This is a genomic window from Roseateles microcysteis (genome assembly GCF_036880965.1).
GTDB lineage: Bacteria > Pseudomonadota > Gammaproteobacteria > Burkholderiales > Burkholderiaceae_C > JAUASW01.
In genome coordinates this window covers 167634-282976 of record NZ_JBAJMV010000006.1, presented here as the reverse complement: position 1 = coordinate 282976, position 115343 = coordinate 167634, and the positions used below count along the sequence as shown (strand labels likewise).

The 115343-nt window shown below is 66.3% G+C and carries 97 protein-coding genes (2 of these 97 cut by a window edge); 50 read left to right on the top strand and 47 right to left on the bottom strand.

Annotated elements, in window-relative coordinates:
- A protein-coding gene (locus tag V3596_RS17990) for an MATE family efflux transporter (RefSeq protein ID WP_334279184.1) crosses the window boundary here: on the bottom strand, positions 1-30 show its 5' end (the start). The gene continues 1299 nt to the left of window position 1, outside the view; the window shows 30 of its 1329 coding nt (coding positions 1-30); it begins with the start codon at positions 28-30; its stop codon lies off the left edge, out of view.
- 66 nt (positions 31-96) lie between these two features.
- On the opposite strand from V3596_RS17990, the gene V3596_RS17985 reads away from it, so the two are divergent.
- The gene (locus tag V3596_RS17985; RefSeq protein WP_334279183.1) at positions 97-834 is read left to right on the top strand and encodes a substrate-binding periplasmic protein; all 738 of its coding nucleotides are present in this window, start codon (positions 97-99) and stop codon (positions 832-834) included.
- On the opposite strand, the gene cphA is transcribed toward V3596_RS17985, so the two are convergent.
- Entirely contained in the window at positions 831-3395 is a 2565-nt protein-coding gene (gene cphA, locus V3596_RS17980; RefSeq protein ID WP_334279182.1) for a cyanophycin synthetase, read from the bottom strand. The two genes, V3596_RS17985 and cphA, sit on opposite strands and share 4 nt — an antisense overlap.
- Positions 3396-3418: 23 nt before the next feature.
- A complete protein-coding gene (locus tag V3596_RS17975) occupies positions 3419-5596 on the bottom strand; it encodes a cyanophycin synthetase (RefSeq protein ID WP_334279181.1) in 2178 nt (725 codons plus the stop codon).
- A 183-nt stretch (positions 5597-5779) separates the two neighbouring features.
- Between V3596_RS17975 and V3596_RS17970 the strand changes: the two genes are divergently transcribed.
- Together V3596_RS17970 and V3596_RS17965 are read left to right on the top strand one after the other, a co-directional pair.
- Entirely contained in the window at positions 5780-8065 is a 2286-nt protein-coding gene (locus tag V3596_RS17970; RefSeq protein WP_334279180.1) for a cyanophycin metabolism-associated ABC transporter, read from the top strand.
- Positions 8062-8538, top strand: coding sequence for a cyanophycin metabolism-associated DUF1854 family protein (locus V3596_RS17965; protein WP_334279179.1), 477 nt, complete (start codon positions 8062-8064; stop codon positions 8536-8538). Before V3596_RS17970 ends, V3596_RS17965 begins: the two co-directional genes overlap by 4 nt.
- Positions 8539-8625: 87 nt before the next feature.
- Here V3596_RS17965 and V3596_RS17960 read toward each other — a convergent pair whose 3' ends face one another.
- The gene (locus V3596_RS17960) at positions 8626-9615 is read right to left on the bottom strand and encodes a TerC family protein (RefSeq protein ID WP_334279178.1); all 990 of its coding nucleotides are present in this window, start codon (positions 9613-9615) and stop codon (positions 8626-8628) included.
- Between the two features lie 50 nt (positions 9616-9665).
- A complete protein-coding gene (locus V3596_RS17955; protein WP_334279177.1) occupies positions 9666-10079 on the bottom strand; it encodes a TerB family tellurite resistance protein in 414 nt (137 codons plus the stop codon).
- A gap of 101 nt (positions 10080-10180) precedes the next feature.
- Here V3596_RS17955 and V3596_RS17950 point away from each other — a divergent pair, with 101 nt between their 5' ends.
- From V3596_RS17950 to menC, 11 genes are all read left to right on the top strand, one after another.
- Positions 10181-11071 carry a LysR family transcriptional regulator gene (locus V3596_RS17950; protein WP_334279176.1) on the top strand — a complete coding sequence of 297 codons (891 nt, stop codon included), beginning with the start codon at positions 10181-10183 and terminating at the stop codon, positions 11069-11071.
- 73 nt (positions 11072-11144) lie between these two features.
- Complete coding sequence (locus V3596_RS17945) at positions 11145-12326, top strand: isovaleryl-CoA dehydrogenase (RefSeq protein ID WP_334279175.1); 1182 nt, start codon at positions 11145-11147, stop codon at positions 12324-12326.
- A 108-nt stretch (positions 12327-12434) separates the two neighbouring features.
- Positions 12435-13355, top strand: a complete 921-nt coding sequence (locus V3596_RS17940; RefSeq protein ID WP_334279174.1) for a pyridoxal-phosphate dependent enzyme — start codon at positions 12435-12437, stop codon at positions 13353-13355.
- Positions 13352-14032 carry a carbonate dehydratase gene (can, locus tag V3596_RS17935; RefSeq protein WP_334279173.1) on the top strand — a complete coding sequence of 227 codons (681 nt, stop codon included), beginning with the start codon at positions 13352-13354 and terminating at the stop codon, positions 14030-14032. Before V3596_RS17940 ends, can begins: the two co-directional genes overlap by 4 nt.
- 32 nt (positions 14033-14064) lie before the next feature.
- Positions 14065-15876, top strand: a complete 1812-nt coding sequence (gene aceK / locus V3596_RS17930) for a bifunctional isocitrate dehydrogenase kinase/phosphatase (protein ID WP_334279172.1) — start codon at positions 14065-14067, stop codon at positions 15874-15876.
- A gap of 26 nt (positions 15877-15902) precedes the next feature.
- Positions 15903-17081: an acetyl-CoA C-acyltransferase gene (locus V3596_RS17925; RefSeq protein ID WP_334279171.1), complete on the top strand. Its 1179-nt coding sequence runs from the start codon at positions 15903-15905 to the stop codon at positions 17079-17081.
- A 3-nt stretch (positions 17082-17084) separates the two neighbouring features.
- Positions 17085-17750, top strand: a complete 666-nt coding sequence (locus tag V3596_RS17920) for an SDR family oxidoreductase (protein WP_334279170.1) — start codon at positions 17085-17087, stop codon at positions 17748-17750.
- Between the two features lie 9 nt (positions 17751-17759).
- A complete protein-coding gene (locus tag V3596_RS17915) occupies positions 17760-18890 on the top strand; it encodes an acyl-CoA dehydrogenase family protein (RefSeq protein WP_334279169.1) in 1131 nt (376 codons plus the stop codon).
- A 14-nt stretch (positions 18891-18904) separates the two neighbouring features.
- Complete coding sequence (locus V3596_RS17910) at positions 18905-19267, top strand: GFA family protein (protein WP_334279168.1); 363 nt, start codon at positions 18905-18907, stop codon at positions 19265-19267.
- 6 nt (positions 19268-19273) lie between these two features.
- The gene (locus tag V3596_RS17905; protein WP_334279167.1) at positions 19274-19546 is read left to right on the top strand and encodes a DUF2277 domain-containing protein; all 273 of its coding nucleotides are present in this window, start codon (positions 19274-19276) and stop codon (positions 19544-19546) included.
- On the top strand, positions 19547-20683 hold the full coding sequence (gene menC, locus V3596_RS17900; RefSeq protein WP_334279166.1) for an o-succinylbenzoate synthase: 1137 nt from the start codon (positions 19547-19549) through the stop codon (positions 20681-20683).
- Positions 20684-21159: 476 nt separating this feature from the next.
- Here the strand turns inward: menC and V3596_RS17895 are convergent, their stop codons facing one another.
- On the bottom strand, positions 21160-22104 hold the full coding sequence (locus V3596_RS17895; protein WP_334279165.1) for a LysR family transcriptional regulator: 945 nt from the start codon (positions 22102-22104) through the stop codon (positions 21160-21162).
- A 67-nt stretch (positions 22105-22171) separates the two neighbouring features.
- Between V3596_RS17895 and V3596_RS17890 the strand changes: the two genes are divergently transcribed.
- A complete protein-coding gene (locus V3596_RS17890; RefSeq protein ID WP_334279164.1) occupies positions 22172-23101 on the top strand; it encodes an alpha/beta hydrolase family protein in 930 nt (309 codons plus the stop codon).
- Between the two features lie 13 nt (positions 23102-23114).
- Here V3596_RS17890 and V3596_RS17885 read toward each other — a convergent pair whose 3' ends face one another.
- From V3596_RS17885 to V3596_RS17805, 17 genes are all read right to left on the bottom strand, one after another.
- A complete protein-coding gene (locus tag V3596_RS17885) occupies positions 23115-23576 on the bottom strand; it encodes an MSHA biogenesis protein MshP (RefSeq protein ID WP_334279163.1) in 462 nt (153 codons plus the stop codon).
- The gene (locus tag V3596_RS17880; protein ID WP_334279162.1) at positions 23573-24433 is read right to left on the bottom strand and encodes a prepilin-type N-terminal cleavage/methylation domain-containing protein; all 861 of its coding nucleotides are present in this window, start codon (positions 24431-24433) and stop codon (positions 23573-23575) included. The genes V3596_RS17885 and V3596_RS17880 overlap by 4 nt, the downstream gene beginning before the upstream one ends.
- 14 nt (positions 24434-24447) lie before the next feature.
- Positions 24448-24933 (bottom strand): prepilin-type N-terminal cleavage/methylation domain-containing protein, encoded by a 486-nt coding sequence (locus V3596_RS17875; RefSeq protein WP_334279161.1) that lies wholly within the window; start codon positions 24931-24933, stop codon positions 24448-24450.
- Positions 24923-25399, bottom strand: coding sequence for a pilus assembly FimT family protein (locus V3596_RS17870; protein WP_334279160.1), 477 nt, complete (start codon positions 25397-25399; stop codon positions 24923-24925). The genes V3596_RS17875 and V3596_RS17870 overlap by 11 nt, the downstream gene beginning before the upstream one ends.
- Positions 25380-28955, bottom strand: coding sequence for a right-handed parallel beta-helix repeat-containing protein (locus tag V3596_RS17865; protein ID WP_334279159.1), 3576 nt, complete (start codon positions 28953-28955; stop codon positions 25380-25382). The genes V3596_RS17870 and V3596_RS17865 overlap by 20 nt, the downstream gene beginning before the upstream one ends.
- A gap of 93 nt (positions 28956-29048) precedes the next feature.
- On the bottom strand, positions 29049-32621 hold the full coding sequence (locus V3596_RS17860; protein ID WP_334279158.1) for a LamG domain-containing protein: 3573 nt from the start codon (positions 32619-32621) through the stop codon (positions 29049-29051).
- Entirely contained in the window at positions 32555-32959 is a 405-nt protein-coding gene (locus tag V3596_RS17855) for a type II secretion system protein (RefSeq protein ID WP_334279157.1), read from the bottom strand. The genes V3596_RS17860 and V3596_RS17855 overlap by 67 nt, the downstream gene beginning before the upstream one ends.
- Positions 32960-33337: 378 nt before the next feature.
- Positions 33338-34573 (bottom strand): type II secretion system F family protein, encoded by a 1236-nt coding sequence (locus V3596_RS17850; RefSeq protein ID WP_334279156.1) that lies wholly within the window; start codon positions 34571-34573, stop codon positions 33338-33340.
- A gap of 22 nt (positions 34574-34595) precedes the next feature.
- On the bottom strand, positions 34596-36305 hold the full coding sequence (locus V3596_RS17845) for a GspE/PulE family protein (protein WP_334279155.1): 1710 nt from the start codon (positions 36303-36305) through the stop codon (positions 34596-34598).
- Positions 36306-36307: 2 nt separating this feature from the next.
- Positions 36308-37888 carry a pilus (MSHA type) biogenesis protein MshL gene (gene mshL, locus V3596_RS17840; protein ID WP_334279154.1) on the bottom strand — a complete coding sequence of 527 codons (1581 nt, stop codon included), beginning with the start codon at positions 37886-37888 and terminating at the stop codon, positions 36308-36310.
- A complete protein-coding gene (locus V3596_RS17835; RefSeq protein WP_334279153.1) occupies positions 37885-38271 on the bottom strand; it encodes an MSHA biogenesis protein MshK in 387 nt (128 codons plus the stop codon). The genes mshL and V3596_RS17835 overlap by 4 nt, the downstream gene beginning before the upstream one ends.
- Positions 38256-38894: a hypothetical protein gene (locus V3596_RS17830; RefSeq protein ID WP_334279152.1), complete on the bottom strand. Its 639-nt coding sequence runs from the start codon at positions 38892-38894 to the stop codon at positions 38256-38258. The genes V3596_RS17835 and V3596_RS17830 overlap by 16 nt, the downstream gene beginning before the upstream one ends.
- On the bottom strand, positions 38891-39502 hold the full coding sequence (locus tag V3596_RS17825) for a hypothetical protein (protein WP_334279151.1): 612 nt from the start codon (positions 39500-39502) through the stop codon (positions 38891-38893). Before V3596_RS17825 ends, V3596_RS17830 begins: the two co-directional genes overlap by 4 nt.
- The gene (locus tag V3596_RS17820) at positions 39499-40344 is read right to left on the bottom strand and encodes an agglutinin biogenesis protein MshI (RefSeq protein ID WP_334279149.1); all 846 of its coding nucleotides are present in this window, start codon (positions 40342-40344) and stop codon (positions 39499-39501) included. The genes V3596_RS17825 and V3596_RS17820 overlap by 4 nt, the downstream gene beginning before the upstream one ends.
- A gap of 230 nt (positions 40345-40574) precedes the next feature.
- Positions 40575-42812, bottom strand: a complete 2238-nt coding sequence (locus V3596_RS17815) for a GGDEF/EAL domain-containing response regulator (RefSeq protein ID WP_334279148.1) — start codon at positions 42810-42812, stop codon at positions 40575-40577.
- Positions 42813-43038: 226 nt separating this feature from the next.
- Positions 43039-45381 (bottom strand): YgiQ family radical SAM protein, encoded by a 2343-nt coding sequence (locus V3596_RS17810; RefSeq protein WP_334279147.1) that lies wholly within the window; start codon positions 45379-45381, stop codon positions 43039-43041.
- 89 nt (positions 45382-45470) lie between these two features.
- Positions 45471-46181 carry a TetR family transcriptional regulator gene (locus V3596_RS17805; protein WP_334279146.1) on the bottom strand — a complete coding sequence of 237 codons (711 nt, stop codon included), beginning with the start codon at positions 46179-46181 and terminating at the stop codon, positions 45471-45473.
- Positions 46182-46342: 161 nt separating this feature from the next.
- On the opposite strand from V3596_RS17805, the gene V3596_RS17800 reads away from it, so the two are divergent.
- The 3 genes from V3596_RS17800 to V3596_RS17790 are packed head-to-tail and all read left to right on the top strand — an operon-like array spanning position 46343 to position 52133.
- Positions 46343-47593 (top strand): efflux RND transporter periplasmic adaptor subunit, encoded by a 1251-nt coding sequence (locus V3596_RS17800; RefSeq protein WP_334279145.1) that lies wholly within the window; start codon positions 46343-46345, stop codon positions 47591-47593.
- A gap of 21 nt (positions 47594-47614) precedes the next feature.
- Entirely contained in the window at positions 47615-50764 is a 3150-nt protein-coding gene (locus V3596_RS17795; protein ID WP_334279144.1) for an efflux RND transporter permease subunit, read from the top strand.
- Position 50765: 1 nt separating this feature from the next.
- The gene (locus V3596_RS17790; protein ID WP_334279143.1) at positions 50766-52133 is read left to right on the top strand and encodes an efflux transporter outer membrane subunit; all 1368 of its coding nucleotides are present in this window, start codon (positions 50766-50768) and stop codon (positions 52131-52133) included.
- Between the two features lie 79 nt (positions 52134-52212).
- Here the strand turns inward: V3596_RS17790 and V3596_RS17785 are convergent, their stop codons facing one another.
- The 9 genes from V3596_RS17785 to V3596_RS17745 all read right to left on the bottom strand — a co-directional run bounded on the left by V3596_RS17785 (position 52213) and on the right by V3596_RS17745 (position 60703).
- Positions 52213-52383, bottom strand: coding sequence for a hypothetical protein (locus V3596_RS17785; protein ID WP_334279142.1), 171 nt, complete (start codon positions 52381-52383; stop codon positions 52213-52215).
- A gap of 242 nt (positions 52384-52625) precedes the next feature.
- Positions 52626-52832 carry a cold-shock protein gene (locus V3596_RS17780; RefSeq protein ID WP_334279340.1) on the bottom strand — a complete coding sequence of 69 codons (207 nt, stop codon included), beginning with the start codon at positions 52830-52832 and terminating at the stop codon, positions 52626-52628.
- Between the two features lie 209 nt (positions 52833-53041).
- Positions 53042-55246, bottom strand: coding sequence for a molybdopterin-dependent oxidoreductase (locus tag V3596_RS17775; RefSeq protein WP_334279141.1), 2205 nt, complete (start codon positions 55244-55246; stop codon positions 53042-53044).
- A 94-nt stretch (positions 55247-55340) separates the two neighbouring features.
- Complete coding sequence (locus V3596_RS17770; RefSeq protein ID WP_334279140.1) at positions 55341-55796, bottom strand: hypothetical protein; 456 nt, start codon at positions 55794-55796, stop codon at positions 55341-55343.
- Positions 55797-56000: 204 nt separating this feature from the next.
- Entirely contained in the window at positions 56001-56525 is a 525-nt protein-coding gene (locus V3596_RS17765; protein ID WP_334279139.1) for a protein tyrosine phosphatase family protein, read from the bottom strand.
- 13 nt (positions 56526-56538) lie between these two features.
- Positions 56539-57309 (bottom strand): LytR/AlgR family response regulator transcription factor, encoded by a 771-nt coding sequence (locus V3596_RS17760; protein ID WP_334279138.1) that lies wholly within the window; start codon positions 57307-57309, stop codon positions 56539-56541.
- A 14-nt stretch (positions 57310-57323) separates the two neighbouring features.
- Positions 57324-58400, bottom strand: a complete 1077-nt coding sequence (locus V3596_RS17755; RefSeq protein WP_334279137.1) for a histidine kinase — start codon at positions 58398-58400, stop codon at positions 57324-57326.
- Positions 58397-59530 (bottom strand): sensor histidine kinase, encoded by a 1134-nt coding sequence (locus V3596_RS17750; RefSeq protein ID WP_334279136.1) that lies wholly within the window; start codon positions 59528-59530, stop codon positions 58397-58399. Before V3596_RS17750 ends, V3596_RS17755 begins: the two co-directional genes overlap by 4 nt.
- Positions 59531-59662: 132 nt before the next feature.
- Positions 59663-60703 carry an MBL fold metallo-hydrolase gene (locus V3596_RS17745; protein ID WP_395386792.1) on the bottom strand — a complete coding sequence of 347 codons (1041 nt, stop codon included), beginning with the start codon at positions 60701-60703 and terminating at the stop codon, positions 59663-59665.
- 141 nt (positions 60704-60844) lie between these two features.
- Here V3596_RS17745 and V3596_RS17740 point away from each other — a divergent pair, with 141 nt between their 5' ends.
- Together V3596_RS17740 and V3596_RS17735 are read left to right on the top strand one after the other, a co-directional pair.
- Positions 60845-61483, top strand: coding sequence for a TetR/AcrR family transcriptional regulator (locus tag V3596_RS17740; protein ID WP_334279134.1), 639 nt, complete (start codon positions 60845-60847; stop codon positions 61481-61483).
- The gene (locus V3596_RS17735; protein WP_334279133.1) at positions 61480-62079 is read left to right on the top strand and encodes a DUF1134 domain-containing protein; all 600 of its coding nucleotides are present in this window, start codon (positions 61480-61482) and stop codon (positions 62077-62079) included. The genes V3596_RS17740 and V3596_RS17735 overlap by 4 nt, the downstream gene beginning before the upstream one ends.
- On the opposite strand, the gene V3596_RS17730 is transcribed toward V3596_RS17735, so the two are convergent.
- Entirely contained in the window at positions 62076-63632 is a 1557-nt protein-coding gene (locus V3596_RS17730; protein WP_334279132.1) for a sensor domain-containing diguanylate cyclase, read from the bottom strand. The two genes, V3596_RS17735 and V3596_RS17730, sit on opposite strands and share 4 nt — an antisense overlap.
- 140 nt (positions 63633-63772) lie before the next feature.
- Positions 63773-64465 (bottom strand): GGDEF domain-containing protein, encoded by a 693-nt coding sequence (locus V3596_RS17725; RefSeq protein WP_334279131.1) that lies wholly within the window; start codon positions 64463-64465, stop codon positions 63773-63775.
- A 95-nt stretch (positions 64466-64560) separates the two neighbouring features.
- Here V3596_RS17725 and V3596_RS17720 point away from each other — a divergent pair, with 95 nt between their 5' ends.
- The 7 genes from V3596_RS17720 to V3596_RS17690 all read left to right on the top strand — a co-directional run bounded on the left by V3596_RS17720 (position 64561) and on the right by V3596_RS17690 (position 81717).
- Complete coding sequence (locus tag V3596_RS17720) at positions 64561-67143, top strand: sensor domain-containing diguanylate cyclase (protein ID WP_334279130.1); 2583 nt, start codon at positions 64561-64563, stop codon at positions 67141-67143.
- Positions 67144-67334: 191 nt separating this feature from the next.
- On the top strand, positions 67335-71087 hold the full coding sequence (locus V3596_RS17715; protein ID WP_334279129.1) for a GAF domain-containing protein: 3753 nt from the start codon (positions 67335-67337) through the stop codon (positions 71085-71087).
- Complete coding sequence (locus V3596_RS17710; RefSeq protein ID WP_334279128.1) at positions 71077-78354, top strand: GAF domain-containing protein; 7278 nt, start codon at positions 71077-71079, stop codon at positions 78352-78354. The genes V3596_RS17715 and V3596_RS17710 overlap by 11 nt, the downstream gene beginning before the upstream one ends.
- Positions 78355-78537: 183 nt before the next feature.
- Positions 78538-78879, top strand: coding sequence for an Hpt domain-containing protein (locus V3596_RS17705; protein ID WP_334279127.1), 342 nt, complete (start codon positions 78538-78540; stop codon positions 78877-78879).
- The gene (locus V3596_RS17700) at positions 78872-79909 is read left to right on the top strand and encodes an adenylate/guanylate cyclase domain-containing protein (protein ID WP_334279126.1); all 1038 of its coding nucleotides are present in this window, start codon (positions 78872-78874) and stop codon (positions 79907-79909) included. The genes V3596_RS17705 and V3596_RS17700 overlap by 8 nt, the downstream gene beginning before the upstream one ends.
- A gap of 81 nt (positions 79910-79990) precedes the next feature.
- Positions 79991-80653: a Crp/Fnr family transcriptional regulator gene (locus tag V3596_RS17695; RefSeq protein WP_334279125.1), complete on the top strand. Its 663-nt coding sequence runs from the start codon at positions 79991-79993 to the stop codon at positions 80651-80653.
- The gene (locus tag V3596_RS17690; protein ID WP_334279124.1) at positions 80650-81717 is read left to right on the top strand and encodes a WD40/YVTN/BNR-like repeat-containing protein; all 1068 of its coding nucleotides are present in this window, start codon (positions 80650-80652) and stop codon (positions 81715-81717) included. Before V3596_RS17695 ends, V3596_RS17690 begins: the two co-directional genes overlap by 4 nt.
- Positions 81718-81729: 12 nt before the next feature.
- Here V3596_RS17690 and V3596_RS17685 read toward each other — a convergent pair whose 3' ends face one another.
- Entirely contained in the window at positions 81730-83460 is a 1731-nt protein-coding gene (locus tag V3596_RS17685) for a hypothetical protein (protein WP_334279123.1), read from the bottom strand.
- Positions 83461-83484: 24 nt separating this feature from the next.
- Positions 83485-85206, bottom strand: a complete 1722-nt coding sequence (locus V3596_RS17680; RefSeq protein ID WP_334279122.1) for a tetratricopeptide repeat protein — start codon at positions 85204-85206, stop codon at positions 83485-83487.
- Positions 85207-85357: 151 nt separating this feature from the next.
- On the opposite strand from V3596_RS17680, the gene V3596_RS17675 reads away from it, so the two are divergent.
- From V3596_RS17675 to V3596_RS17660, 4 genes are all read left to right on the top strand, one after another.
- Positions 85358-86629, top strand: coding sequence for an MFS transporter (locus V3596_RS17675; RefSeq protein ID WP_334279121.1), 1272 nt, complete (start codon positions 85358-85360; stop codon positions 86627-86629).
- Positions 86630-86708: 79 nt separating this feature from the next.
- On the top strand, positions 86709-87467 hold the full coding sequence (locus tag V3596_RS17670) for an ABC transporter ATP-binding protein (RefSeq protein WP_334279120.1): 759 nt from the start codon (positions 86709-86711) through the stop codon (positions 87465-87467).
- Positions 87464-89008, top strand: coding sequence for a hypothetical protein (locus tag V3596_RS17665; RefSeq protein ID WP_334279119.1), 1545 nt, complete (start codon positions 87464-87466; stop codon positions 89006-89008). The genes V3596_RS17670 and V3596_RS17665 overlap by 4 nt, the downstream gene beginning before the upstream one ends.
- A 10-nt stretch (positions 89009-89018) precedes the next feature.
- Positions 89019-89318 carry a hypothetical protein gene (locus tag V3596_RS17660; RefSeq protein WP_334279118.1) on the top strand — a complete coding sequence of 100 codons (300 nt, stop codon included), beginning with the start codon at positions 89019-89021 and terminating at the stop codon, positions 89316-89318.
- Positions 89319-89854: 536 nt separating this feature from the next.
- Here V3596_RS17660 and V3596_RS17655 read toward each other — a convergent pair.
- Entirely contained in the window at positions 89855-90409 is a 555-nt protein-coding gene (locus V3596_RS17655; RefSeq protein WP_395384326.1) for a DUF1415 domain-containing protein, read from the bottom strand.
- Positions 90410-90549: 140 nt separating this feature from the next.
- A complete protein-coding gene (locus tag V3596_RS17650) occupies positions 90550-91734 on the bottom strand; it encodes a M20 aminoacylase family protein (RefSeq protein WP_334279116.1) in 1185 nt (394 codons plus the stop codon).
- 195 nt (positions 91735-91929) lie between these two features.
- On the opposite strand from V3596_RS17650, the gene V3596_RS17645 reads away from it, so the two are divergent.
- From V3596_RS17645 to V3596_RS17635, 3 genes are read left to right on the top strand one after another with little or no spacing between them, the layout of a single operon-like run.
- Positions 91930-93966 carry a molybdopterin-containing oxidoreductase family protein gene (locus V3596_RS17645; RefSeq protein WP_334279115.1) on the top strand — a complete coding sequence of 679 codons (2037 nt, stop codon included), beginning with the start codon at positions 91930-91932 and terminating at the stop codon, positions 93964-93966.
- The gene (locus tag V3596_RS17640) at positions 93963-95003 is read left to right on the top strand and encodes an aminopeptidase (protein WP_334279114.1); all 1041 of its coding nucleotides are present in this window, start codon (positions 93963-93965) and stop codon (positions 95001-95003) included. The genes V3596_RS17645 and V3596_RS17640 overlap by 4 nt, the downstream gene beginning before the upstream one ends.
- A 21-nt stretch (positions 95004-95024) precedes the next feature.
- Entirely contained in the window at positions 95025-95348 is a 324-nt protein-coding gene (locus V3596_RS17635; RefSeq protein WP_334279113.1) for a polyhydroxyalkanoic acid system family protein, read from the top strand.
- Between the two features lie 30 nt (positions 95349-95378).
- On the opposite strand, the gene V3596_RS17630 is transcribed toward V3596_RS17635, so the two are convergent.
- Entirely contained in the window at positions 95379-95630 is a 252-nt protein-coding gene (locus V3596_RS17630; RefSeq protein ID WP_334279112.1) for an acyl-CoA-binding protein, read from the bottom strand.
- Between the two features lie 142 nt (positions 95631-95772).
- On the opposite strand from V3596_RS17630, the gene V3596_RS17625 reads away from it, so the two are divergent.
- Positions 95773-97179, top strand: coding sequence for a wax ester/triacylglycerol synthase family O-acyltransferase (locus tag V3596_RS17625; protein ID WP_334279111.1), 1407 nt, complete (start codon positions 95773-95775; stop codon positions 97177-97179).
- A 93-nt stretch (positions 97180-97272) separates the two neighbouring features.
- Here V3596_RS17625 and V3596_RS17620 read toward each other — a convergent pair whose 3' ends face one another.
- From V3596_RS17620 to V3596_RS17610, 3 genes are all read right to left on the bottom strand, one after another.
- Positions 97273-97617, bottom strand: a complete 345-nt coding sequence (locus V3596_RS17620; protein WP_334279110.1) for a hypothetical protein — start codon at positions 97615-97617, stop codon at positions 97273-97275.
- A 173-nt stretch (positions 97618-97790) separates the two neighbouring features.
- A complete protein-coding gene (locus V3596_RS17615; protein ID WP_334279109.1) occupies positions 97791-98564 on the bottom strand; it encodes a tetratricopeptide repeat protein in 774 nt (257 codons plus the stop codon).
- Between the two features lie 19 nt (positions 98565-98583).
- Positions 98584-99240 (bottom strand): TetR/AcrR family transcriptional regulator, encoded by a 657-nt coding sequence (locus tag V3596_RS17610; RefSeq protein WP_334279108.1) that lies wholly within the window; start codon positions 99238-99240, stop codon positions 98584-98586.
- Positions 99241-99343: 103 nt separating this feature from the next.
- Between V3596_RS17610 and V3596_RS17605 the strand changes: the two genes are divergently transcribed.
- The 5 genes from V3596_RS17605 to hisD are packed head-to-tail and all read left to right on the top strand — an operon-like array spanning position 99344 to position 103264.
- Entirely contained in the window at positions 99344-100249 is a 906-nt protein-coding gene (locus V3596_RS17605; RefSeq protein WP_334279107.1) for an ABC transporter ATP-binding protein, read from the top strand.
- Complete coding sequence (locus tag V3596_RS17600) at positions 100246-101016, top strand: ABC transporter permease (protein WP_334279106.1); 771 nt, start codon at positions 100246-100248, stop codon at positions 101014-101016. The genes V3596_RS17605 and V3596_RS17600 overlap by 4 nt, the downstream gene beginning before the upstream one ends.
- Before the next feature lie 39 nt (positions 101017-101055).
- Positions 101056-101313, top strand: coding sequence for a BolA family protein (locus tag V3596_RS17595; RefSeq protein ID WP_334279105.1), 258 nt, complete (start codon positions 101056-101058; stop codon positions 101311-101313).
- Positions 101310-101951: an ATP phosphoribosyltransferase gene (gene hisG, locus V3596_RS17590; protein ID WP_334279104.1), complete on the top strand. Its 642-nt coding sequence runs from the start codon at positions 101310-101312 to the stop codon at positions 101949-101951. Before V3596_RS17595 ends, hisG begins: the two co-directional genes overlap by 4 nt.
- Complete coding sequence (gene hisD, locus V3596_RS17585) at positions 101948-103264, top strand: histidinol dehydrogenase (protein WP_334279103.1); 1317 nt, start codon at positions 101948-101950, stop codon at positions 103262-103264. The genes hisG and hisD overlap by 4 nt, the downstream gene beginning before the upstream one ends.
- A 58-nt stretch (positions 103265-103322) precedes the next feature.
- Here the strand turns inward: hisD and V3596_RS17580 are convergent, their stop codons facing one another.
- Positions 103323-104879 carry a methyl-accepting chemotaxis protein gene (locus V3596_RS17580; RefSeq protein WP_334279102.1) on the bottom strand — a complete coding sequence of 519 codons (1557 nt, stop codon included), beginning with the start codon at positions 104877-104879 and terminating at the stop codon, positions 103323-103325.
- Positions 104880-105050: 171 nt separating this feature from the next.
- Here V3596_RS17580 and V3596_RS17575 point away from each other — a divergent pair, with 171 nt between their 5' ends.
- From V3596_RS17575 to V3596_RS17530, 10 genes are all read left to right on the top strand, one after another.
- Positions 105051-105272 (top strand): CopG family transcriptional regulator, encoded by a 222-nt coding sequence (locus V3596_RS17575; protein ID WP_334279101.1) that lies wholly within the window; start codon positions 105051-105053, stop codon positions 105270-105272.
- Positions 105269-105715: a PIN domain-containing protein gene (locus V3596_RS17570; protein WP_334279100.1), complete on the top strand. Its 447-nt coding sequence runs from the start codon at positions 105269-105271 to the stop codon at positions 105713-105715. Before V3596_RS17575 ends, V3596_RS17570 begins: the two co-directional genes overlap by 4 nt.
- A gap of 1 nt (position 105716) precedes the next feature.
- Positions 105717-106796: a histidinol-phosphate transaminase gene (gene hisC, locus V3596_RS17565; protein WP_334279099.1), complete on the top strand. Its 1080-nt coding sequence runs from the start codon at positions 105717-105719 to the stop codon at positions 106794-106796.
- The gene (hisB, locus tag V3596_RS17560; protein ID WP_334279098.1) at positions 106793-107389 is read left to right on the top strand and encodes an imidazoleglycerol-phosphate dehydratase HisB; all 597 of its coding nucleotides are present in this window, start codon (positions 106793-106795) and stop codon (positions 107387-107389) included. The genes hisC and hisB overlap by 4 nt, the downstream gene beginning before the upstream one ends.
- A gap of 110 nt (positions 107390-107499) precedes the next feature.
- Positions 107500-108129 (top strand): imidazole glycerol phosphate synthase subunit HisH, encoded by a 630-nt coding sequence (gene hisH / locus V3596_RS17555; protein WP_334279097.1) that lies wholly within the window; start codon positions 107500-107502, stop codon positions 108127-108129.
- An 83-nt stretch (positions 108130-108212) separates the two neighbouring features.
- The gene (hisA, locus tag V3596_RS17550) at positions 108213-108959 is read left to right on the top strand and encodes a 1-(5-phosphoribosyl)-5-[(5-phosphoribosylamino)methylideneamino]imidazole-4-carboxamide isomerase (RefSeq protein ID WP_334279096.1); all 747 of its coding nucleotides are present in this window, start codon (positions 108213-108215) and stop codon (positions 108957-108959) included.
- On the top strand, positions 108959-109732 hold the full coding sequence (gene hisF, locus V3596_RS17545; protein ID WP_334279095.1) for an imidazole glycerol phosphate synthase subunit HisF: 774 nt from the start codon (positions 108959-108961) through the stop codon (positions 109730-109732). Before hisA ends, hisF begins: the two co-directional genes overlap by 1 nt.
- The gene (rsmD, locus tag V3596_RS17540; RefSeq protein WP_334279094.1) at positions 109729-110334 is read left to right on the top strand and encodes a 16S rRNA (guanine(966)-N(2))-methyltransferase RsmD; all 606 of its coding nucleotides are present in this window, start codon (positions 109729-109731) and stop codon (positions 110332-110334) included. Before hisF ends, rsmD begins: the two co-directional genes overlap by 4 nt.
- 8 nt (positions 110335-110342) lie before the next feature.
- Positions 110343-110849 (top strand): pantetheine-phosphate adenylyltransferase, encoded by a 507-nt coding sequence (coaD, locus tag V3596_RS17535; protein WP_334279093.1) that lies wholly within the window; start codon positions 110343-110345, stop codon positions 110847-110849.
- A gap of 3 nt (positions 110850-110852) precedes the next feature.
- Positions 110853-111104 carry a YfhL family 4Fe-4S dicluster ferredoxin gene (locus V3596_RS17530; protein ID WP_334279092.1) on the top strand — a complete coding sequence of 84 codons (252 nt, stop codon included), beginning with the start codon at positions 110853-110855 and terminating at the stop codon, positions 111102-111104.
- On the opposite strand, the gene V3596_RS17525 is transcribed toward V3596_RS17530, so the two are convergent.
- The 4 genes from V3596_RS17525 to V3596_RS17510 all read right to left on the bottom strand — a co-directional run.
- Complete coding sequence (locus tag V3596_RS17525; RefSeq protein ID WP_334279091.1) at positions 111105-112664, bottom strand: DUF3369 domain-containing protein; 1560 nt, start codon at positions 112662-112664, stop codon at positions 111105-111107.
- Between the two features lie 66 nt (positions 112665-112730).
- Positions 112731-114188, bottom strand: a complete 1458-nt coding sequence (locus V3596_RS17520) for a cobyric acid synthase (protein WP_334279090.1) — start codon at positions 114186-114188, stop codon at positions 112731-112733.
- A gap of 114 nt (positions 114189-114302) precedes the next feature.
- On the bottom strand, positions 114303-115106 hold the full coding sequence (locus V3596_RS17515; protein ID WP_334279089.1) for an ABC transporter ATP-binding protein: 804 nt from the start codon (positions 115104-115106) through the stop codon (positions 114303-114305).
- Positions 115103-115343 carry the 3' end of a FecCD family ABC transporter permease gene (locus tag V3596_RS17510; protein ID WP_334279088.1) on the bottom strand. It continues 752 nt past the right edge of the window, so the window shows 241 of its 993 coding nt (coding positions 753-993); its start codon lies off the right edge, out of view; it ends in the stop codon at positions 115103-115105. The genes V3596_RS17515 and V3596_RS17510 overlap by 4 nt, the downstream gene beginning before the upstream one ends.

The window sequence follows — 115343 nt, the reverse complement described above, 5'->3', positions numbered from 1 at the left end:
CGATACAAGGCGTGGTTGGATTTGAGACATGTCAGTCTGCGGTGGAGGCGCTACCTTAGGATGCGCACATGAGGCCGATTGTGCGGATGTAATTCAATGAAACTGGCCCGATGTCGTTGGCTTGTCGTGCAGGCGGTGGCGCTGCTGTGCGCTGCGCTGGCGCATGCGCGGGCGCCGCTGCATGTGCTGGTCGACAACAGCACCGAGATGCCACAGGGGCGCTTCGAACGGGGCTACCTGGTGGGCGGCATTCACTTCGATGTCGGGCAGGCCTTGGCTGGGAAGCTCGGCCGTGAGGCGAACTTTCGAGTGCTCCCGCGCAAGCGCGTCATCGATGAGCTGCTGCATGGTCAGCAGGCCGATCTGATCTGCGGCTATCTGCCCCAATGGTTGCCGGGCGTGACCGCCTGGAGTCGCCCCTTCCTGCCCGATGAGCAGTGGCTGCTGAGTGATCGCACGGTGCCGGCTCCGCGCAAGCTGGCCGAACTTGCGGGTCAGCGCATCGGCACCGTGCTTGGTTTCGTCTATCCCGAGATGCAGCAGCAGTTGGGCACCGGCTTCGTACGCGAGGAGGCGCCGGATGCCGGTGCCAATTTGCGCAAGCTCAGCCTGGGGCGCATGCAGCATGCCATCGTCGGCCGATTGCAGTTCGAATACCAGATGCGCCTGGGGGGCTACAAGCTGGACCTGCATGCGCCCCTGGTGATCTCCAGCTACCAGAGCCAGTGCGCGCTGTCGCGCCACAGCACGGTCAGCCTCGCCGAACTGGACAAGGCCATTGCCGAGCTGCAGGCCGAGGGTGGCATACAGCGCATCCTGGCCAAGTACCGCTAGCCGTTCTTGACCCGCTCGGCCAGGTGCGCCAGTGCTTCCTCGACCTGGTCGACCAGCACCAGGCACAGCTCGCCGGGCTGGAGTTTGTCGAGCGCGCGGTCGATGGCAACGAACTCGCCCTGGATCTCCTCGATCTCGCGCGTGCGCGTGGCGCCTTCCAGGCCGCGGCGCAGCAGGGCCAGCACCTCGCCGTCCTCGCGGCCGCGCTGGCAGGCGTCCTGGTACAGGATCACTTCGTCGAAGGCCTTGCCGAGGATCTGCGTCTGGATCGTGATGTCCTCGTCGCGGCGGTCGCCGGCACCCGAGATCACGACCGAGCGGCGCGTGGCCGGCAAGGCTTCGACGGCTGCCACCAGTGCAGTCATCGCATCGCCGTTGTGGCCGTAGTCGGCAATCACGGTGGCGCCACGGAAGTCCATGACATTGAAGCGGCCGGGCGCGTTGTCGGCGTCATTCGCGAAGCTGGCGACACCGCGGCGGATGGTGTCCCAATCGATGCCCACGCCCCAGGCGGCAGCCACCGAGGCCATCGCGTTCTCGACCTGGAAGCCGATGGCGCCGTTGCGGGTGATCGGAATCTCGCGCAGCGGAATCGTCTCCCGCCAGGCGCCTTGAGCAGCCACGAGCTGGTCGCCGTCGATGTAGACGCAGCGCTTGCCCTGCGACCGGTGCTGAGCCATCAGCGGATGGTGGCGATCAGCGGCGAAGAAGATGATCTGGCCCGGGCAGACGCCGGCCATATTGGCCACCACCGGATCGGCCGCGTTCAAGACGGCATAGCCATTCGGCGCCACGTTCTGCACGATCACGCGCTTGACCAGGGCCAACTCCTCGACGGTGTTGAGGAAGTTCATGCCCAGGTGATCACCGGCACCGAGGTTGGTGACGACGGCGACCTGGCAGCGGTCGAACCCCAGGCCCTCGCGCAGCACGCCGCCGCGGGCGGTTTCGAACACCGCGGCTTCCACGTCCGGATGCATCAGCACATTGCGGGCGCTCTTCGGGCCGGAGCAGTCGCCGCTGTCGATCTGGCGGCCGTCGACGTAGACGCCATCGGTGTTGGTCATGCCCACGCGCAGGCCCAGCGTGCTGAACAGGTGAGCGATCAGGCGGCTGGTGGTGGTCTTGCCATTCGTACCGGTGACGGCGACGACCGGAATGCGGCCGTCTTCACCCTTGGCCGTGGCGTGGCCGTAGAGGTGCGAAATGATGGCCTCGCCGACATTGCGGCCCTTGCCATAGCTGGGGCTCAGGTGCATGCGCAGGCCGGGTGCGGCATTGACCTCGACGATGCCGCCGTTCACTTCTTCCAGCGGCTGGTGAACGCTCTCGGCCACCACGTCGACGCCGCAGACATGCAGGCCCACCACTTGTGCGGCAGCGACTGCGCGCGCCGCCACGTCGGGATGCACGTCGTCGGTCACGTCGGTGGCGGTGCCGCCGGTGGACAGATTGGCGTTGTTGCGCAGGATGACGCGGCGGCCCTTCTCGGGCACCGATTCCGGCGTCAGGCCCTGCAGCTCGAGGCGGGCCACGGCGATGTCGTCGAACCGGATCTTGGTGAGGGAGGTGGCGTGGCCGTCACCCCGCTTGGGGTCGGCGTTGACCTTGTCGACCAGCTGCTTGACCGTCAGGCTGCCGTCGCCGATCACGTGCGGCGGGTCGCGGCGGGCCGCAGCCACCAGCTTGTCACCCACCACCAGCAGGCGGTAGTCGGAACCGGGCAGGAACTTCTCGACCATCACATGGCCGATTTCGTCTGCGGCCTTGTAGGCGACTTCCATGTGCTCGCGGGTCACGACGTTCACCGTCACGCCCTTGCCCTGGTTGCCGTCCTGCGGCTTGACCACGACCGGCAGGCCGATGTCCAGCGCCACTTGCCAGGCTTCGTCCACCGAGTCGACCGGGCTGCCGATGGGCACGGGCACGCCGGCCGATTGCAGAAGGCGCTTGCAGAGGTCCTTGTCTTGCGCGATGGATTCGGACACTGCCGAGGTCGCATCGACTTCGGCCGCCCAGATGCGCCGCTGCTTGGCGCCCCAGCCGAACTGCACCAGACTGCCTTGCGTCAGGCGGCGGAAGGGCACGCCACGAGCGACGGCCGCGTCGACGATGGACCCGGTCGAGGGACCCAGGCGCACGTCTTCGTCCAGCTCGCGCAGCTGGGCCAGCGTGGCGTCAGCATCGAAGCTGCCGCCGTTGCGCGCCGCTTCCATCAACTCGCAAGCGGCCTTGAATGCCATGCGGCCGACGTCTTCCTCGCTGTACTCGACAACGACCTGGAAAGTGCCGGGCTCGGACGTGGCGTGTGTGTGGCTGAACGTGACCGGGCAGCCGGCTTGCGCCTGCAGCGCCAGCGTGGCCTGCTCCAGCACATGGGCCAGCGACTGCTTGGGCCGCAAAGGGCCGATGCCTGGGAACAGCGCGCGCAGCCTGGCTTCGAAGCCGGGCTGGTCGGCGATGGCGAGATCGGGGCCGGAGCAACTGACCACCGCTTCAATGGCGGTGTGACGGCTCCACATATTGGGGCCACGCAGGGCGCGGGTGCGGGAGACTTCCATGCTGTCGGTACTCGGCTTAGCAATCAGTGGGTCAGCGCGGGCACGAAGGTGTCGGCCCCGGCGGAGATCAGTTCGGGCGAGATATGCAGCGCCCAGGCGGCGGCAACGGCTGCCAGCAGCGTCTGCGCATCGGTGGCGATGCCTGCGGCAGCAAATCGCTGGAGCAAGGCGTCGATATTGGCGCCCGCTGTCTCGCCCTGGCCCTGGGCCAGCACGGCGGCGCCGCTTCGCAGGAACACGGCACGGCCACCCTTGGCGCGGTGCGCGGTGATGGCGGCATTGCTGCCGTCCAGCGCATAGAACAGCACTTCGCCATCGCTCAGCTCGGCCATTTCAACCAGGCGGGGCTCGGCGGCGTTCAGCACGGCAACGCCGTCGGACAGCACCACGTCCACCTGCGTGCGCAGGACCTTGAAGAGCTGGTCTTCCGTGCGGATGTCGTGATCGTCCAGCGTGCCCAGGCCGCCCATGTCGCAGACCACACCGACGGCGCAGCGGTCGTACGCCAGGCCGTCCTGCAGGATCACGCCGGCATTGCTCTCGGCCACGACGGCATCGACGCCACGGTTCATCAAGAGGCGGTGCGCCGCCTCCCAGCGCGCACCGCGCCTGTGCTCGACACGACGGTTGCCGAGGAAGAGGCCGTCACTGCAGGACAGGCCCACGTGGCGGCCGTTCAGATGCAGCAGCCAGGCGACCAGGCGGGCGATGTTGTTGCCGCCTGTCGATGCGGTGATGCCGACGATGGGGATGCGGCCGGTTTCGTCGGACGAGAACAGGTGGTCGATGATGGCCTGACCCACGGGCTGTGGGTTGCCTGCAGCCGGCTTCAGGTGCATCAGCAGGCCAGGGCCTGCGTTGACCTCGACGATGGCGCCGCCCGTCTCGTGCAGCGGCTTGGAAATATCGCTGGTGACCAGGTCGACGCCGGCGATGTCGAGGCCGATGGTGCGGGCCGCCAGCGAGACCTGGAAGGCCACGTCAGGGTGCATCTCGTCGGTGCAGTCGATGGCTACATTGCCGTTGCGCTGGATCAGCACGCGCTGGCCGGCGGCTGGCACGGCGGTGGCGGACAGGCCCTGGCGCTGCAGGTCCAGCTGGATGACGGCGTCTTCGGCGATGTCGAGTCGGTTGAGTGGAAACTCTTCGGTCGTGCCACGGCGCGGGTCGCTGTTGATTTGCAGCTCCACGAGTTCTTCGACCGTGTGCTTGCCGTCGCCGGTGACCCAGGCCTCGTCGCCGCGGGCGGCTGCCACCACCTGGCCGCCGACCACCAGCAGGCGGTGCTCGTTGCCGGGGATGTAGCGCTCGACGAGCACCTCGGAGCCATGCCGTTCGGCCACTTCGAAGGCGGCTGCAATGTCCTCGCGCTTCTTCAGGTCGAGCGTGACGCCGCGGCCGTGATTGCCATCCGACGGCTTGACCACCACGGGCAGGCCCAGGTCGTCGGCGGCTTCCCAGGCCTCGTCCGCGTTCTTGACCACGCTGCCGGCCGGTACCGGCACACCAACGGCCTTGAGCAGGTCTTTTGTGAGGTCCTTGTCGCGCGCAATGCCTTCGGCGATGGCGCTGGTCATGTCGGTCTCGGCGGTCCAGATGCGGCGCTGGCGGGCGCCATGGCCCAGTTGCACCAGATTGCCGTCGTTCAGGCGGATGTGCGGAATGCGGCGATCGGTCGCTGCCGCGACGATCGCAGCAGTGGAGGGGCCGAGGTAGCAGTCGTCGACCTTGTCGCGCACCCGCTCGACCGCGGCGGCCACGTCGGTCGGCTCATCATTGATCACCGCCATCAAGAGGGCGTGGCCCTCGGCCAGGGCCTGGCGGGCGACCTGCTCGTCGCGGGCCCGGAACACCATGCGGTAGACGCCGTGCTGCGAGGTGGAGCGGGTCTGACCAAAGCCGGTAGGCATGCTGGCCAGATTCAGCAGCTCGATCACCACATGTTCCAGGACATGGCCCATCCAGGTGCCTTCGACCAGGCGCTGCAGGAAGCCGCCGCGCTCGCCGACGCCGCAATGGTGCTCGGCCAGGGCCGGCAGCGCGGCGGTCAGCCGGTCTGTGAAGCCGGGAACCTTGTTGCTTGGGTAGTCCTCGAGGGCCCCCAGGTCCAGCCAGGTTTCAAGCACCGGGCGGTAGGTCCACATGTTCGGGCCGCGCAAATAGTTGACGCGCAAAAGCTTGATGTCGTCGTGTCTGCTCATGGAGGGCGAGGGCTGGTTCGGGGGCTTTCGGGAGCTCAGGGCACCATTGTGCGCGCTTCTTTGCGGACTGCCGCTGCCGGAACTTTTGTGGCAGGCAGCCGGCATCGGTCAAAATCCGCTTAATTACAACAAGCGCCGAACTGGCGAATAGGGCCTGAAAAGGCCCAGTTGGCAGAACAAACAATGCAGCATCAACATCCCGAAGTCGCGCCGGACCCAGTACATCCGGAGTGGTCTGCCCTGAAGGCGCGGCTCATGTCGGACGAAAACGTCGTCGGCGAGCTGGAGGTTGACCTTGACTCCAGGCTGCACTTCGCCCGTGGCCTGTTGGTGCTGACCAGCCATCGTCTGCTGGCCTGGGACCCGGCCGGCAAGGCATGGAGCGAATGGACGCTGAGCCCGCAGCTCTCGATGCGGATATCCGACCACGCCGGCGTCGGCAGCCTGGAGCTGGTGGATGGCCGGCAGCGCCTGGCCGTCTGGCGCTTCACCCTGCAAATGAACCTGCAGGCGCAGCGCTGGCAGGAACAGTTCGAGCGCCGCGATGAGGGCGCGCGCGACGCCGCCGAGGACGTGGAGTTCTGTCCCAGCTGCAAGGCGCCCCTGCCGCCCGAGAGCGAAGAGTGCCCCACCTGCGCCCGCGAGCTGCACACGCCGCCGTCCACCTGGGTGCTCTTGCGCCTCTGGCGCTTTGCCAGGCCCTATCAAGGGCAGCTGGCGCTCGGTTTCGCCCTGATGCTGGGCTCGACGGGTGCGACTCTGGTGGCACCCTACCTGAGCATGCCCTTGATGGACAAGGTGCTGATCCCGTTCCAGAACGGCCAGCAGATTGACCCCTGGCTGGTCGGCATGTACCTGGGCGGGCTGTTCGGTGCCGGCCTGGTGTCCTGGCTGCTCGGCTGGGCCAAGACCTACATCCTGGCCCTGGTGTCGGAGCGCATTGCGGCCGACCTGCGCACGGCCACCTTCGAGCATCTGCTGTCGCTGTCGCTGGAGTATTTCGGCAGCAAGCGCACCGGGGACCTGATGAGCCGCATCGGCTCGGAAACCGACCGCATCAGCGTGTTCCTGTCCCTGCATGCGCTGGACTTCATCACCGACGTGCTGATGCTGGGCATGACGGCGCTGATCCTGTTCTCGATCAACCCCTGGCTGGCCCTGGCCACCTTGCTGCCCCTGCCTTTCATTGCCTGGATGATCCACCTGGTGCGCGACCGACTGCGCACCGGCTTCGAGAAGATCGACCGGGTCTGGGGCGAAGTCACCAGCGTGCTGGCCGACACCATTCCCGGCGTGCGCGTGGTCAAGGCCTTTGCACAGGAGAAGCGCGAGGCCCAGCGCTTTCGTGCCGCCAATGCCCACAACCTGGCGGTGAACGACAAGCTGAACAAGACCTGGAGCCTGTTCTCGCCGACCGTCTCGCTGCTGACAGAAATCGGCCTGCTGGTCGTCTGGGCCTTCGGCATTTCGCTGGTGGCCAAGGGCGACATCACGGTCGGCGTGCTGACCGCCTTCATCGCCTACATCGGCCGCTTCTATGGCCGCATGGATTCGATGAGCCGCATCGTCTCGGTCACGCAGAAGGCTGCGGCCGGCGCCAAGCGCATCTTCGACATCCTCGACCACCAATCGAACGTGCCCGAGCCGGCCAATCCGGTGAAGCTGCCGAAGATCGAAGGCGGCATCCAGATCGACGACATCGGTTTCCGCTACGGCAACCGCGCCGTGATCCGCGGCCTGTCGCTCGAGATCAAGCCGGGCGAGATGATCGGCCTCGTGGGCCACAGCGGCTCGGGCAAGAGCACGCTCGTCAACCTGATCTGCCGCTTCTACGACGTGACCGAAGGCGGCATCCGGGTAGACGGCGTGGACCTGCGCCGCATCGGCGTGGCCGATTTCCGCCGCCACATCGGCCTGGTGCTGCAGGAGCCGTTCCTGTTCTTCGGCACGATTGCCGAGAACATCGCCTACGGCAAACCCGAGGCCACGCGCGAGGAGATCGTTGCCGCGGCCCGTGCGGCGCATGCCCATGAGTTCATCCTGCGCCTGCCGCAGGGCTACGACTCGCTGGTGGGCGAGCGCGGCCAGGGCCTCTCTGGCGGTGAACGCCAGCGCATCTCGATTGCCCGCGCCTTGCTGATCAATCCGCGCATCCTGATTCTCGACGAGGCCACCTCCTCGGTCGACACCGAGACCGAGAAGGAAATCCAGAGGGCACTGGACAACCTGGTGAAGGGCCGCACGACGATTGCCATCGCCCACCGGCTTTCCACCTTGCGCAAGGCAGATCGCCTCGTGGTGATGGACCGCGGCCAGGTGGTCGAGGTCGGCCCGCACGACGAGCTGATGGATAAGAAGGGCGCCTACTGGCGGCTGTACGAGGCGCAGGCTCGTCGTGTGGACGCCGAGGATGCCGAGGCCGTCGCCATTCCCAACCCGAACGCCCACACGACGACGGAGGCCCTATGAGCACGCCGGGCAAGTACCAATCGCTGAACCGCAATGCCTTCGGCCGCCTGGTGCTGGTGGACGAGCAGGGAGTCGAGCACCAGGGCGTGGTGCCGGTGCGGGCGCATCCGATTTCGGCGCCGGATGAAGGCCTGTCCATCATCGGCACCGATGGCCATGAGCTGGCCTGGATCGACCGCCTCTCGAACCTGCCCGAGCAGGAACGCGAGCTCCTGCAGGCCGAATTCGCCAGCCGCGACTTCATGCCCACGGTGCTGCGCATTGTCGGCGTCTCGACCTTCTCGACACCCAGCCAATGGACGATTGAGACCGACCGTGGCGAGACCCAGTTCATCCTGAAGACCGAGGAAGACATCCGCCGCCTGGGCGAAGGCCGGCTGCTGATCACCAGCAGCCACGGCCTGCAGTTCATCCTGCCGGACCGATTCGCGCTGGACCGCGCGTCAAAGAAAGTCCTGGAACGCTTTCTCTGAGCCGCGGCACTTGCCGCAGCCGCTGTGCTTGTCAAGGGTCGGCGCTGCGGCGGACACGAGCGGCACAGCGAGCGTGCGGGTGCCTCCTCATGAACCGGCTGCGACGCCCGGCCGCGTTTTCCAGAGCGAAAACAACACGCCGCCCGCAATCAGTGCTGCGGTGACCGAGAGGCTGATCGAGGGCGGAATCTTGCCCACGATGCCCACCAGGAAGATCTTGGAGCCAATGAATACCAGCACCAGCGCCAGCGCGTACTTGAGGTAGCGGAAGCGATGAATCAGGGCCGAGAGCGCGAAGTACAGCGCCCGCAGGCCGAGGATGGCGAAGATATTGCTCGTGTAGACGATGAAAGGGTCGGTGGTGATGGCGAAGATGGCCGGCACCGAGTCCACGGCAAACACCAGGTCGGCGAACTCGACCATGCACAGGGCCAGGAACAAGGGTGTGGCCCACAGCACCCTGGGGCCACCTGGCACGGCGGCCTGGCGCACGAAGAAGGCGTTGCCGTGCAATTGGGGCGTGACGCGCATCAGGCGGCGCAACAAGCGCAAAGCGGGGTTGTTTGCCAGATCGCTGGTGGGCTCGCTGCTCATCCAGAGCATCTTCAGGCCGGTGACGACCAGGAAGGCGCCGAACAGGTAGAGCACCCAGCTGAACTCGGACACCAGGGCGGCGCCCATACCGATCATCAGGGCGCGCAGGACGATCACGCCGAGGATGCCCCAGAACAGCACCCGGTGCTGGTACTGCCGTGGCACGGCGAAGAAGCCGAAGATCAATGCGATCACGAAGACGTTGTCCATCGACAGCGACTTCTCGATCACGAAGCCGGTGAGGTACTCCATGCCGCTTTGCGGCCCGAGCTGCCACCACAGCCAGGCGCCGAAGGCCAGGCCCACGCTGATGTACCCGGCCGACAGCCAGAGGCTTTCGCGGATGCCGATTTCCCGGTCGGTACGGTGCAGCACGCCCAGGTCCAGGGCCAGCAGGGTGGTGACCGTGGCGGCGAAGACCAGCCACAGCCACAGGGCTTGGCCCAGCACAGGGAGCTGAAGGAGTTCGGGCAAGTGGGTCATGGAGCAGCTCTTGCAGCGATGAAGGGGGTAGGGCGTGTGCGGGACGGCGCTCAGGCCGGGTGGGCCTTCAGGCTCGGCAGCGTGCCGACGCGCCACTGCTGAATCGCCTGCATCAGCACCACGCATTCGCCGTCGGCCAGCTCCTCGTCGGCCTCGGCCACGGCAACGCAGGCGCGCAGGACCGTGGCACGCAGGCCCGGGTCGGTGACTTCAGCGAGCAATCCGTTGATCAGCGCGGCGTCGACCACCGGTCGGCACCAGTCGCCCTGACTGCTGCACAGCAGGTCTTCGCAGAGCCCCTGCAGTACCGCGCTGAGGTCCTCGACGCTCAGGCCGAAGGCCTTTGGCAGTCCCAGGCGTTCCAGTGTCTGGGCCTCGATCCGGCTGACATGGCCGTCCGCAAGCATGGTCAGGGCCACCAGTCGTGCGGCGGCCTTCGGGCTGTTGGGAGGGTAGCTGCGCATGGCCTGCTCCATTCAAAGGTTGCGTAACGGTCAGCACTCTATGTGGCTGGTTTCGCGATAAAAAGCAGAGAATCAATGAACAAAACTTCGTAAAAAACGAAATGAGTCTGAGCTTCAGCTACCGGCATCTCTACTATTTCTGGGTGGTGGCCAAGGAGGGCGGCGTATCTAAGGCCGCCGAACGTCTGGGCATGGCCGTGCAGACCATCAGTGCCCAGGTGCGCGAACTGGAACGCGCCCTTGGGGCCAGCCTGCTCAGGCCCGCCGGCCGCGGCCTCACGCTCACCGACGCCGGGCAGGCGGCGCTGAAGCAGGCTGAACTCATCTTCCAACTGGGCGAGCAGCTGCCCATGGCTGTACGGGATGCGGCCAGCGCACCACGGCTGCGCCTGGCGGTCGGCATTTCGAATGGATTGCCGAAGCTGGCGGTCCGCCGGCTGCTGCTGCCGGTGACCCATGAGCCGCACCTGCGGCTGCTGTGCCACGAAGATCGCTTCGAGAGCCTGCTCGGGGACCTGGCCCTGCACCGGCTGGACGTGGTGTTGGCGGACCGGCCGGCCCCGGCCAATCGGAACCTGAAGGTCTACAGCCACGCGATGGGCAATTCAGCGGTGGCTTGGTACGCATCGCAGGAACTTGCAAGCCTCGCGAGCCTGGACTTTCCGGCCTCGCTCGCTCGCGTACCGGTGCTGTTGCCGACTCAGCACGCGGCGCTGCGTGGCCGGCTTGACGCCTGGTTTGACCGCCATGGCATCAAGCCGCATGTGGCGGGCGAGTTCGAGGACAGTGCCCTGCTTGCAACCTTTGGCGCCGGTGGACTGGGTGTATTCCCGGCCGCCGAACTGGTTCATGACAAGCTGACGGCGCGGTACGCCTTGCAGCGGGTGGGGCCCTGCGATGGTGTCGAAGAGCAGTTCTTCGCCATTGCCACCGAGAAGAAGGTGGCCCATCCACTGGTGAAACGGCTGTTGCCGGCAGGGCCGGCGTCGTGATTACAATTTACGTTTACGTAAACGTAAGTCAACGAAGCGTCTTACGATGGACGCCGCTATCAGGAGACAAACCATGAGCAACTTGCCCGGCCTGAATTTCCAACTTGGCGAGGACATCGACGCGCTGCGCGATGCGGTGCGCGCCTTTGCCGATGCCGAGATCGCACCGCGCGCGGCCGAGATCGACCATTCGGACCAGTTCCCCATGGACCTGTGGCGCAAGATGGGTGACTTGGGCGTGCTGGGCATCACCGTCGGTGAGGAATACGGCGGCGCGAACATGGGCTATCTGGCCCATATGGTGGCGATGGAAGAGATCAGCCGCGCCTCGGCCTCGGTGGGCCTGTCCTACGGCGCGCACAGCAATCTCTGCGTCAACCAGATCAAGCGCAACGGCACCGACGCCCAGCGCAGGAAATACCTGCCCAAGCTGATCAGCGGCGAGCATGTCGGTGCGCTGGCAATGAGCGAGCCCGGTGCCGGCTCCGACGTCCTGAGCATGAAGCTCAAGGCCGAAGACAAGGGCGGCTACTACCTGCTCAACGGCAGCAAGATGTGGATCACCAACGGCCCGGATGCCGACACCCTGGTGGTCTATGCCAAGAGCGAGCCCGAGCTGGGTGCTCGCGGCGTCACGGCCTTCCTGATCGAAAAGGGCATGAAGGGTTTCAGCATCGCGCAAAAGCTCGACAAGCTGGGCATGCGCGGCAGCCACACCGGCGAGCTGGTGTTCCAGGACGTGGAAGTGCCAGCCGAGAACGTGCTGGGCGCAGTGAACGGCGGCGCCAAGGTGCTGATGTCGGGCCTGGACTATGAGCGCGCCGTGCTGACCGGCGGGCCGCTCGGGATCATGCAAAGCGTGATGGACAACGTGATTCCCTACATCCACGATCGCAAGCAGTTCGGCCAGAGCATCGGCGAATTCCAGCTGATCCAGGGCAAGGTCGCGGACATGTACACGGTGCTGCAGGCCGGTCGCTCGTTCGCGTACACCGTGGCCAAGAACCTCGACCTGTTGGGCGCCGAGCATGTGCGCCAGGTCCGCAAGGACTGCGCATCGGTGATCCTGTGGACGGCCGAGAAGGCCACCTGGATGGCGGGCGAAGGCGTGCAGATCTTCGGCGGCAATGGCTATATCAACGAGTACCCGCTGGGCCGCCTGTGGCGCGATGCCAAGCTGTATGAGATTGGTGCCGGCACGTCGGAGATTCGCCGCATGCTGATCGGGCGTGAGCTGTTCGCCGAGACCATGTAATGGGCTCGGGTACAGACAACAAGCCGCTTGGCGGCGCCGTTGCGGCAGGCACTCATATCCGCTAGTCGGATGTGAGTGAATGCCAGACCATGTGATCCGCCTTTGGCCATGAAGCCCTTGCACCTCGACACCCCTTTGCTGCGCGCCGCGCCCGGTCTGTTCCCGCAGGCCGAGGTGTGGCTGAAGATGGACGCGCTGCAGCCCAGCGGCAGCTTCAAGCTGCGCGGCGTGGGGCGTCTGGTGCAGGAGGCGGCCGCTGAGGGCGTGCGTGAGATCGTCTGTGCCTCGGGTGGCAATGCCGGCTTTGCGGCTGCCTACGCAGCACGTGCCCTGGGCATGGCCGTCACCATCGTGCTGCCCGAAACCAGCAGCCCGGCCGTGGCCGAGAAGATCGCCGCGCGCGGCGCCTCCGTCTTGCGTCACGGTGCGGCCTTCGACGAGGCGAACGCCTTTGCAATCGCCCTGGCGGCCGAGCGCGGCGCGCGTCATGTCCATCCCTTTGACCATCCGCTGCTCTGGAAGGGCCATTCGACGCTGATCGACGAAGTGCTTGCCGAGGGCGTGGAGTTCGATGCCGTGATCACTGCGGTGGGCGGCGGCGGTCTCTATTGCGGCATCGTGCAGGGCCTGCAACGGCACGGCCTGAACGAAGTGCCGGTGATTGCGCTCGAAACCCTGGGCGCCGACAGCCTCAGCCGGAGCCTGCAAGCCGGCGAGGCCGTCACGCTGCCGGCGATCACTTCCATCGCGACCTCGTTGGGGGCCCGCCGTGTGGCGGCCGAGGCGCTGCGCCTGGCGCAGTCCCACCCGACCCTCAGCCTGACCGTCAGCGACCGAGACGCGACCCAGGCCTGCGTCCGTTTCGCCGACGCGATGCGCGTGATGGTGGAGCCGGCCTGCGGCGCGGCCCTGGCTGCCTTGAGCGTTCACGAAGCAACGCTCGCCAGATTCAAAAGACCCTTGATCGAAGTCTGCGGTGGCATCGCTGTCAGCACCGCGATGCTTGCCACATGGACAATGAGCGCATGAGCACGAACCTTCAAGAACTCCTCGAGAGCAACCGGCAGTGGGCCGCCGATACCGAGTCGCGCGAACCGGGCTTCTTCTCACGCCTGCTCAAGCAGCAGACGCCGCAGTATTTGTGGATCGGTTGCGCTGACAGCCGCGTGCCGGCCAATGAGCTGGTGAACCTCCTGCCGGGCGAGCTTTTCGTCCATCGCAATGTGGCCAACGTCGTGGTTCATTCGGACCTCAACTGCCTGTCGGTCATGCAGTTCGCGGTCGATGCCTTGAAAGTCAAGCACATCATCGTGGTCGGTCATTCCAATTGCGGTGGCGTGCGCGCGGCCCTGCTGGACCTGCGCACCGGCCTCGTGGACAACTGGCTGCGCCATGTGCAAGACGTGCGCAACGATCACGCCGATTGGCTCGAAACGCTGCAGCCCGAGCAGCGCGTCAATGCGCTGTGCGAGCTGAATGTGCTGGCGCAGGCCCGCAACGCCTGCCAGACCACGGTGGTCCAGGACGCCTGGGCGCGCGGCCAGGAGGTGGTGGTGCATGGCTGGGTCTATGGCCTGCACAACGGCCTGCTGGAAGACCTGTCCTTGACCGTCTCGGCGGCCGAGCAGGTGGGCGAGGCGTATCGCCAGGCGCTGGCCAACGTCAAGAAGCGCTACGAGGCTGCGCGCGTGAACAGCGCCGCCTGAAGAGCTGCCTGAGCCTGCAGTCGGAGCCAGCCATGTTCCCGCAGAAGCTGACCGATGCCCGTGCGTTCGAGATTGCGAACGCCTTGCTCGGCGGCTTCAACAAGCATTACCGCCTGTTTCGCGCCACCACGGCCGAGGCCAAGCAGCGCTTCGAGCGGGCCGACTGGCATGGGCAGCAACGCGCTCAGGCCTTGCGCATCGAGTTCTACGACAAGCGGGTGGACGAAGGCATTGCGATGCTGGAAGAACAGTTCCAGATCGGCAGCCTGCCCATGGACGTGTGGCAGCAGGTCAAGCTGCACTACATCGGCCTCCTGACCAACCACCACCAGCCCGAGCTGGCCGAGACCTTCTTCAACTCGGTCTGCACGCGGGTGCTCCACCACAGCTACTTCCGCAACGATTTCATCTTTGTGCGGCCGGCCATTTCGACCGAGTACATCGAGAACGACGAGCCCGCCGCCAAGCCGACCTACCGCTGCTACTACCCCACGAAGGAGACGCTGCGCGAGACGATGACGCGAATCGTCACCAACTTCCAGCTCGATGTCGAATTCGAGGACCTGGGCCGCGACGTGGACTGTGTCCTGAACGCGGTGCAGCAGGAGCTGGGACTGTTCCGCTGGCGCACTAACTTCCAGATCCAGGTCTTGAGCTCGCTGTTCTATCGGAACAAGGGCGCCTATGTGGTTGGCAAGATCGTCAACGGCTTCACCGAGACGCCGTTTGCGCTGCCCATCCTGCACAACGAGCGCGGCTTGCTGGAGATCGACGCCGCGCTGTTCGGCGAAGACGAACTGCTGATGCTGTTCAGCTTTGCCCGCGCGTACTTCATGGTCGACATGGAGGTGCCGAGCGCCTACGTCCAATTCCTGCGCTCGATGATGCCGCGAAAGCCTCGCGCCGAGCTCTACAGCTCCATTGGCCTGCAAAAGCACGGCAAGAACCTGTTCTACCGCGACTTCCTCTATCACCTGCGCCACTCGTCCGACAAGTTCCGCATCGCGCCAGGCATCCGGGGCATGGTGATGCTGGTGTTCGACCTGCCGAGCTACCCCTTTGTCTTCAAGCTGATCAAGGACTACTTCCCGCCGCAGAAGGACAACACCACGCGTGAGCTGATCCAGGGCAAGTACCTGCTGGTGAAGCAGCACGACCGCGTCGGGCGCATGGCCGACACGCTGGAGTTCAGCAATGTCGCCTTCCCGCGCTGGCGCTTCGAGGAAGAGCTGATCAAGGACCTGAAGCTCTTCTGCCCGAGCCTCGTTGAGGAGCAGGGCGACGACCTGATCCTCAAGCACGTCTACATTGAGCGCCGCATGGTGCCGCTCAACATCTATCTGCAGGATGCCACGCCGGCGCAGATGGAGCATGCGGTGGTCGAGTACGGCAATGCGATCAAGGACCTGGTGGCCGCCAATGTCTTCCCAGGCGACATGCTGTGGAAGAACTTCGGCGTGACCCGCCACGGCAAGGTCGTGTTCTACGACTACGACGAGATCGAGTACCTGACCGATTGCAACTTCCGCAAGGTGCCCGCGCCGCGCAATGAAGAGGAAGAGATGAGCGGCGAGGTCTGGTACCGCGTCGGCCCGCGCGATGTGTTCCCCGAGACCTTCGGCCCCTTCCTCCTGGGTCATCCGGGCGTGCGCGAGATCTTCATGAAGCACCACGCCGACTTGCTCGATGCCGCTTACTGGCAAGGCCACAAGGAGCGCATCGAGGCCGGCTATGTGCACGACGTCTTTCCCTACGAGGCGCACAAGCGCTTCCATGTCCAGCACGGCAGCAAGCTCCGCCCGGAGGTGGCGGAACCCGAGCACCGTGAACTTCCGATTCAGTAGTCATCAACGCTTTCAAGGAGAGCCTCATGTCTGATTCCATCGTTATCGTTTCCGCCGCACGGACGCCCATCGGCGGCCTGCTCGGCGACTTCGCCGGCCTGCAAGCCTGGGAGCTGGCCGCTGTGGCCATCAAGGCCGCGGTCGAGCGGGCCGGCGTGCCCGGCGACGCCATCCAGGAGGCCTTCATCGGCAACTGCCTGATGGCCGGCCAGGGCCAGGCGCCCGCGCGGCAAGCCGTCTTGAAGGCCGGCCTGCCGCAGTCGGTGGGCGCGGTGACGCTCTCGAAGATGTGCGGCGCCGGCATGCGCGCCACCATGTTTGCCCACGACACCCTGAAGGCCGAAAGCGCTGACATCCTCATCGCTGGCGGCATGGAGTCGATGACCAATGCGCCGCACCTGATGTTCGCGCGCAAGGGCGTGAAGTACGGCGCCACGCAGATGTACGACCACATGGCCCTGGACGGTCTGGAAGACGCCTACGAGCGCGGCAAGGCCATGGGCGTTTTCGCCGAGCAATGCGTCGCCAAGTACGCCTTCACGCGTGAAGCGCAAGACGCCTTCGCCATCGCTTCGACCGAGCGCGCCAAGCGTGCCAACACCGATGGCAGCTTCGAATGGGAAATCGCGCCGGTGACCGTGTCGGGCCGCGGCGGCGACACCGTGTTCGACAAGGACGAGCAGCCGTTCAAGGCCAAGCTCGACAAGATCGCCGGCCTGAAGCCTGCGTTCAAGAAGGACGGCACGATCACCGCCGCCACCTCCTCGTCGATCTCCGACGGCGCCGCTGCGCTGGTACTGATGCGTGAATCCACCGCCGCCAAGCTGGGCCTCCAACCCGTCGCTCGCATTGTCGGCACCGCAGTCCACGCCAATGCGCCCGAGTGGTTCACCACCGCCCCGGTTGGCGCGATCAACAAGCTGCTGACGAAGAATGGCTGGGATGCCAAGAGCGTCGATCTGTGGGAAGTGAACGAAGCCTTTGCCGCCGTGACCATGGCGGCGATGGCCGAGTTCAAGCTGCCGCACGAGATCGTCAATGTGAACGGCGGCGCCTGTGCGCTGGGCCATCCGATCGGCGCTTCCGGCGCCCGCATCCTGGTCACGCTGATCGGCGCCCTGCGTCACCGCGGCCTGAAGCGTGGCGTGGCGGCCTTGTGCATCGGCGGTGGTGAAGCTACGGCCGTTGGCGTCGAGTTGATCTAAGAGATGCAGGTCCTCGTCATCGGGGCTTCGCGTGGCATCGGCCTGGAGTTCGTCCGCCAGTACCGGCAGTCGGGCGCCCAGGTTGTGGCCACGGCGCGCAGCGAGGAGGCACTCGCCACGCTGCGCGGCCTCGGTGCCACGGCGCTGAAGCTGGACGTTGCCGACACGGCCAGCGCCTCGGGCCTGGCCTGGCAGATCGATGGCCACGTCTTCGACCGCGTGATCATCAACGCCGGCATCCACGGCACGCGTACCAAGGGCCTGCAGACGCCGCCGCAAGACGAGTTCGACGCGGTGATGCGCACCAATGTGCTGGGCCCGATGCGCATCCTGCCGCAGCTCTCGGACTACATGGCGCCGGGCGCGCGGCTGGCGATCCTGTCTTCGCGCATGGGCTCGATGGCCTTGCGCGATTCCACGGCCAGCTGGCTTTACCGCGCCTCCAAGGCGGGGGTGAATTCGGTGCTGCGCGACGCATCGCTGGCGCTCCAGGGCCGCGTCATCTGTGTGGCCTTTCATCCAGGCTGGGTGAAGACGGACATGGGCGGCAGCGGCGCCGACCTGACTGTCGACGAGAGTGTGGCCGGCATGCGCGGGCAGCTCTCGCAACTCACCGCCGCAGACAACGGCGCCTTCCTCAACTACGACGGCCAACCGCTGGCCTGGTGAGACAACAAGATGATCCTCAGTGAAGACCACCGCGCCGTACAAGATGCCGTGCGCGCATTCGTGCAAGACCAGATCGCGCCCAAGGCGGCCGAGTGGGACAAGAACCACCACTTCCCAGCCGCCGAGCTGAAAGGCCTGGCCGAGCTCGGTTGCTACGGCGTGGCCGTGCCGAGCGAGTACGACGGCGCGGGCCTGGACTATCTGGCACTCAGCATCATCCTGGAAGAGATCGGCGCCGGTGACGGCGCCACGTCCACGGTCGTCAGCGTCAACAACTGCCCTTGCTGCTCGATCATGATGGCCTTCGGCAACGAGCAGCAAAAGCAGCAGTTCCTGAAGCCGCTGGCGCGGGGTGACATGCTGGGCGCCTTCTGCCTGACCGAGCCGCATGTCGGCTCGGAAGCGGGCGGGCTCAAGACCACCGCCGTCCGCGATGGCGACGACTACGTGATCAACGGCGTCAAGCAATTCATCACCAGCGGCAAGAACGGCGACCTGGCCATCGTGATGGCCGTGACCGACAAGGCCGCGGGCAAGAAGGGCATCTCCGCCTTCCTGGTGCCCACCAAGACGCCGGGCTACACGGTCGCGCGCATCGAAGACAAGATGGGCCAGCATGCCAGCGACACGGCGCAGATCCTGTTCGAGAACTGCCGCATTCCGGCGAGCTATCGGCTCGGCGAAGAGGGGCAGGGGCTGAAGATCGCGCTGTCGGGCCTGGAAGGCGGCCGCATCGGCATCGCCTCGCAATCGGTGGGCATGGCGCGTGCGGCTTTCGAGGCGGCGCTGAAGTACAGCAAGGAGCGCGTGGCCTTTGGCGTGCCGATCTTCGAACATCAGGCGATGAGCCACAAGCTGGCCGACATGGCCACGCAGATCGAGGCCGCGCGCCAGCTGATCTGGCATGCCGCCAGCCTGAAGGACGCCGGCCTGCCCTGCCTGAAAGAGGCAGCCATGGCCAAACTCTTCGCGTCAGAGATGGCCGAGAAGGTCTGCTCGGCGGCGATCCAGATCCATGGCGGCTACGGCTATGTCAGCGACTTCCCCGTCGAGCGCATCTACCGCGATGTGCGCGTGACGCAGATCTACGAGGGCACCTCCGAAGTTCAGAAGATACTCATCGGGCGCGCCTTGATCTGAAGAGGAGTTGAGTGATGCTGAAAGCGACCTGCCATTGCGGATCCGTTCACCTGAGCATCCCGCGCAAGCCGCGCAGCCTCACCAACTGCAATTGCTCGATCTGCCGGCGCTACGGCACGCTGTGGGCCTACTTCCAATTGAGCGAAGTGAAGGTCGAGGCGGAACCCGGCGTCTTGCAGAGCTACCAATGGGGCGACCGCATGCTTGACTTCATGCGCTGCGGCCGCTGCGGTTGCATCGTGCAGTGGCGGCCGGTCGCGCCGACAGACAAGAGCCGCACCGGCATCAATGCGCGCATGTTCGAGCCCGAAGTTCTGGGCGATGTGAAGATCCGCCGGCTCGATGGCGCGAAGAGCTGGAAAGTCCTGAAGGATTGATCGAGCATGTGCCGCAATATCAAGACCCTTTTCAACTTCCAGCCGCCGGCCACCGAGCTTGAGATACGCGATGCCTCCTTGCAGTTCGTACGCAAGCTGAGCGGCTTCAATGTGCCTTCCAAGGCCAATGAAGAAGCCTTCAATCGCGCGGTGGAAGAGGTGGCCCGCTCGGCACGCGCCTTGATCGGCGGACTGGTCACGACGGCCGAGCCCAAGGATCGCGAGATCGAAGCGGCGAAGGCCCGTCAACGCAACCTCGAACGTTTTGGCAGCCGCTGAATGAACAAACTCACCCCTGCTGAATTGGCGCTGCTGCCCAAGCTCGATCGCATCGAGCTGATCACGGTCCGCCTGCCTTTCGTCCAGCCCTTCGCCACCAGCGTGCACAGCTGGGCGGTCAAGGAGGCCTTGCTCTTGCGGATTGAATCCGGTGGCGTCGTGGGCTGGGGCGAATGCGTGGCCGACCCGGACCCGTATTACTCGTACGAGACGACGCAGACGGCCCGCCACATCTTCAAGGACTTCCTCCTGCCGCAGGTCGAAGCGGGCATCAGCTTTGCCGAACTTGGCGAGCGGCTGCGCCCCGTGCGCGGCCATGGCATGGCCAAGGCGATGCTGGAGAACGCGCTCCTGGACCTGGTGGCACGCCAGCGCGGTGTGCCTCTGCATGAGCTGCTGGGCTGGCCGGGCCGGCGCATCCAGTCGGGCATCAGCATCGGCATCAAGGACTCGATTCCAGAGTTGCTGAGTGCAGTGGAGGAGGCCTTGCGTCGGCCCTACCACCGAATCAAGGTCAAGATCATGCGCGGCAAGGACGTGGCGTGGCTGCGTGCCTTGCGCGCCGAGTTCCCGCAGATCGCCTTGATGGCCGATGCCAACGGTGACTACCGCATCGAAGACGCGCCGCTTCTGCGCGAGCTCGATGCGTTCAATCTCACGATGATCGAGCAGCCACTGTCCTACAGCGACATCGTTCAGCACGCCGCGTTGCAGCGGGAGCTGGCCACGCCGCTGTGCCTGGACGAATCGATCCACGATCTCGACGATGCCCGCGCGGCGCTGTCGCTCGATGCCTGCCGCATCATCAACATCAAGCAGGGTCGCGTCGGTGGATTGCTTGAGTCGCTGCGCATCGCGGCCTTCTGCCATGAGCGGGGCGTGGGCGTCTGGTCGGGCGGCATGGATGAAACAGGCATAGGCCGCGCCTTCAACCTGCACCTGCAGGCCGCTGCCGGCTTCACGCTTCCGGGTGACACCTCTGAAACCTCGCGCTACTTTGCCGAAGACATCGTCGCGCCCGGCGTGGTGCTGGCAGACGACGGATTCATCGAGATGCCCACGGGCCCCGGCATCGGCGTGCAGGTGCTGGAGGATCGCGTCAAACGCTACGAGTTGGAGCGCGAGCGGCTTTCTTGAGGTTCATCGGCGATTTCCGGGGGCGTCTCTTGACGGCACGTAGCAGCCGTTCGCTTCGCGTTTGCAGAGGTCGGGCGGTAGGCACAGGCTGGCCCCGCCACCGGGCTCATGGTGCGCGGGTTGGCCTCGCGGCCAACTCCCCTCGGTGCTCGCATCACGGGCCGGCGGCGCGCAACTCGCTCCACTCACTTCGTTCGTGCCGCTCAGACAGGGCGCGCCAAGTCAGTTGTTGAAGCGTGCTGCGCACGCCCGGCCCGCGCTGCTGCGCTCTCGGCCGCGCACAAATCGCCCGGCAGCGGGGCCAGCCTGTGCCCGTGCAGCGTTCGTGGCCTGCGAGCAAACACCCCCACGCGGCGCTGCGTTGCACGGTGAGCCGTGCGGCTGCCCGGGTTGCCGTGCAACGCTCTCCCGAAGTGGCTTCGCGAACGACTGCTACGTGCCGGCTGGAGTCGTCACCGCAGGTCGATGAAGAACCTCTATTCGGCCCTGGCCTGAGGCTGGCCCAGCTCGGCGCGCACAAAGGCGACGAAGGCCCGCGCTGTCTCCGAGCCGGCGGGTACGGGCAAGGTCAGCGCCTGCACCCATTCACCCTCGGCGACCACCATGCGCCAGCCCGGCAGCAGGTCGGCAAGCACATCGCCAGGCGGCACACAGAAGTCCGGTGCCATCACCACGCCGCCGCCGGCACGTGCCATCGCCAGCATCGATTCCATGTCGCCACCCCAGGCGCTGGCTTGCAACATCAGTGATTCGCGCCTTGCCGGCGGCCCGTCGCTGAGCCAGTGGCTGGTCAGCGGCTCCTCATGCTGGCCCAGCAGCAGCAGGCGCTGGTCGGCGAGGGCTTGAAGATCGGCTAGCGGCGGGCCCAGGCCATAGGCCCGCACCGCGAATGGCCGGACCGGCTGTGCTACGCAATCCTCCGGTGGCCGGGCGGTGATGCGGAAGGCCAGGTCCAGGCCTTCACGCAACAGGTCGACGCGCCGGTCGGTGAAGAAAAGTTCATAGCGCAGCGCGGGATGCAGAGCCTGGAAGCGCGCCAGCAAGGGCGCCAGCACATGGCGGCCGAAGCTCGGCGTGGCGCTGATGCGCAAGGTGCCGCCGAGCTGGTCGCGCTGGCTGCGCAAGGCCAGGCGGGCGCCTTCGGCCGCCTCGCGCACCAGCTTGGCGCGGGCATGCAGGCGCCGGCCGGCCTCGGTCAGGCCGAGGCTGCGGGTGCTGCGGGCAAACAGCGCCAGGCCGACCGCCTCTTCGATGGCAGCGATGCGCCGGCTCACCGCGGCGCGGGTCAAGCCGAGCTCGCGAGCCGCCGCGGCAAAGCTGCCGGCCGCGGCGATCCGGGCAAAAAGCTCTAGCGCATTGGCGTCCAACGCAGCCTCGGCCACGGTGCGGCGGTAGCGGGAGGGTGCGGTCTTTGTCGCCATTTTGGAACCAATGTGTCGATGAATTGCAGTCTAGTGCCTTCCCGGTTGCCAATCTAGACTTTGCTCCATGAACAAGAGCACCTGCTTCACGACCCGAGACACCCGGCTGCGCTGCAGCGACGGCCGCCTGCTTGCCGCCACCTGGCACGAGCCCGCCGGCCCGGCCCGGGCGGTGGCGGTGGTCAGCCCGGCCACGGCCGTGGCGCGCGGCTTCTATCGCGGCTTTGCAGAATGGCTGGCGGGGCGCGGCTATGCCGTCCTGAGCTACGACTACCGCGGCATTGGCGACTCACGGGCGCAGGCGCTTCAGCAGGAGGAGGCGAGGCTGCGCGACTGGGCGCAGCTGGACATGGGGGCGGCGCTGCATGCTGCGCAGCGCCGCCGCCTGTTCGAACAGCAGAACCAGGGCGAGGCGCTGGGCCTCTTGTGGATAGGTCACAGCTTCGGCGGCAATGCGGTCGGCATGACGCCGGGCTATGAACGAGCCGACGCCTTGCTGGGCGTGGCAGCGCAGGCGGCGGACTGGCGTTTCTGGTCGGGCCTGGACAAGTTCAAGGCCTGGCTGTTCTTCCATACGATGCTGCCCATTGCCAGCCATGTCTTCGGCCATGCGCCGGGCTGGCTGCTCGGTTCGCGGGCCCAGGGCCTGCCCAAGGGCGCGGCGCTGGAGTGGGCGGCCTGGGGGCGCCGGCGTGGCTTCATGTTCACCGACCCGAGCCTGCAGGGCCACCTGGCCTATGACCGCTTCGAGGGGCCGGTGCATCTCTGGAATATCACGGACGACCATGTGTTCGGCCCGGCACCGGCTGTCGATGAACTGGCCCGCCAGTTCAGCGCCGCGCAAGTGCAGCGCCACACGCTGGACCCGCAGGCTGTGGGCCTGCATCAGATCGGCCATTTCGCGATGTTCCGCCGCGAGCTGGGCGCGCGCTTGTGGCCGCTGTTGCTGGCGCCAGTGGAGGCATCAACGCCCTTGTTGCGGGCCCGGCTCTCGTGATGGGTCGGGCCGCTCAGGAACTGCTGGCCTGCACGACCTTGCGCCGCTCCACATAGCCGGGAGAAAGCGCGCGCGTGTTGTCTGGGCAGGCCGTGGAGTTGCAGGCCACGGCATCGATGGTGTAGATACGCACCGTATTGCTGGTGCCCGGGCTGGCCGGGTTCTCGCCCTCGTTGTAGAGCGTGGAGTTGCAGGTGACGGTGACTCGCGTACCGAGCGTGCTGCTGAGGTCCAGGGTCTGGCTGGCGCCGGCGCAGGTGGTCCAGGAGCCGGTGGCGTTGAGCGCTTGAGCGAGGCCCCACTGGGTGCCGGCCTGCGCTGCCTGCAGCGCGCGTGCTGCCATCACGTCCATGGCGCTGGCCTGAGCCGCGCTGCTGCCCAGCCGGACGATGGCGGCCGCCAGGCCGGCCAGCACGACGAGGATGATCAGCACGGCCACGGCGCCCAGGCCCTGTTGCGATTGCTTGTTGCTCATGGTGCGTTCACCACATGGGCACCGCCGGTGACGGTGGCGCTTTCGCCGTTGCGGGTGAGCTGGAACTGCGCCCACACATAGCCGAACTGGGCCGAAGCGCCGGGGTTGGGGTCATACACGAAGCTGCAGCTGCTCAGGCCGCTGGCCACCTTGCTGGCGGTGGCGACGCTCGGGCAGGACGAGGGATACGCGGCGTTGAAGCCGTAATTCGATAGCCGCCACAGCGAACCGCCATTGCAGACATAGAACACCGCCTTCTCGGAGGCCGAGACGATGCTGAAGCGGCCGCTCGCAAAGCCGGGTGGGAACTGCGTTGCCGGGATTGTCAGTCGGTGCTTGCCCTGCGTGGCCGCCGGCGTGCTGAGGGCTGTGATGGCAGCGCGGTTGACGCCGCTGTACACATCATTGCCATTCTGGTTGCCGACCACCAGGTAGTCGCCCACGGCCGGCAGGCTGGTGAACGGCGTCAGCACGTCCAGCGTCGTGCTGGGTTGGCTGGGGTCCAGTGGCGCGGCGCAAGTGGCCCCGGGGGTGCAGCCCACGCCGCTGTCGTTGACCAGGTCGGGCCCCATGCGCAGGCGGCCACCGCCGGTGCTGGGCACCAGCTCCAGGCATTGGTCGTTGGGAATGCGGACCGAGTTCGGCACCGCCGAGCGCACATCACGCAAGAGGCGGCGCAGGGCGGTATCGGCGTCGTCGGACAGTGCCGCGCGCGTGCTGCTGCTCAGGTAGATGTCAAGTGCCGGGCGCAGGAAGAGGGCGAGGCTCACCGCCAGCACGCCGGTGATCACGATGACGATCACCATTTCCACCAGCGTGAAGCCGGCGCTGCCATTCACTGAGCCTGCTTGGCGCATCACATGCTTGCTCATCAGGTGTAGAAGGTCCGGTAGCCCTGCAGCACAAAGCTCTGCCCGCTCTGGCTGACGGTGATGGTGATCTGCAAGGTATTGGCCAGGCCCTGCCAGGTGACGGACTGCACCGAGATGCTGACCGAGTAGCCGTTCAGCGAGTCGATCGTCGAGCCGTCGATGGCGCAAATCTTGTTGCTCGTGGCGTAGCCGTTGTAGTCGCGCACGTCATTGAAGGTGTTGCGCGCGCAGGCCGCGGGCGCCGCATTGGCGGTGACCGCATAGGGCCGCAACTGGATCTCCTCCATCAGCTCCTCGGCCACCGACAGCATCTGCTTTTGCAGCACCGGGTCGGCGGAGCCGCGGCCCACCGTGGAGAAGGCGACCAGCACGCCGGCCAGGCCAACGCCCACCACCACGATCACCAGCAGCATCTCCGGCAGCGTGAAGCCGCTGCTGCGCCCTGGTGAACCGGGTGAACCGCACGCGCGCCTGCTATTCCACATGGCCGGTCTCTCCCACGACGTTGACACTGGCCTGGCCTGTGATGGCGATGGTGAAGTTGCTGGCGGTGCTGCCGGCGCCGTCGCTCGTGACCCGGCCGGAAGGCTGGAAATAGAGGATGGCGCTGGAGGTGCCGGGCGCGTTGCTGCTGCGGGCGAAGGCGGTGTCGCCGTCGTAGCCGCGCAGCGTGCTGCTGCAGGCGCTGGCCGGATTGCTGCCGGCAATCGTCAGGGTGACCGTGCCGGTGCTGACGCTCGCGCAGACCAGGCGCCGCGCGGCCACTGCCGTGTGGTGCGCATGGCGCAGCGAGCTGGCCACGTCCTGATGCCAGGCTTCGCCCGCCACGTCCATGGTGCTCAGGCGCGGCATGGCCACCACGGCCATCACGCCGACGATGATCAGCACCAGCACCAGCTCGCCAATCGTGAAGCCGCGGGCGCGCGCTCTGCTAGAAGATTTCGCGCACATGGAGGTTCTTGCGTATCTCGGGCGAGAAGATGCCGAAGCTGGCGCGGGCACTCGGGTCGCGGTCCCAGGCGCTGCCGCAGCCGCCGGCACTGCCGTATTGCGAGCGCAGCCAGGGCAGGTTGGCGCCGGTGCTGGCGGGGCGTGCCACGCTGGAGCACGCCGAGTCGGCGGTGCTGCTGCCGAGGTTGATGGCCAGGTCCAGGCTGCCGGCTGCGGCCGGGCTGGCTGCAGACAGGGTCAAGCTGCCGCCGCCCGAGGCGATGGCGATTGCCGATGCGCTGTTGTTCATCGCGCCGCTCGTGGCACCGCTGGGCGTCAGCGGATTGAAGCGCGCGATGGCTGCAGCGGGAATGCTGGTGCAGCTGTCCTGCGCATTCTTGATCCAGCTCTTGCCGCTCCAGTACTGGGCCTCCACGGCAAGGGCCAGCGCCGTGGCGTGCGGGCCGAAGGCATTGGAGATGCGCAGGCGGCCGCTGCGCAGCGGCATGCTGCCTTCGGTGAAGCCCAGCGAGCTGACGCCATCGCTGTCGGTCGTGCGCACGACCAGGCTTGCCGGCGCGCCCAGCTTGCTGGTGTAGGTGTAGGCGGGCGTGTTGACCGTGGCCAGGCCCAGCACGAAGTTGCCCAAGGGGACGATGGCCGTGCTGCCGAAGCTGCCCAGGCCCAGCGCCGTGCCATCGCTGAGCGTGTGCACCTTGGCATAGGCAGGGCTCAGCCGGCTGCCGCCGTCGTAGTTGACGGTCGTCATGTTGATCGCATTGCGCGCCGCCAGGGCCACGGTGAAAGGCTGGCCTGCGTAGCTGAAGGACGGGCCGCAGGCCGGCGTCACCGTGACGTCGAAATGGTCAGGCGTGAATGGCCCCACGGCGCCGGCGCTGCCGGTGCTGCCCGTGGCTGAGAAGCCGCTGCCCAGGTAGTTGTTCAGCGTGGCCGTCAGGTCGATCTTGCCGACCTCGGTCCAGGCGAGATTGCTGGCGGTGGCACTGCCGGCGCTGAAGCTGCCCAGGCTGCCGGCGAAGATGCCGTCGCTGACGCCACTGCCGGTCGGCAGGACGCGTGAATGCGTCAAGCTGGGCGCGGCCGGGCTGCTTTCCCTGCCGAAGTTGGCCATGGCTGTGCCGGCGTTATTGCGCGCCGTCAGCGTGGCCGAGAAGTTGCGGCCGGCCTTGATCGGTGCGGCGGTGATGGCGCTGAAAGCGAAGTCCTTGGGCGCGGCGATGAAGCTGTCGCTGCCGCTCATCGCCAGGCCCGCATCGCTGCCGCTGCCGGTGTAGCTGGCCGTCAGTGTCATCTGGCCTGCATCGGCATACAGGAGGCTGAAGCTGGCGACGCCGCTGGCATTGAAGCTGAGGCTCGTGGTCTGGCCCGTCGCGTCGCAGGCTGCAGCCATGCTGTTGCTGCTGTTCAAAGCCTTGCCGGCAACGCGAGCGGGCACGAAGCCACTGCCGGGATTGCCGTAGCCGCAAGTGAACTTGATGTTCTTGCTGACGCTGGCAAAGGCCGGCGTGCATGCCAGGCTGGAGTCGGATTTGCGCACGGCGCTGATGCTAACCGTCTGCGAGTTCTCTGCGACATGGTTTGGCACATCGAAGATGAAGCCGGAATCGACGGCACTGAAGGTGCAGGAGGGGCTGCCGAAGTTGCAGCTGGTGGCCGCGGCGGCTGTTGGCGTGCTGGTGCTGGCACCGAGCAGGGCAGATCCGACCGTGGTCATCTGCATGGCCACGGTGGTCGAGCTGGCGCCGGAACCGATCGTGAAGCCGCTGCCCGAAGGCCAGGTCACGGTCGCGCCGCTGCCCGCGCTCAAGGATCCGCTGACACCGCCGGTATAGAGCGTGCTGCAGCTCGCGTCCTGGCAAGCCAGCACGGTGATCGAGGTCGGCGAGCAGGTGATGCCGCTGCCGCTTGCATGTTGAAGCTCCAGGTGATGCAGGCTGGTCGGCGTGGAGCCGCCGCAACTGGATGGGGCTGTCTTCAGCGGCGCTGTGTCGCTGCGCGTCGGATTGCCAGGCACGGTGTAGGCCACGTCGCAGATGCCATTGGCATTCGCGTCCACGCAGGTTTCGGAGTAGCCGGTGCTGCCACTGGTGCTGCCCCAGAAGTTACCGACGCCGCTCACCGTGTAGCTCGAATTCTGGTCACGGTTGTACGCGTCGTCGCTGCCGGTGCTGGCGTAGAAGCAGTTGCCCGAGATCAGGGTGCCGGTCCATTCCTGAGCGTCGAGCAGGCGCAGCGCATTGTTGCCATTGCTGCGCGAATGGTTGTTGCTGACAACGCCGCTGCCGCCGCCGGCTTCGATATAGATGCCGTGGCCGCCGGCACTGAGGACCTTGTTGTTCGTGACCTGCCAGGCGCCCCAGGTCTTGCTGGCGCGGATGCCATGGTGGCTGGAGCCCGAACCGGCCGTGATCTCGGTCTTGTCGACCGTGAAGGTGCCGGCATTGCCGGTCAGGAAGATGCCGGTAGCGCCGGCCTGGATCTTGTTCTTGCTGAGCGTGCCGACCTTGATCCTGGCGTTCTGCGAGCCGTTGAGATAGATGCCTTCCTTTTCGGAGGTGATGTCCAGGTCTTCCAGCGTGGGAGCGTCGCCACCATTCACCCGGATCGCGCCGCCATGCGAGGCGCTGATGGAGACCCGCTTGATTTCCCAGGCTCCCCAGACATTGCTCTGCACCTGGATTGCGTTGTCATTGGCACTGTCGGTGCCGCCGGAGAGCGTGGTGTCGTGGACCTTGAAGGTGCCGGTGTCGCCGATGTAGTGCAGGCCATCGTTGCCGGCGCTGATCGTGTTGCGCGCCAGCGTCTGCACCTGCAGCGTGGAGTTCTGCGAGTCTTCCAGGTAGATGCCGTGCGAACCCGCATTGATCACGATGTCGGTGAATACCGGGCTGGACCAGCGCGCCTTCACATGGATGCCATGGGTCTTGGCGCTGGTGACGGTGATGCGGCTGAAGGTAACGGTGTCGCCACTGCCGCTGGCATCAATGCCCATGCCCTTGGCCGAGGTGATGGTGACCTGGCTCAGCATCAGGGCGGGCGAGTAACCGCTGAATTTGATGCCGTCCCCCTGCGCATCGATCTTCAAGTTCTGGCCAGTGAAGTTGCCAGCATCGGTGCCCGATATCGCGACGCAGTTGCCGTTGGGGCCCAGCAGGTCCAGGCCCTTGAGCGTCACATTGTTCTTGCTGACCGTGATCAGCTTGTTGCCGGTGCAGTTGCCCGGCCAGATCTTGACGTCGAGTGCGCCGCTGGCCGACTGCATCGTCAGGCCTGCGTGGCCGGTGCCAGTGATGTCGAGATTGTTCTCGGCATAGGTGCCGGCGCAGATATTGATCGTGTGATTGCTTCCCGAGCCGCCTGCCGCCGCCAGTGCTGCGGAGATGCTGCTGTGCGTAGGGCTTGTGCACGATGCGCTGGCGGTGCCCACCTTGTACGTCGTTGCCCAGGCGGGCATCGCCAATGTCAGCAGCGCCAGCGCCAGCATGCCGATGCGGGCGCGCTGGCGAGGAGGGCGGGCGGCGGAGCTTGCGCTTGCTGCAACCTGTCGGGCTTGCATGGTGCCGATCATGTCAAATCGGCGGCGTTTTGTGCGAGTTGCGAGCATGCCTGGCGCAACTCGCCGGCATTTGTTCTCGCCGCCACGGTGGCTTCAGAACAGTTCGCGCGTGTGCAGGTTCTTGCGGGTTTCGGGCGAGAAGATGCCGAAGCTGGCGCGGGCGCTCGGGTCGCGGTCCCAGGCGCTGCCGCAGCCGCCGGCGCTGCCGTATTGCGAGCGCAGCCAGGGACGGGCGGCGGCAGTACTGGGATTGCGTGAAATGCTGGAGCATGCCTGGTCAGCTGCGGCATTGCCCAAGTTGATGGCCACGTCCAGGCTGCCTGCAGCGGCGGGGCTGGCCGCTGACAGCGTGAGCGTGCCGGCGCCCGCGGCAATCGTGACAGCAGAGGCCGTATTGTTCATCGCGGTACTGACGGTGCCGGTCGGCGTCAGCGGATTGAAGCGCGCGATGGCGGATGCCGGGATGACGGTGCAACTGTCCTGCGCGTTCTTGATCCAGCTCTTGCCGGTCCAGTACTGCGCCTCGACGGCGAGACCCAGGGGGCTGCTCTTAGAACCAAAGCCGTTGGACAAGCGCAGGCGGCCGCTGCGCAGCAGCGTCGTGCCTTCGGTCCCGGCACCGGCCGAACTGACGCCGTCGGTGTCGGTGGCGCGAACCTTCAATGTGTTGGCGCCGGTCTGCTTGACCGAGTAGCTGTAGGTCGGCGCCGTGGTCGTGGCCACGCCCAGCGAGAAACTTCCCTGGGCTATCAGGTTGCCGCTGAAGGTGCCCAGGCCCAGGCTGGGGCTGCCGCCATCACTGAGCGTCACATTGCGCGCGAAAAAGGGCGCCAGCGATACGCCGTCGTAGTTGCTCGTCTGCGCGCCGGCCTTGTTCCGGGCCACCACCTTCACCGTGAAGGGCTGGCCTGCATAGCTGAAGCTGCCGCTGCAGCCTTGCGTCACCGTCACATCGAAATGATCGGGAATGAAACGCAAGGCCCCGGTGCTGCCGTTGATCGACAGCGCGCTGCCAAGATAGTTGGGATGGCTGATGGTCCAGCGGCCTTCACCGACCTCGGTCCAGCTCAGGCTGGTCGTGCTGGCACTGCCGTTGCTGAAACTGCCCAGCGTGCCTGTGGCGGTGCCGACGACGGCGCCGGGCCCTGTGGGTGCGGTGTGGGTCCAGCCAAAAGTCGGCAGCGCCGCAGGCGCCTCGGCGCCAAAGCCAGGCGTGGTCATGTTGATGCTGTTGATCGCGGTGATCGTGGCTGGATAGGACTCACCCGCCTTCAACAGGCTGCTGGCCGGCAGCCCGCTGAACACGAAGCTCGCCGGCGCGGCGACGAAATCGTCGGTGCCGTTCAGCACCAGGCCTGCGTCGCCGGTGGCGGCTGAGCCTGTGTAGCTGGCCGAGAGGCTGAGCTTGCCGGCATCGGCGTATTGCACGATGACCGAAGCCGCGCCGGAGCCATCGAAATCGAGATTGACCGTCTGGCCTGTGCCATCGCAGGCAGCGCTCGCGCTGTTCGATGCATTGAGTGCTTTGCCGCCTACGCGAACCGGCATCGTGCCCGTGCCCGGATTGGCATGCGCACAGGCAAAGCGCACGGCCTTGGTCTTGCTGGCGAGGGCCGTGACGCAGCTGCCGCCGGCGCTGGTCAGCGCAGAGACGCTGACCGTCTGCGGCGTTTCGGACACATGGTCGGGCACATCGAACACGAAGCCCGCATTGGCCACCGTGAAGCGGCAGCTCGGCGATCCGAAATTGCAAGTGGGCGTGCTGGTGGTCGGGCTGGGCGACAGGCCGCCGACGCCGATGTCGACGAAACCGGCGGTGCCGATGCTGAAGCTCTTGCTGACCGAGCTGCTGCCGCTGGGAATTGCAAAACTGGCGCCGCTGCCATTGCCGGTGCTGCCGTCCCAGCTCACTGCGGGCGTGCCGGTAGCGGTCAGCGTGCCGGCAAAGCCGCCGGTGAACAGGCTGGAGCAGCTGGCATTGGCGCAGGCGCGCAGGGTCAGGGTGGAGGGCGCGCAGGTCAGGCCGTTGGCGCCGGCGTACTGGATCTCCAGATGGTCCACCACATAGCTGGGGCAGCTGTGCGTGCTGGCCATGGCGACGCTGACCTGGGTGCTGGTCAGCACATAGTTGTAGACCTGCAGCTCGTCGATCAGGCCGTTGGCCGAGTTCACGCTGCCGTTGCTTTCTGCCACGCCCAGCGGGTTGTCGCCGACATGCAGCTGGCCCACGCCGGTGCTGACGGTGCCCGAGGAAGTGAAGGCGCTGGCCGTCGGCGTGGCGCCATTGACGAACACCTGCAGCTTGTCCTGGTTGCTGCCGGCAGCGCCGTTGAAGTCCCAGCTGACCGCGACATGCACCCAGGTTCCGGCCGCAAAGGCGTTGGCCCCGGTGGTGACCGAACGGCTGGCGCCGGTGCTGTCCTTGACCGTGAAGACCAGGGCGCCGGAGGCCTTCCTGGTCAGGTAGAACCATTCGCCACCCACACCCGAGGCATCGAGCAGTTGCGCGTCGACGACGCCGCTGCCGCTCCAGGCGGTGCTGGACTTGTACCAGAAGGCAATCGTGCCGGTGCCCTGCAGATTGAGCCCGCCGGTGGAGATGTTGACGCCGGTGCGCACGGCATCCACTTGGCCGGCACTGGTGTTGAGTGGAATGCTGGCGGCGCGGCAGACCTTGCCGCTGGCCGCGGTCTGCGCCAGGCCCAGTGCGGTCCCGGGGTGGCCGCCGGGCGTGCTGGAGTCGGCCACCTGGTTGCTGACTCCTGGCGCCCAGGCCGCCTCGTCGAAGTAGTAGGCGGCGCTCGGCCTGGGCAGGAAGAACTTGATCGCCGTGTTGGGCGCCGGCTCGGTCGCGGCGCCGAAGGCCAGCACCTGGTAATCGGTGGTGCTCAGCTGCCAGCCGATCTGGGCTGTGCCGGTACCGCCGTGGCTGATTGCGCCGTACTGGTAGACGAAGCTGCCGTCCTCATTGAGGATGACTTGCAGGTCGAAGCTGCCGCTGGTGTTGCCGGCGTTGACCCATTCGGGCACGTTCTTCCAGGTCACCACGAACTGGCGCGAGGGCGCCGTCCCGAGCGTGGCCACCGAGACATAGCAGGTCGCGCTGCTGGTGCAGGGCGTCTTGTTGGCCGCCGACGGGTAGTTGGGCTTGTCGACCAGGTTGGTGTGGTCGAGGTCGACGCCGAACACCTTCATGGTGTTGTTGACCGTCGAGCTGGGATAGACGTTGGTGTAGGTCTGAGGCGGGCCGATGCTCTGCGTGCCCGCGCCGCAGGTGGTGTTCCCGAACTGCAGCCGGCCATTGCTGTTGATGTACAGCGAGGTGTAGTCGGTTGCGCCGAAACGGAAAGTGAAGCCTATCGGTATCAGCGTGCTCAGCGTGTCGTCCAGCACCGGCGGCGTCGAAGTGCAGCCGGTGGTGAACTTGTGAGGCGTGGTGGCGTAGCCGACCTTGCTGTGGCTGCTGGAGTCGATCCAGTTGAAGGTCGCCGAAGCGCTGAAATAGGTCTGCGCGGCGGCGGGCCCCAGGGCTGCGACGCCCAGGAGCAAGGCTGCTGCGACGCGTCGCAGCAGCCCGTGTCGACGCAGGTCCGTCAGGATCAGGTGCCGGCGCCGATGGCGGTGAAGTTGGCGGTGGCCGTGGTGCTGGTCTGCGTCACGGTGCATACCAGGTTGTCGCCGATATTGGTGATGGGGCCGGCGGCCACGGTGTAGCCGGTCGGCAGGCCGCCTTGCAGCACGGTGCCCACTTCATTGCAGTTGCGGATCTTCACGCACTTGTTGGCAGTGACCACATTGCCCACGACAGCGCAGGATCCGTAGTTCAAGGACATGGCGCTGTTGGCGGCGCCGGCAACGCCTGCGAGGGCGGCGCTCTTGGCTTCGCTGCCCAGGTCAAAGAACTTGGGCAGGGCGGTGGCCGCCAGCACGCCAAGAATGACGATGACAACGATCAGTTCGATCATCGTGAAACCCTGCTGGGCGGAACGCTTCCGAGTCTTCATGGCTCAACTCCTTGTCTTTTCAACGCGCCGCATGCCGGCGCCTGCTTGGATGCCGACGCCGTGGCGCAGGCTGCTTGCTCAAGCGCCGATGCGGCGCGTTCTTGCGATTGCTTGAACTCCTGACTGGCTTGCCTGCCCTGCGTGCTCAAGTCCCCGAGTCTTGTCAGGGCCACGCTGATCAGTACCGCAGTCACGATGGTGATGATGGCAAATTCCAGCTTCGCTGTGCCAAGCTGGCTTGCAAATGCTGGCGCTGCGGCACTTGTTCTCACTCGGCAGGGCAGCAGGCATGGCGCTCGCACAACGCACAGGTCAGTTGTCGGCCGCCCAGGGCTGAGCTTGAACCGCGGGGCGGGAATGTTCAACATCCCCGATGCCTCATCGCTTCATGGCCACACGGCCCAGGTCCCAGATCGGCAGGAACACGCCCAGCGCCAGGATCAGCACCAGCACGCCGAGGAAGACGATGAGGATGGGCTCGATCTGCTGGCCCAGGGTCTTGAGCTCGTACTGCACCTCGTTGCTGTAGAGCGAGCCGACTTCGTCGAGCAGCTCGTCCAGCGCGCCGGTCTCCTCGCCGACCGCAATCATCTGCAGCACCACGGGCGTGAACACGCCGCTGGCCGCCGCCGCGCGCAGGATGGAGTCGCCGCGCTCGACGCTCTCGCGCATCTTCTCGACCTTGCCCTGCATGAACTTGTTGTCCACCGTCTGGGCCACCACGGTCAAGGCCTGCTCCACCGGCACCCCCGCCTTGAGCGACAGGCTCAGGGAGCGCGTCATGCGCGCCAGCATGCCCTTCTTGACGATCTTGCCGGCCAGCGGGAGCTTCAATTTCTTCTCGTCCCACCAGACTTGACCGACCTCGGTCGCGGTCCAGCGCTTCCACAGGAAGAACGCGACCACGGCCGCGATGCCGATCAGCCAGCCGTACTTGATCGTGAACTCGGACGTGCCCAGCAGCAGGCGAGTGGCCAGCGGCAGCTCGGCATTGAAGCTCTTGAACACGCCGGCAAAGGCCGGGATCACCATGGTGTTGATCACGCCGATGGCGATGGCCATGGCAATGCCGACGAACATCGGATAGCGCAGCGCGGCCTTGACCTGCTGGCTCATGAAGAGCTCGAATTCCAGATGGCTGTACAGGCGCAGCAGCACCTCGTCGAGCTTGCCGGTCATCTCTCCCACACGCACCAGCGCGACATAGAAGCCGCTGAACACGCCGGGATGCTGGGCCAGCGAGGTGGAGAAATCGATGCCGGATTCCAGGCTCTGGCGCAGCGCCAGCAGCGTGGCCTTGAGGCGCAGGTGCGTGGCCGATTCCTGCAGCCCGGCCAACGCGCGCAGTATGGGCACGCCCGAGCGCAGCAAGGTGTGCAGCTGCCGGCTCATCAGCATCAGGTCGACGGTGCCGACCGGCGGAATGGTCCAGCGCTCGAACAGCTTGGCCAGGCTCAGGTCTTCGCTGCTGCTGGGCCTGCCGGTCGGCTTGATGCTGACCGGCATGTGGCCGCGGCCGCGCAGGAGTTCGGCGACCTCGCCCGGATTGGCAGCCTCCAGCACGCCGCTGATCGCGTCAGCGCCGCTGCGTGCGGTGTAGGCGAAGTGCGGCATGGCGACTGCTGTTCCCGTTCAATCAGTCCATCTGGCTGGAGACGCTCATCGCGTCGGCCACCGAGGCGCGGCCGGCCAGCGCCAGGGCCAGCGCTTCCTTCGCGAGCGTGCGGCCCTGCATCTGCGCGCGGGCCACGTCGGCCACCAGGTTCGGGTCTTCCTGATTGATGGCCTGGATCATGTCGCGGTCCATCTCCAGGAACTCATAGACGCCCATGCGGCCGGTGTGGCCGGTGTGGTTGCACTTGGCGCAGCCGGGGCTGTGTCGCAGGCCCGAGATGTCGGGCTCGGCCTCGCCGGAGAGCGCGCGCAGCCAGGCCATCTCGTGCGCGTCGGGCCGGTAGGGCGTGGCGCAATGCGGGCACAGCACGCGCACCAGGCGCTGCGCCAGCACCAGTTGCAAGGAGGTGGCCACCATGAAGTGCGGCACGCCCATGTCGATCAGGCGCACCGGCGTCGAAGCCGCATCGTTCGTGTGCAAGGTGGACAGCACCATGTGGCCGGTCATGGCGGCGCGCAGGCCGATCTCGGCGGTCTCGAGGTCGCGCATTTCGCCGACCAGGATGATGTCCGGATCCTGGCGAAGCGCAGCGCGCAAGACGCGACCAAAGCTCAGGTCGATCTTCTCCATCACCTGCACCTGGTTGATGCCGGGCAGGCGGTATTCCACCGGGTCTTCCACGGTGATGATCTTGCGGCCGGTGCTGTTGAGCTCGTTCAGCGCCGCATACAGCGTGGTGGTCTTGCCGCTGCCGGTGGGGCCGGTGACCAGCACCATGCCGCTGGGCTTGTGGATGGCCCGATGGATGGCCTGCGCCACATGCGGCGGCAGGTTCAGGGCCGGCAGGCTCAAGAGGCCGCCGCTCTGGCTGAGCAGACGCATGACCACCGACTCGCCGTACTGCGTGGGCATGGTCGAAAGGCGCACGTCCACCGCGCCGCTCTTGAGCTTGACGGCGAAGCGGCCGTCCTGCGGCAGGCGGCGCTCGGAGATGTCGAGGCCCGACATCAGCTTGAGCCGCAAGGCCACGGCGCCGGCAATCTTGGGGTCAGACTCGGTCTGCACATGCAGCACGCCGTCGATGCGGTAGCGGATGCGCAGGCTTTTTTCCTGCGGCTCGATGTGGATGTCGGAGGCGCGCACGCGCAGCGCTTCCTCGAACATCGACAGCAGCAGCCGCACAACCGGTGCGTCTTCAGCGCCCGTCGCGTTCAAGCCGAGCAGGTCGCCGAGGTCCACCTCGACGCTGGCCAGCTCGCTGCCGAGCTGCTTGGCCAGGCCGGCAATTTCGCCCGCGCCCTGGTAGGCCGCATCCATGGCGGCAAGCAAGGGCGTTTCGGCCACCACAACGAGGTCGAATTCGCGCTTGATCAGGCGCGTCAGCTCGTCATAGGCATTGATGTCGCTGGGGTCGGCCATGCCGACCATCACCACGCCACCGCTTTCCTGCAGTGGCAGGGCGCGCAGGCGGCGGGCCTGCACCTCGGGCAGCAGGCGCGCGATCTCGGGCCGCACCGTGCGACGGGCCAGGTCGACGAAGGGGATGCGCAACTGCTTGCCCAGCGCCTGCGCGATCTGCTCTTCGGTGACCCAGCCGTTGTCAATGATGACGCGGCCCAGCTTGCGGCCGCTGCTGCGCTGGTCGGACAGCGCTTCGTTCAGTTGCTCGGCCGTGACCAGGGCCTGCTGGACCAGCAGGTCGCCGAGGCGGACGCGTTCTGGTCTTGCCATCTTCAGTTGCTCTTCGGGGCTTCGGGCGCGGTCAGGGTGGATTCAGGCCAGCCTTGGCCATCGGCCGAGATGATGGTCGGCTTCATCAGGATCACCAACTCGCGCTTCTTGTTGACATCGGCACTCTGGCGGAAGAGGCCGCCAAGCAGTGGGATCTTGGAGACGAGCGGCAGGCCGGCGCGGTCGGTCGTGGTGACCTGCTGCATCAGGCCGCCGATGGCCACGATCTGGCCATCGCGCACGCGCACGATGGAATCGGTTTCGTTCACCGAGGACGAAGCCAGCGGCAGGCGGAAGGAGCCCAGCGTGCCCAGGTCCAGGTTCTTGGTGCGCTCGGTCACGGTGCTGATGGCCGGATGCACATGCAGCATCACATTGCCGTCTTCATCGATCTGCGGTGTCACGTCCAGTGCGATGCCGCTGAAGAAGGGCGTCAGCGTGAGCGACGGCGAGGGCACGCTGTTGCTGTTGGTGCCGGTCTGTGTCGTCGTCGTGGTCAGGCCGGTGACGAAGAGCTCGTCGGTACCGACCTTGAGCACGGCTTTCTGGTTGTTCAGCGTGGCGATGCGCGGGCTGGACAGCACATGGGCCTTGCCCTGTGATTCGAGGAAGTTCAGCAGCGAGGAGAAGTTCCTGGTCTGCAAGGCCAGGCCATAGAAGCCCTTGCCGATGGCGCTGGTCTGGACCGTGCCGCCGGCCGTCACCTGGTTGCCCGCACCGTCGCTGAAGGCGCCGCTGCTGTTGAGCGTGACGCCCGGCGCGCCAACGCCGATGGTGGCGCGCAGCCGACCGTCGAGCAGGCTGCTGGCGAATGCGTTCCAGTTGACGCCGGCCTGCGCGTCTTCGTTGAGCTCGACCTCGATGATCTTGGCTTCCAGCATCACCTGGCGTTCGATGCTCAGCTGGATCGCCTTCAGGTACTGCTCGACCTGGCGCAGCTCCATCGGCGTGGCGCGCACGACGATCACGCCGGCAGACGGATTCAGGACCACGCTGCGCTTGTCAGCGGTACCGACCAGCGCGTTCAAGGAGTTCTGCACCTCGCGCCAGAAGTCGGCGTCCGACGTCGTCCGCACATGGGCGCTGTCGTCCTGGCGCTGGCCTTGCTGGCCGTTGTTGCCGCCATTGCCGTTCGACTGGTTGTTGCCCTGCTGGCCGTTCTGGCCGTTCTGCCCGGTCTGCGCCACGGTGATGGCGCTGGAGGTCACGCGCAGATCGCTGGCGCCCTGGCGGCGGCCGGGCAGGTAGTTGATCTTGAACAGCCGCGTCTGCACGGTGTTGGGCTGCACGAAGATGCGCCTGCCGGCCACACGGAAGTCGTAGCCATAGAGCTCGCGCAGGCTTTCCAGCGCCTCCAGCACCGTGGTGTCGCGCAGCGTGATCGAGACCTGGCCGCTCAGCTCGGGCGAGATCAGGATGTTGTAGCCGGTGCCGGCGCCCAGTTGCGAGAACACCTGCGCGGCCGGCGCGTTGCTGATGGAGAGGTCGAAGCGGGGCTCCTGGTCTGCCGCGAGCACCTGCGGGCTCGTGACCAGCAGGCTCAGGGCCAGAGCAGCGCTCAGCAGGCTTGTCTTCTTTTTCATTTGTTCTCCTTGGTGGCGCTTGACTTGCGCACACCGGGATTCAGGCGGAGCCATTGATCGGAGCCTCGGCCGACGCGCATCAGCACGCCTTCCTCGCTGATGGCCAGCACGCTGGCTTCGCCGACGCGGTCACCGATGCGGACCAGCTTGTCGTCGATCAGCGCCAGCGGCGGCAGGTCCTTGCCCAGGCGCAGCGCCTGCAGTTCGGGCGCCTTTGGCGCGACAGGCGCCGAAGCCGGCTTGGCATTGGCGGCTGGTGCGCTTGCAGCCAGGGCGGCGGGCGGGCGTGTGGGGTCGGCCAGCAACCCTTGGGCCTGGGCTTGCCCAAGTGCGCAGAGCAGGATCAGCAGGAGGCTGGCCTTGTTCATCAGAGTTCCAGCCATTGCTTGTCCTGGCTCAGGGTGTAGACGCGCAGTGTCAGCGCCAGGCGCGGATGCTGTTCGGCGTTGAGGCTCATGCCGCCCCACAGCAGGCGTTGCGGCAGGGCCTGCAAGGCTTGCATATAGGCGAGCAGTTCGGCATAGCTGCCTTCGACCACCAGCTCGACGCCGTGGCGATAGAGGGGTGTGGCGCCACTGCCGGTGTTGAGCTCGGTACGCGCCAGGTTCTGCATGCTGCGCAGCTTGAGCCCGGCGTTCTGGCGTATCACCGCGTCAAGCACGCCGACCATCTCGTTGGCATGGACCAATTGGCCACCGCGCTCGGCCAGCTTGGCTTCAGCCGTGCGCAGGCGCTGCTGCCAGTCCTGCAGCTCGCGCCGCTGGCCTTGCACCAGCTCTTCAAGCTGGCGCTGGCGCTGGCTCGAGGCCTCGCGCAGCTGGGCCACCGCCGCGGCCGCCAGGCGGTGTTGCTCGGCCTGGGCTTTCCATTCGCGGTAGGCCGGCGTCAGCCAGATCGAGTCGGCCGCCAGCACCAGCACGGCCAGGGCCGCACCCAGCATCAGGAGGCGCTCGCGCTGCGGCCGCGCATCGAAGCGCTCGCGCCAGGCCTTGATCTTCGCGATCATTGTTTCGCTCCCTCGGTGCCGGCGCTGGCCAGCAGGAGGAACTCGCTGAAGGACTCACCGGCCTTGACGCTCAACTGCGCAAAGCTGCGGCCCCGGAACAACGACTCTTCATTCAGGCGGCGCAGGTAGTCGGGCAGGGCGCGGGCGTCGCTCATGCGGCCCTGCAACTCCAGCTGACCATCGGGCAGCACCTTGAAGCCGGTGATCCACAAGGCGTTGCCGCCCTTCGCACCCTGGCGCGACAGGGCCAGCAGATAGTCGGCATAGCCTTCGGTGCGGCCGGCACCGCCGTTGCTCAGCACCTGCTGCAATTGATGCAGCGCGGCCTCTTCCTGGCGCAAGGCATTCAACTGCAGGCCTTGTGCATCGGCCGTGGCTTGCAAGGGCAGCGGTCGTGTCACGTGCGCCTGCATGTCCGGCAGGCTCTGCTGCAAGGCTGCGGCCTCGCGGGCCTGTTCTGCGGCAGCCCAGCGCAGGGCGAAGCCGGCCGCCAGCAGGCCCAGTGAAATCACGGCGATGCCAATCAGTCCCTGGGTGGCCGTGTAGCGCGCCTTGGGCGGCAGCAGGCTCGCATCGAGCAGATTGATGTGCTGAACACTCATGCTCATGCCGGCTCACCCCGCAAGGTGGCGCCGATGGCGACCAGGTACGCAGCCTGGATCAGCGGGTCGGCGGCCAGCTCCGGCGCGGCCGAGAGGTCGAGTGCCTGGTTCAGCTCCAGTGTCTGCACCGGCACATAGAGCAGCTCGCGCACATAGGCCATGAAGTCTTCCAGCGCCTGACCCGGTGCCACCAGCACGCGCGCCAGGCTGACCTGGGTGAAGCTGCGCTCGAAGCCGTCCAGCGTGCGCTGCAGTTCGAGGCTGGTGCGCTCGAAGGCTTGCTGGCGCAGGTCGGCATCGGCATGCGTGAGGCCGGCGAGGTTGGCATCCATCTGGCGCGACAGCAGCAGCTCGCCGCCGGCCGTGACGACCAGGCTGCTGTGGCTTTCGCCGACATGGAGCAAGGCCTGACCCCGGCCCGGCTCCTCCAGCAGGCCGCTGATATTGCGCAGGGCGGTTTCGGCCACGTCGATGGCTGTCAGTGGTGTGCCGGCCTGCTGGGCTTGCGTGACCATGGGCTGCAGGTGCGCACGCGGAGCCGCCACGGCAATCAGCCCCGGCTTGCGGCGCTGGGCGGCGTCGGCAGGAATCTCGAGCACATCGAGCGCCGCCGTATCGACCGGGAAATCCACGCGCTCCTGCAGCAGCCAGCGGGTGGCGTCTTTCCAGTCGGGCCGTGGCACATCGGGCGCATCCATGGTCACGACCTGGTACTGGTTGCGTTCCAGCACGGCGACCACGCGGCGCTGATGCAGCTCGCGCACCGACTTGAGCGCGCGCAGGCCGGCTGCCGGGTCGGCCCAGTCCTGCTCGGCCACCCAGCTCAGTCGAGGCTTCTGGCCAGCCACGGCTTCAACACAAGCCAGGCGGGCCAGGCCTCGCCCGGGCGCTAGGGCGACCCAGCCGGGGAGTTGTCGTTGACGGCTGAATAGAGGCAAGGCAGGCGTCCGCTCAAATTGAAGAAGAGATTGTCAAAGCCCGAAGTTCGTTGCTCGTCCAAGAAACAGGTGGCACGGCATGTCCATTTCGGCCTCGGACAGCACGGCGGCCCCAGTTCCGTGAACTCCGCACGTCGCGTTCAGAGCGGCTCTTTGCGCAGCCAGCGCTCCAGCTGGTCGGCCGGTACTGGGCGGGCAAACAGATAGCCCTGACCTTCCAGGCAGCCCAGGGCCAGCAACTGCTGGCGTTGTTCTTCGGTTTCGATGCCTTCGGCGATCACGCGCAGGCCCAGGCTGCGGCCCAGGTTGATGACCATCTGCGCAATCGTCGAGCCGGCGCTGGAGACCTGGGCCTCGCGCACGAAGGCCCGGTCGATCTTGAGCCGGTCGACCTCGAGCTGGCGCAGCTGGCTCAGCGAGGAGAAACCGGTACCGAAATCGTCGATGGCCACCGTTGCGCCGGTGCGCTTGATCGAGGCGAGCAGGCCCATCACCAGGTCGGCGTCTTCCATTGCCATGGACTCGGTGATCTCGAGCTCGAGATTGTTCGGATTGACCTCGGTATCGCGCAGCGCCGCGTTCAGCGTCTCGATGAAGCCGGCATGGCGGAACTGCGCCAGCGAGATGTTCACGCACATGCGGAAGTCGGTCCAGCCTTGTTCTTCCAGGCGCTTCAACTGATGGCAGGCGGTGCGCAGCACGAATTCACCGATGCTGACGATCAAGCCGCTCTGTTCAGCCAGCGGAATGAACTGGTCGGGCGGCACAAACTTGCCTTCTTCGGTGCGCCAGCGCAGCAAGGCCTCGGCACCGAGGGCTCGGCCGCTTTCCATGTCGACCTGCGGCTGGTAGACGACGAAAAGCCGGTTGTCTTCGAAGCCGGCGCGCAGGCCCTTGAGCAGCTTGAAGCGCTCGCGCGCGTCCGTGCCCATGGCCGGCGAGAAATACTGCGAGCTGCCGCGGTGCTGCTGCTTCGCCCGCTTCAGCGCAATCTGGGCGTCGAGCAGCAACTCGGAGCCGACCGACGAGGACTCGGACAGCCGCACGAGGCCCGTGGTGGCCGAGAGCTGCAGCCTTTCGCCATCGACCTCGAAGGGTTCGAAGAACACGCCGGTGATCGCATCGCCATTGACGATTTCTTCCGGGCCCATCAGGCCGAAGGCATCGGCGGCCACGCGGGCCATCGAGGTGTTCAGGCCCAGCGACTCCGACAGGCGTGCCACCACGGCCTGCAGCACCTGGTCACCGAAGTGGTGGCCGAAGGCGTCGTTGATGTCGGAGAAGTCGTCGATGTCGATCAGAGCCAGGCAGATGCCCACCGGGTCCTTGAGGTTGCGCTCCATCAGTTCGATGAAGCGGGTGCGGTTGGGCAGGCGCAGCAGCTGGTCGTTGTAGGCCTGGTCCATCAGCTGGCTGTAGAGCAGCACGTTTTCCAGGCCTGTGATGATGTTGGCCGAGAACGCGCGCAAGAGCTGGCGTTCGACCTGGTCGAGCTGGCGGGGCAGTTCGATCAGCGCCACCATGCCGCGGCCGCTGGCGCCGCCGAAGTAGAGGCACAGGCTGTCGCCTTCCAGGGTTTCGCGCTGCTTGACGCACAGCTGCACGCGCTCGCGCACCTCGACGACGGGCACCTCTTTCAAGGCCATGTCGATCATGCTGGCGTACTGGCCGGCCGAGGCCACCACACGCCAGGGCCCGCCAGCGTCTTCATTCATCTGCGCGCAGACCAGGCCGGCCGGCAGCACGCCCAGGACCTGGCAGATCTGGCTCAGCACGCCATCGGCGAAGTGAGACAGCCCGCGCAGGCGGCTCAGCTCGGTGCTGGCCTGCACGATCATCTCCAGGCCGTGGCGCGCCGACTCCAGCGCCTGGATCTGGCGGTACGAGCGGATGGCCGCGGTCAGCACCGTGTAGAGCCGGGTGCGGGTCAGCTCCGACTTGGTCTTGTAGTCATTGATGTCAAAGGCCCGTACCGTCTCGATCTCGGGCGCATAGCCGGGCTGGCCGGTGCGCAGGACGATTCGCACCGCGTGCTGGTCCAGGTCATGGCGAATGCAGCGCACCAGCTGCAGGCCGGCGTCCTCGCTCTCCATCACCACGTCGAGCAGGACGACCGCCAGGTCGCGCTCGCGCGACATCAGGTCGCGCGCCTGGGCGGCCGAGCTGGCATGGAGAAATTGCAGCGGGCGGCCTTCGATCTGCAGGCCTTGCATGGCCAGCTCGGTGGCCTTGTGCACGTCGCTGTCGTCATCAACGATCAGTACCCGCCAGGGGTGGGCCGATGCTTCTGCCGCCGCCGCGTCGTCCCCTTCCAGGAACTCGAGCACATCGTCATCGCCAGGACTCTCAGTGATCTCGCTGCTTTGTTGATCGGACATGAGGCTTACCGTTGTCGACCCTGCTCGAGTCGAGACTGCTGTCTGTTCCCGGCCCTGAGGTTTCAGGCCAGGCTATTGGCGATTTCGTGGTTATAGACGATATGCGGGAAGCTGGGCTTGCGGGTTGAGGGCTTGCCCGCATGAAAGTGCAAATCATGCGGCGAAGCCCCGGCTTTGATGGGACAGGTGTAGGCAGGCCGCGACGCTTGGCGCGCGGCGGTCGGAGTCAACGAGACTTTTTGCCGCGTACGGCTGCGGGGCGGCTGGCGCTGCCCGTCTCCCGTGGAGGCAGGCCCGTGTGCGAGGTCAGCATGCGGCCGCGCGGTGGGCGCGAGGGCTGCATGGAGGCTTTGCCCGGAACCTTCGCGACCGTGGGCTTGGCCGATGAGCCAGCCACGGTCGAGTTCTTGCGGCGCGCGCTCTCGTACGCGCCGTCGGTCGTCGGTTGATAGGTCGGAATCAGGTGGTGCTTGCCGTTGCCGATCAGGTCTGACCGGCCCATGGCCTTCAAGGCCTCGCGCAGCAGCGGCCAGTTGTTGGCATCGTGATAGCGCAGGAAGGCCTTGTGCAGACGGCGGCGGCGGTCGCCGCGGACGATGTCCACGGTCTCGCTGTCGCGTGTGACTTTCCTCAAGGGGTTCTTGTTCGAGTGGTACATGGCCGTGGCCGTGGCCATGGGGCTCGGGTAGAAGGTCTGCACCTGGTCGGCGCGGAAGCCGTTGCGCTTGAGCCAGATCGCCAGGTTCATCATGTCCTCGTCCGAGGTGCCTGGGTGTGCGGCGATGAAGTAGGGAATCAGGTACTGCTTCTTGCCCGCGGCCTCGCTGGCCTGCTCGAACAACTGCTTGAACTTGTCGTAGGTGCCGATGCCCGGCTTCATCATCTTCGAGAGTGGGCCGCCCTCGGTGTGCTCGGGCGCAATCTTCAGGTAGCCGCCCACGTGGTGGGTGACCAGCTCCTTGATGTACTCGGGGCTCTTGATCGCCAGGTCGTAGCGCAGGCCCGAGCCGATCAGGATCTTCTTGACGCCCTTCAAGGCCCGCGCGCGGCGGTACATCTTGATCAGCGGATCGTGGTTGGTGTTGAGATTGGGGCAGATGCCCGGATAGACACAGCTCGGCTTGCGGCAGGCGGCCTCGATCTCCGGGCTCTTGCAGCCGATGCGGTACATGTTGGCCGTCGGGCCGCCGAGGTCGGAGACCACGCCGGTGAAGCCCTTGACCTTGTCGCGCATCTCCTCGATCTCGCGGATCACGGAGTCTTCGCTGCGGCTCTGGATGATGCGGCCTTCATGCTCGGTGATCGAGCAGAAGGTGCAGCCGCCAAAGCAGCCGCGCATGATGTTCACGCTGAAGCGGATCATTTCCCAGGCCGGGATCTTGGTCGCGCCTTCATGGCTGCCGGCTTCGTCCGCATAGCTCGGGTGTGGCGAGCGGGCGTAGGGCAGGTCGAAGACGTGGTCCATCTCGTCGGTCGAGAGCGGGATCGGCGGCGGGTTGATCCAGAGGTCGCGGTCGCCATGCTTCTGTACCAGCGCGCGGGCGTTGCCGGGGTTGGTCTCGAGATGCAGCACGCGGTTGGCGTGGGCGTAGAGCACCGGGTCGCTCTTGACCTGCTCGTACGCGGGCAGGCGGATCACGGTCTTTTCGCGCGGCGGCAGGGCGATCTTGCCGGTGCGGTGGATGGTGATCGGCTTGGAGCCGTCAGGCAGGGTGCCGGTGTTGTCGCCAGCCTCGTTCTTCGAGCAGGAAGCGCCCTGGTCGGCTGCCGTCTCTTCGATGGTCTGGTAGGGGCTGATCAGGTCGTCGATGCGGCCCGGGGTGTCCACCGTCGTCGAGTCGAGCTGGAACCATTCATGCGAGGTCGCGTCGTCGGTGCGGCGCATGAAGGCGGTGCCGCGAACATCGGTGATGCTCTCGATGGGCTTGCGGGCAGCCAGGCGGTGCGCGATCTCGATGATGGCGCGCTCGGCATTGCCGTAGACCAGCAGGTCGGCCTTGGCGTCCACGAGGATGGAGCGGCGGACCTTGTCTTGCCAGTAGTCGTAATGCGCGATGCGGCGCAGTGAGGCTTCGATGCCGCCGATGACGATGGGCACGGAAGCGTAAGCTTCCTTGCAGCGCTGCGTGTAGACCAGCGTCGCCCGATCCGGCCGCTTGCCGCCTTCGCCGCCGGGCGTGTAGGCGTCGTCGCTGCGGATCTTGCGGTCCGCCGTGTAGCGGTTGATCATCGAATCCATATTGCCGGCGGCGACACCGAAGAACAGATTCGGCTTGCCCAGCGCCTTGAAGGGCTCGGCGCTCTGCCAGTCGGGCTGGGCAATGATGCCGACGCGGAAACCCTGGGCCTCCAGCGTGCGGCCGATCACGGCCATGCCGAAGCTCGGATGGTCCACATAGGCATCGCCGGTGACGATGATGATGTCGCAGCTGTCCCAGCCGAGTTGCTCCATTTCTGCCCGGCTCATGGGCAGGAACGGCGCCGGCCCGAAGCGCTTGGCCCAGAAGGGGCGGTAGGCGGTCAGGGCTTTCGAGGGCTTGGGCGGTTGGATGGCGGGATGTGCGGACACGGCGTGCTTCTTTCGCGTAACCCGCTATTGTCCTTGACCTCGGGCAAACCCGGGCAAGGATCTGTCAATGCCGTCCGGACAGCCAGTGATTAATTCGACGCGACGCTGCGCCGGCACAGGCCCTGCTGGCCCAGGCGGGCGGTCTCTTCCGCTGTCAAGGGAGGCAGCAACGGGCCGCTTCGCTTGGCCAGGCTGGTCAGGAAACCCTCGACCGACGCCTGGCCCACGGCCACCAGGTCGAAGGCGCCGGGCTCCAGAATCCATTGATGCAGCAGGCCGTCGACCAGGGCAACCAGGGCAATGGCCGCGACATCGCTGTTGGTGCCCGCTGGCAATTGCCCCGCCGCGATGGCCTGCTCGAAGGCGCTGCGATTCTGGGCGCGCCAGTCGCGGTGGGCGCTGAGCTTGCGTTCCTGCAAGGCCTGCATCTCGCCGCTGTACTCGACCTTGGTCATGGCGATCTCGAACACCCGGCGCGTGCGCTCGTTGTGCATCGCCGAGAAGAACACATTGACCAGGCCCCAGCGCAGCTCGGCGAGGCTCAACACGGCTTCTCCCGGAAAGGCGAGCGAGGGCTGCATGCCTTCTTCCAGCGGCATGGTGGCGCGGTCCATCATGGCTTCGAAGAGCTCGGCCTTGTCCTTGAAGTGCCAGTAGATGGCGCCACGGGTGACCTGGGCCTCTTCGGCAATGTGCTGCAAGGAGGTGCTGGCCACGCCGCGGGCATGGAACAAGCGCTCCGCCGCATCGAGGATGCTGGCGCGCGTTTCCTGCGCTTCCTGTTTGGTCTTCCGTGCCATGGGCCTGCATTCTAAAGGGGTTTACATACATACGCGAATGTATGTATATACTCCGGGCCAACCCTAGACCCGAATCAAGACCTTGTCGAAACTGGCGAGGCCTGCCCGTCGTCATCGTGACCGTCATCAAGAAGCCCCTAGCTCAGGACAGCAAGAACATCATGCAAGCCAGAAGCGTTCCCCAACAAGCCCTCAGCCTGCGCGCGCAGGCCCTCTATCTCCTGCCCCTGGTCGTCGCGGTTGCCGCGGCCCTGACCGGCTGCGGTGGCGGCAATGCCCAGGCGCAGGGTGGTCCGGGCGGCATGCCGCCGCCGGCGGTTGGTGTTGTCACCACCGCCCTGCAGCCCGTGGCGCTGCAGACCGAGCTTCCCGGCCGGGTCGAGGCGATCCGTACCGCCCAGGTCCGTGCCCGCGTCAATGGCGTGGTCCTGAAGCGCCTGTTCACCGAAGGTGCCGAGGTCAAGGCCGGCCAGGCCCTGTTCCAGATTGATGCCGCTCCCTATCAGGCCGCGCTTGAGAGCGCTCAAGCCAATCTGGCCAAGGCGCAAGCCAATCTGAACCAGGCAGCGGCGCAAGCGGATCGCAACAAGCCCCTGGTCGAGGCGCGTGCCATCAGCCAGCAGGAATATGTGGTGAGCGTGGCCGCTGCCAAGGCTGCCGAAGCTGACGTCGCGGCCGCCAAGGCCGCCGTGACCAACGCCCGGCTGAACGTGGACTACGCCCACGTCACCGCACCGATCTCCGGCCGCATCGGCCGCGCGCTGGTGAGCGAAGGCCAGTTGGTCAGCGCTGCCGAAGCCACGCAGCTGGCCCTGATCCAGCAGACCTCGGCCGTCTATGTGAACTTCACCCAGTCCGCGAATGAAGTGCAGCAACTGCGCCGCGCCATGGCCAAGGGCTCGGTGCGCGGTGCCGGCGCCACCGCGACGCAAGTGCGCGTGGTGCTGGACGACGGCACCGAGATGGCCAAGCCCGGCAAGCTCCTGTTCACCGACCTGAGCGTCGATGCCAGCTCCGGCCAGGTGCAACTGCGCGCCGAAGTGCCGAACGCCGACGGCAGCCTCCTGCCCGGCCAGTATGTGCGCGTGCGCCTCTCACAAGCCGAAGTGCCGGCCGGCATCCTCTTGCCACAGCAGGCCGTGACCCGCGCCGCCAGCGGCGACACCGTGCTGGTGGTGGGTGCCGACAGCAAGCCCACGCCGCGCCAGGTCAAGATCAGCGCCGCCCAGGGCAACCAATGGCTGGTGGTCGATGGCCTGAAGCCGGGCGAGCAAGTGATTGCCGACGGCTTCCAGAAGATGTTCGTGCCCGGCGCACCGGTCAAGCCGGTGCCTTGGTCGCCTGCCGGCTCCGCGCCTGCTGCACCCGCCGCACCTGCTGCACCCGCCGCACCTACTGCTGCCAGCCGCTAAGCCGCGAAGGATCGAATCGTCATGGCACGTTTCTTCATCGACCGCCCAGTCTTTGCCTGGGTGCTGGCCCTGTTCATCCTGGTGTTCGGCGCCGTCGCCATCACCAAGTTGCCGGTGGCCCAATATCCGACAGTGGCGCCGCCTTCGCTGGTGATCTCCACCGTCTATCCCGGCGCCTCGGCCAAGACCCTGGACGAAAGCGTCATCTCCGTCATCGAGCAGGAGCTCAATGGCGCGCCCGGCCTGGCCTATCTCGAGGCGGTCAGCCAGGCCAACGGTACCGGTGCGATCACCGTGACCTTCGAGCCGGGCACCAACATCGATCTGGCCCAGGTCGAGATCCAGAACCGCCTCGGCCGCGCCACGCCGCGCCTGCCGGCAGCGGTGACACAGCAGGGTGTCCGCGTCGACAAGGCGCGCAACAACTTCCTGCTGTTCGTGACGCTCTCCAGCGCCGACGGCAAGCTCGACCCGGTGGCACTGGGCGACTACGCCTCGCGCAACATCATTCCCGAAATCCAGCGCCTGCCCGGTATCGGCCAGGCCCAGCTTTTCGGTACCGAGCGCGCCATGCGCATCTGGCTGGATCCGGCCAAGATGCTCAGCTTCAACATGAGCCCGGCCGAGGTCAATGCCGCGATCCGCGCGCAGAACGCGCTGGTGCCGGCGGGTGCCATCGGCGACCTGCCCAATATCAGCAGCCAGACGATGTCGGCCACCGTCGTCATCAAGGGCCAGCTCGAGAACGCCGACCAGTTCGCCAACATCGTGGTGCGTGCCAACACGGATGGCTCGACCGTCCGCCTGAAGGACGTCGCCCGCATCGAGCTGGGCGGCCAGGGCTATGGCAGCTACTCGCGCCTGAACGGCAAGCCGGCCACCGGCATCGGTATCCAATTGGCGCCCACGGGCAACGCGCTGGCAGCGGCCACGGCCGTGAAGGAGCGCATGGCCGAGCTCAAGCGCTACTTCCCGGAAGGCGTGGTCTATGCCGTGCCCTACGACTCGTCCAAGTTCGTCAATGTCTCGATCGCGCAAGTGGTCGAGACCCTGATCGAGGCCATCATCCTGGTGTTCCTGGTGATGTTCCTGTTCCTGCAGAACTGGCGCTACACCCTGATTCCGACCCTGGTCGTGCCGATCGCCTTGCTGGGCACCTTTGCCCTGATGCTGGCTGCCGGCTTCTCGATCAACGTGCTGACCTTGTTTGGCATGGTGCTGGTGATCGGTATCGTGGTGGACGATGCCATCGTGGTGGTGGAGAACGTCGAGCGCATCATGAGCGAGGAGGGACTCTCCCCCCGCGACGCCACGGTCAAGGCCATGGGCCAGATCTCGGGCGCCATCATCGGCATCACCGTGGTGCTGGTCTCGGTGTTCGTGCCGATGGCCTTCTTCGCCGGCTCGGTGGGCAATATCTACCGCCAGTTCTCGATGGCAATGGTCTCGGCCATCCTCTTGTCCGCGCTGATGGCGCTGACGCTGACGCCGGCGCTGTGCGCCACGCTCCTGAAGCAAGTCGAGGCCGGCCACGCGCATGCCAAGACCGGTTTCTTCGGCTGGTTCAACCGGGGCTTCTCGCGCACGGCCAAGAGCTACGAAGGCTGGGTCGCCAAGCTGCTGAAGAAGAGCGGCCGCATGATGATCATCTACGCTGCCATCTGCGCTGGCGTGGGCTTCCTCTACATGCGCATGCCCACGTCCTTCCTGCCGAATGAAGACCAGGGCTACCTGATCGTCAACGTGCAACTGCCGCCGGGTGCGACGACCAACCGCACCGAGGCCGCCGTCAAGGCCGTCGAAGACTTCATGCTCAAGCAGCCTGAAGTGGAGAACGTCATCGGCGTGATCGGCTTCTCGTTCTCGGGCCAGGGCCAGAACGCCGCCCTGGTGTTCGTGCCCCTGAAGCCCTGGGAGGAGCGCCATGGCCCCGAGCACAGCGCCAGCGCGCTGGCCGGCCGCGCCTTCGGTGCCTTCATGCAGGTGCGCGATGCCTTCATCTATCCGCTGTCGCCCCCGCCGATTCCTGAACTGGGCACGGCCACCGGCTTTGCGCTTCGCCTGCAGGACCGTGCCGGCCTCGGCCACGAAGCCTTGCTGAACGCACGCAACCAGCTGATGGGCATGGCTTCGCAGAGCAAGCTGATTACCGGCATGCGCCCCGACGGCCTGGAGGACGCGCCGCAACTGCAGATCGACATCGACCGCGAAAAGGCCTTCGCCCTGGGCGTGAGCTACGACAACATCGGCGCGGTCATCTCGACGCAGCTCGGTTCGTCGTACGTGAACGACTTTCCGAATGCCGGCCGTCTGCAGCGCGTGGTGGTTCAGGCCGATGCGGCCGCCCGCATGCAGCCGCAGGACCTCTTGAAGCTCAACGTGACCAACAACCAGGGCAAGAGCGTGCCGCTCTCAAGCTTCGCCAGCACGCGCTGGATCAGCGGTCAGATGCAGGCCGTGCGCTACAACGGCTACCCGGCGATGCGCCTGGCCGGCGATGCGGCCCACGGTGCCTCGACCGGCGCGGCCATGGCCGAAATTGAAGCCATGGTGGCCAAGCTGCCGGCGGGCATCGGTTTCGAATGGACCGGCCTGTCGCGTGAAGAAAAGCTGTCGGGTTCGCAGGCCATGGTGCTGCTCCTGTTCTCGCTGCTGGCCGTGTTCCTGTGCCTGGCCGCGCTCTACGAGAGCTGGGCGATCCCGCTGTCGGTGATGCTGGTGGTGCCGCTGGGCCTGCTCGGCGCGCTGGCTGGCGTGACGCTGCGCGACATGCCCAACGACGTCTACCTGAAGGTCGGCCTGATCACCATCATCGGCTTGTCGTCCAAGAACGCGATCCTGATCATCGAGTTCGCCAAGGACCTGCAGGCCCAGGGCAAGAGCCTGATCGAAGCAACGCTGGAGGCTTGCCACCTGCGCTTCCGCCCGATCGTGATGACCTCGGTCGCCTTCATCCTTGGCGTGACGCCGCTGTTCTTCGCCACAGGCGCCGGCTCGGCGAGCCAGCGTGCGATCGGCACCGGCGTACTGTCCGGCATGATCGCCGCGACGGTGCTGGCCGTGATCTTCGTGCCGGTCTTCTTCCTGGTGGTGCGCCGCATCTTCAAGGGCAGTGAACGCCAACGCCATCTGTATGCGCATGACCTCGACGCCAAGCCGGGAGAGCACTGAAATGACAACAAGAAAGATCCTGACCCTGGTCGCGGCCCTGGCCCTGGCCGGCTGCGTGAACCTGGCGCCTGATCACCAGCGCCCGGCTGCTCCGGTGGGCGAGAGCTGGCCGCTGCCTGCCGCCAGCAGCGGCACCGCCGCGCAAGCGCTGGCCTGGCAGACCTACTACTCGGCCGACGCTCGCATGGCCGCGCTGATCGAGCTGGCACTGAAGAACAACCGCGACTTGCGCGTGGCGCTGCTCAATGTCGAGCAGGCGCGCGCGCTGGCCCGGGTGTCGGATGCCAACCGCTGGCCGACGATCTCGGCCGGCTTCGTCAACAGCCGCACGCCGGGCAAGGACGACACGATCACTGGCGCCTACCAGGCCGGCCTGCAGATCAATGCCTATGAGCTCGATCTGTTCGGCAAGGTGAAGAACCAAAGCGATGCCGCCTCGGCGCGCTACCTGGCTTCAGCTGAAGGTGCTCGCGCTGCGCAGATCGCGCTGATTGCCGCTGTGGCGTCGACGCACCTGGCCCTGCAGGCCGACGATGAGCAACTGATGCTGGCCCGCAGCACGGCGGCCACGCGCGCCGACAGCCTGCGCCTGATGCGCCAGAAGTACGACGCGGGTGCCGCTTCGGCTCTTGAGTTGGCGGGGTCCGAGTCGGCCTTGGCCGCAGCCCAGGTGGCTCTGGCGGCTGCCGAGCGTCAGCGCCTGCAGGACGAGAATGCGCTGGTGCTGCTGGTCGGTCAGCCTTTGCCGGCTGCGCTGCCGGCGATGGGCGAGCTCAAGGGCCTGTCTCCGCTGCCAGCTGGCGTGCCTTCCGAGGTGCTGGCCTTGCGTCCGGATGTCTTACAGGCTGAAGCACAACTGCGCGCGGCCGAAGCCAATATCGGTGCGGCTCGCGCTGCCTTCTTCCCGAGCATCGCGTTGACCACCAGCCTCGGCACGGCCAGCAGCCAGCTGTCTGACTTGTTCAGCAACACCGCCTGGAGCTTTGTCGGCCAGGTGCTGATGCCGATCTTCGATGCCGGCCGGAACCAGGCCAATCTGGCATCGGCCCGGGCGGCGCAAGGCATTGCCGTGGCCCAGTACGAGAAGGCCGTGCAGGTCGCCTTCCGCGAGGTGGCCGATGCCCTGGCGGGCAGCATGACCCTGGACGCCCAGCTGCAAGCGCAAACCCAGCAGACCGAAGCTGAGCAGCAGCGCCTGAAGCTGGTGGAGCTGCGCTTTGCCAATGGCGCGTCGAGCAGCTTCGAGTTGCTCGATGCCCAGCGCGCCAGCTTCGCGGCTCGCCAGGCGCTGGTGCAGGTGCGACTGGCACGAGCGCTCAACAGCGTGCAGCTATACAAGGCGCTGGGTGGCGGGGCGGGCAAGCCCTGACCTCGCAAACACACGCCCAAAAGCAAAAAGCGCCTCTTAGCAGGCGCTTTATTTTTATGGAGAGAAAGATCCGTCGTGATCAGTGGGCCAGGGCCCAGGCCTGGCCTTCGCGCACTGCGTATCGCAGGGCGGCGCGAGGGCTTTCGAAGCGCGGCACGAAACGCATGACGCGGTCGTGGCTGGCTTGGCCGTTGCCGGATCGGATCGACACCGCGGCGGTGAAACCACCATCGGTGAGAGGCTTGGTCATCGGTGAGACAAGGTAACGCCCCACCTCAATGCTCTTGTTGTGCATTGTTTTTCCTTGAGGTGTGCGCCTTGAGAAGGAACTGGATATCCGTCTTGGCGCGGTATTGCTTTTTGTAGATCTGCGCTTTCAGATTCGCAGCAAGCCCGGCAAAAGAGGAGAGCCGGGTGGGGCAGCGTCACCAGGACGCTGCCGATTTTTTCGCCCGTGAAGGCAGGTGGCGCTCCCGCGCCACCCAGGCCTATTTACAGGCCCTTGATGTTCGCAGCTTGCAGACCCTTGGGGCCTTGCTTGACTTCGAACTCGACTTGCTGGTTTTCAGCCAGGGTGCGGAAGCCGCCACCGTTCTTGATTTCGCTGTGGTGAGCGAACAAGTCCTTGCCGCCATCAGCGGGGGTGATGAAGCCGAAGCCCTTGCCGTCGTCAAACCATTTCACGGTGCCAGTTTGGATCGTCATGATGTGTTCCTTGAAACAAATGTAGATAAACACTCCGCGGCCACAACGGCGTACGGAGACAGAAACACTCAAGAGCAGTCAAACGGGGAGTTGAAACTGAAGCGAGCCGCTCGCGTAAAACATGCGGGGCTGCAGTGTGAAGACCTTGAAGAAACGGTCTCGTGTGGTTCTATGGACGCGAATGTACCACAGCCGCAATGCCCCTAGATGGCACAGACCTCCACCGGCACGCCAGAAAGTACCGCATTGCCCGACAGCGGGTCGCGCAGGCCTTCGGCCAGCAGCTCGTTCATGTTGGCGCCGGGGCGCTGTGCGGCCAGTTGCAGGCGGGCGCCGGGCAGGTCATGGCCCCAGCCGTGCGGCAGGCTGACCACGCCCGGCCCCATGTCGGTGCAGAGGCTCACCGGCACGACGATGCTGCCGGTGGCGGTCGTGAGCCTGGCCATCGTGCCGTCAGTGAGATGCCGCTTGGCGGCTTCGTCCGGATGAATCAGCAAGGTGCAGCGCTGCGGCCCTTTGGCAAGCACCGGCAGGTTGTGCATCCAGCTGTTGCCCGAGCGCATGTCGCGCCGGCCTATCAAGAGCAGGCCATCGCTGGCTTCAGGCATGGTGAGCTGTGCCAGCTCGTCGAGCAGCAATGGCGGCGCGAGCTCGATCCGGCCTGATGGCGTGCGCAAAAGTTCGGGGATGCGCGGCTGCAAGGCACCGAGATCGATGCCACCTGGCGCTGCCTTGATCTTGGCGAGGCTGATGCCTTCCGGCTTGAGACCGAAGCGGTCGCCGTAGGGGCCACTGCGCAGCGCGAGGTCGATCAGCCGTTCCGGACCGCGTTGCTCGCCGAGCGCGCGCATCACGCCATCTGCCTGATCGCCAGCGAAGCGTTTGACGTCAGCAGCGATGGCTGCGTCGTCCAGCGCCTTCACATCGACATTCACGCCGCGGCCCTCGACCAAGGCAGCCAGGCGCAGCAGCGTTTCCCATTCCTCGGGCTGGCCTTCAGGGCGTTCGAACACGGGCTCCGAGAAGCGCGCATGGTTGCGGAAGGACAGCTGCGGGAAGGCCATGTCGTAGTGCATGTCCTCCAGCGGTGACAGGCCCGGCAGTATCACGTCGGCATGCCGGCTGGTCTCGTTCAGGTAGATGTCCAGGCTCAGCATGAAGTCGAGCTGGTCGAGCGCCCTCGAGAGCCGCGCGCCGTTCGGCGCCGACAGCACAGGGTTGGCGGCGAGGCTGATCAAGGCCCGCACCTGGCCTTCTCCGGCGCTTTCGATTTCTTCGGCCAGCAAGGTGATCGGAAACTCGCCAAACACCTCGGGCGCACCCGAGACACGGCTGTGGCGCCGGCCCGTGCTCACGCCCTTGCCGCTGCCGGGCTTGCCGGCGGTGTTGGCCGCAAAGGCCGCGGCCTTCGGAAACATCATGCCGCCAGGCGCATCGAGGTGGCCACTCAGGACATTGAGCACGTCGACCAGCCAGCTGTTGAGCGTGCCATGGCGCTGTGTGCAGGTGCCGATGCGGCCATAGACAGCGCCGGCCTTGGCCGCCGCCAGTTCGCGGGCAAGGCGTCGCTGAATGTCCGCGGCGATGCCGCAGCCAGATGCCATCTTCTCGGGCGTGAAGCCCTGAACTGCGGCGCGCAGTGCTTCCAGCCCGTTCAGATGCTCGGCCAGGCGGCCCGGCCTGACAAGGCCTTCGGAGAAAAGCGTGTTCACCATGCCCAGCAGCAGGAACACATCGCCACCCGGCTTGATGAACACATGCTCGTCGGCCGCGGCTGCCGTTTCATTGCGACGCGGGTCGATCACCGTGATGCGCCCGCCCCGCGCGCGCATGGCCTTGGCCTTGCCGCGGTAGTCGGGCACGGTCCAGAGGCTGCCGTTGGACACCATGGGATTGGCACCGAGTATCAGGAGCCAGTCGCAGCGCTCGATGTCGGGCACCGGGATGGAGAGCCAATGGCCGAACATCAGGCCCGAGCTCAGCTGCTTGGGCATCTGGTCCAGCGTCGAGGCGCTGAAGATATTGCGCGTGCCCAGCGCCTTCACCAGCCTGGGGAAATAGGCGAGCAGGCTGATCTTGTGGGCACTCGGGTTGCCGGCAACGGCGGCGACCGAGTCGGGCCCATGCTCGCGCAAGACAGGCAGCAGGCGGCGTTCGATCTCGGCAAAAGCCTCATCCCAGGTCGCCTCGACGAACTGCCCGTCGCGCTTGATCAGCGGCGTGCGCAGCCGGTCGGGGTCTTCGTGCAGGTCTTTCAGCGAAGCGCCCTTGGGGCAGATGAAGCCGCGGCTGAAGACGTCGTGCTCGGCGCCGCGGATGCTCACGACCTGCGGCCCTTCGGTGCGGATCTCGAGCCCGCAACAGGCTTCACACAGGGGGCAGATACGGTAGTGGGTGCGGCTGGACATCGGCGGGCTCCTCGCTGGCTTCTCGCCGGCTCGGGCCCATTGTGAGCCGCAAGCTGTCGCGCCGCTGGTCACCGGTGCGACAGCTGCCGGCGCCTCATTGGATCTGCAGCAGGGCCACCGTCTGGCGGCCGGATGAGCGCTGGTCGGCAGGCTCATCGCGGAACACGATCTGGAACGCAAAGCGCTGCGGCTCGGCCGCTGCCGTGGCGCAATTGAGGCCGCGCACCGCGCGGCGCACCGAGGGGTGATAGTCGCGCGGACCACCCCGCGTGCTGAGCACCTGCACCTCGTCGCCGCGCAGCTCGAACTGCACGTCGACCACGCCGGTGGCCGGGCCGTATTTCCAGACATTGGCGAGCGCCAGCGGCAAGGCGACGTCGATGCCGGGGCAATTGGCGCGTACATCCAGGCGTGGCGCCGCCGCAGCCTTTTGCGCATTGATCTCGACCCGTTGCAGGTCGGCCGCGCCTTGTGCGAGAGCGCCGGTGGCCAGGCCTGCGAGGGCGACGGCGATTGCAAGCCGGGCGCGCCGGCTGATGTCCAAAGTCATGGTGAGCTCCTGTTCTTCGCCCTGAGTGCTTGTCGATGAATAACAGCAGTAGTGGCCGGCCATGCACGGCGCTCTGCCACACGCCGGCAGGACAAATCTAGGAGCCTGCCCTGCGCAAGAACAGCGCAGGCCGATGAAGCGCCGGCTTTGTGGCTTGAACTGCGGCGCTCCCGCGCCGACCGGCGTTCGTCGCCGTGTGAAGCATCAGAAAGGATCGAAGCTGACGCCGCTCTTGCGCAGCCGCTCGAGCATCAAGGCCTTCCAGGGACCTTGCGGCGTCCATACTTTCGACACGGCATCCCAGGCCAATTGAGGATCGGCCTTCTCGGCCAGCACGCGGTAGATGAAGGTGAGCGTCGAGGCACGCATATTGACCTGGCAATGCACCAGCACCTTCTTGTTCCGCAGGCCCTTGAGCAAGGCGGCGAAGGCTTCGTAGTCGGCGTCGGCGGGGCGGTCGAAGCGGATCGGTAGATTGGCCCAGATCAGTCCTTGCTTGCCGACGATCAGCGGCTCCTCGCGCACCGCATCGCCGACCGTGGGCGGCGCCAGATAGATCACGGCCTCGAAGCCTTGCTGCGCGAGCGTGGCCAGCCAGGCGGCCGAAGGCTGGCCGGAGGTGACCAGCTTGGTGTCGATGGCAATCAGATTGGGCGGCGGCTCGGGTTCGGCGGCGGCCAGTCCGCTGACCAAGGTCAGCGTCAGCAAGGCCCTGCTGGCATGCTTCATCGCGCGTGCTCCCTCACATCTGCTTGAACAAGTGCACGTAGCTCTCGGCCACCAGCAGCGCTTCGTCGCGGTGCTTGAGCTTGACCTGCATGCGGCCGCGGAAATCGCGCGTCACCGCCGCCACGGCCATGGCGTTGACCAGGGTCGAGCGGTGGATCTGCCAGAACTGTTGCGCGTCCAGCTCGTCCACCAGCTCCTTCAAGGGCTTGCGGATCAGTGCCTCGCCTTCGCGGGTGACGACGCGGGTGTACTTGTTGTCCGACTGGAAGTAGAGCACCTCGTCCACGGTGATCAGCTTCAGTGCCTGGCCGACTGTGGCATTGATCCAGCGCAGCGGCGCGCGCAGGCTGCCGCCGGGCCGGCTGCCCAGCTGCTCGAGCACGCCGCCCAGCTCGGCCGGTGCCTGGCCCTGCTGCAGTCGCTGCTTGAGCCGGCTGATGGCGGTGAACAGGCGCGCCGGCACCAGAGGCTTGAGCAGGTAGTCGACGGCGCCTTGATCGAAAGCGGCCACGGCGTACTGGTCGTAGGCGGTCACGAAGACCACATGGCTGCGGCCCGCGACCTGGCGGGCCACGTCGAGGCCGGTGGCACCGGGCATCTCGATGTCGAGGAAGAGCAGGTCGGGCTGGTACTCGTCCAGCATGCGCAAGGCCTGCACGCCGTCGGCCGCTTCGGCGACGATGGTCAGCTCGGGCCAGAGCTTGCCGAGCTGTTCGATCAGCTCATGGCGCAGCGTTTCTTCGTCTTCGGCGACGACGGCGGTGGGGTGGCTCAGGCTTCGCATGGTGCTTGTTCCGGTCAGGGCAGTACCAGCGTGAACAGCGTGCTGGCAGTGTCGCTGCGGCAAAGCATGCGAGCCTGCGTGCCCGCCAGCAGCGTCAGACGCTGGTTCAGTTCGGCCAGCTCGTTCACGTCGCCGCACAGGCCTGGGCCATCCAGCTCCAGTGTGATGACCAGACCTGTGTCGCGGCGCTGTGCGCTGATCTTGCAAGTGCTGGGTGCATGCTTGCCTGCGCGCAGCAATGCCCGCTGCAGGAGCGGCAGGAGCAGCATCGGCGGCAGCGCGTGCAGGCCCAGGCCATCAGGCCACAGGCGCACGAGCTGCGGCGCACGGGGCTGCAGGTCGCGCATCACGTCCAGATAGCTGTCCAGCAGATCAGCCTCGGCTTCGAGCGTGGTGCCGGTCTCGCGCAGGCGCGGCAGTGCCACGCGCAGGTAGCGGATCAGCCGTTCCATGCGCAGTGCGGCATCGGCTTGTTGCCGGTCATAGGCCTGTTCGATGTCGACCAGCGCGTCGAACAGCAGCTGAGGCTCGACCTGGGCCTGCAACGCGGCCAGGCGGGAGGCCATGGCACGGCGGCGCAATTGCACCTGCTCGGCCAGCACCTGCTGCAGGTCATCTGTGGCGCGGCGCTGGCGGCGCAACATCTCGCTTGCGGCCACCACCAGCGACGCGGGCAGGAACACCTGCAGAGTGAACGAGATCAGCAGCATCGCGTCCATTGTGGGCATGGGCTTCTTCCCCTTGGCGACGACCAGATGGGTGAGCGAGGGCCAGGGCAGATGCAAGGTCAGCTCCCAGATCGTCAGCGCTGCCATTACCGACCCCAGGAGGGTGGCCAAGGCCAAGCGCCAGGGGCGTTGCGGCGAGTGCTGGCTGGAGCGGTCGGCCGGCAGCCAGCACAGCATGATCACGGCGGCGGCCGCCAGCGAGGTGACCAGGTGGTGCGTGACCACGTCCCAGAAATGATGGCCGGCGTCGTAGCGAAGCAGGTCGCTGAGGTCGATGGCGCTGAACATCAGACTCAGACCCAGGATCAGCAGCGCTTCGGTACTGCTCAGCGAGCGCCAGGCATTGAGCAGCTGCCGCATCATGCCGCGCCCCCCTGCATCGGCATGCGCAGCCGGGCGACGACGCCACGCGGCTCGGCGGCCTCGAGCTCCAGTACTGCTTCATCGCCGAACAGCGCGGCCAGTCGGGCCCGCGTGTTGGCCAGGCCGACGCCGCTGCCGCCGGTGCCACTGAAGCCCTGGCCGTTGTCGCGCACTTCGACGATCAGGCGGTCTTCGCCTTCGTGCCGGGCCTGGATCTCGATCCGGCCGCCCTCGGGCAGCGGCGCCAGGCCATGCTTGATCGCGTTTTCCACCAACGTGGGCAGCACCATGGGCGGCAGCCTTGCGTCGCTCAGGTCGGCATCGCTGGCGATGCCGAAGGACAGGCGTTCGCCCATGCGCATCTGCAGGATGGTCAGGTAGTTGCCCACCAGGTCGAGCTCCTGGCCCAGCGTCGAATCGGGCCGGCGCATATTGGGCAGGGCTGCGCGCAGGTAGGCGATCAGGCTGCGCAGCATGTCGCGGCCGCGCTCAGGGCTGGTCTCGAACAGGCGCTTCACATTGGCCAGGGTGTTGAAGAGAAAGTGCGGCTCGATCTGGGCATTCAGCGCCGAGACCTGGGCCTCGAGCTGCTGGGCCTGCAATTGCTCGTGGTCGCGCTGCACGCGTTGCAGCTCGGCCCGGGTGTCTCGCTCGCGCTGCTGAAGCAGCAGCAAGGCATAGCCGATGCAGCCCAGCACAAACCACAGACCCGAGGCCGAGACGAACCAGCTGAACACCAGCTCCTGCATCGGCTCGCCCTTGCCCCAGGTATACACAAGCATGCGAACCCAGGTGCCGCCCAGAGCGCCCGCAGCGACCGCCACGCCTTGCAGCAGGAGCCGGGCCACTCCGCGCAGGCGCCATTTCGCCAGCAGCGCCTCGGCAACGGCAATCAGCAGCAGCACCGTGAAGCCCGCCAGCAGGGACTGGCGTGTCAGCACGGTCAGGCTGGCCAGCCAACTCCACAGGGCGCTGTACTCGTTGATGCTCATCGAGAACATCCGGGACAGCGCATGCACGAAGCAGATCGCCAGCACGGTCAGGCTGCTGCGCAGGTTCACCACGTCCCGGAACGCTGCGGCCGGGCTGGGCGGCGCGCTCAAGCGGAGCGAGGCGGTGGAAGCAGTCATGGGCGCATTGTGTCGTGCCCCAAGAGGGGGCAGTCTGTCATGCGACGAAGCCGGCTGCAGGGCGACGAAGCCGGTCTGGCCCTGGGGCTCGCTGCGGGAAAGCCCGCATGAAGCGCCGTTTCAATACCGATTTCAGCCCCGGTTTGAGCGCCACCACGCCGGGCCGGCCGCCGGTGCCTGGATGTCGATGCGCTGGCCGATCTGCGGCGTGCTCAAGGCCACGCCGCGGTCCGCAGCCAACTTGGAGATCCGCTCGAAGGGCTCGGTCCAGCCGTGCAGCGACAGGTCGAAAGTGCCGTTGTGGATGGGAAGCATGTGCCGGCCGCGCAGGTCGATATGTGCCTGCAGGCTCTGCTCCGGCATCATGTGGATGTCGGCCCAGTCCTCGTTGTAGGCGCCGGTTTCCACCAGGGTCAGGTCAAACGGCCCGAAGCGCTCGCCGATGGCCTTGAAGCCGCTGAAGTAGCCGGTGTCGCCGGTGAAGAAAACGCGGCTCTCGCGGCCCAGCATCACCCAGGACGCCCACAGCGTGCGGTTGCCGTCGTTCAAGCCTCGGCCCGAGAAATGCTGGGCCGGCGCGGCGATGAAGCGGGTCTGGCCAACCCTGATTTCCTGCCACCAGTCCAGCTGGCGCACCTGGGCCTTGTCCACGCCCCAATGGATCAGCCGGTCGCCCACACCCAGGGGCGCGAGGAACAGCCCGGTCTTGCCGGCCAGGGCCAGCACGGCGGCCTTGTCCAGATGGTCGTAGTGGTCGTGCGAGAGGATCACGGCCTTGATCGGGGGCAGTTCCTCGATGCTGATCGGCGGCGCATGAAAGCGCTTGGGACCCATGAACTGAACTGGCGAGGCGCGTTCGGCAAACACCGGGTCGGTCAGCCAGAACTCGCCGTCCAGCTTCAAGAGCAGGGTCGAGTGGCCCAGGCGCCAGAGGCTGCTGTCCGGCGCGGCGAGCAGGTCGGCGCGGGTCAGCGCCTGCACCGGCACCGGCGTATCGGGGCGGGTGCCGGCGGGCTTGTTGACCATGAATTTCCAGAACACCGAGAGCGTCTTGCGCCAGCCCATGGCCTGGCGCGGCGCGGCGTTGCGAAAGCGCCCTTCGACCTGCTGCGGCGAGCCGCTGTGGTCGGCGAACGAGGGAGCGGTGGCTTGGCAGACGGTCAGCAAGGTCATGGCGATCACCAGGAGGGTCAGGAGGGCGACGAGAAGGCGGCGCTTCATGGGTACATCTAAAAAGTACACTGCACAGTGTAGTGTTAAATCCAAAAAAGTAAACCCCGCGGTGTAGTATTGGACGAATTCCGAGGATTCCCCATGAACGCAGCGAACGAGGACGAACCCCAGCGCCTGACCGACCGCAAACGCGAAGCCATCGTGACCGCGGCCGTGGCCCAGTTCCGCCAGCACGGCTTCCAGCGCGCCAGCATGGACGCCATTGCCGCAGCGGCCGAGGTCTCCAAGCGCACCGTCTACAACCATTTCCCCAGCAAGGACGAGCTGTTCGCCGAGATCCTGCTCCTGCTGTTCCAGCGCAGCACCGCCCTGGCAGAGCGCGCCTATTCGTCCGAACGGCCCTTGAGGGAGCAATTGCGCGAGCTGCTGGCCGCCAAGCTGCATTTACTGAGCGATACAAGCTTCCTGGACCTGGTGCGGGTCGCGGTGGCCGAGATGATGCACAGTCCGGAGAGGGCGCGGCACATGGTCGAGCGCCTGGGCGAGAAGGAGCGGGGCCTGGCCGATTGGCTGAGCGCCGCGCAGGCAGATGGACGTTTGCTGCCGGTCGATCCGCAATACGGCTCGGCCTTGCTGCAGGGGCTGCTCAAGTCGCTGGCCTTCTGGCCGCAGCTGACCATGGGCCAGCCACCGCTGGCCGGCCCCGATGGCGAGCGCCTGCTGGACGACTGCGTTGACATGTTTTTGAGCCGCTATGCGGCAGGGGACGACAAACCATGATTGCTGACACCCGAAGTTCAAACACCCACCCGACCCGGCGCGAAGCCCTGCAATTGCTGGCCGCCGTGCCCGCGCTCGCAGTGACACCGGCCTGGTCCGCGGACGACGAATCTTCGACCTATGACCAGGACTCGGTGCTCGCCGCCGCGCTGGAGTTCTTTGGCACCGGTGCCGCCGGCATCGCCAAGGTGATCGAGAAGGCTTTCAAGGAGCAGGGCCGTCCGAATGGCTACATCAAGGGCGAGGAAGCCAGCGCCGCGCTGACCATCGGCCTGCGCTATGGCGACGGCACGCTGCAGATGAAGAATGGCGCCACCGCCAAGGTCTTCTGGGCCGGGCCCTCCATCGGCCTGGACGCTGGCGTCAATGCGGCCAAGGTCTTCACGCTGGTCTACAAGCTGCCGAACGTGGCGGCGATCTATCGCCGCTATCCGGGCGTTGAAGGCAGCCTCTATTACGTGGGTGGCGCCGGCATCAACTACCAGCGGTCCAAGGGCGTGACTCTGGCGCCCATCCGCCTTGGCGTTGGCCTGCGCACTGGCGCCAGCGTCGGCTACCTGCACTACCGGCGCGAGAAGTCGATCAATCCGCTTTAAAAACTCCAGCGGTTCTTGCCGGCCTTCTTGGCCTTGAACATCGCGCCGTCTGCGTCTGCCAGCAAGGCCTCGATCTCGAAGGGCGGATGCTCGGCCACCGCGATGCCGATGCTGCAGCCCAGGCCGTCCGGCAACTGGCCGACGCGGCTGACCAGCCGTGAGCTCACCGCCATCGCTATATGGCGCAAGGCCGAGGCCGGCGCACTCAGGAAGACGCCGAATTCGTCCCCGCCCAGGCGGCCGGCGCAGTCATCGCCGCGGATGCAGTCCTTGATCAGGGCAGCCACCCGCACCAGGGCCGCATCGCCTGCCGCGTGGCCGCGGCTGTCGTTCAGGGCCTTGAAGCCGTCCAGGTCGATATATAGCGCTGCCATGCAATGGCGGCGGCGCAGCGCTTCGGCGGCAATGCGCTGGCCGCTGCTGATGAAGAGCGGCCGCCGCGCCAGGCCGGTCAGGCCGTCAAGCTGGGCGCGGGCGGCCTGGTCGCTGGCGGCGCGTTCGTTCTCGGCGGCATTGACCAGCGCATGCGCCACCACATGCAGCTCGCGCACATTGAAGTTTGCCGATTCACTGGCCAGATCGGCCGGGCTGGTGCTGTGAAAGGCAGCCACCTTGCGCATCTGCCGGCCGAGGTACAGCCCCAGCGCCAGCGAGAAGGCGATGCTCAGGGCAATGCAGACGGCGCCCAGCAGTGCCAGCTGCAGCAGGGTGTGGCGCTCGGCCTCCTGCAGTTGCGAGCGGGGCACGCCGGACACCACATGCCACGGCGCGCCCGCCACGGCCACATGGGACATGCGCATCTCGCGGCCCTGCATGTCCAAGGTATCCGCCACGCTGCCGTTGGGGCGCTTGAGCAGGGCCTGCACACTCTCGGATGCCTGCCGGCCGACCAGGCGCTGCGCGTCGCTGCTGCGTGCCAGCAGCAGGCCATTGCCATCCATCAAGGCCGTGCCCAGTTCGCCGCTGAGGGCGGTGTGCGCCAGGTGTGCCGACAGTGTCTGGCTGCGTATCGCCAGCCTGAGTTCGTGCATGCCCAAGGTACCCAACTGCACCGGCACCGAGAGCGCAACCTCATGCTGCTTGTGCCTCTCATTGAGATAGAGCGACGAGACCACCATCTCGCCTTTTTGCAGCCGCTCGAGGGCATCCGCGGATTGCGGGTGCAGGGGCAGCTCGCCGCCCAGGGCCTGCTCGGTGCTGAACAAGACCTGGCCCTGGGTGTTGATCAGGCAGATGTCGGCCGCGTCAGGATGCAGTGGCCGGGCGGCGACAGCCAGCTCATGCAGGCCGGCGACATCGCCTTGCTGGGCCGGCTTGGAGACGGTCAGCACGCGCAGCATGGCCTGTGCCTTCTGCAGCACCATCTGGGTTTCGGCAGCCCGGTCTTGCGCGACCGAGAGCAGATAGCGGTCGCGCTCGGCGCTGCGCTCGCCGATCATGCGCTGGCCGGCATAGATCGCAAAGCCGAGGAAGGGCAGCAGCGTGAGCAGCGAGATCACGAGCATCCACTGGCTCAGGCTCAGCCGGAAGCCTCTTGTTCTGAGCGACAGCATGGCCATCTCGCGCGGAGCGACCTCCCGTTGGAATCTTCACGCCATGGTAGGCAGGGCGCGACAGCGCGACCATGGCGGCAACCCTTGCTTCGCCACCGCCCTGCCTGGACGGGTTCATCCATCGAGGGGGAGGGTGGACCCTAGTCGGCGAGCAGGCCAGCACGCACGCAGTTGCGGCCCTCGCGGCGCGCCGCCTGCAGGCCCGCTTCGGCACGGGCGAGCAGCTTGTCCAGGGCTTCGCCACCACGCAAGGCGGTCAGGCCGATGCTGACGCTCAGGCCGCCCGCCGTGGCGCTCAAGCCTGACCAGTCATGCGCCTTGACGGCCCGGCGCACGCGTTCACAGGCGTTGCGGGCGGCGGCCAGCTCGATGTCCAGCAGCACCAGCAGCAGCCTGTCCGGTCCGTGCCTGAGCGTCAGATCGTGAGCGCGGCACTGGGCACGCTGCAATTGCACCATCTGCATCAGCGCCGGCTCCAGCGTCTCGCTATTCAGGGCCTGGTCGGCCTCCAGCAGTGCGACGCAGAGCGGCTTGCCAGCGCTCGCCAGTGCGGGCCAGCGGGCCTCGAGAGCTGCGCGATCACTGAGACCGCCGACGCCGGCCTCGTCGCGCCCGAGGCGATGGAAGGCCTGGTAGAAGCGCAGGGCCAGCTCGAAGTCGCCACAGCGTTCCGCCAGGGCGCTGAGCCGTTCGGCCAGCGGCGCGGCGCCGGCTCCAGACAACTGCGGCAGCAGCGCCCGGGCCTGGGCGAGCGACCCGGCCCGGTCCCCCTGCGAGGCCAGTGCCTCGGCTGTCATTGCCACCTGCAGCAGGGGCTTGTTGCGATCGTCCATCGCGCAAGAATAGCCCGGTGTCCAGCCGCCAACCAGCGGCGAGGCGCCCGTACACTCAGCGACCCCCAGCCCCGCCCCTCGGACCTACCGCCCTCATGCCCTTCCACGTCGACCTTGCTTCCTGGCGCAAGCGGCTCAATTCGTCACTGGGTCGCATCACCATCGCAGTGGGCCTGCTGCTGGTGCTGGTCGCGCTGAACGTGCAATTGCTGCTGCGACTGGAATACCAGGCCGACGTCGAGCAGATCCACACCGATGCCGAGCGCAGCGCGCAGAAGCTGGCTGCCCATACCAGCGCGGTGCTGGACCGCGCTTCGCAGAGCCTGGCTCTCCTGACCCGGCTGCACGAAGCGACTGGCACGGGCCGCCCGCTGCCGCAGGCCGCTGAACTCTTGGGCACCGAGGGACTGGAAGCCTGGCTGGTGGCCGACGCCAATGGCCTGGTGATCGAGTCGGGCGGCAAGGTCCCGGCTTCGGTCAAGTCCACCGCGTTTTTCCGGCGTGCCGGCAAGCTGGAGCCGGGCGCTGTCGACCTGGGCGAAACCGAAGTGCTCAGCGGCGCGGGCAAGCAGCCCCTGCTGCCACTGACCCGCCGGTTGAACGGGCCCAGCGGTGAGTTCCTGGGCTGCGTCACGGCCCTGATCGCCCTGCCGCAACTGATCTCGCCCGAAGTCCGCCATGAAGCCAGCGGCACGGCGCTGAGCCTCCTGGGCCGGGATGGACGGATCCGGGCGCGCTTTCTTGAAGACAAGTTCAGCCACGGCGAACTGGTCGATCTGGTCAAGATGCGCGAGCGACTGGCCACTTCTCGCGAGCAACTGGAGCCGCTGGCAAGCCGGCTGGACGGCCAGCGCCGATTCATTGCCACTGCCGACTTGCCGCGCTATCCGGCGGTGGCCCTGGTTGGCCTGCGCGCCGAATCCGTACTGGCCAACTACCAGCGACATCGCCAGCGCGTGCTGCTGACCGCGCTGGTCGTGACCGCCCTGCTGCTGGGCGCGGCGGTGCTGCTGTTCATGCAGTCGCGCCGGCTCGAGGCCAGCCGCCACCGCCTGCGCGCCGCCGAAGCACGCTTGCGGGCGACGCTGGACGGCAGCCTCGATGCCGTGCTGGTGATGCGCGCGCAGCACGATGCGCGCGGCCAGCTCACTGACCTGCTGGTGATCGATGCCAATGCCCGTGCCACGGCGTTGCTGAACGTGCGCGAACCCATCGGCCAGCAGTTCAGCGCGCTGCTGCCGGCGGCGCGCGAGAGCGGCATCCTGCAGGAGTTCGAGCTGGCCATGGCCAGCGGCCAGACCATGGTCAGCGAGCGGCTGGGCCATTCGCCTCATCTGGTCGACCGCTGGCTGCAGCACCAGATCGTGCCGCTGGACGATGGCGTGGCCCTGTTCAGCCGCGACATCAGCGAGCGCTACCACACGGAGCGTGCCCAGGCCGAGCAGCGGCGCTTCCTGCAGAACCTGCTGGACGTGTTGCCGCTGGCCGTCTACGCCAAGAGCACAAGGCCGGCCACGATGGGCCGCTACATGTTCTGGAACCGAGCGGCCGAGCGCTGCTTCGGCATGACCGCCGAGCAGGTGGTGGGCCACACGGGGCAAGAGCTCTTCGACCCGGCCGACGCAGCTCGCTTTGACGCCCAAGTCGCGTTGGTGCTGGCCGAGCGCCGGCCGCGTCGCTTCTCGGACCAATTGGCCGTGAGTTCGGGTGGCCGACAGTACCTGGACATCCTCAAGGTGCCGGTGATGGGCGACGACGGCCAGGTCGACCACCTCCTGGTCGTGGCTGAAGACGTGACCGAGAAGCGGGGCAGCGCCGAGCGGCTGCGCCTGGGCTCGCGCGTGCTCGCCGAGACGGCAGACGCGGTACTGATTTGCGACGCGCAAGACCAGATCATCGATTGCAACCCGGCATTCGGGCATCTGACCGGCCATCACATTGGCGCCTTGGTGGGCCGCCCGGTCAGTGCTGCGGGCCTGCCGCTGTTTGACGGCGGGCCGGACGGCGATGCGGTGCGCTGGGTCGGCGAATCGCGCCTGGTCTGCTCGGACGGCCGCGTGCTGGACATCTGGCTCAGCGTCAACCGCATCCACGACGGCGAGGGTCAGCTCACCCACCATGCCCGCGTGTTCAGCGACATCTCGGCGCTCAAGCGCCACCAGGCCGAGCTCGATGAAATGGCGCGCCTGGACAGCCTGACCGGCCTGCCCAACCGCCGCAGTTTCGATGAGCGGCTGCCCGAAGCCCTGGCCCGGGCGGGCCGCAGCAAGCATCTGCTGGCCTTGCTGTTCATCGACCTGGACGGCTTCAAGAAGGTCAACGACACGATGGGGCACGCCGCCGGCGACCAGCTGCTGTGCGCCGTGGCCGAGCGGCTGAAGGCCTGCGTGCGCACCGTCGATGCGGTCTTCCGCCTGGGTGGCGACGAGTTCACCGTCATCGTCGAAGACGCGGGCAGCCAGGCCGACGTGGGCCGGCTGTGCGAGCGCATCCTCGAATTCCTGAGCCAGCCGCATCTGCTGGCAGCCGGCCGGCCTGTGGTGACGCCCAGCGTCGGCGTGGCGCTGGCCACGCCGGGCGAGGCGCCGGACAGCCTGCTGCGCCGGGCCGACGATGCCATGTACGCTGCCAAGCGGGCCGGCAAGGCACGCTATTGCGTGGCACGCCCCCTCGACTGAAGGCCGAGCACCCTTGGGGAGGCGGGGCCCCGGTGCGCCACGGCCACTGACGCCTCGCCGCCATCCCCAGAAGTGCTAGGGGTCTACGCCAAGTGGGCAAGCGCCGGAGCGAGGCATAGACTCGCTCGGTTCCTGTGCAGCCAAACGCTGGACAGGCCCGTTGGCTGCGACCGAACCCAGTTGTCTAGTCCATGCCGGGATCGAACACGAACGCCGTTTCCGACGATCCAGCCTCGACCACGCAGGTGGCCGGGCTTGAGGCACAGCTGCAGGCTGTGCAGGCACGGTCGGCGCGCATGGCCGCCGAACTGGCGGTGATCAACAGCATCCAGCAGGGCATCGCCGAGCAACTGAGCTTTCTCGCCATCGTCGACCAGGTCGGCGACAAGCTGCGCGAGCTCCTGCAGACCGGCGAGATCGGCATCCGCTGGTACGACCCGCGCCAGAACCTTACCCACTACCTCTACGAGTACGAACACGGCAGGCGCCTGCATGTACCGCCGGAGCCGCCGCACCCGGGCGGCAGCTTCGAGACGATGAAGCGCACGCGCCAGCCCCTGGTCTGCAACAGCCTGGCCGAGATCGTGGCCGCCGGCCTGCAGGCAATACCTGGCACCGACCAGAGCCTGTCCTTTGTCTGCGTGCCCATCATCGGCCGCAACGGCGTGCTCGGTTCCATCCTGATGGACAACTACGAGCGTGAGAATGCCTTCGGCGAAACCGAGGTGCGCCTGCTCTCCAACGTGGCGGCCACCATGGGCCTGGCGCTGGAGAACGCGCAGCTGTTCGATGAATCCCAGCGCCTCCTGCGCGAGACCGAGCAGCGCAATGCCGAGCTCGCCATCATCAACAGCGTGCAGGCCGGTCTCGTGGCCAAGATGGACATGCAGGCCATCTACGATCTGGTGGGCGACAGGATCCGCGACATCTTCGATGCCCAGGTGGTCGACATCGGCCTGCTCAATGCGGCCGACGGCCTGCTGCACTTCCGCTACATCATCGAACGCGGCCAGCGCTTCCCGGACGAGCCCATGGTGGTCAGCGGCTTCCGTCGGCATGTGATGCAGACGCGCGAGCCGCTGCTGATCAACGAGAACATGATCGAGGTCGCCACCCGCTATGGCAACGCCTTGGCGATCCAGGGCGAGGCTCCCAAGGCCAGCCTGTTCGTGCCCATGGTTGTGGGCAACGAGGCCAAGGGCGTGATCTCGCTGCAGAACCTGGACCGCGAGCATGCCTTCAGCGAGGCCGATGTGCGGCTCCTGCAGACCCTGGCCAACAGCATGAGTGTGGCGCTGGAGAACGCGCGCCTGTTCGACGAAACCCAGCGCCTGCTGAAGGAGACCGAGCAACGGGCCGCCGAGCTGGCCGTCATCGCCGACGTGCAGCAGGGCCTGGGCGACAAGCTCGATGCGCGCGCCATCTTCGAGCTGGTGGGCGAGAAGCTGCGTCAGCTCTTCGACAGCCAGGCCATCAGCATCGCCGTGGTCGATGCCGAGGCCGGTACTCGGCACTTCGCCTACATGCAGGAGCGCGGCCAGCGCCTCGAGGTGCCTGACGACGAGATCTCGCCCCTGCTCTGGCATGTGCTGCGCAACCCGCAGCCTCTGCTGATCAACGAGAAGCTGAGTGAAACGCTGGCGGCGCTGGGTATAGAGCGCACCATCATCCCCGGTACCGAGGTCAGCCTGAGCCTCTTGCGCATGCCGGTGCTGCAGGGCGGGCGCGTGGTCGCCATCATCGGCCTGGACAATGTGGACCGCGAGAACGCCTTCAGCAACAGCGACCTGCGCCTGCTTTCCACGTTGGCCGGCAGCTTGAGCGTGGCGCTGGAAGGCGCGCGCCTGTTCCAGCAGACCCGGCAGCGTGCCAACGAGCTGGCCACGGTCAACGCGCTGGGCAAGGCGCTGTCGAGCAAGATCGACCTGGGCGAGTTGATCCAGACCGTGGGTGAGCAGATGCGCGCGACTTTTGGCGCCGACATCGTCTACGTGGCCCTGATGGACGAGGCGGCCGGCCTGATCCGCTTCCCGTATGCGTATGGCGACGAGCTCTCGCCGCTGCGGCCCGGCGAGGGCCTGACCGGCAAGATCATCGAGACCGGCCAGGCGCTCCTGCTCAACGAAGACGTGGACGAGGCGGTCGACGCCATAGGCGCCACGCAGGTGGGCGCGCAGACGGCCTCATACCTTGGCGTGCCGGTCTTCGTCGACGGCCGCGCCATCGGCGTGATCAGCGTGCAGAGCACCACGCAGAAGGGCCGCTTCACCGCCGCCGACCAGAGCCTGCTGGCCACGCTGGCGGCCGGTGTCAGCGTGGCCATACGCAACGCCCAGCTGTTCGCCGAGGCGCGCGAGGCGCGGGCCGCGGCTGAGGGCGCGAACGAGGCCAAGAGTGCCTTCCTCGCGACCATGAGCCACGAGATCCGCACGCCGATGAATGCGGTCATCGGCATGAGCGGCCTGCTGCTGGACACGGCCTTGAGCGAGGAGCAGCGCGACTACGCCGCCACCATCCGGGACAGCGGCGACTCGCTGCTCACCATCATCAATGACATCCTGGACTTCTCGAAGATCGAAGCCGGCCGCATGGACATCGAGGCCCAGCCCTTCGACCTGCGCGACTGCGTGGAGTCGGCGCTGGACCTGGTCAGCAGCCGCGCGGCCGAGAAACAGCTGGACCTGGCCTATGTGTTCGAAGGTGAGCTGCCGGCGACGCTCAGCGGCGATGTGACACGGCTTCGCCAGATCCTCCTGAACCTGCTGTCCAACGCAGTCAAGTTCACCGAGGCCGGCGAGGTGGTGCTGGGCATCAGCGCCACGTTGGAGCGCAGGGCGGCCACGCTCTCCTTTGCCGTGCGCGACACGGGTATCGGGCTGAGCCCAGAGGCGATGGGCCGCTTGTTCCAGAAGTTCAGCCAGGCCGACACCTCCACCACGCGCAAGTACGGCGGCACCGGCCTCGGCCTGGCGATCAGCAAGCGGCTGGCCGAATTGATGGGCGGCACCATGTGGGTGGAAAGCGCGGGGGCAGGCCGGGGCTCGGTGTTCCGCTTCACCATCACGGCGCCGGTGGCCGAGCGGCCGGCCGAGGCGCGGCGCGAGTTCCTGGGCCAGCAGCCGGGGCTGATGGACCACCGGCTTCTGATCGTCGACGACAACGGCACCAACCGCCGCATCCTCAGCCTGCAGACCGAACGCTGGGGCATGCAGCCGCGCGCCACGGCCCTGCCCGAGGAGGCGCTGGCGTGGGTGGCTGGGGGCGAGAACTTCGACCTCGCCATCGTCGACATGCACATGCCCGGCATGGACGGCCTCATGCTGGCGCGGCGCCTGCGCCAGCACTCACCCAAGCTGCCCCTGGTGCTGTTCAGCTCGCTCGGGCGGCGCGAGGCGGGCGATACCGAGGGCCTGTTCATCGCCTACCTGGCCAAGCCCTTGCGCCAGAGCCAGCTGCACGACACCTTGGTCAACCTGCTGACGCTGGACCGCCTGCCGGCGCGCACCGACAAGCCGCGGCCCGCGGCCGTTGATGCGCAGCTGGCCACGCGCCATCCGCTGCGCATCCTGCTGGCCGAGGACAACGCCGTGAACCAGAAGCTGGCACTGCGCCTGCTCTCGCAGATGGGCTACCGGGCCGACGTGGCCGGCAATGGCCTGGAGGCGGTGGAGAGCGTCGAGCGCCAGGCCTACGACCTGATCCTGATGGACGTGCAGATGCCCGAAATGGACGGCCTGGAAGCCAGTCGGCGCATCACCACGCGCTGGCACAACGGCGAGCGGCCGCGCATCGTGGCCATGACGGCCAATGCGATGCAGGGCGACCGCGAGGAATGCCTGGCCGCCGGCATGGACGACTACATCACCAAGCCGATCCGGGTCGAGGCCCTGGTGCAGGCGCTGGAGCAGACCCGCTGGCGGGGGGAGATGCGCGATGGCAACTGAACAGGAATTGCTGCAGGCCCTTTTGAACCTGTACCGGGCTGGCTCGCCAGCAGAACTGCCGGGCCTGATCGACGAGGCCATGCAGGGCCTGCTGGCGCCGCGCCGCAGCCTGGTGCTGTTGATGGGCGACGACGGCCTGCAGCTGGCGGCCGGTCGCGCGCCGCGCGGCGAGCGCACGACGGCGCTGCAGCAGGCCATCAGCGCCTGGATCGACGAGGGGCTGCGCACCAAGAAGCCCCGGCTGCGCCACGGGCCCGAGGGCGTCTCGCCGCGCGAGCAGCGCAGCTGTCTGCTGGTACCCATGCAGCAGGGCAGTGAACTGATCGGCCTGCTGTATGCCGACCTCGAGGGCCGCATCGGCCGCTATGAGAAGGACGACCTGGCCTTGCTGACGCGTTTTGCCGAAGGCGCCAGCGAGGCCTTGCTGCGGGCCCGAGTCACCGAGCAGGCGCAGACCGAGTCCGGCCAGCGAGCGGCCGAGCTGGCGGTGATCGGCAGCGTGCAACAGGCGCTGGCGGCCGAACTGAGCATCGATCAGATTTACGAGCTGGTCGGCGACACGGTGCACAAGATCTTCGACGCCCAGGTGGTCAGCTTCGCCTTGATCGAGCCGACCACCGGCCTGCTGGCCAGCAAATACCTGCGCGAGCGCGGCCGGCGGCTGACGCCATCGGCGCCGCGTCCACCCTACGGCTTTCGCAAGCATGTGCTGGAAACGGGCCAGCCCTTGCTGATAAACCGGGACGCGCTGGCGGCTGCCAAACGCTTCGGCAATCCGGTCCTGGTCGGCGAGATGCCGCGCTCGGTGCTGTTCGTGCCGATGACCGTGGGCAACCAGCGCATCGGCGTGCTCTCGCTGCAGAACCTGGATCGCGAGGACGCATTCAGCGAGGCCGACCTGCACGTGCTGCAGACCCTGGCCAACAGCATGGGCGCGGCCCTTCACAACGCCGGCCTGATGGCCGAGACCCAGCGCCTCTACCACGAGAGCGAGCAGCGTGCGGCCGAGCTGGCCGTGGTCAACAGCGTGCAGCAGGCGCTGGCCGCCGAGCTGAGCATGCAGGGCATCTACGATGCGGTGGGCGACAAGGTGCGCGAGATCTTCTCGGGCCGCGACGTCAACATCCGCATCATCAACCCGGCCACCGGCAAGGTCGAGTTCCCCTACCTGGTCGAGAAGGGCGAGCGCGTGCGCATCGAGCCGCAGCCGCTGCATGGCATCACGGCCCATGTGGTCAACACCGGCCAGCCGCTCCTGATCAACGAGAACTTCGACGAGGCCTGCCGCCGGCTCGGCGCGCCGGCGCTGCCCGGCACCAGCTCGGATGAGAAGTCGGCCGTCTGGGTGCCCTTGCAATGGGGCGGCCAGGCACGTGGTCTCCTGAGCCTGTTCGACTGCGAACGCGAGCATGCCTTTTCGCAGGCCGATGTGCGCCTCTTGCAGACCATGGCCGGTGCCATGGGTGCGGCGCTGCAGAACGCGCGGCTGTTCGACGAAACCCAGCGCCTGTTTCGCGAAAGCGAGCAGCGCGCCGCCGAGCTGGCCGTGGTCAACAGCGTGCAGCAGGCCCTGGCCGCCAAGCTGGACATGCAGGGCATCTACGACGCTGTTGGCGACAAGCTGCGCGAGATTTTCCAGCATGCCGACGTGGCGATCCGCATCGTCGACCGCCAGGCCGGGCTGATGCACTACCCCTTTCTCTACGAGCATGGCCAGCGCATTCCGATGGCGGCGCGGCCGCTGCGCGACAGCGGCATCAATGCCCATGTGATTCGCACCCGTCAGGCCGTGGTGATCAACAGGGATTCGGCCGCCGCGATCCGGGCCTATGGCAGCGCCCTGCTGCCGGGCACGCAGATGGAGAAGTCGGGCGTCTACATGCCCTTGCAGTCCGGCAGCGAGGTACTGGGCCTGATCGTGCTGGTCGACATGCAGCGCGAGAACGCCTTCAGCGATTCCGATGTGCGGCTCCTGCAGACCGTGGCCGGCGCGATGAGCGCGGCGCTGCAGAGCGCCCGATTGTTCGACCAGACCCAGCACCTGCTGGCCGAGACCGAGCAGCGCAATTCCGAGCTGGCCATCATCAACAGCGTGCAGGCTGGCCTCGCGGCCAAGCTGGACATCGAGGGCATCTACGAGCTGATCGGCGAAAAGATCCGCGACATCTTCGATGCCCAGATCGTCAGCATTGCCACGGTGGACACGATAGAGCGCCAGGTCCAGCACCGCTACCTGATCGAACGTGGCGAACGCCAGCACCTTCCGCCCACGCCGCTGGTCGGCTTTCGCAAGCATGTGGTGGAGTCCGGCCGAAGCCTGGTGATCCTGGAGAACTCGCTGGAGGCGGCACGTCGCTTCGGCAACCCGGTGCGGCTGGCCGGCGAGATGCCCAAGTCCGCCGTGTTCGTTCCCATGTCAGCCGGCGCCCGCGTGATCGGCGTGATCTCGCTGCAGAACGTGGACCGCGAGCATGCTTTCGGCGATGCCGACGTGCGCCTGCTGGAAACGCTGTCCAACAGCATGGGCGTGGCGCTCGAGAACGCGCGGCTGTTCGACCAGAGCCAGCGCCTGCTGGCCGAGACCGAGCAGCGCAACTCGGAGCTCGCCATCATCAACAGCGTGCAGGCCGGCCTCGTGGCCAAGCTGGACATGCAGGGCATCTACGAACTGGTGGGCGACAAGATCCGCGACATCTTCGATGCCCAAGCGGTCAACATCACCTTGCTGGACCCGAGCGGCGAGTCGCTGCACATCGTCTATTCCATCGAGCGGGGTGAGCGCCAGGTGGTCGCTGACATCCCCGTGATCGGCTTCCGCCGCCACGTGCTGGCCACAGGCCGCAGCCTGCTCCTCAAGGAGGACATGGCCTCGGCCTTCGAGAAATACGACGCCCCGAAGGCCATCATCGGCGACGTGCCCAAGTCCACGCTGTGGGTGCCCATGATGCAGGGCGGCCGCGCGGTCGGCGTGATCTCACTGCAGAACATGGACCGCGAGCATGCCTTCACGGAGTCGGACCAGCGACTGCTGGAGACCTTCTCCAACAGCATGAGCGTGGCGCTGGAGAACGCACGCCTGTTCGACCAGAGCCAGCGCCTGCTGGCCGAGACCGAGCAGCGCAACTCCGAGCTGGCCATCATCAACAGCGTGCAGTCGGGCCTGGTGGCCAAGATGGACATGCAGGGCATCCACGATCTGGTGGGCGACAAGATTCGCGAGATCTTTGACGCCAAGGTGGTGGTGATCTCGCTGCTGGACCCGCAGACGGGTGGCCTGCACCACCCCTATGCGATCGAGCGTGGCAAGCGGCTCAAGCTGGCGCCATTCCCCGAGATCGTGGGCTTCCGCCGCCACGTGATGGAGACCTGCGAATGCCTGCTGGTCAACGAGGACATGGTGGGCGCCTGCGAGCGCTACGGCAACCCGATGGTGCTGGCCGGCGAAAGCCCGAAGTCGGCCGTCTATGCGCCGATGATCCAGTCGGGCAAGGCCCTCGGCGTGATCTCGCTGCAGAACCTGGACCGCGAGCATGCCTTCAGCGAGGCCGATGTGCGGCTCCTGCAGACGCTGTCCAACAGCATGAGCGTGGCGCTGGAGAACGCCCGCCTGTTCGACCAGACTCAGCGGCTGTTGGCCGAGACCGAGCAGCGCAACTCCGAGCTGGCCATCCTCAACAGCGTGCAGTCGGGCCTGGTGGCCAAACTGGACATGCAGGGCATCTATGACCTGATCGGCGACAAGATCCGCGAGATCTTCGATGCGCAGGTCGTGGACATCGCGCTGTACGAGGAGCAGGAGCAGTTGCTGCACCACGCCTACGTGATCGAGCGCGGCCAGCGCTTCGAGGTCGATCCGACGCCGCTGATCGGGTTCCGGCGCTACGTGATCGCGGCGGGCGAGCCGCTCCTGATTCCGGCCCATGCCGACGCCATCGACCTGCAGTACGGCAACCCCAAGGCGATTGCGGGCGAAGAGCCGCGCTCGTCGCTGTGGGTGCCCATGCTCAAAGCCGGCCAGGCGATCGGCGTGATCTCCTTGCAGAACCTGGACCGTGAGAATGCCTTCGGCGATGGCGACCTGCGCCTCTTGCAGACCCTGGCCAACAGCATGAGCCTGGCGCTGGAGAGCGCGCGACTGTTCGCCGAGACCCAGCGCCTCCTGAGCGAGACAGAACAGCGCAACAGTGAGCTGGCCATCATCAACAGCGTGCAGGCCGGCCTCGTGGCCAAGATGGACGTGCAGGGCATCCACGACCTGATAGGGGACAAGATCCGCGAGATCTTCGATGCCCAGGTGGTGGTGATCTCGCTGATGGATTCGCAGACCGGCGAGTTGCACCATCCCTACATGATCGAGCGCGGCCAGCGCATGGTGGTGCCCGCTTCGCTGGGCGTCGTCGGCTTCCGCAAGCATGTGCTGGACACGGGCCAGACGCTGGTGATCAACACCGGAATGACCAAGGCCCTGAAGGCCTACGGCCAGCCGGCTTCCATCGTCGGCGAGGCGCCGAAGTCCTCGCTGTGGGTGCCGATGATCCAGGGCGGCCGCGTGATCGGCGTGATCTCGCTGCAGAACCTGGACCGAGAGAACGCATTCTCGGAAGCCGAGGTTCGGCTGCTGCAGACGCTGTCGACCAGCATGAGCCTGGCCCTGGAGACGGCGCGGCTGTTCGCCGACAACCAGCGCCGCACGCGCGAGAGCGCCGCCCTGGCCGAGGTGGGGCGCGACATTTCTTCGACACTGGACCTGGCCGTGCTGATGGACCGCATCTCGCGCCACGCAAGAGAGCTTCTGGGTGGCGACTACAGCGCTGTCTTCCTGCCAGAGGACGACGGCGAAACCGCCCGCTACCGTGCCATTGCCGCCCAGGGCGAGGTGGCGGAACAGATCCTGGAGATGCGGGTCGAGCCGGGCGTGGGCATCATCGGCAGCGTGATCGAGCGCGGCCAGGCCGAGTTCGTCAACGATGCCAATGCCGATGCACGCGCGGTGCAGATCGCCGGCACCGACAGGGAAGAGAACGAGCGGCTGATGGTCGCGCCGCTGCTGGCCGGCGAGGCGGTGCGCGGCGCGATGGTGGTCTGGCGCAATGGCGGCCAGCCCTTCCGCGCCCATGAGCTGGAGTTCCTGGCCGGGCTGTCGATGGCAGCCTCGGTGGCCATGAAAAACGCCCAGCTGTTCGCCGAGAGCCAGCAACGGGCGGCCGAGCTGGACACGGTCAATGCCGTCTCGCAGCAGCTTGCCGGCAAGCTGGACCTCGCGGCCCTGATCGAGCTGGTGGGCGAGCAGAGCCGCCAGCTCTTCAAGGCCGACCTGGCCTATGTGGCCCTGCTGGACCGCAACACCGGCATGATCAACTTCCCCTACCAGTACGGCGACGTGATCCAGTCGCGGCCGCTGGGCGAGGGACTGACCAGCCGCATCATCGAAAACGGCGAGGCGCTGATCATCAACTCCGACATCGACCGCCAGACCGAAGCGCTGGGCACCGTGCGCATGGGCCGGCAGACGCGCAGCTACCTCGGTGTGCCGGTGATGGTGGAAGGCCATGCCGAGGGCGTGATCAGCGTGCAAAACACCGAGCGCGAGGGTGTGTTCGACCAGGCCGATCAGCGCCTGCTCTCGACCATCGCTGCCAACGTGGGCGTGGCCCTGCGCAATGCCCGGCTTTTTGCCGATGCGCAGGAGGCACGCGCCGCTGCCGAAGGTGCGAACGAGGCCAAGAGTGCTTTCCTGGCCACGATGAGCCACGAGATCCGCACGCCGATGAATGCTGTCATCGGCATGAGCGGCCTCTTGCTCGACACGCCGCTGAACGAAGAGCAGCGCGACTTTGCCGCCACCATCCGCGATTCGGGCGATGCGCTCCTGAGCATCATCAACGACATCCTCGACTTCTCGAAGATCGAGGCCGGCCGCATGGACATCGAGGCCCAGGCCTTCGACCTGCGCGACTGTGTGGAGTCGGCGCTGGATCTCGTCAGCAGCCGTGTGGCCGAGAAGCACATCGACCTGGCCTATCAGTTCGAGGGCGAGGTGCCGCCGGCCGTCTCGGGCGACGTGACGCGCCTGCGCCAGATCCTGCTGAACCTGCTGTCCAACGCGGTCAAGTTCACCGAGGCGGGCGAGGTGGTGCTGACGCTGTCGGCCGAGCTGCAAGGCGCTGGCGTGCAGCTGACCTTCAGCGTGCGCGACACCGGCATCGGCCTGAGCAAGGAGGCCATGGGCCGCCTGTTCCAGAAGTTCAGTCAGGCGGATGCCTCCACCACGCGCAAGTACGGTGGCACGGGCCTGGGCCTGGCGATCAGCAAGCGACTCGCCGAGCTGATGGGCGGCACGATGTGGGTGGAAAGCGCAGGCGCCGGCCAGGGCTCGACCTTCTGCTTCACGATCCAGGCGCCGCTGGCCGAGCTGCCGCGTGAAGGCCGGCGCGACTTCATCGGCGCCCAGCCCGACCTGCTGGGCCATCGCATGCTGGTGGTCGACGACAACGCCACCAACCGCCGCATCCTCAGTTTGCAGGCGCAGCGCTGGGGCATGGTGGTGCGCGACACCGAGTTGCCCGAGACCGCGCTCGACTGGGTGCGCGGTGGCGAGCAGTTCGAGCTCGCCGTGCTCGACATGCACATGCCGCAGATGGATGGGCTGGAGCTGGCGCGGCGCCTGCGCGCGCTCGCGCCGCATCTGCCACTGGTGCTGTTCAGCTCACTGGGCCGGCGCGAGGCCGGAGACACCGAAGGCCTGTTCGGTGCCTACCTGGCCAAGCCCTTGCGCCAGAGCCAGCTGCACGACACCTTGGTGACGATGCTGGCCCTGGACCGGGCCACGCCCAAGCCGTCGGCCAACGTTGCCAAGTCGCAGATCGATTCGCAGCTGGGTGAGCGCCACCCGCTGCGCATCCTGCTGGCCGAGGACAACGCGGTGAACCAGAAGCTCGCCTTGCGACTGCTCTCGCAGATGGGCTATCGCGCCGACGTGGCGAGCAATGGCCTGGAAGCCATCGAATGCGTGGCGCGCCAGCCCTACGACCTGGTGCTGATGGACGTGCAGATGCCCGAGATGGACGGCCTGGAAGCCAGCCGGCGCATCAACGACCGCTGGCGCAACGGCGAGCGGCCGCGCATCGTGGCGATGACGGCCAATGCGATGCAGGGCGACCGCGAGATGTGCCTGGCCGCCGGCATGGACGACTATGTGACCAAGCCGATCCGCGTCGAGGCCCTGGTTTCTGCCTTGATGCGCACCGAGATGCGCGGGGAGTCCTGAAATGAATTGTGAGCCCCTCGCCCAAGCACGCCACGCTGAACGCGGTCGCGCCTGGTCGCCCCCCCGAGGGGGCGCCGGTACCGTCGGCATCGAGCCGCCGGCACCGCATGTGGGCCGGCTCGGGGGCGGCCCGGCGCTCGGCCCGGAATACCTGGTTTCATGTGGCGCGGTGGAGCAACTGAAATGACGAACAGCAAGATCATCGACACCGAGGTGTTCACTGAGTTGCAGGGCAACACGGGCGCCGACTTCGTCATCGAACTGGTCGATACCTTTCTGGACGAGGCGCCGCAGTTGCTGGCCCAGATGCGCAGTGCGCGCGCGGCGGGTGAGGCAGACAACTTTCGCCGCGCCGCGCATTCCCTGAAGTCCAACGGCAGCACCTTCGGCGCGCTGGCTTTTGCGGCGCAGGCGCGCAGTCTTGAGCTGTCCCAGCTGGCGCAGGTGGAGGAGGGCGCGTTGGCGGCGCTGGAACAGCAGTTCCAGCAGGCGGCTGCGCGCCTGCGGGAGCTCTGCCATGGCTGATACCGGCGCCCACCCGGCGCAGATCCTGCTGGTCGAGGACAACCGGGTCAACCGCCTGCTGCTGGCCCGCCTGGTGGAGCAGCTGGGCCACAGCGTGAACACGGCCGAAGATGGCCTGCAGGCACTTGCTGCGCTGCGCGGCAAGCGCTTCGATCTCCTGCTGCTGGACATCGAGATGCCGGGCATGAACGGCTTTCAGGTGCTGGAGCAACTCACGGCCGACCCCGATCTGCGCGAGCTGCCGGTGATCGTCACCTCCGGGCTCGACGGCCTGGCCAATGTGGTGCGCTGCATCGAGCTCGGTGCCGAGGACTATCTGCACAAGCCGGTCAACCCGGTGCTCTTGCGCGCCCGGATTGCTGCCAGCTTCGAGAAGAAGCGGCTGCGCGACCAGCAACGCGAGCTGATGCGCCGCTTCGCCACCAGTGCCGTGGCCCAGGACGTGCAGCGCTCGGGCTTTGCGCTGGGCGGTCATCTGGTCTCGGCCTCGGTGCTGTTCTGCGACATCCGCGGCTTCACCACGCTGAGCGAATCGCTGCCGCCGCAGGAGGTGATCGAGCTGCTGAACACCTATTACACGCTGATGTTCGACGCCATCGGCGCGCAGGGTGGCGTGGTCAACCAGATCATCGGCGATGGGCTGATGGCCATCTTCGGCGCACCGCAGCCACTGGAGGGCCATGCCAAATGCGCGGTGCGGGCGGCGCTCGAGATGGTGGAGATGGCCGTGCAGTTCAGCGCCGACCAATGCGCGGCCGGCGGGCCCGAGATACGCATCGGCGTGGGCGTTTCCAGCGGCGAGGTGGTCGCCGGCTATACCGGCACGCTGGACCGCGCCACCTACACCTGCGTCGGCGACACGGTGAACCGGGCCGCGCGGCTGGAGGCCTGCACCAAGGAGGCACAGCGCTCGGTGCTCATCGATGGTGCAACGCGCGAACAGCTTGGCGCGGGATTCGAGATCGAGTCGCTCGGACCCGTGCATCTGAAGGGCAAGACGCAGGCGGTCGAGGTGTTCGCCGTCGCCTGAACAGGTGGTCTTCAGGGTTCGCACGCTGGCTTTGTCACGCGGCTTCTCTACAGTCGGCGCAGGATTTGCTTGACGGAAACCATGAGCACAACCCTGCAGATCGCCTATGTCTTCGGCTTCATCGGCGCGGCGCTGATGGTGACCAGCTACCTGATGAAGAGCATGCTGCCGCTGCGTGTCGTCGCGCTGGTGGCCTGCCTCTGCCTGGTGTTCTACGGCTTCCTGAGCGCTGCGATACCGACGCTGATCCTGTACGCGGCGTTGATACCGATCAACATCAGGAAGACGCTGCAGATCCAGCGCCTGGTGCGTTCGATCAAGAACGCCAGGGAGGACACGCCGGTCTCCGAATGGCTGCTGCCGCACATGAGCCGGCGCACCGCCAAGGCCGGCGAGCAGCTGTGGAGCCAGGGCGACCATGCCGAGGAGATGCTGTACCTGGAGAGCGGCCGCCTGCGGCTCCTCGAGATCGACGAGCCGCTGGAGCCCGGCGCGCTGGTCGGTGAGATCGGCCTGTTCACGGTGGACCACAAGCGCACCCTGAGTCTGCGCTGTGAAACCGACTGCGTGCTCTACAGCCTCTCCAGCGAAGGCATGGCCAAGCTTTACTACCAGAACCCCAAGCTCGGCTTCCATGTGATGCGACTGGTGGTGGCCCGGTTGATGCGCGATGTGGAGCGCAGCAAGGCCAGGGCAGCGGCTGCACCCACAATGGCGCCATCCACCGCCGACGCCAATCAATGAAACGCCAGCTCCTGTTCCCAACCCTCCTGTTCACTTTTGCGGCACTCGCCGGCACCGCGACCACCACAGTCGAATGGACCCGCCAGACGAGCGGCGTCGGCGCGCGGCTGCGCGGCATCAGCGCCGTGAACGAGAGCGTGGCCTGGGCCAGCGGTGCCGAGAACACGATCCTGCGAACCTCGGACGGCGGCGCGAGCTGGCAGAAGCTCAAGGCGCCGGGCGATGCCGCGAGCGACAAGCTGGACTTCCGCGACATCGATGCCATCGATGCCCGCACCGCCTACGCCTTGAGCATCGGCCCCGGCGCAGCCTCGCGGATCTACAAGACCCTCGATGCCGGCGCCACCTGGACGCTGCAGCACACGAACCAGGATCCCAAGGGCTTCCTGGACGCGATGAGCTTCTGGGACGCCGAGCATGGCCTGGTGATCGGAGACTCCGTCGACGGCAAGTTCCAGATCCTAAAGACCGAGAACGGCGGCAAGACCTGGCAGTCGGTGCCGGACTCGGCCTTGCCGCCGGCGCTGCCGGGCGAGGGCGCCTTCTCGGCGAGCGGTTCCAATATTGCTGTAACCGGCAAGAGCGAAGCCTGGATCGTGACCAACTCAGCGACCCGAAGCCGCGTGCTGCACACGGCCGACGGCGGCAAGAGCTGGGCGGTGGTTGACACGCCGCTGGCGGCTGGCCCGTCAGCCGGCATCTTCTCGGTTGCCTTCCGCGACCCACTGCATGGCGTGATCGTCGGTGGCGACTACAAGCTGGAGCGGGCGGCGGTAGACAACGTGGCCATCACCAGCGACGGCGGCAATAGCTGGACTCTGGTCAATCGCCAAGGCCTCTCGGGGTTCCGCTCAGCGGTGAAGTACCTGCCCGGCACTGAGCATTCGCTGATCGCCGTGGGTCCGCAGGGCGCGGACCGCTCGGACGACGATGGCAAGACCTGGCACCCGCTGCCGCTGCCGGCCGGCATGCCAGGCTTTGATGCCCTGAGCTTCGCGCCGGGCCAGCAGAAGGCCTGGGCCAGCGGCGCTGCCGGCGCGCTGGGGCGCCTGCAGTTCAGGTGAGCTGAAAGCCGCTCAATACCGCCAGCTCTTCAAATCCGCACCGGCCGGTGCCGTCATCAGCATGCGCTCCACCGTCCAGGGCAGGACCATCTGCGCATAGCGCAGCCGCGAATAGGCGTTGGGCCGCATGTGGTCGCCGTTCCAGCAATGCTCGGCGCGGTCGCCGTAGTCCACGACCGCGTCAGAGGGCGGATTGGCCTGGCGCAGGAACTTCTCGACGCCGTAGACCGCGTTGTTCAGGTAGTAGTTGTCCATGTCGCCGACATAGATGCGCAGCTTGCCGCGCAGCTTCGGGCCGAGCTTTGCCCAGTCGCGCTTGAGGATGTGGGCGAGGTCGTAGTTCTCTTTCCAGTACGCCACCGTCACCGGGTCGATCTCGCCGGTCAGTCGGTCCCAGACGCGGCGCGGATAGCCGTCCGGACCGACGGGTGAATACACGCTTTCCCACACGTCGAGCTGGTCGCCCGAGCGGCCCTTGGTGCCCAGCGTCAGCTCCCACAGTCCGGTGTCCTCCATCGTGGTGTCCACATGGCCCAGCCAGTTGCGGTGCGCCGGGCGCGGCGTGCGCTTGAACCGGTTGGGCTGGAAGTAGGCGTTCCTGTCCTTGTAGAGGTCCACCGTCATGTAGTGGCTGAAATCGATCGGGTCGGGGCAGGCCGCCCAGGCGCCGTTGTACTCGTCCGGATAGAACATCTGCACCGCCATGGCCTCCCAGCCGCCGGTGCTGCCGCCGAACATGAAGCGCGCCCAGCCCTGGCCGAGGCCGCGGAAGCGTTTCTCGATCTCGGGCAGCAGCTCGTACTGGATGGCGTCGCCATAGGGGCCGTTGTTGGCCGAGTTCACCGCATAGGAGTCGTCGTAGAACGGCGTCGGATGCTGGATCTCGACCATCAGCACGCGCGGGAAGCCCGGGCTTGTCCAGGCCTGGAAGTTCTCCCAGGCGAGCTGCTGCTCGACGCGGTTGTAGCCCTCCAGATTGAAACGCTTGCTGTGGACCGGCAACAAGCCCGGGTCCGGCGGCGTTTCACGCCAGGCGCTTGGGGCGCTGGGAAAGTGACCATGGTTGATGACCAGCGGATAGCGGGCATCTGGATGCTCGTTGAAGCCCCAGGGCAGCGTGACGAAGGCGCCAAGGAAGACGTCGCGGCCCCAGAACTTCGAGAGCCGTTCGCTGCGGATGCTGATGCGCTTGACGTAGGGCGTGTCGACAAAGGGCGCGATCTCGGGGATCTGCTCGGTCAAGGCGATCTGCACCGTGCCGCCGGGCGCGGCGCTGATGTCCAGCAGCTGCGGCTTGGAATACAGGTTGCCAGGCTTGGACTGCCAATGCTGGCCTTCGCCACGGTCGGGCGCGAGCTTGAGCACGCGGCCGTCGCCCATCCGATAGGTCTCGTAGCGGTTCAGGAGCGCCTGCACCCGGTACTTGCCGGCTGGCAGCGTTGCCAGCGAGCGCACCGGGAAGCCCAAGGCCCTGGCATCGAACTTCTGCACCTGGCCGGGCTTCCAGCCGTTCACGTCGATGCCGAAGAAGGGAATGGCATCGCCATCCCAGTTCACCATGTCGCGTGGCTCCCGACCGGGTGCCTGCTCGGCCGGCGCGAGTATCAGCAGCAGGCGGCCATCCTGCGCGCCGCCGCTGTAGCTGGCGGGCAGGGTGACGTTGAAGTCCGGTGCGGCCATGGCCGCAGCGCCGGAGAGCGCCAGCGCGAGGGCCAGCGAACGATGAAGGAGCTGCTTGAGCATGGTGTCTTTCCGGAAGCCTGTACTTCAGCGCGTGGTCTTCAGCGCCGCATCGGCCAGCGCCCAGCTCTTCTGCAATTCGGCCTGCACGCCATCGACCGGCTTGCCTTGCGCCTTCAGCGCCTGCACGAGGCCTTGCAGCGCCCAGCCACTCTTGGGATGCTCGACCAGGTCGGCGCGGAAGCTCTGCTCGGCCTCGGCAAAGCGTTGCAGCTTGAGTTGCATCTGACCCAGCGACAGGCGCGTCCCGGCAGCGAGCATCGGCGGCTCGGTGCCGTCGGCGTCGAAGGCGGCCTTGACGGCCTCGGTCTGCCTGGCGAGGGCCTCGTCCGGCCGCTTGTCGGCCAATGCCAGCTCGGCGCGCAGCTGCGCCCGGGCGGTGCCGGCGATGCTGCGGATCATCTTGGGGATGTAGTCGCTGCCGGTGTGCTTCTTGGTCAGCGCTTCGGCACTGGCGTCGAGCCTGGCGAGCGCTGCCTTGGCTTCATCGCTGCGGCCGCTGCGGGCCAGGGCGATGCCATGCGCCATCTCGCCCAGCACGCTGGCCATGCCACGGCCGCCGGTGGGCATCGGCTCCTTGATCAGCTCGTCCCAGCGTTGCAGGCGCAAGAGCGTCAGCGAAGGCATGCTGCGCAGGTATTCGGCGTATTCATGGTCGCCCTTGGCCAGCTCGGCAGCCTTGCGGGCCGTGCCCAGTGCCAGCTCGCTGCGGCCTTCCATCAGCGCGCCGTACCACTGGAAATGGCCGTTGTGGCCGCGCCAGTCCTTGCTGACGCTGAAGCCCTGCGCCTTCAGGTTCGCCATCATGGTTTCGTCCGCTGCCAGCGCCTGCTGGTTGACGCGGGTGGCATCCGCATAGCGGCCGAGCTGCACATAGGTGTGGGCCGGCATGTGCAGGAGATGCGGAGACTTTGGGGCGAGCGCGCCCAGCCGGTCGGCCGCTGCTTCGGCCCGCGAGGCCACCTGCAAGGCGTCGACCGAATGGATCATGTAATGGTTGAGGCCGGTGTGCTTGGGATGCTTGACGAGCGCGGCCTCCAGCTTGTCGGCCACCTCGCCCATGCGGCCGCCCGGCTTGCCGGTCTGGCGGTCCCACCAGTCGTCGTGCGTGGCGATCATCTCGGCCTCGGCATAGAAGCTCATCAGGTCCGGGTCGTCCGGGAAGCGCGCCGCCAGGTCACGCATGCGTTCCGCGTAGGCGACGTCCAGCGGGTGGGCCTTCTCACCGCCCTGGCCGCCCTTGCTGCCGGTGCCACAGATCTCGGCCTGGATCGGTGCGATGTTCTTCGCTTCGCTGCCGTGGGCATAGCGCAGCGCTAGCGATTCGATCAAGGCGCGGTCGTGCGGCGTGGAGGTGCTGCTGTGCTTGAGCGCGTAGTCCACGTAGTTCAGCGCTTCGCGCAGGTCGCCGCGCTGGCTGTTGTTGATGTTCGGGCCCAGCTGCCAGGCCACGCCCCAGGCGCACATCGCGCATGCCGGGTCCAGCGCCAGCGCGGCCTTGAAGGCGCGCACCGCTTCCGCCTCATTGAAGCCATAGGCCTGGGCCATGCCCTGGGCGAACAGCTCATCTGCCGCAGGCACGCTGCTGCCCGATTTCATCGCGATGGTGCCGAAGCCGTCGAGCCTGGGTGCCTTGGCGTTGCGGTCCAGCATGAAGGACGAACTCGCGCAGGCGCCGAGCGCGACGATGGCCGAGGCCAGCAGGGACAGGCGCAGCGCGCGGCGTGGGGTGCTGAGGTGCTGGTACACGGTGTCTCCTGTTTCTTGTGAGCTTCTTGCCGGCGATTCTCTGTGATTCGGCTGCCTGCAGGTTGGGCCAAACCCGATGTCGGGCGATCTGCAGGGCCAGGACAATCGGCCGCTTCTGAAGCCCGGCTGCCTGCAGCCCAAGGACCCCGACATGACCGACAACAATTCCGGCCGCGCCACCGCCTGGTTGGTGTGCCTGCTGGTGGCCGCCGCGCTCTACGGCAACTACTACGTCTATGACTCGGTCGGCCCGGTGGCCGACTTGCTGCAGCAGCAGCGGGGCTTCAGCGACACGCAGATCGGGATGCTGAACGCGATCTACAACCTGCCCAATATCGTGCTGATCCTGGTGGGCGGCGTGCTGGTGGACCGCTTCGGCGCGGCCCGCATGACGCTCTGGACCGCCGCCCTGTGCCTGGCCGGTGCGCTGCTCACTGCCTTCGGGCCGGACTTCGCGAGCATGGCCGCCGGGCGCCTGCTGTTCGGCATCGGCGCCGAGACCTTCAGCATCGCCACGGTGGTGGCGGTGGCCGACTACTTCGGCAAGCGTGACCTGGCTTTTGCCATCGGCGTGACCTTGTCCGTCGGCCGCCTCGGTTCCTTCTCGGCCGACATGTCGCCGACCTGGTTCGCCAGCTCCTATGCCGCGGGTTGGCAGCCGCCGCTGATGATCGCGGCGGCCTTTGCGGCGAGTTCGTTCGCCGTGGCCCTGGTCTATTGGTGGATCGACCGCGCGCCAGCGCGCGAGCGGGCCGCGCAGGGCATCGTCGCGGCCAAGGCAAACGAGGGCTTTGCCTGGCGCGACATGCTGCATTTCGGCAAGGCCTACTGGTACCTGCTGGGCCTGTGCGTGCTCTGGTACTCGGTGATGATGGCTTTCCGCAGTACCTTCTCGATCAAGTATTTCCAGCATGCCCATGGCCTGGACCTGGCCACCGCGGGCGAGATGAACAGCTATGTCTTCCTGGCCGCGGTGTTTGCCACGCCGGCCTTTGGCTGGCTGTGCGACCGCGTGGGCCGCTACGCACCCTTCCTGGCCTTCGGCGCGCTGCTGCTGCCGATAGCGATGGCCGTGATGGCGCTGACGCAGTGGAGCCTGTGGTGGTCCACCCTCCTGATCGGCGTCAGCTTCTCGTTGGTGCCGGCCGTGATGTGGCCGCTGTGCAGCAAGCTGGTCAGGCCCAACCGTTTCGGCACGGCCATCGGCCTGATGTGGGTGGTGCAGAACGCCGGCATTGGCGGCGCCAATATGCTGGCCGGCTGGCTGAACAGTCGCGCTGGCGCCAGCGCACAGAATCCGGCGGGCTATGACTCCATGATGCTGTTCTTCGGCATCTGCAGCGTGCTGGGCGTTGTCTGCGCACTGCTGCTGTGGCTGACGGCAGGGCGCCGCGATCAGGAAGCCGCCACGCACAAGGCCTGAGGAGGCTCTTCAAGCGGCGGGCCGCGTACTCGCCGATATAGTGCCGCGCAGCTTGATGATCCCTTCGGAAGCACATCAGATGAACACAACCAGCACCGCCGCCCTCGAAATCACCGGCCTTGTGAAGTTCTTCGGCGGCAAGCCCGCAGTCGACAGCCTAGACCTGAGCATCCCGCGCGGTGAGTTCCACGCCTTGCTGGGCCCGAACGGCGCTGGCAAGACCACCACGCTGCGCATGGTGGCCGGCCTTTTGAAGCCCGATGGCGGCACGGCCCGCATCCTCGGCCATGACGTCACGCAAGACCCGGTGGCGGCCAAGCGCGTGCTGGCCTTTCTGCCGGACGATCCGCTGCTCTACGGCAAGCTGCGACCGCTCGAATACCTGGAGTTCGTTGGCGGCTTGTGGGGTGTAGCCCCTGCAATCGGCGCGCCGCGTGCCGAAGAGCTCTTGCGCTGGCTCGACCTCTGGAACCACACCGGTGAGCTGGTCGAGGGCTTCTCGCGCGGCATGCGACAGAAGCTGGCGCTGGCCGGCGCCTTGATCCATGACCCGCAGTTGCTGATCCTCGATGAGCCGCTGACAGGGCTGGATGCCGGCGCAGCGCGGCAAGTGAAAGACCTGCTGCTGGAGCGCGTGGCCCAGGGCAAGACGGTCGTGCTCACCACCCACATCCTCGAGATCGCCGAGCGCCTGGCGCAGCGCATCAGCATCATCCAGCGCGGCCGCATCATTGCGCAGGGCACGCTCGATGAGTTGCGTGCGCATGCAGCGGCCACCGGCGGGCCTGGAGCATCGCTGGAAGAAGTGTTCCTGCAATTGACGGCGCGTGCGGCATGACGGTCCGGGCTTTGCTGGCCGGGCGTCCGGGCTCGACCTGGTGGCTGATCCGGCACGAGCTGCGCCTGGCCTGGCGCGGCGTGGGCGGCAAGGGCATCAAGCTGCTGCTCGTGCTGCTGCTGATACTCGGTGTGGCCCTGCATGCGGGCGTCTACGGCCTGCTCGCGAAATTGCCCGAGGGCGACATGCCGCCCTGGGCGCTGTTTGCCTTGGGCGGCGCTGCCTATGTGGTCATCAGCCTGATGCTCTCGCAGGCCATCCTGCAATCGGTGTCGGCCTTGTTCGACCGCGGTGATCTGGACCTGCTGCTGGCCTCGCCACTGCCCACGCGCAGCGTCTTCATGGCGCGCGGCCTGGGCATTGCGATCAGCGTGGTGGGGCTCTACCTCTTCATGCTCGCGCCGCTGGCCCATGTCGGCCTGTTCACCGGGCATGCGAACCTGCTGGCGATCTATCCGACGCTGCTCTCGCTGGCCCTGGGCGTGACGGCGCTGGGCATCTGGCTGACCCTCCTGTTGGTGCGCTGGCTTGGCGCCCGGCGTGCGCGCACAGTGGCCCAGGTGCTGGGCAGCCTGGTTGGTGCCGCGCTGTTCCTGGCTTCGCAGGCGCAGAACATGCTGGGTGAGGCGCAGCGCAAGCAGTTGACCGTTTTGGTGATGCGTTGGCTGGCGCCCGGCGGGCCTTTGTCGGAAGACAGCCCGCTGTGGCTGCCGGCCCGTGCGCTGCGTGGTGAACTGCTGCCCTTGCTGGCGATCATGGCCCTGGGTGTGGGCGCTTTCTGGGCCGTGATCGGCCTGGCGCACCAACACTTTCTGGCGGGCACGCAGGAGTCGGTCAGCGGCAGCGTCAAACGGGGCGTGGCGGCGCCCAGCGCCGGCAGCGTGCGCTTTCGCGCCGGCCTCGCGCGCAATGTGCTGGTCAAGGAATGGCGCCTGATCCTGCGCGACCCGCAACTGATCACGCAGACGCTGCTGCAACTGCTCTACCTGACGCCGATGCTCTTCATCGCCCTGCGTGGCGATGGCCGTGCGGCGGTGATGCTGATGCCGGCCGTCGTCTGGCTGGCCACGTCCCTGGCGGGCAGCCTGGCCTGGATCACCGTGGCGGCCGAGGATGCGCCGGAGCTGCTGGGCGGCGCACCGGCGTCGCTGGCGCGGCTGCGCTGGCTCAAGCTCCTGGCGGCGCTGCTGCCGGTCTGGGTTCTGGTGTCGCCCTTGGTGGTCGTCCTGCCAGGGCACGATTGGAAGCAGGGGCTGATCTTCATCGTCTGCCTGGTCGGCGGCACGCTGTCGGTCGGCATGGGCCTGATCTGGTATCCGCGCCAGGGGAAGCGTGCCGACATGAAGACGCGCATGAAGGGCCATGGCGTGGTGGGCATGCTGGAAGCCTTGCTGACCTTTGGTTGGGCGGGCCTGGCCTATTGCCTGGGCTCGCCGCCGGCCTTCAACTATTGGCCGCTGGCCCTGCTAGCTGTGCTTCTTGGCATGGGCGTGACCTGGTTGCTTGGCCGCTCGCGGCGCGAGGACGGCTCGCTTGTCTGAGGCGATGGCCATGCAATATCTGATCTTCGAGCTCAGCGATGGTGACGACGGCGTCGCCACGCTGGAGGCCATGGCCTCGACGCGGGCCGACAGCCACGCGGCCGTGATGGTCGAGGTTCAAGGTGTGCTGGATTGGGCCTGGCGGGAGTTCCCGGGGCAGCATGGCCCCATCGAAGACGGCATGGCCTGGGACCACGAGCTGCTGGTGCAAGAGGAGGCTGGAGATTGGCGCACGGTCACCCTGACCTTGACAGGTGCCCCGCATTTCGTCGACGCGTTTCTGGCGGAGTTTGGCGGCGAGGAAGACTGAAGCACACCGGCAGCCTGTTTGCGGCGCCACCGTGTTCCACACGGAAGAGGGCTTCAACGGCAAATGAGGGGCAGTTGCCGGCTGGACTGAAGGTCTACGACATGTAGCCCCTCTTTTCTGCTGAATCGCCGAATTCCTGGGATGTCCCTTGACGGCACATTGCTGCCATTCGTTTTCTTGTTCCTCTGTTGGTCGAAGATCAGGCCGCCAGCGGGTTCCCCTGCGCTCGTGTCCCCCGGCCCTGGCTGCGCCAGGGCCTCCTCCTTTACCTCGCTTCGGGAAACCCACTGCCGACCTGATCCGCACCACTGTGGCCTTCGCCTGGTGGCATGCGCAGGTTCGGCCGAGGGCGTCGGGTGAGGGTTTGGGCGAGGTAAAGGAGGAGGATCGGGCGAAGCCCGGTCCGGGGGACAGGAGCACAAGCCCTCACCCGATGGCCTCGGCAGCGCGAAAGAAGGAAACAGCGTGTGGCTGCTATGTGCCGTCAAGAGACGCTTCCGCACATCGGAGATGAACCTCGATGTGGCTGTTGATTTTCAGGCCCGCAGCCCCAACGCCATCCATCCTGCAAGCCCCAGCTTCTCCAGCGTCGCCACATTCGCCTCGAAGATCGAGTCGGTGTCGGCCATCGTCTCGGTGGCGCGCTCGATGCTCGACTCGCGCAGCAGATGCAGGATGGGGTAGGGCGAGCGGTTCGTGTAGTTGGTGATGTCGTCGGGCTCGGTGCCGTCGAACTGGAACTGTGGATGGAAGCTCGCGATCTGCAACTGGCCATCGAGCTCCAGGTCTTCAACCAATGCATCGGCCGCGCCGATGAAGTCGTTGAAGTCCAGGAAGTCCTGCAAGACCTTGGGATGGATCAAGAGCGTGGTCTCGATCTCGTCCGGGTCGGCACGGTTCAAGGCCAGCAGCTCATGCGCCAGTTCCTGCAGCAGCGCCTCGGGCGTGTCTGAATCGCTGACCAGATACTTGATCCGCTTGTTGACATGCACGCTCTTGGCAAACGGGCAGAGGTTCAGACCGATCACGGCCTTTTCGAGCCAGGCGATGGTGTCGGCCTGGACTTGGGTTTTGTCGATGGTCATGGGCATGCCACGCAAGTTGAGGTTTTCGGGTCGAGCGCTGGGCCGCTCCCAAGCCGGCCCGGTTCGGCGATGTGCTTGACGGTCGAACCGTCAAGCATCGCCGTCCCCCTGGGGGACCGGCCAAGGTACTCCTTGGACGAGGGGCGTCATTTCAACCAGGCTTCGGCGAGGCGGACCCACATGGAGCCGCCCAGCGGAATCAGGTCGTCATTGAAGTCGTAACTCGGGTTGTGCAGGGTGCAGGGGCCGAGGCCATGGCCGCCGTGACGGTGGGTGCCGTCACCATTGCCGATCAGGAAGTAGCAGCCGGGCTTTTCGAGCAGGAAGTAGCTGAAGTCTTCCGCACCCATGGTGGGCTCGAACTCCTGCACCTGCTCGGCCCCGACCATCTCGCTCAGGACGCGGCGGACAAACTCGGTTTCGGCCGGGTGGTTGATCGTGGGCGGATAGTTGCGCTTGAACGCGAATTCCACCGTGCATTCGAACGCGGCAGCGGTGGCTTCACTCATTGTCTTCATGCGCTGCTCGATCATGTCCAGCAGCTCCAGCGTGAAGGTGCGCACCGTGCCTTGCAGCTCGCAGCTGTCCGGCACCACATTGGTCGCCTCGCCGGCATGGATCATGGTCACCGAGATCACGCCCGCGTCCAGCGGCTTCTTGTTGCGGCTGATGATGGTCTGGAAGCCTTGCACCAATTGGCAGGCCACGGGCACCGGGTCGATGCCCAGGTGAGGCATCGCGCCGTGCGCCCCCTTGCCGCGCAGGGTGATCTTGAATTCGTTGCTGGAGGCAAACACGGGGCCGCTCTTCAGGGCGAAGGCGCCGGCCGGCATGCCGGGCCAGTTGTGGGCGCCGAACATGGCTTCCATCGGGAATAGCTTGAACAGGCCGTCCTTGATCATCTCGCGCGCGCCACCGCCGCCTTCTTCGGCGGGCTGGAACACGAGGTAGACCGTACCGTCGAAATTGCGATTCGTGGCCAGGTGCTTGGCGGCCGAGAGCAGCATGGCCGTGTGGCCGTCATGGCCGCAGGCGTGCATCTTTCCGGGGAAGGTGCTGGCATGCGGGAACTTGTTGTGCTCGGTCATCGGCAGGGCGTCGATGTCGGCCCGCAGGCCGACGGCGCGATCCGACGTGCCGTTCTTGATGATGCCCACGACGCCGGTGGTGCCGAGGCCCCGGTGCACCGGAATGCCCCAGCCTTCCAGCGTCCTGGCGATCAGCTCGGAGGTGCGCTCCTCCTTGAAGCACAGCTCGGGGTGGGCATGGATGTCGCGGCGCAGCGCCTGGATTTCGGGCGCGGTCGCAACGATGGAATCGATCAGCTTCATTTCGTCCTGCGGGATAGCCGAGGGGAGCGGGCAAGTTTAGTTCCGACTCACATCCCTGCGGGATATGAGTCTCCTCTGAAGCGAGGGCGCTTTAGTTCCGACTCACATCCCGAGGGGCGATGAGTCTTCTCTGAAGTGCAAGCACTTATTCCCTGTGCCATTGGTGACTTCCTTCGGTATGCAATAGTTCGTCCCATGCAAGCCGAGAGCCCCGCCATCCGTATCGTCAAGGGCGCCTGCCCGCATGACTGCCCCGACACCTGCGCGCTGAAAATCACCGTCGAGAACGGCCGGGCCATCAAGGTCCAGGGCGCCGCCGACCATGCCAGCACCCATGGGGCGCTTTGCACCAAGGTGTCGCGCTACCCGGAGCGCACCTACCACCCGGAGCGGCTCCTGCGCCCGATGAGGCGAGTCAGCCGCAAGGACGAGGCGCCGCGCTTCGAGCCGGTGAGCTGGGACGAGGCGATGAGCGACATCGCCGCACGGCTCAAGCCCATCGCCGCCCGCGACCCCGAAGCCATCCTGCCCTACAGCTATGCCGGCACCATGGGCATGGTCCAGGGCGAGGGCATGGCAGCCCGCTTCTTCAACAAGCTGGGCGCCTCGCGCCTGGACCGCACCATCTGTGCCTCGGCCGGTGGCGCCGCGATGAACGCCACTTACGGCCACCGCCTGGGCATGCACCTGCGCTTCTATGCGGAGTCCAGGCTCATCCTGATCTGGGGCAGCAACTCGATCGCCTCCAATCTGCATTTCTGGACCTACGCCAACCAGGCCAAGCGCAACGGCGCAAAGCTCATCTGCATCGACCCTCGCAAGACGGAGACGGCGGACAAATGCCATCAACACATCGCCCTCCTGCCCGGCAGCGACGGTGCGCTGGCCCTCGGCCTGATGCATGAGCTGATCAGGAACGGCTGGCTGGACCAGGACTACATAGACAACTACGTCGACGGCTGGGACGAGCTGCGCGAGCGTGCCCTGCAATGGCCACCGGAGCGGGTGGCGGAGGTCTGTGGCATCAGCCCGGAAGAAGTGCGCGGTCTGGCCCGCGACTACGGGACGACCAGCCCCGCGGCCATCCGCCTGAACTACGGCATGCAGCGCGTGCGCGGTGGCGGCAATGCGGTGCGGCTGATCGCCCTCCTGCCTTGTCTGACCGGCGCCTGGCATCACCGGGCCGGCGGCATGCTGCTCACGGCCTCGGGCTGGGTGGCGCCGTTCAAGAATGTCGATGGCCTGGAGAAGCCCGAGCTGCTGGCCGGCCGCACGCCGCGCACGATCAATATGTCGACCATTGGCGACGACCTGCTGCGCGAGAGCTCGGCCGAGTTCGGCCCCAAGATCGAGGCCGTGATCGTCTACAACAGCAACCCCGTGGCGGTGGCGCCCGAGTCGCCCAAGGTGGTGAAAGGCTTCCAGCGAGAGGACCTTTTCACCGTGGTGTTGGAGCATTTCATGACCGACACGGCCGACCTGGCCGATTACGTTTTGCCGGCCACCACGCAACTGGAGCATCTGGACGTGCATGCCAGCTATGGCCACACCTCGGTGCTGATCAATGAGGTGGCGATCGAGCCGGTCGGTGAGGCCAGGCCGAACACCGAGTTCTTCCGGCTGTTGGCCGCCCGGATGGGGTTCGACGACGCCTGTTTTGCCGAGACCGACGAGCAGCTCGCTCGCCAGGCGTTCACTTCCGAGATCGATTTCGAGGCCTTGCGCGAGCAGGGATGGCAAGACCTGCCCCTGGCTGATGCGCCCTTTGCCAACGGCGGTTTCCGCACGCCCAGCGGCAAGGCACTGGCTGGCGGAGCGGACTTCGTGCCCAACTACGAAAGCCGCGCCTCGACACCCGAGTTGGCCGCACGCTATCCGCTGGCCATGATCTCGCCCCCGGCGCGCAACTTTCTGAACTCGAGCTTCGTCAATGTGAAGAGCCTGCGGGATATCGAGGGTGAGCCCATCCTTGAGATCCACGCGTCGGACGCGGCCTCGCGTGGCATTGCGGACGGCAGCATGGTGCGAGCCTTCAATGACCGCGGCAGCTATCTCTGCAAGGCCAGCATCAGCTCGCGGGCGCGGCCTGGCGTGGTCAATGGATTGGGCGTCTGGTGGCGCAAGCTAGGTGCTGCGGGCAGCAATGTGAACGAAGTGACGCACCAGCGCCTGACCGACCTGGGCCGGGCGCCGAGCTTCTACGACTGCCTGGTCGAGGTGGCGCCGGCGTGAGGTTCTGGCTGCTGCTTTTCAGCCTGCCGCTGCTCGGCGGCTGTGGCCAGCTCGGCTATCTGAGCCAGTCCCTGGGCGGCCACCTGCGCCTGGTGGGTGCGGCCAAGCCGGTGGAAGAGGTGCTGCGGCAGCAAGACCTGACCCCGACGCTGCGCGAGCGCTTGCTGCTCAGCCAGCGCATGCGCGACTTCGCGGTTGCCGAGCTGAAGCTGCCCGACAATAACAGCTACCGTCGCTATGCCGACCTGCATCGGCGCGCGGCCGTCTGGAACGTGGTGGCCACGCCGGCCTTGTCGCTCGAGCTCAAGACCTGGTGCTTCCCCGTCATGGGTTGCGTCGGCTACCGCGGCTATTTCAACGAGGCCGATGCCAAGGCCTTGAGCGAGGAGCTGAAGGCCGAAGGCATGGAGGTGATGGTCTATGGCGTGCCGGCCTATTCGACGCTGGGCTGGAGCCGCATGCTGGGCGGCGACCCGCTCCTGAACACCTTCATCGGCTATCCGGAAGGCGAGCTGGCGCGCATGATCTTCCATGAGCTGTCGCACCAGGTGGCCTATTCGAACGACGACACCGGCTTCAACGAAGCCTATGCAACGGCCGTCGAGCGCCTGGGCGGCGCGCAATGGCTGCGCAAGCATGCCAGTGCCGAGGAGCAGCAGCGCGATGCCTTGACGCAGGTCCAGCGCGGCCAGTTCCGCGCCTTGACCCAGCGCTATCGCGAGCAGCTGCAGGCGCTTTATGCGGGAGCCGCCGCCAACAAGGCCGAACGCAAGTCGGCCCTCTTTGGCGCCTTGCGTGCGGACTACCAGCGGATGAAGCTCGAACAATGGGCTGGCGACGCCCGCTATGACCGCTGGTTCGCCGAGGCCAACAACGCGAGCTTTGCCTTGATGTCGGCCTATGACGAACTGGTGCCGGCCTTCGAGGCCCTGTTCCATCGCCTGGGCGACGATTGGCCGCGCTTCCACGCCGAGGTCAAGCGCCTCGCGGCCCTGCCCAGGCCCGAGCGCCGGGCGGCGCTGGCGGCCCCACAATAGCCCCGGACAAGGAGACAAGACATGGCCGACATCCACATTCACCGTGACCACAGCCTGGGCCTGGCCAAGGCTCGCGAAATCGCCTGGGCCTGGGCCGAGCAGGTCGAGGAGAAATTCGACATGGAATGCACGGTGCTGGAAGGCGAGACCAGCGACACCGTCGAATTCACGCGCTCCGGCGTCAAGGGCGAGTTGATCGTCGCGCCCGACCACTTCGAGCTGACGGCCAAGCTGGGCTTTCTGCTCGGCGCCTTCAAGTCGACCATCGAAGGCGAGGTCCAGAAGGAGCTGGACAAGCTGCTGGCCAGCGCGGGCAAGTCGAGCCCAAAAAAGAAACCCGCCTGAGGCGGGTTCCTGTGTCGGCCTGCGGCCGGCTTATTTGAGTTCTTCGATCAGGTCGATGTACTGCTGCATCGCCTCATCCTTGCTGGTGCCCTTGAGGCCGTCCCAGGCATCGAACTTGGCGCGGCCCACCATGTCGGTGAAGCCGGGGCGCTTGCCTTCGCAATCGCCTTCGCTGGCCTGCTTGAAGAGCGCATAGATCTTCAGCAAGGTCATGTTGTCGGGGCGCTCGGGCAGTTGCTTGGATGCTGCAACAGCGGCGTCGAATTGGTCTTTGAGGCTCATCTCGTCTCCTGCAATACGTGGACTGGTGACAATCGGGATGGACGGCAGCGATGTTAACCAGCATCGTCTGGTGAAGCGACTCTAGAACCGCAGATCAAGCACCAAAGATCAGGAGACAGTCTTGGCCCCAGCGATTGAACGGATGTCAAAGGTCGACACGGCCTGGCTGCGCATGGACACCGAGTCCAACCTGATGATGATCGTCGGGGTCTGGACCATCCGCCCGGCCATCAGCCTCGAAGCGCTGCGCGACAGAGTCGAGCAAAGGCTCTTGCAGTACGGGCGCTTTCGCCAGAAGGTGGTCGAAGACACGCTGGGTGCGCAATGGGTCGAAGACGACGACTTCGATATCTCTCGTCATGTGGTCGAAGAGGTGCTCCTGCCCCTGCGGGGCCAGAGCCGCAAGGACGCGCTGCGCGAGCGCGTCGGCGAGCTGGCCGCGCGGCCTCTGGACCCGCGCTACCCGCTCTGGCAATTCCAGCTGATCAACGATGAGGAAAGCGGCGACAGCATGCTGATCGCCCGCATCCACCACTGCATTGCCGACGGCATCGCCCTGATCTCGGTGATGCTGACCATCACCGACGGCGGCAAGGCGCCACCCAAGCGCCAGCAGCAGCCGCGAGACGACCAGGACTGGCTGACCGACACGCTCCTGAAGCCGCTCTCCGACATGACGGTCAAGGCCATAGGCCTGGCCGGCGCGGGTGCCGGCAAGTCGATAGAGAAGGTGATCAACCCGCCGCATCCGCTGGACAGCTCGGTCGAGATGGCGCGCATGGGCTACCAGGCGATCAGCGACGTGGCGGCGTTTGCCTTGATGCCAGACGATTCGCCCACGCGGCTCAAGGGCAAGCCCGGCACGAGCAAGCGCGTGGCCTGGGACGAAGGCCTGCCGCTGGAGCAGGTGAAGGTCGTCGGCAAGGCGCTCAACGCCTCGATCAACGATGTGCTTTTGAGCTGCGTGGCCGGCGCCATTGGTGCCTATCTGCGCGACAAGGGCGACGATCCGGACGGCCAGGAAATCCGCGCCATGGTGCCGGTCAATCTGCGGCCGATGGAGAAGGCCTATCAGCTCGGCAACCGCTTCGGCCTGGTGCCACTGGTGCTGCCCATCGGCATTGCCAATCCGGTCGAGCGGCTCTATGCGGTGCGCACGCGCATGCAGGAGTTGAAGGGCAGCTTCCAGCCCATCATGGCCTTCGGGCTCCTGTCGGTAGCGGGCCTGCTGATCAAGCCGGTGCAGCACGCGATGCTGAACATCTTCGCCAAGAAGGCCACGGCGGTGATGACCAATGTGCCCGGCCCGGCGCAGGCACTGAAGTTCTGCGGCTCGACCGTGGAGCGGGTGATGTTCTGGGTGCCGCAGTCGGGCGACATCGGCATGGGCGTCAGCATCCTGACCTATGCCGGCCGCGTGCAGTTCGGCCTGATCACCGACAGCACCTTGTGCCCGGACCCTGAAGCCATCATCGACAAGTTCGCGCCCGAGTTCGAGAAGCTACTGTGGCTGTCGCTGATGCTGCCCTGGGGCGACGAGGCGGCCTGAGCCCGCTCAGCTCGCTCGGCTCGCTCGGCTCGATCAGGCAGACGCAAAAAAGCCGACCCTCGGGTCGGCTCTTTGCTTGCGAAGCAGCAAAGCTTACTTGGCAGGCTTGGCGTCGGCCTTCTTGACGGTCGGGCGGCCAGCGGCGGTCGGATAGGCACCCATCACGCGGACCGGGTCGGCCTTGTCCAGGTAAGCCGCGTATTGCTGCTCGGTGCAGGCCAGCATCTTGCCGGGCTGGGCTTCACCCTTGTACTTGCCGTTCGAGTAGACGAACTGGTATTCATTCGAGGCAGCGGGCGTGCCCTTGTTGTAGGCGGCGCTGTACTGGGCGGCGCATTCACCCTTCAGGGCGGCGATTTCGGCGCTGGGGGCGGTACCGGCTTGGGCCAGGGACACGGCGCCCACGGCGGCCAGGGCGATGAACAGATTGCGCTTCATGGTGAAACCTTTCGCTTGATCGAATCAAATCGGGTGTGACTGCGGACGCTGGGTCGCATGCTTTTTCCTGCAGCATGCTGACCTTGTGGAAAAGAAGCTTAAGCCCGTTTGGGGCGTATTTCCAACCGTGACTGAGGGGGGCAATGACCCGAGTTCGCCCCTCAAAGTGTGACTTATTCCTCGAGTTCTTCCCGGGCCAGCTCCACGTCGAGGCATTCCATTGCGTCCATCGGCTCGCAGGCGGCGGCGTCGGTGTAAAGCGCCTCGGCCTGCTTCATCCGCTTGTCGCCCTCCAGCATCACCAGGCCGTTCGCCTGCTCGATCATCGCGATCGCGCTGCTCGGGTTGAGCTTGCGGGCCTGCTCGAACATCTTGAGGCCGGTGGCGGTGTCGGCACCCTGCGTCTTGCCGAGCAGCTTGCCGACCTTGTCGATCACTTCCGCATGGAAGGCGCCCAGTGCGATATGCGCATCGGCATGCTTGGGCGCCAGCGCGATGGTCTTTTCCAGCGAGCCCTTGACCTTGCCCCCGAGGCCTTGCGCCAGCGCCTTGGCCACGCTGATGCCCTGGCCGTAGCGGCCGATGGCATAGGCCTGCCAGTAGTAGGCATTGGCGTTCTTCGGTTCCTCGGCCTGCTGGGCCTCGGCGCGCTCGGCCACTTCCAGGAACATCTCGAGCTTCACTTTCTCCTTCTTCTCGAGATAGTTGGCATAGATGGCCTGGGCCTTGTTGGCCACGGTGATGCCGGCGCCGCCGGCCGCAAGGCCCGCTTCATAGGCCGCCTGGAACTCACCCGCATGGAAATGGATCCAGGCCTGGACCACGTCGGCGTCTTTGGGGAAGGGCTCGGCGTCGCCGGCATGCAGGCGGGCCCAGTTCTTCTTCAGCGAGGCAGCGTCGTACTGAAACGCATCGTTGTCATAGGGAAAAGCGGTCCACTTGGCCATGCTCAGCACTCCTTGCTCGTCACGATTGTTTATACGATTCAGCCAGCGAAAACAGATGCTCGCGTGATGCGCCTTCCAGATAGGGCAGCAACAGGCTCAGCACATGGAAAGCTCCGCGCATCAAGGCTGCCCCGGCCCTTTCGGGCTCCAGAGCATGGCGCGGATCCCGAACATACTCGAAGCTGAGCCAGTAGCTCAACAGGACGACCATGGATGAAGCGACAGGCGCAGCCTCGCGCGGGTCCATCTTCAAGGCGCCGCCCTGCTGCAGGCCGGCCAGGATCTGGCGCATCGCCAGGGCCTTGTTTTCCAGCACGGTCTGGAAATGTGTTTCCAGCCGGCGGTTCTTGCTCAGGAGGTCGTTCAGGTCGCGATAGAGAAAGCGCTGCTTCCAGATCAGCTCGAACAGCATGTGGAAGAACAACCAGGCGTCCTCGACATTGCGCACACCGTCGGCCGCGGCCAGCAGCTCGGCGAGCTGCTGCTCGTAGCGGCCGAACAGCGAGTTGATCAGCTCGTCCTTGGCCGGGTAGTGGTAGTAGAGATTGCCCGGGCTGATGCCCAGCTCGGCCGAGATCAGGGTCGTCGAGACATTGGGTTCACCGAAGCGGTTGAACAGGTCCAGCGTGACTTCGAGGATGCGCTCCGCAGTGCGGCGCGGCTTTTTTGTGGCCATGGTCAAAGACTCGCAAAGACTCCTGGCGGGCATTCTGGCACCGGGAAGGCAAGGAATGGCCCCATCCAGCGCAATTGGAGCCAGCTTCCTACAATCGTCGCCCATGCAGCCTGCCATCTCCTTCCAGAACGTCAGCAAGACCTACAAGGGAGGGCGGGTACCCGCCCTCGACGGTGTCTCCTTCGATATCCAGCCGGGTGAATTCTTCGGCCTGCTCGGCCCCAACGGCGCCGGCAAGACCAGCCTGATCAGCATCCTCGCCGGCCTGTCCAAGGCCAGCGGCGGCGCCATCAAGGTGATGGGTCACGACGTGGTGGACGACTACGCTGCCGCCCGCAAGGCCCTGGGCATCGTGCCGCAGGAGCTGGTATTCGACCCCTTCTTCAGCGTGCGCGAGGCACTCGAAATCCAGAGTGGCTACTTCGGCGTTCGCAACAACGGCGCCTGGATCACCGAGCTGCTTGAGAACCTGGGCCTGGCCGACAAGGCCAAGTCCAATATGCGGCAACTCTCCGGTGGCATGAAGCGCCGGGTGCTGGTGGCGCAAGCCCTGGTGCACCGCCCGCCGGTGATCGTCTTGGACGAGCCCACGGCCGGTGTCGATGTTGAACTTCGTCAAACGCTCTGGCAGTTCATTGCCAGGCTGAACCGGGAAGGCCACACGGTCCTCCTGACCACGCACTACCTGGAAGAAGCCGAGGCCTTGTGCCAGCGCATCGCCATGCTGAAGCTCGGCCGCATCGTGGCTCTGGACACGACCAGCAGCCTGCTGTCGGGCACCGCCTCGACGATGCTGCGCTTCAAGACTGACAAGGCGCTGCCGGCCACGCTGGCTGAGAAGGCCCGCGTGACGGGCCGCATCGCCCAGATCAAGGCTCATGACGCTGCCGAGGTCGAAACCATCCTCGCCAGCTTGCGCGCCGCGCAAGTGCCGGTGGAAGACCTGGAAATCGGCCGCGCCGACCTGGAAGACGTGTTCCTTGAAATCATGAACGGAGCTGCCCAATGAGCGCGATTCAATTGGCCGGCGCCCGCACGCTGTTCTACAAGGAAGTTCTTCGCTTCTGGAAGGTCAGCTTCCAGACCGTGGCTGCCCCTGTGCTGACGGCAGTCTTGTATCTGCTGATCTTCGGCCATGTGCTCGAGAACCATGTGAAGGTCTACGGCACGGTCGGCTACACCAGCTTCCTGATCCCGGGCCTGGTGATGATGAGCGTCCTGCAGAACGCTTTTGCCAACTCCTCCTCCAGCCTGATCCAGAGCAAGATCACCGGCAACCTGGTGTTCCTGCTGGTCACACCGCTTTCGCACTGGGCCTGGTTCCTGGCCTATGTCGGCGCCTCCATCGTGCGCGGACTGGCCGTGGGCACGGGTGTTTTCCTGGTGACCTGCTGGTTTGCCTGGCCGGGCCTGGCCGCACCTCTGTGGATCATTGTTTTCGCCGCACTGGGCGCCGGCATGATGGGCGCGCTCGGCTTGATCGCAGGGCTGTGGGCGGAGAAGTTCGACCAGATGGCGGCCTTCCAGAACTTCATCATCATGCCGATGACGTTCTTGTCTGGCGTGTTCTATTCGGTGCATTCGCTGCCGGCCGTCTGGCAGGCGGTCAGCCATCTGAACCCGTTCTTCTACATGATCGACGGCTTCCGGCATGGCTTCTTCGGCGTCAGCGACGTCTCGCCGTGGCTGAGCCTCTCCATCGTGGCGGCCGGCTTGGTGGTGGTGTCGGGCATTGCGCTGGAGCTGCTGCGCCGGGGCTACAAGATCCGCGGCTGAACCTCGGGAAATCCCGGTCCCCATAGAATGACGGCCATCATGGCCGATCCCACTCCCGTAGAAGTCCAGTCTTTCATCGCCGCAGGCCTGCAATGCGAAACGCTGCAGGTCGAGGGCGATGGACGCCACTTTTTTGCCACCATCGTCTCAAGCGAGTTCGAGGGCCTGAACCGCGTGAAGCGGCATCAGCGCGTCTACCAGGCGCTCGGTGACCGCATGCGCGAGCAGATCCATGCGCTGTCGATGAAGACCTTGACACCGACCGAATACGCAGCCGCACCGCAGGACGCGACATGACGATCACGCTGGCGCTCTCCAAGGGCCGCATCTTCGAAGAGACGCTGCCGCTCTTGCGCGCGGCCGGCATCGAGGTGCTGGAAGATCCCGAAACCTCGCGCAAGCTCATCCTCACCACCAACCAGCCCGAGGTGCGCGTGGTGCTGGTGCGTGCGAGCGACGTGCCGACCTATGTGCAGTACGGGGGCGCCGACCTTGGCGTGGCGGGCCGCGACGTGCTGCTGGAGCATGACGGCGAAGGTCTCTACCAGCCACTGGACCTGAACATCGCCCGCTGCCGCATGAGCGTGGCGGTGCGCGACGACTTCGACTACGCCGCTGCAGTGAAGCAGGGCTCGCGTCTTCGCGTGGCTACCAAGTACACCTCGATTGCCCGCGACCACTTTGCGGACAAGGGCGTGCACGTGGACCTGATCAAGCTCTATGGCTCGATGGAGCTGGCGCCGTTGACAGGCCTCGCTGACGCCATCGTCGACCTGGTTTCGACCGGCAGCACCTTGAAGGCGAACCGCCTGGTCGAGGTCGAACGGATCATGGACATCTCCTCGCGCCTGGTGGTCAACCAGGCCGCCCTGAAGCTCAAGCGCGAGCCCCTGCGCCGCTTGATCGACGCCTTCGCTTCTGCATCCCCGAAATGAATTTGCGCCAGCTCAGCACCACCGCTCCCGACTTCGAGGCCGAGTTCCAGCGTGTGCTGCACTGGTCGGCCGAGACCGATGGCGCCATCGAGAGCCGCGTGGCCGACATCCTGGCTGATGTGAAGGCGCGTGGCGATGCTGCGGTGCTGGAGTACACGGCTCGTTTCGACCGGCTCGATGCCGGGAGCGTCGCTGCCTTGGAGCTCACCCGTGAAGAATTGAAGGCTGCCTTCGAGCAGATCACACCCGCGCAACGCGATGCATTGCAGGCCGCGGCTGCGCGTGTTCGCAGCTATCACGAGCGTCAGCTCGATGCCTGTGGCCGCAGCTGGAGCTATCGCGACGAAGACGGCACGCTGCTGGGCCAGAAGGTGACGCCGCTGGACCGTGTGGGCATCTATGTGCCGGGCGGCAAGGCGGCGTATCCGAGCAGCGTCTTGATGAATGCGATTCCGGCCCATGTGGCGGGTGTGCCCGAGATCATCATGGTCGTGCCCACGCCGGGTGGGGAAAAGAATCCGCTGGTGCTGGCTGCCGCCTATGTGGCCGGCGTCAGCCGCGCTTTCACCGTCGGTGGCGCACAGGCTGTTGCCGCCCTGGCCTACGGCACGGCGACGGTGCCCAAGGTCGACAAGATCACCGGCCCGGGCAATGCCTATGTGGCCAGCGCCAAGAAGCATGTATTCGGCCAGGTGGGCATCGACATGATTGCCGGCCCCAGCGAAATCCTGGTGCTCGCTGACGGCACAACCGACCCGGACTGGGTGGCGATGGACCTGTTCAGCCAGGCCGAGCATGACGAGATGGCGCAGAGCATCTTGCTGAGCCCCGATGCCGACTACATCGCCAAGGTGCGCGCCTCCATCGAGAAACTCTTGCCCGAGATGCCGCGCAAGGATGTGATCAAGGCTTCGCTGGAAGGCCGTGGCGCCCTGATCCTCACACGCTCGATGGAAGAGGCCTGTGAGATCAGCAACCGCATCGCGCCCGAGCATCTGGAAGTGAGCAGCAGTGATCCCCAGCGCTGGGAGCCGCTCTTGCGCCATGCCGGTGCCATCTTCCTCGGTGCCTACACGAGTGAGTCGCTTGGCGACTACTGCGCCGGCCCCAACCACGTGCTGCCCACCTCGGGCACGGCGCGTTTCTCGTCGCCGCTGGGTGTCTACGATTTCCAGAAGCGCTCCAGCCTGATCGAGGTCAGCGAAGCCGGGGCGCAGAAGCTGGGGCCCATTGCGGCCGAGCTGGCCTATGGCGAGGGTTTGCAAGGCCACGCGCGCGCCGCCGAAATGCGCCTGCGCCCCGAGAAGGGCTGAGCCATGCGCTGCCGCTGCTGCCCTGGTCCCTACCAGCCGTACCAGCCGGCCTGAGACTTCAGGCCAGGCGGAAGGCACCCAGCGCCGCATCCACCCGCGCCGCCTGCTGACGCAGGCTTTCGGCGGCGGCGGCAGTCTGCTCCACCAGGGCGGCATTCTGCTGCGTGCCTTCGTCGATCTCGCTGAGCGTCTGGCCCATGCTGCTGACCGCTGTGCTCTGTGCGCGGATCGAAGCATCGGTCTGGCCCATCAGCTCGCTGACCTTCTGCACCTGCTGCACCACCTCGGCGATGGTCGAGCGCGCCTCGGCCACCGAGCGGGCGCCGGCCTCGACCTTGTTGACGCTGTCCAGTATCAGTTGCCTGATCTCGCGTGCCGCGGAGGCGCTGCGCTGGGCCAGGGAGCGCACCTCGGCAGCCACGACCGCAAAGCCACGGCCCTGCTCGCCGGCGCGCGCTGCTTCCACTGCCGCGTTGAGCGCGAGGATATTGGTCTGGAAGGCGATGCCGTCGATCACGCCGATGATGTCGGCGATCTTGCGCGAGCTGCCATTGATCTCGTCCATCGTGGCCACGACCTGGCCGACGGCCTCGCCGCCGCGCACCGCCACCTGCGAAGCGTCGCGGGCCAGATGGTCGGCCTCGCGGGTGTTGTCGGCGCTGAGGCCGACGGTCTCGGCCATCGCGGTCATCGCCTGCGCGGCCTGCTGGAGCCGGGCCGCCTGATGCTCGGTACGGCTGGAAAGATCGCCGTTGCCGGCAGCGATCTCGGCCGAGGCGCCGGCAATCATCGAGCTGCCTTCGCGCACCTCGGAGATCACGCGGCGCAGCTCGATCACCATGCGGTCGAGCTCGTTTTGCAGTTGGCCGATTTCGTCCTTGCTATGCGCGGCACCGTCTTCATGGCTGCGCAAGTCACCTTCGGCGACCGCCCGCGTGGCCAGCATCGCTTCCGATAGCGGCTTGCGCAGGCTGCGCAACAACCACAGGCAGCTGATCACGAGCACGACGGCCAGCAAGACAGCCACAAGTGGCATCACCCACAGGCCGCTGCGCCGCGTGGCATCGAAGCTGGCCATGGCGGATTCCGCAAAAGCATTGCCTGCCTGCACCGTGGCGTCCACGGCCGTGCGGTGCTTCTCGTAAATGGCGTGGGCTGACTTCAAACCCTCGCGCGCCGCCACGGCATCGCCGCGCCTGAGCGGCTCCATCACCTGGCTGCGCGCCGCCTTCAGCAGTGCCTCGGCCTGTTCATGCTGTGCGCCCAGCAACTGCTTCTCGAGTCCGAATGGCGGGTTCTGCTGCCAGTAGGCCACGCGGGCCTGGTACTCGCTGGCCAGCCGATCAATCGTGGCGGCCGCGGCATCGGGGCTCAGCGTGCCCTCGACCGCCGCCGACAAGGTCAGCCTCAGCTCGATCAGGTACATCGGTGGCGGCAGGATGTCGGCCACCACGTCCTTGGCCACAAAGGCCTGCTCGGCATGGGCGCGGAGCTTGGAATAGCTCCACAGCGATTGGGCCAGCAGCGCGGTGGCTGCGGTCAGCGAGACAAGGGCAAGCAGGACGATCCGTGTCCGCAGCGTGGCGCTGCGCGAAGGGGCGGTGTTCTTGGCCATGACGGCTCCCCAGCGTGGGCGGCAGCCGCGTGTCTGGGTGGCGGTCGGCCGGACTCCCTGGCGCTGAGTGTGCGTCCGTGCCCGGCCCGAGGTAAAGCCCGAATGCCCTGTTTGGGTGGGATTAGTGACACGAAATTCGTGCAACACGAACTTCGTGTTAAATTGGCGGCCATGAAAAACGTGACCGTCAGCATGGACGACAGCGTGGCCGACTGGGCCCGGCTGGAGGCCGCGCGACGCAATACCAGCGTCTCGCGCCTGCTGGGTGAGCTGCTGGCGGACAAGATGCGCCACGACGACGCCTACGAGCGAGCCCTGCAGGACTGGTTGCATCGCGAGCGCAGCTGGGCGTCCGACGGCCAGCCCTATCCGACTCGGGGGCAGGGCCTGTGAGCGCCAGGCTGGTCTTCGTCGATACCTCGGTCTTGATACTGAGCGAGGATGGCGCCGATGCCGCTCAGCGTGAGCGTGCGCTCGCTTGGCTGCGTGAACTGTGGCAGCGCCGCTCGGGCCGCGTTTCCACCCAGGTCTTGAATGACTTTTACCGCTGGGTCACCACGCGCATCGAGCCGGCCATGCCCAATGGCGACGCTCGGGCCGAGGTGCGCCGCTACCAGCACTGGCAGCCCTGGGCGATCGACCATGCAACGGTGGAAAGCGCCTGGTCCATCGAGAGTCGCTTCGGGCTCGCCTATGTCGATGCCCTGATCGTGGCAGCGGCCAAGGCCCAGGCTTGCGAGTTGCTTCTGAGCCTTGAGCTGGCGCACGGGCTGCAGCTGGACAGCGTGCAGGTCATCAACCCCTTGCAGGCCGAACCGGCCTTGTTGGACTCTTGAGATGGACGAGTTGAAAAAGGGCATTGACGTGATCCGTGACGACCTCCGTTCGGTCAAGGCCTACGCGGTGCAGCCCAGTGCCGGCCTGATCAAGCTGGACACGATGGAGAACCCTTTCCGCCTGCCCGAGGCCCTGCAGCAGGCGCTGGGCCAGCGCCTGGGCCACGTGGCGATCAACCGCTATCCGGCCGAGCGCACCGTCGAGCTGGCCGCCGCACTGGCCAAGGCCGCAGGCATGCCGGCGGGCTGCGCGATCACGCTGGGCAATGGCTCCGACGAGCTGATCACCATGCTCTCCATGGCCATCAGCAAGCCCGGTGCCTGCGTGATGGCGCCGCTGCCGGGCTTCGTGATGTACGAGATCTCGGCCCGCTATCAGGGGCTGAAGTTTGTCGGCGTGGACCTGCGGCCCGACTTCGAGCTGGACGAGCCGGCCATGCTGGCCGCGATTGCCGAGCACCAGCCGGCGCTGATCTATCTGTCCTATCCGAACAACCCGACCGCCAACCTCTGGGATGCCGAGGTCATCGAGCGCATCGTCGCGGCGGCGCCGGGCCTGGTGGTGATGGACGAGGCCTACCAGCCCTTTGCCGAGCGCGACTCGATGGACTTGCTGCGCCGCCACTCGAATGTGCTGGTGATGCGCACGATGAGCAAGTTCGGTCTGGCCGGCGTGCGCATCGGCTATCTGATCGGCCGTGCGGAGCTGATCGGCGAGATCGACAAGCTGCGCCCGCCCTTCAATATCGGCGTGCTCAATGCCGAAGCCGGTCTGTTCGCGCTCGAGCATGCCGATGTGTATGCCCGGCAGGCGCAAGTGCTGCGCGCCGAGCGCGACCAGCTGATTGCCGACCTGGACGAAATCGAGGAGGTGCAGGCCTTCCCCAGTCAGGGCAATATGGTGCTTGTCCGCGTGCCCGATGCCGCCGCGATGTTCGATGGCATCAAGCGCCGGGGTGTGTTGGTCAAGAATGTCTCGGCCCTGCATCCACTCCTGCACAACTGCCTGCGCCTGACCGTGGGCACGCCTGAAGAAAACATGGTCCTGCTGACCGCATTCACCGAAAGTCTTCCGACATGAGCACTGATCGCATCGCCGAAGTCTCGCGCAATACCAAGGAAACCCAGATCCGCGTGCGCGTGAACCTGGATGGCAGCGGTGAAGCCAAGCTGAACACCGGCATCGGTTTCTTCGACCACATGCTGGACCAGATCGCCCGCCACGGGCTGATCGATCTGGAGATCGAGGCCAAGGGCGACCTGCACATCGACGGCCACCACACGGTGGAAGACGTGGGCATCACCCTGGGCCTGGCCGTGGCGCAGGCGGTGGGCGACAAGAAGGGTCTGACCCGCTACGGCCACAGCTATGTGCCGCTGGACGAGGCGCTGTCGCGCGTGGTGATCGATTTTTCCGGCCGACCTGGCCTGGAGATGGACGTGAAGTTCACCTCAGGCGCGATTGGCGCCTTCGACACGCAACTGGCTTTCGAGTTCTTCCAGGGCTTCAGCAATCACGCGCTGGTGAGCCTGCACATCGACAACCTGAAGGGCCACAACGCCCATCACCAGTGCGAAACCATCTTCAAGGCCTTCGGCCGCGCGCTGCGGATGGCGATGACGCTGGACCCGCGATCGGCAGGCGTGATCCCGTCGACGAAAGGCAGCTTGTGAGTTCAAGTGGTAGTGGGCCGAGCGCCGGGCCGCCCCAAGCCGGCCCGCATCCCCTCGGGGGATCGACGAACGTACTCGTTCGGCGAGGGGCTCACGTCCGCACAGTTGCCGTGGTCGACTACGGCATGGGCAATCTGCGCTCAGTGTCGCAGGCGGTGCTGCATGTGGCGGCTGATACCGGGCTGGATGTCGTCATCACCTCCAAGCCCGAAGAGGTCCTTGCCGCAGAGCGCATCGTCTTGCCCGGGCAGGGCGCCATGCGCGATTGCATGCGCGAGCTGGCCGACTCAGGCCTCAAGGAAGCCGTACTGGATGCTGCAGCGCGCAAACCGCTGATGGGCGTCTGTGTCGGCATGCAGATGCTGCTGGATCACAGCGAAGAGCAGGACACGCCGGGCCTCGGCCTGATTCCGGGCCGGGTCAAGCGTTTCCAGCTCGAAGGCCGGCTGCAGGAGGATGGCAGCCGCTTCAAGGTGCCGCAGATGGGCTGGAACCGCGTGCACCAGCGCGGCGCGCACCCAGTCTGGGCTGGCGTGCCCGACCAGAGCTGGTACTACTTCGTCCACAGCTATTACGCCGAGCCGTCGGATGCGAGCCACAGCGCCGGCGAGACCGATTACGGCGCGCGCTTTACCTGCGCGGTGGCCCGAGATAATATTTTTGCCACCCAATTCCATCCCGAGAAAAGTGCTGCGCTGGGGCTTGCCCTCTACCGTAACTTCCTGCTTTGGAAGCCCTGACGAGAAAACCTCACTCGTTCTAACCGCGCTTTTCCACGCCTCCCGCTTCTCGTTTCCCCAACTCACCTAACCGTACTTCGGCCATGCTGCTGATACCCGCGATTGACCTCAAGGATGGACGCTGCGTGCGTCTGCAACAAGGTGACATGAATGTGTCCACCACCTTTGGCGAGGACCCCGCTGCCATGGCCCGACGATGGGTCGACGCCGGCGCGCGGCGCCTGCATCTGGTGGACCTGAACGGCGCCTTTGCCGGCAAGCCGATCAACGAGGGCGCGATCAAGGCCATCCTGCGCGAAGTTGGCGACGAAATTCCGGTGCAACTGGGCGGCGGCATCCGCGATCTCGACACTATCGAGCGCTACCTGGACGACGGCATTTCCTACATCATCATCGGCACCGCGGCCGTCAAGAGCCCGGGCTTCCTGAAGGACGCCTGCTCGGCCTTCGGCGGCCACATCATCGTGGGCCTGGATGCCAAGGACGGCAAGGTCGCCACCGATGGCTGGAGCAAGCTGACCGGGCATGAAGTGATCGATCTGGCCAAGAAGTTCGAGGACTACGGCATCGAGGGCGTGATCTACACCGACATCGGCCGAGACGGCATGCTGACCGGCATCAACATTGAAGCCACGGTCAAGCTGGCACAGGCCTTGAGCATCCCGGTGATCGCCTCTGGCGGTCTTTCCAACATCAAGGACATCGAAGCACTTTGCGCTGTCGAGCACGAAGGCGTCGAAGGCGTGATCTGCGGCCGCTCGATCTACACCGGCGACCTCGATTTCACCGCCGGCCAGGCGCGCGCCGACGAGCTGGAAGCGCAAGACTGATGCTGGCCAAGCGCATCATTCCCTGCATGGACGTCACCGGTGGCCGTGTGGTCAAGGGCGTCAACTTCCTCGAGTTGCGCGATGCCGGCGACCCGGTCGAGATCGCTGCCCGCTACAACGAGCAGGGCGCAGACGAGCTGACCTTCCTCGACATCACCGCCACCAGCGACGGCCGTGACCTGATCCTGCACATCATCGAAGACGTGGCTTCACAGGTCTTCATCCCCTTGACCGTGGGCGGCGGCGTGCGCGAGGTGGCCGATGTGCGGCGCTTGCTCAACGCAGGTGCAGACAAGGTGAGTTTCAACTCTGCGGCGGTTGCCCGCCCCGAGCTGATCCGCGAGGCGTCAGACAAATACGGCGCGCAATGCATCGTCGTGGCGATTGACGCCAAGCGCAGGGCTCACGATGACCCGAGAGGCTCGGGCTGGGATGTCTACACCCACGGTGGCCGCAAGAATGTGGGCCTGGACGCGGTGCAATGGGCGCGCCAGATGACCGAGTACGGCGCTGGTGAAATCCTGCTCACCAGCATGGACCGCGATGGCACGCGCAGCGGGTTCGATCTCGCGCTGACCCGTGCGGTCAGCGATGCCGTGAGCGTGCCCGTGATCGCCTCGGGTGGCGTGGGTTCGCTGGACGATCTGGCCGACGGCATTCAGCAAGGCGGCGCCGATGCGGTGCTCGCCGCCAGCATCTTTCACTATGGCCAACACACGGTAGGCGAGGCCAAGGCCCTGATGGCAGCACGCGGCATCGCGGTTCGCCAATGAGGCCCGACCCCGAGGCGAAGCCTTTCAAGAAGCGTCAGCTGGCTCCGGCAGGTGCGCCGCGCGAGGTTCGCATCGTTGGTGGGCAATGGAAGCGCTCCAAGTTGCCGGTGGCCGACAGGCCCGGGCTGCGTCCGACGCCCGACCGCGTGCGCGAGACCCTGTTCAACTGGCTGGGCCAGGACCTTGACGGCTGGCGCGTGCTTGATGCGTTTGCTGGCAGCGGCGCGCTTGGCTTCGAGGCCGCATCGCGCGGTGCTTCTGAAGTGTTGCTGCTTGAGCGTGACGGCGAGCTGGTGCGCAGCCTGCAGGCCAGCAAGGTGCGGCTGAAGGCCGCCAATCTGCGCGTGGAGCCGGCCGATGCCATCACCTGGATGGCGCGTTCGGCGCCGGGCCGCTTTGAGCTGGTGATGCTGGATCCGCCCTTTGACGCCGGCCTGTTTGAGCCGGCCATCAAGGCCGCGGCTGCCCTGCTGGTGCCGGGCGGGTTCCTTTATGTCGAGTCGCCCGAGGTCGTGGCGCCAGCGGCCGATCTGGGCCTCGACCCTTATCGCAATGGTCGGGCCGGCGCCGTGCATTACGCGCTTTTCCGCCGCAACGGATAATCCTGCCCATGACCTCAGTGACCGTTCTCACCGCCGTCTATCCCGGCACCTTCGATCCCATGACCCTCGGTCATGAGGACTTGATGCGCCGGGCCAGCCGCTTGTTCGAGCGGCTGATCATTGCCGTGGCCGCCGGCCATCACAAGCGCACGATGTTCTCCATCGAGGAGCGCCTGGAAATCGCCACCGAACTGGCCTCCAGGTACCCCAATGTCGAAGTGATCCCCTTTCGCGGCCTCTTGCGCGACTTTGTCGTCCAGCATGACGGCAAGGTCGTTGTGCGGGGCCTGCGCGCGGTCAGCGACTTCGAATATGAATTCCAGATGGCGGGCATGAACCGCAAGCTGATGCCCGAGGTGGAGACCGTGTTTCTGACGCCGTCCGACCAGTTCCAGTTCATCTCGGGCACTTTTGTGCGCGAGATTGCCACTCTGGGTGGTGATGTCTCGCAGTTCGTGTCACCGTCGGTGCGCGAGCGGCTTGCTGAGCGGATCAGCAAGGGCCGCGCGGAGTAAGCCATGGCCTTGATGATTACCGACGAGTGCATCAACTGCGATGTCTGCGAGCCGGAATGCCCGAACGAGGCCATCTCGATGGGCGAGGAGTTTTACCAGATCGAACACAGCAAGTGCACCGAATGCGTGGGCCATTTCGATGAGCCGCAATGCGTGCAGCTGTGCCCCGTGGCCTGCATACCGGTGAACCCGGCCCATGTGGAGAGCCGCGAAATGCTGATGCAGAAATACCTGAGGCTGACCGCAGCTGCCTGATCAGGCCTCCAGGTCCGGGAAGCGCTCGTAGATGCTCTTCACGGCATCCATGCGCTCGAACAGCAATCGCACCAGGTTCGGGTCGAACTGCAGGCCGGCCTGCTCTCGCACATAGCTGAGGGCGGTTTCGAACTGCCAGGGATCCTTGTAGCAGCGGCGACTCACCAGCGCATCCAGCACGTCGGCCAATGCAACGATGCGGCCGGCGATGTGGATCTGCTCGCCAGCAAGTGCGCGCGGATAGCCGCCGCCGTCCCAGCGCTCGTGGTGTTCATGCGCGATGATGGCGCCCAGCTGCAGGATGCGCTTGTCTGACTTGTTCAGCAGCTCGTAGCCGATGCGCGCATGGGTCTTCATCACTTCCCATTCCTCGGCATCGAGCTTGGCGGGCTTGTTCAGCACCCGGTCGGGAATGCCAATCTTGCCGACGTCGTGCAAGGGCGCGGCCTGGCGCACGAACTCCACGTCATTGCTGCGCAGGCCTGCGGCCTCGGCCAGCAAGGCCGAGAGCTCGCCCACGCGACGCACATGCGCACCGGTTTCCTTGCTGCGCTTCTCGACCGCCTCGCCAATGATGTAGACGGTGGAGCGTTGCGTTTCCTGGATCTCCTCGCGCAGCAGCAGGCTTTCGTAGGTGATGGCCACGTTGGCGCAGAAGATCTCCAGCAACTCTCGTGCACTGGCATCCACAGGCTCGGAGAACACCATGTACAGCAGGCTTTCATTGCCGCTGCTGCTGCGGTAGTAGCCGACGCAGCGGTGGGGCTCGAAGAAGCTTTGCTGCTCCCGCAGTGCCCGCTCCAACGCTTCACGCACGTCCTCGGGCAGGGTGTTGAGTTCCTCGTCGACCAGCAGCCGTGAATACTCGGCCGTGGCAGCCAGCACCTTCAGGTGGCCTTCCATGTGCGAGGCTGCATAGGCGGAGACGCGGCTGGCACAAAGTCCTTGCGCCTCGTAACCCAGCAGATGCGCCACCTGCTCAAGCACGGCAGATGCGAAGCGGCGCAGATTGTGCGAGTCGTAGACCTTGGTGATCGCGTCTATCGAGCGGCGCAGCGCCAACCGCGACTGCTCGATGATCATGATGTCGCGGTAGCTGCGCAGCGCGGTGTAGAAGACCGTGATCAGCTTGCGCTTGGTCAGCTCGGTCTTTTCCTTGTAGTCATTGATGTCATAGCTCTTGATGACATGCTCTTCCGGCGCCTGGCCCGGCTGTCCGGTGCGCAGGACGATGCGCACATGGTGGTTGTCCAGGTCGCCGCGAATGTAACGCGCCAGATCCAGGCCAGCGTGTTCGGTTTCCATCACCACGTCGAGCAGGATCAGGGCGATGTCCTGGCGCGTGCCCAGCAGCTCGCGCGCTTCTGCAGCGCTGTAGGCGTCGAGGAACTGCAGCCGCCGGCCGGAGAACTCGAAGTCCGACATGACCAGCTGGGTTACCTGGTGCACGGCCGGGTCATCGTCAACAATCATGACCACCCAGGGGTCGAGCACCTTGGTTGCGGTCGCACTGCCAGCGGATGTCTCGGGCGCCTCGTCGGCAAACACCATGTCGGTCATCGGATCCCCCATCGCGGTAGGGTGATTATTACCATAGCCAAGGGTGCCGAGGCGAAAGAGCTTGCGCTAGCTCAAAAGGCGCATAAGGCTGCCCGATTGGAAATGCTGCGCCACATAGTCGGCCAGGCCTTCGAACACCAGGTCCAGGTCCGGCGAGTCCTGGCCGAACAGGGCCTGCATCACCGCAGGCTGCTCGAAAAGACCGTGCGCGTAGCAGCCCAGCACCGGGCCTTGCTGCCAGCCTATGGTCTCGCCTTCGCGGGTCATCAGGGCCGGCATTGCAGTCGGCAGGTCGGGGTGCTGCTGCGTGCGGCCCTGCCGTATTTCGTAGCCCCTGGCCGAAAGCCCGGCCAGAGACTGCCAGGGGGTGGCCAGCTGGGCGGCAAAGCGCAGCTCGGCGGGGCGCAACAGCTTCTCGCGCTCGTATTGCGTGACCAGCGGCAGCAGGCCCAGGCCCGGCGCATTGCCGTCCAGGCCATGGGGGTCCAGCAAGGCTTCGCCCAGCATCTGCAGGCCGCCGCAGATCCCCAGCACCGGCTTGCCTGCGGCAGCATGGCCATTGATCACGGCGTCGAGCTTCTGGGCGCGCAGCCAGGCCAGGTCGGCCGCCACCGATTTGGAGCCGGGCAGGATGATCCAGTCGGCACCCTGCAGCTGCCGCGGCTCGCGGGCCCAGATGAGTTGCACGCCCGGCGCATTGCGCAGCGGCTGGAACTCGTCGAGGTTGGAGATGCGGGGGTAGGCGACCACGGCAATGGTCAAGCCGTCGGCAGCGCTGCTGCGATCATCGAATAAACCGTCTTCCTCGGGCAGGCCGTGACCCCGCCACATGGGCAGCACGGCCAGTGTGGGCACGCCGGTCAATGTCTGCAATTGCTCCGGGCCGGGGGCGAGCAGGTTGGCGTCCCCTCGAAAGCGGTTCAAGACGAAACCGCGCAGCAGCGCCCGCTCGTTGGCAGGCATCAATTGGTGGGTACCGTACAGATGGGCGAAGGCGCCGCCACGGTCGATGTCCGTCACCAGCAGGCAGGCGGCATTCACTTCCAGCGCGGTGCGCATGTTGACGAAGTCCGACGCATGCAGGTTGATCTCGGCCGGCGAGCCGGCGCCTTCGATCACCACCACGTCGTTCTCCTGCATCAGTTCATGCAGGGGCGGCCGCGCCGCGCGCCACAGATGCTCGCTGCGCTCGCGCCAGGGCATGCGGCTCAGGGCCTCGTCCACCTCTCCGAGCAGCACGACCTGTGACGAGGTTTCGGCCTCGGGCTTCAGGAGCACCGGGTTGTGCCGCACCTCGGGTGTGCAGCGCGCCGCCAGGGCCTGGAAGTACTGGGCACTGCCTATCTCGCCAGCGCGACCCTCGCGCCCCTGCACCACGCGGGCGTTGTTGCTCATGTTCTGTGCCTTGAAGGGCGCGACCTTGAGCCCCTGGCGTGCATAGAAGCGGCACAGGGCCGTGGCCAGCCAGCTCTTGCCGGCGCCGCTGGTCGTGCCCAGCACCATCACGGCCTTGGCGCGGTTCATCGCCCACCCCCTGCAAAGAACGCGGCTACCGCTGCGTGGTTGGACGGGAAGTAGTGATGCAGATAGCCTGCCCGAAGGCTTCCGCACTGGAAGAGCGCCGGAACCCGCCGCTGCTCAGTCATGGCGGCGCCCATGCAGCGGCAGCACATTGCTGATGCGAGCCGGCGCTGCCGCCGGCAGCACGAGCCATTGGCCATTGAGCTCAATCATCTGCAGGCGATGCTGGAACACTTGCTGCAGCGCATCGCGGGTTGCGGCATCCTCGGGCGAGCCCAGGTGCACGGTGCGGCCGGCGTCCATCACCAGGAGCCTGTCGGCCTGCAGGGCGATATTGAGCTCATGCAGGACCGAGATCACCGTCGCGCCAGCGGCAGCGCGCTCGCGCACCAGCGTCAGCCAGTCGGCCTGATGCGGCGGGTCCAGGTGGGCGAGCGGCTCGTCCATCAAGAGCAAAGCGGATTCCGTGGCCAGCGCGCGGGCCAGCAGCACGCGCTGGCGTTCGCCACCGGACAGCTGATTCACGGGCCGCGCTCGCCATTCCCAGCATTGCGTCTGCCGCATCGCCCGCTCGACGGCGGCGACGTCCGCAGCACTTGGCGGCGCGAGCCAGGCGCGATGCGGCAAGCGGCCGAGCATCACCACTTCTTCAGCCAGCAGCTCGTCGGTGCTGGCCTCGTTCTGGCCCAGCCAGGCCAAGGCTCGAGCGCGCTCGCGGCCCGACCATTTGCTCAGTTCGCGCCCTCGCAGCTCCACCTTGCCTTCGAACGGCAGTAGGCCGGCCAACGCCTTCAGCAGCGTGGATTTGCCGGCACCGTTCGGGCCGACGATGGCCGTCCATCCGCCGCTGAGCTGCAGCTTGCAGTCGCCGAGGATGGTCTTGCCACCCAGGGCCAGATGGCGGATATCAGCGTTGATCATGCGCGCTGCTCCGCAAAGCGCTTGCGCCGCATCAGCTTCAGGAGATAGGCGCCGCCCAGCAGCGAAGTGACGATGCCCACCGGCAATTCCTGTGGCGCAACCACCCAGCGGGCAACGATGTCGGCCGAGAGCAGCAAGAGGCCGCCCATGCATGCCGCGAGCGCCAGCAGCCAGCCATGGCTGCAGTGCAGGCGGCTGCGCACCAGGTGTGGCGCGACCAGGCCGACGAAGGCGATC

Excerpts from the sequence above, each read along its gene's own strand:
- V3596_RS17905 (WP_334279167.1), top strand. The coding sequence starts at position 19,274 with ATGTGCCGCAATATCAAGACCCTTTTCAACTTCCAGCCGCCGGCCACC.
- V3596_RS17865 (WP_334279159.1), bottom strand. The coding sequence starts at position 28,955 with ATGCAAGCCCGACAGGTTGCAGCAAGCGCAAGCTCCGCCGCCCGCCCT.
- V3596_RS17710 (WP_334279128.1), top strand. The coding sequence starts at position 71,077 with ATGGCAACTGAACAGGAATTGCTGCAGGCCCTTTTGAACCTGTACCGG.
- V3596_RS17925 (WP_334279171.1), top strand. The coding sequence starts at position 15,903 with ATGTCTGATTCCATCGTTATCGTTTCCGCCGCACGGACGCCCATCGGC.
- V3596_RS17965 (WP_334279179.1), top strand. The coding sequence starts at position 8,062 with ATGAGCACGCCGGGCAAGTACCAATCGCTGAACCGCAATGCCTTCGGC.
- V3596_RS17600 (WP_334279106.1), top strand. The coding sequence starts at position 100,246 with ATGAGCGCGATTCAATTGGCCGGCGCCCGCACGCTGTTCTACAAGGAA.
- V3596_RS17725 (WP_334279131.1), bottom strand. The coding sequence starts at position 64,465 with ATGGACGATCGCAACAAGCCCCTGCTGCAGGTGGCAATGACAGCCGAG.
- V3596_RS17745 (WP_395386792.1), bottom strand. The coding sequence starts at position 60,703 with ATGACCTTGCTGACCGTCTGCCAAGCCACCGCTCCCTCGTTCGCCGAC.
- V3596_RS17885 (WP_334279163.1), bottom strand. The coding sequence starts at position 23,576 with ATGAGCAACAAGCAATCGCAACAGGGCCTGGGCGCCGTGGCCGTGCTG.
- V3596_RS17910 (WP_334279168.1), top strand. The coding sequence starts at position 18,905 with ATGCTGAAAGCGACCTGCCATTGCGGATCCGTTCACCTGAGCATCCCG.
- V3596_RS17830 (WP_334279152.1), bottom strand. The coding sequence starts at position 38,894 with ATGATCGCGAAGATCAAGGCCTGGCGCGAGCGCTTCGATGCGCGGCCG.
- V3596_RS17665 (WP_334279119.1), top strand. The coding sequence starts at position 87,464 with ATGACGGTCCGGGCTTTGCTGGCCGGGCGTCCGGGCTCGACCTGGTGG.
- V3596_RS17880 (WP_334279162.1), bottom strand. The coding sequence starts at position 24,433 with ATGCGCCAAGCAGGCTCAGTGAATGGCAGCGCCGGCTTCACGCTGGTG.
- V3596_RS17660 (WP_334279118.1), top strand. The coding sequence starts at position 89,019 with ATGCAATATCTGATCTTCGAGCTCAGCGATGGTGACGACGGCGTCGCC.
- V3596_RS17675 (WP_334279121.1), top strand. The coding sequence starts at position 85,358 with ATGACCGACAACAATTCCGGCCGCGCCACCGCCTGGTTGGTGTGCCTG.
- V3596_RS17735 (WP_334279133.1), top strand. The coding sequence starts at position 61,480 with ATGATTGCTGACACCCGAAGTTCAAACACCCACCCGACCCGGCGCGAA.
- V3596_RS17580 (WP_334279102.1), bottom strand. The coding sequence starts at position 104,879 with ATGGCCAAGAACACCGCCCCTTCGCGCAGCGCCACGCTGCGGACACGG.
- can (WP_334279173.1), top strand. The coding sequence starts at position 13,352 with ATGAGCACGAACCTTCAAGAACTCCTCGAGAGCAACCGGCAGTGGGCC.
- V3596_RS17895 (WP_334279165.1), bottom strand. The coding sequence starts at position 22,104 with ATGGCGACAAAGACCGCACCCTCCCGCTACCGCCGCACCGTGGCCGAG.
- V3596_RS17625 (WP_334279111.1), top strand. The coding sequence starts at position 95,773 with ATGTCAAAGGTCGACACGGCCTGGCTGCGCATGGACACCGAGTCCAAC.
- V3596_RS17575 (WP_334279101.1), top strand. The coding sequence starts at position 105,051 with ATGAAAAACGTGACCGTCAGCATGGACGACAGCGTGGCCGACTGGGCC.
- V3596_RS17775 (WP_334279141.1), bottom strand. The coding sequence starts at position 55,246 with ATGTCCAGCCGCACCCACTACCGTATCTGCCCCCTGTGTGAAGCCTGT.
- V3596_RS17805 (WP_334279146.1), bottom strand. The coding sequence starts at position 46,181 with ATGGCACGGAAGACCAAACAGGAAGCGCAGGAAACGCGCGCCAGCATC.
- V3596_RS17825 (WP_334279151.1), bottom strand. The coding sequence starts at position 39,502 with ATGAGCATGAGTGTTCAGCACATCAATCTGCTCGATGCGAGCCTGCTG.
- V3596_RS17620 (WP_334279110.1), bottom strand. The coding sequence starts at position 97,617 with ATGAAGCGCAATCTGTTCATCGCCCTGGCCGCCGTGGGCGCCGTGTCC.
- V3596_RS17760 (WP_334279138.1), bottom strand. The coding sequence starts at position 57,309 with ATGCGAAGCCTGAGCCACCCCACCGCCGTCGTCGCCGAAGACGAAGAA.
- mshL (WP_334279154.1), bottom strand. The coding sequence starts at position 37,888 with ATGAAAAAGAAGACAAGCCTGCTGAGCGCTGCTCTGGCCCTGAGCCTG.
- rsmD (WP_334279094.1), top strand. The coding sequence starts at position 109,729 with ATGAGGCCCGACCCCGAGGCGAAGCCTTTCAAGAAGCGTCAGCTGGCT.
- V3596_RS17670 (WP_334279120.1), top strand. The coding sequence starts at position 86,709 with ATGAACACAACCAGCACCGCCGCCCTCGAAATCACCGGCCTTGTGAAG.
- hisD (WP_334279103.1), top strand. The coding sequence starts at position 101,948 with ATGAATTTGCGCCAGCTCAGCACCACCGCTCCCGACTTCGAGGCCGAG.
- V3596_RS17610 (WP_334279108.1), bottom strand. The coding sequence starts at position 99,240 with ATGGCCACAAAAAAGCCGCGCCGCACTGCGGAGCGCATCCTCGAAGTC.
- cphA (WP_334279182.1), bottom strand. The coding sequence starts at position 3,395 with ATGGAAGTCTCCCGCACCCGCGCCCTGCGTGGCCCCAATATGTGGAGC.
- hisB (WP_334279098.1), top strand. The coding sequence starts at position 106,793 with ATGAGCACTGATCGCATCGCCGAAGTCTCGCGCAATACCAAGGAAACC.
- V3596_RS17520 (WP_334279090.1), bottom strand. The coding sequence starts at position 114,188 with ATGAACCGCGCCAAGGCCGTGATGGTGCTGGGCACGACCAGCGGCGCC.
- V3596_RS17750 (WP_334279136.1), bottom strand. The coding sequence starts at position 59,530 with ATGACTGCTTCCACCGCCTCGCTCCGCTTGAGCGCGCCGCCCAGCCCG.
- V3596_RS17530 (WP_334279092.1), top strand. The coding sequence starts at position 110,853 with ATGGCCTTGATGATTACCGACGAGTGCATCAACTGCGATGTCTGCGAG.
- aceK (WP_334279172.1), top strand. The coding sequence starts at position 14,065 with ATGTTCCCGCAGAAGCTGACCGATGCCCGTGCGTTCGAGATTGCGAAC.
- menC (WP_334279166.1), top strand. The coding sequence starts at position 19,547 with ATGAACAAACTCACCCCTGCTGAATTGGCGCTGCTGCCCAAGCTCGAT.
- V3596_RS17715 (WP_334279129.1), top strand. The coding sequence starts at position 67,335 with ATGCCGGGATCGAACACGAACGCCGTTTCCGACGATCCAGCCTCGACC.
- V3596_RS17940 (WP_334279174.1), top strand. The coding sequence starts at position 12,435 with ATGAAGCCCTTGCACCTCGACACCCCTTTGCTGCGCGCCGCGCCCGGT.
- V3596_RS17970 (WP_334279180.1), top strand. The coding sequence starts at position 5,780 with ATGCAGCATCAACATCCCGAAGTCGCGCCGGACCCAGTACATCCGGAG.
- V3596_RS17785 (WP_334279142.1), bottom strand. The coding sequence starts at position 52,383 with ATGACCAAGCCTCTCACCGATGGTGGTTTCACCGCCGCGGTGTCGATC.
- coaD (WP_334279093.1), top strand. The coding sequence starts at position 110,343 with ATGACCTCAGTGACCGTTCTCACCGCCGTCTATCCCGGCACCTTCGAT.
- V3596_RS17700 (WP_334279126.1), top strand. The coding sequence starts at position 78,872 with ATGGCTGATACCGGCGCCCACCCGGCGCAGATCCTGCTGGTCGAGGAC.
- V3596_RS17945 (WP_334279175.1), top strand. The coding sequence starts at position 11,145 with ATGAGCAACTTGCCCGGCCTGAATTTCCAACTTGGCGAGGACATCGAC.
- V3596_RS17515 (WP_334279089.1), bottom strand. The coding sequence starts at position 115,106 with ATGATCAACGCTGATATCCGCCATCTGGCCCTGGGTGGCAAGACCATC.
- V3596_RS17960 (WP_334279178.1), bottom strand. The coding sequence starts at position 9,615 with ATGACCCACTTGCCCGAACTCCTTCAGCTCCCTGTGCTGGGCCAAGCC.
- V3596_RS17635 (WP_334279113.1), top strand. The coding sequence starts at position 95,025 with ATGGCCGACATCCACATTCACCGTGACCACAGCCTGGGCCTGGCCAAG.
- V3596_RS17950 (WP_334279176.1), top strand. The coding sequence starts at position 10,181 with ATGAGTCTGAGCTTCAGCTACCGGCATCTCTACTATTTCTGGGTGGTG.
- V3596_RS17875 (WP_334279161.1), bottom strand. The coding sequence starts at position 24,933 with ATGTGGAATAGCAGGCGCGCGTGCGGTTCACCCGGTTCACCAGGGCGC.
- V3596_RS17705 (WP_334279127.1), top strand. The coding sequence starts at position 78,538 with ATGACGAACAGCAAGATCATCGACACCGAGGTGTTCACTGAGTTGCAG.
- V3596_RS17890 (WP_334279164.1), top strand. The coding sequence starts at position 22,172 with ATGAACAAGAGCACCTGCTTCACGACCCGAGACACCCGGCTGCGCTGC.
- V3596_RS17765 (WP_334279139.1), bottom strand. The coding sequence starts at position 56,525 with ATGAAGCATGCCAGCAGGGCCTTGCTGACGCTGACCTTGGTCAGCGGA.
- V3596_RS17860 (WP_334279158.1), bottom strand. The coding sequence starts at position 32,621 with ATGCACCGTGACGCAGACCAGCACCACGGCCACCGCCAACTTCACCGC.
- V3596_RS17685 (WP_334279123.1), bottom strand. The coding sequence starts at position 83,460 with ATGCTCAAGCAGCTCCTTCATCGTTCGCTGGCCCTCGCGCTGGCGCTC.
- V3596_RS17870 (WP_334279160.1), bottom strand. The coding sequence starts at position 25,399 with ATGTGCGCGAAATCTTCTAGCAGAGCGCGCGCCCGCGGCTTCACGATT.
- V3596_RS17740 (WP_334279134.1), top strand. The coding sequence starts at position 60,845 with ATGAACGCAGCGAACGAGGACGAACCCCAGCGCCTGACCGACCGCAAA.
- V3596_RS17815 (WP_334279148.1), bottom strand. The coding sequence starts at position 42,812 with ATGTCCGATCAACAAAGCAGCGAGATCACTGAGAGTCCTGGCGATGAC.
- V3596_RS17855 (WP_334279157.1), bottom strand. The coding sequence starts at position 32,959 with ATGAAGACTCGGAAGCGTTCCGCCCAGCAGGGTTTCACGATGATCGAA.
- V3596_RS17755 (WP_334279137.1), bottom strand. The coding sequence starts at position 58,400 with ATGATGCGGCAGCTGCTCAATGCCTGGCGCTCGCTGAGCAGTACCGAA.
- V3596_RS17770 (WP_334279140.1), bottom strand. The coding sequence starts at position 55,796 with ATGACTTTGGACATCAGCCGGCGCGCCCGGCTTGCAATCGCCGTCGCC.
- V3596_RS17845 (WP_334279155.1), bottom strand. The coding sequence starts at position 36,305 with ATGGCAAGACCAGAACGCGTCCGCCTCGGCGACCTGCTGGTCCAGCAG.
- V3596_RS17850 (WP_334279156.1), bottom strand. The coding sequence starts at position 34,573 with ATGCCGCACTTCGCCTACACCGCACGCAGCGGCGCTGACGCGATCAGC.
- V3596_RS17525 (WP_334279091.1), bottom strand. The coding sequence starts at position 112,664 with ATGACCGACATGGTGTTTGCCGACGAGGCGCCCGAGACATCCGCTGGC.
- V3596_RS17955 (WP_334279177.1), bottom strand. The coding sequence starts at position 10,079 with ATGCGCAGCTACCCTCCCAACAGCCCGAAGGCCGCCGCACGACTGGTG.
- V3596_RS17655 (WP_395384326.1), bottom strand. The coding sequence starts at position 90,409 with ATGCCCATGACCATCGACAAAACCCAAGTCCAGGCCGACACCATCGCC.
- V3596_RS17650 (WP_334279116.1), bottom strand. The coding sequence starts at position 91,734 with ATGAAGCTGATCGATTCCATCGTTGCGACCGCGCCCGAAATCCAGGCG.
- hisA (WP_334279096.1), top strand. The coding sequence starts at position 108,213 with ATGCTGCTGATACCCGCGATTGACCTCAAGGATGGACGCTGCGTGCGT.
- hisC (WP_334279099.1), top strand. The coding sequence starts at position 105,717 with ATGGACGAGTTGAAAAAGGGCATTGACGTGATCCGTGACGACCTCCGT.
- V3596_RS17595 (WP_334279105.1), top strand. The coding sequence starts at position 101,056 with ATGGCCGATCCCACTCCCGTAGAAGTCCAGTCTTTCATCGCCGCAGGC.
- V3596_RS17615 (WP_334279109.1), bottom strand. The coding sequence starts at position 98,564 with ATGGCCAAGTGGACCGCTTTTCCCTATGACAACGATGCGTTTCAGTAC.
- V3596_RS17920 (WP_334279170.1), top strand. The coding sequence starts at position 17,085 with ATGCAGGTCCTCGTCATCGGGGCTTCGCGTGGCATCGGCCTGGAGTTC.
- V3596_RS17915 (WP_334279169.1), top strand. The coding sequence starts at position 17,760 with ATGATCCTCAGTGAAGACCACCGCGCCGTACAAGATGCCGTGCGCGCA.
- V3596_RS17720 (WP_334279130.1), top strand. The coding sequence starts at position 64,561 with ATGCCCTTCCACGTCGACCTTGCTTCCTGGCGCAAGCGGCTCAATTCG.
- V3596_RS17605 (WP_334279107.1), top strand. The coding sequence starts at position 99,344 with ATGCAGCCTGCCATCTCCTTCCAGAACGTCAGCAAGACCTACAAGGGA.
- V3596_RS17795 (WP_334279144.1), top strand. The coding sequence starts at position 47,615 with ATGGCACGTTTCTTCATCGACCGCCCAGTCTTTGCCTGGGTGCTGGCC.
- V3596_RS17730 (WP_334279132.1), bottom strand. The coding sequence starts at position 63,632 with ATGCTGTCGCTCAGAACAAGAGGCTTCCGGCTGAGCCTGAGCCAGTGG.
- V3596_RS17790 (WP_334279143.1), top strand. The coding sequence starts at position 50,766 with ATGACAACAAGAAAGATCCTGACCCTGGTCGCGGCCCTGGCCCTGGCC.
- V3596_RS17835 (WP_334279153.1), bottom strand. The coding sequence starts at position 38,271 with ATGGCTGGAACTCTGATGAACAAGGCCAGCCTCCTGCTGATCCTGCTC.
- V3596_RS17985 (WP_334279183.1), top strand. The coding sequence starts at position 97 with ATGAAACTGGCCCGATGTCGTTGGCTTGTCGTGCAGGCGGTGGCGCTG.
- V3596_RS17975 (WP_334279181.1), bottom strand. The coding sequence starts at position 5,596 with ATGAGCAGACACGACGACATCAAGCTTTTGCGCGTCAACTATTTGCGC.
- hisF (WP_334279095.1), top strand. The coding sequence starts at position 108,959 with ATGCTGGCCAAGCGCATCATTCCCTGCATGGACGTCACCGGTGGCCGT.
- hisG (WP_334279104.1), top strand. The coding sequence starts at position 101,310 with ATGACGATCACGCTGGCGCTCTCCAAGGGCCGCATCTTCGAAGAGACG.
- V3596_RS17690 (WP_334279124.1), top strand. The coding sequence starts at position 80,650 with ATGAAACGCCAGCTCCTGTTCCCAACCCTCCTGTTCACTTTTGCGGCA.
- V3596_RS17695 (WP_334279125.1), top strand. The coding sequence starts at position 79,991 with ATGAGCACAACCCTGCAGATCGCCTATGTCTTCGGCTTCATCGGCGCG.
- V3596_RS17630 (WP_334279112.1), bottom strand. The coding sequence starts at position 95,630 with ATGAGCCTCAAAGACCAATTCGACGCCGCTGTTGCAGCATCCAAGCAA.
- V3596_RS17645 (WP_334279115.1), top strand. The coding sequence starts at position 91,930 with ATGCAAGCCGAGAGCCCCGCCATCCGTATCGTCAAGGGCGCCTGCCCG.
- V3596_RS17800 (WP_334279145.1), top strand. The coding sequence starts at position 46,343 with ATGCAAGCCAGAAGCGTTCCCCAACAAGCCCTCAGCCTGCGCGCGCAG.